The organism is Pseudomonas sp. LF020, assembly GCF_053456425.1.
The window spans coordinates 55970-169030 of the sequence record NZ_JBRFIX010000003.1 but is presented as its reverse complement, the minus strand read 5'-3'; the positions used below and the strand labels follow the sequence as shown (position 1 = coordinate 169030).

The window sequence follows — 113061 nt, the reverse complement described above, 5'->3', positions numbered from 1 at the left end:
TTTCCTTCACCTACTTCAAAGTAGGCGAAGGCATCGAGAAGCCGGTCGACAACTTCGCTGAAGAAGTTGCTGCCCAGCTGGCTGCCGCCAAGCAATAAGACAGTTTTTTCAACTGTCGCCCGAAAGAGGCTGCCCGCTCACGCGCGCAGCCTCTTTTCAGATGGGGTTACCAATTTTTAATTGGTTTCCACTGGGAACTGGCTTACAAAGCCAGGTTCCGATGGCGCTGAAGCAGCGCCAAGCTAGAGTGAACGGCAGCTGTAAAACAGCTTGCACAGAATTTTTTAAATACGCCGCAGGAGAGATTCGCAATGGCTCAGCAGGGCAGTGGTTATCAGGCTCGCTATAAACGCATTCTACTCAAGCTTAGCGGCGAGGCCCTGATGGGCTCGGAAGAGTTCGGGATCGATCCAAAAGTGCTGGATCGGATGGCGCTGGAAGTCGGCCAGCTGGTCGGCATCGGCGTACAGGTCGGTCTGGTGATCGGCGGTGGCAACCTGTTCCGTGGCGAGGCCTTGAGCAAGGCTGGCATGGATCGGGTGACAGGCGACCACATGGGCATGCTGGCCACTGTGATGAACGCCCTGGCCATGCGCGATGCGCTGGAGCGTGCCAATATCTCGGCCATCGTGATGTCGGCCATTTCCATGGTTGGCGTGACCGATCACTATGATCGCCGCAAAGCCATGCGCCACCTGAACTCCAAGGACGTGGTGATTTTCGCCGCCGGTACCGGTAATCCGTTCTTTACCACGGATTCGGCAGCCTGCCTGCGTGCCATCGAGATCGACGCTGACGTCGTTCTGAAGGCGACCAAGGTCGATGGCGTCTATACCGCTGACCCGTTCAAAGACCCGCATGCCGAGAAGTTCGATCATCTGACTTATGATGAAGTGCTGGATCGCAAGCTGGGTGTGATGGATCTGACAGCTATTTGCCTGTGCCGCGACCACAAAATGCCGCTGCGCGTATTCAACATGAACAAGCCCGGCGCCCTGCTTAACATCGTGCATGGCGGCGCTGAAGGCACCCTGATCGAGGAAGGTCAACAATGATCAACGAAATCAAGAAAGACGCTCAAGAGCGCATGCAAAAATCCCTGGACTCTCTGGCCCATGCATTCGGCCAGATTCGTACCGGCAAGGCTCACCCAAGCATCCTGGGCAGCGTGATGGTGCCGTACTACGGCGCAGACACTTCCATTACTCAGGTGGCCAACATCACTGTAAAAGACTCCCGCACCCTGCAAGTTGTCGCTTTCGAGCGCAACATGCTGGCGGCCGTCGACAAAGCGATCCAGAGCGCCGGTCTGAACCTGAACCCGACCAACCTGGGTGAACTACTGCTGATCTCCATGCCGGCCCTGACCGAAGAAACCCGTAAAGGCTTCACCAAGCAGGCGCGTGCAGCAGCCGAAGATGCGCGTGTTGCTGTGCGCAATATCCGTCGTGATGCGCTGGGCGATTTGAAAAAACTGGTCAAGGATAAAGAAATCAGCGAAGACGAAGAGCGTCGTGCCACCGCTGATATCGACAAGCTGACCAAAGACTTCGAGGCCCAGATCACCAAGGCCACGGACGAGAAAGAAAAAGACCTGATGGCCGTATAAGGGTCGAGTTTTAAATGGACAAGACCAAGCAGTCTGCGCCGTCCGCGGTGCCGCGCCATGTCGCGATCATCATGGATGGCAATAATCGCTGGGCGAAAAAACGCTTTATGCCGGGTGTTGCCGGGCATAAAGCCGGCGTGGATGCTGTGCGGGCAGTGATCGAGGTGTGCGCCGAGGCCAAGGTCGAAGTGCTCACCCTGTTCGCCTTCTCCAGTGAGAACTGGCAGCGTCCGGCCGATGAGGTCAGTGCCTTGATGGATCTGTTTTTCAAGGCACTGCGTCGTGAGGCCAAGCGCCTCAACGACAACAACATCAGCTTGCGCATCATCGGCGATCGCTCGCGCTTCCATCCTGAACTTCAGGCGGCGATGCGCGAAGCAGAAGCCATGACGGCCGGCGCCAACCGCTTCATCCTGCAGATCGCCGCCAACTACGGCGGTCAATGGGATATTGCCCAGGCGGCGCAGCGTCTGGCGCGTGAAGTCCAGGCCGGGCATTTGCGCCCGGAAGACATCACTCCGGATCTGCTGCAGACCTGTCTGGCCACCGGCGACCTGCCGTTGCCGGACCTGTGCATCCGCACCGGTGGCGAGCACCGCATCAGTAACTTCCTGCTGTGGCAACTGGCATACGCCGAGTTGTACTTCTCCGACCTGTTCTGGCCGGACTTCAAACACGAAGCCATGCGCACTGCGCTGGCCGATTTCGCTTCGCGCCAGCGTCGCTTCGGTAAAACGAGCGAACAGGTCGAAGCTGGAGCCCGGGTTTAATGCTTAAACAACGAATCATCACTGCGCTGATCCTGCTGCCGATCGCTTTGTGCGGGTTTTTCCTGCTCGAAGGATCCGGTTTTGCGCTGTTCATCGGTCTGGTCGTGAGCCTGGGCGCCTGGGAATGGGCGCGTCTGGCAGGCTTTACCGCGCAGTCGTTCCGTGTCGGCTTTGCCGCTGTCGTCGCGCTGATGCTGTTCGTCATGTACGTCCTGCCGGGCCTCGCCCCTTGGGTGTTGGGCGCTTCGGTGTTGTGGTGGGCGGTGGCGACGTACCTGGTGCTGACCTATCCGCGCTCGAGCGAGCACTGGTCCACGGCGGCCACCAAACTGGTGATCGGCTTGCTGATCCTGCTGCCGGCCTGGCAAGGGCTGGTGCAGATCAAGCAGTACCCATTGGGTAACTGGCTGATCATGGCCGTGATGGTGCTGGTCTGGGGTGCCGACATCGGTGCCTATTTCTCCGGCCGAGCCTTCGGCAAGCGCAAGCTGGCGCCGCAAGTCAGCCCGGGTAAAAGCTGGGAAGGCGTTTACGGTGGCCTGGCGCTGAGTCTGGTGATCACTGCGATCGTTGGCCTGGTTCGCGACTGGACGGTGGCTGAACTGCTCAAGGGGCTGATCGGCGCTGCGTTGATCGTATTCATTTCGGTGGTGGGCGATCTCACCGAAAGCATGTTCAAGCGCCAGTCCGGCATCAAGGACAGCAGCAACCTGCTGCCCGGTCATGGCGGTGTGCTTGATCGCATCGACAGCCTGACCGCTGCGATCCCGATTTTCGCTGTATTGCTGTGGATGGCTGCACCGTGAGCCGCCCGCAACAGATTACCGTTCTGGGAGCCACCGGCTCGATCGGTCTGAGCACCCTCGACGTCATCGCTCGGCATCCCGAGCGTTATCAGGTTTTCGCCCTGAGCGGCTTCACGCGCCTGAGCGAGTTGCTGGCCTTGTGCATCCGCCATGTGCCGCAGTTTGCCGTGGTGCCGGAAGTGGCGGCGGCGCGCGGTTTGCAGGACGACCTGCGGGCTGCCGGTTTGCCCACTCGCGTATTGGTCGGGGAGGAGGGTCTGTGCCAGGTCGCCTCCGCGCCCGAAGTCGATGCCGTGATGGCCGCCATCGTCGGTGCCGCGGGCTTGCGCCCGACGCTGGCTGCGGTGCAGGCCGGGAAGAAAATCCTGCTGGCCAACAAAGAAGCGTTGGTGATGTCCGGCGCGCTGTTCATGCAGGCCGTGCACAAGAGCGGTTCGGTGTTGCTGCCGATCGACAGCGAGCACAACGCGATCTTCCAGTGCATGCCGCAGGATTTTGCCCGCGGGCTGGGTGTGGTCGGCGTGCGGCGGATTTTGCTAACGGCATCGGGCGGTCCGTTCCGCCAGACACCGATGAGCGAGCTGGCGCATGTCTCGCCTGATCAGGCATGTGCTCACCCGAACTGGTCCATGGGGCGCAAGATCTCGGTGGATTCGGCCAGCATGATGAACAAGGGCCTGGAGTTGATCGAGGCCTGCTGGCTGTTCGACGCCAAGCCGTCGCAGGTCGAGGTGGTGATCCATCCGCAGAGTGTGATTCACTCGCTGGTCGATTATGTGGATGGCTCGGTATTGGCGCAGTTGGGCAACCCTGACATGCGCACGCCGATTGCCAACGCATTGGCCTGGCCTGAGCGGATCGACTCGGGTGTGGCACCGCTGGATCTGTTTGCCATTGCGCGCCTGGATTTCGAGGCGCCGGACGAACAGCGCTTCCCGTGTCTGCGCCTGGCGCGACAGGCGGCGGAAGCCGGCGACAGTGCACCGGCCATGCTCAATGCGGCCAACGAAGTGGCAGTCGCGGCGTTTCTCGACGGACGCGTTGGCTATCTGGAAATCGCGAGTATCATCGAGGACGTGCTGAACCTCGAGCCAGTGGTTGCGCTTGAGGATCTGGATGCGGTGTTTACCGCAGACGCGAAAGCGCGGATTCTGGCTGAACAGTGGCTGAATCGTCACGGCCGATAGCCGTTGCAGAACCATGGCGTCACGCGGCACTGAACAGGATTGCGGAGAAAGTAGATGAGCGCGCTCTATATGATTGCCGGCACCCTGATCGCTTTGGGTGTGCTGGTCACCTTTCACGAATTCGGCCACTTCTGGGTCGCGCGTCGCTGTGGCGTCAAGGTTCTGCGTTTTTCCGTGGGCTTCGGCATGCCCCTGCTGCGCTGGCACGACAAGCAGGGCACCGAGTTTGTCGTCGCCGCGATTCCGCTGGGTGGCTACGTCAAAATGCTCGATGAGCGTGAGGGCGAAGTCCCGGCCGATCAGCTTCATCAATCCTTCAATCGCAAATCGGTTCGCCAGCGCATCGCTATTGTCGCGGCGGGACCGATCGCCAACTTCCTGCTGGCCCTGGTGTTTTTCTGGGTGCTGGCGATGCTCGGCAGTGAGCAGATCCGTCCGGTCATCGGTGCCGTCGAATCCGGCAGCATCGCGGCCAAGGCCGGTTTGAATGCCGGTCAGGAAATCGTCGCTATCGATGGTGAGCCGACTTCCGGCTGGGCGGCGGTCAATTTGCAGTTGGTTCGTCGTCTTGGGGAAAGTGGTTCCCTGCAGTTGCTCGTGCGTGAGCAGGGCTCTACCGCAGATACGCCGCGCGAATTGGCGCTGGATCACTGGCTCAAAGGGGCTGATGAGCCTGATCCGATTCGCTCGCTGGGTATTCGCCCATGGCGGCCGGCGTTGCCGCCGGTGCTGGCCGAGCTCGATCCAAAAGGTCCGGCGCAGGCCGCTGGTCTGAAAACCGGAGACCGCCTGTTGTCGCTCGATGGCCAGGCGCTGGGTGACTGGCAGCAGGTGGTCGATACCGTTCGTACGCGTCCTGATACCAAAATCTTGCTGCGCGTCGAGCGCGACGGTGCTCAAATCGACGTCCCGGTGACCCTGGCAGCACGCGGTGAAAGCAAGGCGCCAAGCGGTTATCTCGGGGCTGGCGTGAAAGCTGTGGACTGGCCGCCGGAAATGATCCGCGAGGTCAGTTATGGCCCGTTGGCCGCGATTGGCGAGGGTGCCCGGCGTACCTGGACCATGAGCATCCTGACGCTGGACTCACTGAAGAAAATGCTGTTTGGCGAGCTCTCGGTAAAAAACTTGAGTGGGCCGATAACCATTGCTAAAGTGGCGGGCGCTTCTGCCCAGTCGGGCGTTGCTGATTTCCTGAATTTCCTTGCTTATCTGAGTATTAGCCTGGGGGTTCTGAATTTGCTGCCCATTCCTGTACTGGATGGGGGGCATTTGTTGTTTTATCTGATTGAGTGGGTGCGTGGTCGCCCCTTGTCGGATCGGGTGCAAGGTTGGGGGGTGCAGATCGGTATCAGTTTGGTGGTCGGAGTGATGTTGCTTGCTCTGGTCAATGATCTGGGTCGACTGTAAAGCTTCGCTGAATTGCGAATCTGCCGCATTTTGCGGCAGTTTGTTTATTGCCAGTTGGAATAAGAAAGGACTTCATGAAACGTCTGCTGCTAACTGCGGTTCTCACCGTATTGATGATCGCCGAAGTTCACGCCGAGTCCTTCACTATCTCTGATATTCGCGTCAACGGCCTCCAGCGGGTCTCCGCGGGTAGCGTCTTTGGTGCCTTGCCGTTGAACGTCGGTGAGCAGGCGGATGATCGTCGCCTGGTGGAATCCACTCGTGCGTTGTTCAAAACCGGTTTCTTTCAAGATATCCAGCTGGGCCGCGAAGGCAACGTTCTGGTGATCACGGTCGTCGAACGTCCGTCGGTCGCGAGTATCGAGATCGAAGGCAACAAGGCGATCTCTACCGAAGACCTGATGAAAGGCCTGAAGCAGTCCGGTCTGTCCGAAGGCGAGATTTTCCAGCGCGCCACCCTCGAGGGTGTCCGTAACGAACTGCAACGTCAGTACGTTGCCCAGGGCCGTTACTCGGCGACCGTCGATACCGAAGTGGTTTCGCAGCCGCGTAACCGTGTGGCGCTGAAAGTGAAGATCAACGAAGGCACCGTGGCTGCCATCCAGCACATCAACGTGGTGGGTAACACGGTCTTCCCTGATGACGATCTGATCGACCTGTTCGAGCTGAAAACCACCAACTGGCTGTCGTTCTTCAAGAACGACGACAAGTACGCCCGTGAAAAACTTTCCGGTGACCTGGAGCGCCTGCGCTCCTACTACCTGGACCGTGGCTACATCAACATGGATATCGCTTCGACCCAGGTGTCCATCACTCCGGACAAGAAGCACGTCTATATCACCGTCAACATCACCGAAGGCGAGAAGTACACCGTTCGTGACGTCAAACTCAGCGGTGACCTGAAAGTGCCTGAAGACCAGGTCAAGTCGTTGTTGCTGGTGCAGAAAGGCCAGGTGTTCTCGCGCAAGCTGATGACCACCACCTCCGAACTGATCACTCGCCGACTGGGTAACGAGGGTTACACCTTCGCCAACGTCAACGGCATACCTCAGCCGCATGACGATGATCACACCGTGGACATCCTGTTCGCCGTCGATCCGGGCAAGCGCGCCTACGTCAACCGCATCAACTTCCGTGGCAACACCAAGTCCGAGGACGAAGTGCTGCGTCGTGAAATGCGTCAGATGGAAGGTGGCTGGGCTTCGACCTACCTGATCGACCAGTCCAAGACCCGTCTTGAACGTCTGGGCTTCTTTAAAGAAGTGAACGTCGAGACGCCGGCTGTTCCGGGTGTCGACGACCAGGTTGACGTGAACTACGCCGTTGAAGAACAAGCCTCCGGTTCGATCACCGCCAGTGTCGGTTTCGCCCAGAGCGCCGGTCTGATCCTCGGTGGTTCGATCACTCAGAACAACTTCCTGGGTACTGGTAACCGTGTGAGCGTGGGCCTGACCCGCAGCGAATACCAGAGCCGCTACAACTTCGGCTACGTTGATCCCTACTGGACCGCCGATGGCGTGAGCCTGGGCTACAACGCGTTCTATCGCACCACCGACTACAAAGACCTCGACGTCGACGTAGCGAGCTATGCGGTAGACAGCCTGGGTGCCGGCGTCAACGTTGGCTACCCGATCAGCGAGACTTCGCGTCTGACCTTCGGTCTGTCCGCTCAACAGGACAAGATCAAGACCGGTCAGTACACCGTTGACGAAATCTTCGACTTCGTTAACAAGGAAGGCGACAACTACCTGAACTTCAAGGCTTCGGCCGGCTGGTCCGAGTCGACCCTGAACAAGGGCGTACTGCCGACCCGTGGCCGTTCCCAGAGCCTGACGCTGGAAACCACGATTCCAGGCAGCGACCTGTCGTTCTACAAACTCGACTACCGTGGCCAGTTGTTCCAGCCGATCACCGAGAACTACACCCTGCGTCTGCACACCGAGCTGGGTTATGGCGACGGGTATGGTTCGACCGACGGCTTGCCGTTCTATGAAAACTACTATGCTGGTGGTTTCAACTCGGTTCGTGGCTTCAAGGACAGTACTTTGGGTCCTCGCAGTACCCCAAGTCGTGGTACTAACCCGGGCACTTCGGTCGACCCGGACCAGGATCCGCTGCCGTTCGGTGGCAACGTATTGATCCAGGGCGGTGTCGAGGTTCTGTTCCCGCTGCCGTTCGTCAAGGATCAACGCTCCCTGCGTACCTCGGTATTCTGGGATGTGGGTAACGTTTTCGATTCGCAGTGCAAGGACACCACCAACGCGAATGGCTCGACGTCCAACACCAAGTGTAACGACATCAGCCTGAGCAACATGGCCAGTTCCGTTGGTGTGGGTGTGACCTGGGTCACCGCACTGGGTCCTCTGAGTTTTGCTCTGGCGATGCCGGTCAAGAAACCGGATAACGCTGAAACTCAAGTGTTCCAATTCTCCCTCGGCCAGACGTTCTAAGCGTCTGACCCAAGATAACGACAATGGATTTTGTAGGAGTGCATCGTGCGTAAGTTGACTCAATTGGTTCTCCTGGCCTCCGTACTGGTGGCAGGCCCGGCGTTCGCCGACATGAAAATCGCCGTTCTGAACTATCAGATGGCATTGCTGGAATCCGATGCGGCCAAGAAATACGCCGTGGATGCCGAAAAGAAGTTCGGTCCGCAACTGACTAAGCTCAAGACGCTGGAAAGCAGCGCCAAGGGCATTCAGGATCGCCTGATGGCCGGTGGCGACAAGATGCAGCAGGGCGAGCGTGAGCGTCTGGAGCTTGAATTCAAGCAAAAGGCCCGTGACTTCCAGTTCCAGTCCAAGGAACTGAACGAAGCCAAGGCTGTTGCCGATCGCGAAATGCTCAAGCAACTGAAGCCGAAACTGGATAGCGCAGTGGAAGAAGTCATCAAGAAAGGTGGTTTTGACCTGGTGTTCGAGCGTGGCGCAGTGATCGATGTCAAACCTCAGTACGACATCACGCGCCAGGTTATCGAGCGCATGAATCAGCTGAAGTAACCCATGACCGTGACTATCAAGCTCGGCCAGTTGGCCGAGTTCCTCGGCGCCACCCTGCGTGGCGACCCCGAGAAGCAAATTACTGGGCTAGCCACCTTGCAGGAGGCTGGCCCAGCTCAGTTGAGCTTTCTGGCAAATCCTCAATATCGCAAATACCTGGCAAGTTCCCAGGCGGCTGCGCTATTGCTCAAGGAAGCCGATGCCGAGGATTTTACCGGCAACGCGCTGGTGGTGCCGGATCCTTACCTGGCTTACGCCCGTATCTCTCACCTGTTCGATCCCAAACCGAAAGCCGCTGCGGGTGTTCATCCCACAGCGGTGATTGCGCCGGATGCGCTGGTTGATCCAAGCGCCAGCATTGGCCCGTTCGTGGTGATCGAGGCCGGTGCGCGCATCGGTGCGCAGGTGACCCTGGGCGCACATTGCGTCATCGGTGCCCGCAGTGAAATCGGCGAGGGCGGCTGGCTCGCCCCGCGGGTCACGCTGTATCACGATGTGCGCATCGGCAAGCGTGTGGTGATCCAGTCCGGTGCCGTACTCGGCGGTGAAGGCTTCGGTTTTGCCAACGAGAAAGGCATCTGGCAGAAGATCGCGCAGATTGGCGGCGTGACCATTGGCGACGACGTCGAGATCGGTGTGAATACCGCCATCGACCGTGGCGCGCTGGCGGACACCGTGATCGGCAACGGCGTGAAGCTCGATAACCAGATCCAGATCGCGCACAACGTTCAGGTCGGTGATCACACCGCCATGGCGGCGTGTGTCGGTATTTCCGGCAGCACCAAGATCGGCAAGCATTGCATGCTCGCTGGTGGTGTCGGCCTGGTTGGGCACATCGATATCTGCGACAACGTTTTCCTGACCGGGATGACCATGGTGACCCACTCGATTACCGAGCCAGGCGCCTATTCTTCCGGCACAGCCATGCAACCGGCGGCCGAATGGCGCAAAAGCGCGGCCCGCATCCGTCAGCTCGATGACCTCGCGCGACGTTTGAAGCAGCTGGAAAAGCGCGTCGGGGAAGTGACCCCCGGCAGCAATGCTTCATCTGATGGCTGATACCATTTCCATATCAAGTGTGCACAGCCTCTAGACTGCCTCCTTGATTTGCTAGAGGAGTGCGCGTCAGTCGCGCTCCCAATCTTTACATAGGCTTCCCCCCGAAATGATGGACATCAACGAGATTCGCGAATACCTGCCTCACCGTTACCCGTTCCTGCTGGTGGACCGGGTGGTGGAACTGGACACTGAAGGCAAGCGCATTCGCGCCTACAAGAATGTCAGCATCAATGAGCCATTCTTCAACGGCCACTTTCCGGCGCACCCGATCATGCCGGGCGTACTGATCATCGAAGCGATGGCCCAGGCTGCCGGGATCCTCGGTTTCAAAATGCTCGACGTGAAACCGGCCGATGGCACCCTTTACTACTTCGTCGGTTCCGACAAACTGCGTTTCCGCCAGCCAGTGCTGCCGGGCGACCAGTTGATCCTGGAAGCCAAGTTCATCAGCTGCAAGCGTCAGATCTGGAAATTCGAATGCCAGGCTTCGGTCGATGGCAAGCCGGTCTGCTCGGCTGAAATCATCTGTGCGGAACGCAAGCTATGAGTTTGATTGACCCTCGCGCAATCATCGATCCGTCGGCCGTTGTGGCTGACGGCGTCGAGGTCGGCCCGTGGTCGATCATCGGCGCAGGTGTGGAAATCGGCGAGGGTACTGTGATCGGACCGCATGTGGTCCTCAAAGGCCCGACCCGCATCGGCAAGCACAATCGCATCTACCAGTTTTCCTCGGTCGGTGAAGACACCCCTGACCTGAAGTACAAGGGTGAGGAAACCCGTCTGGTGATCGGTGACCACAACGTCATTCGCGAAGGCGTGACGATTCACCGGGGCACCGTTCAGGATCGTTCGGAAACCACCCTTGGCGATCACAACCTGATCATGGCCTATGCCCACATCGGACATGACAGCGTCATCGGCAACCACTGCATTCTGGTCAACAACACCGCGTTGGCCGGGCATGTACATGTTGACGACTGGGCGATCCTTTCCGGTTTCACCCTGGTGCATCAGTACTGCCACATCGGCGCCCACAGCTTTTCCGGCATGGGCACTGCCATCGGCAAGGACGTTCCGGCGTTCGTGACCGTGTTCGGCAACCCGGCCGAAGCGCGCAGCATGAACTTCGAAGGCATGCGTCGTCGGGGTTTCAGCGAAGACGCGATTCATGCGCTGCGTCGCGCTTACAAAACCGTGTATCGCCAGGGCCTGACCGTGGAGCAAGCGTTGGCCGAACTGGCCGAGCCTGCTGCGCAGTTCCCGGAAGTTGCGCTGTTTCGTGACTCGATCCAGTCGTCGACTCGCGGCATCACCCGCTGATCATGGCCAGTCTGCGTATTGCGCTGGTGGCGGGAGAGGCTTCCGGTGACATTCTGGGCGCCGGCCTCATGCGCGCCCTCAAGGCTCAACACCCGGCGGTCGAGTTCATCGGTGTCGGCGGTCCGTTGATGCAGGCCGAGGGCCTGACGTCTTACTTCCCCATGGAACGTCTGTCGGTGATGGGCCTGGTGGAAGTGCTCGGGCGGCTGCGCGAGTTGCTCAAGCGCCGCAAGGACCTGATCGCCACGTTGATTGCCGAGAAACCGGATGTGTTCATCGGCATCGACGCTCCCGATTTCAACCTCAACATCGAACTCAAGCTGCGTCAGGCCGGGATCAAGACCGTGCATTACGTCAGCCCTTCGGTGTGGGCGTGGCGCCAGAAGCGTGTGCTGAAGATTCGCGAAGGCTGCGATCTGATGCTCACCCTGTTGCCGTTCGAAGCAAAATTCTACGAAGAGAAGGGCGTGCCGGTGCGGTTCGTCGGTCACACGCTGGCCGATACCATTCCGCTGCAGGCTGATCGCGCCGCAGCGCGTGCCGAACTCGGCCTGCCTGACGGGCCGCTGGTGGCGTTGATGCCAGGCAGTCGCGGTGGCGAAGTTGGCCGTCTCGGTGCGCTGTTCCTGGATACTGCCGAACGTCTGCGGGCCATGCACCCCGGGCTGCGCTTCGTCATCCCGTGCGCCAATGCCGAGCGTCGCGCTCAGCTCGAAGAGTTGCTGGTTGGCCGCGACTTGCCGGTCACCCTGCTCGACGGCAAATCGCATCTGGCCCTGGCAGCGTGCAACGCAGTGCTGATCGCCTCCGGCACGGCGACGCTTGAAGCCTTGTTGTACAAGCGGCCAATGGTCGTCGCCTATCGTCTGGCGCCGCTGACCTTCTGGATTCTCAAACGCATGGTCAAGAGCCCATACGTGTCACTGCCGAATCTGTTGGCCCAACGGCTGTTGGTGCCGGAACTGTTGCAGGATGATGCGACGGTGGAGGCATTGGCCCAGACCCTGGCGCCGCTGATCGAAGGCGGCGAAGAGCAGACCCGAGGCTTCGACGAGATCCACCGCACACTGCGGCTGGATGCTTCCAATCAGGCGGCGGATGCCGTCCTCAACCTGATCGGGCAGAAACCATGAGCAAAACGATGCAGATGGGCCTGGATTTCACCCTGGTCGCCGAAGTCGAAGAACTGGTCGCCGGTGTCGACGAAGTCGGTCGCGGCCCGTTGTGCGGCGCGGTGGTGACGGCGGCGGTGATCCTCGATCCGAACCGGCCGATCCTCGGCCTCAACGACTCGAAGAAACTCACCGAAGCCAAGCGCGAGAAGCTCTACGACGAAATCATCGAGAAATCCCTGAGCTGGTGCATCGCCCGCGCCGAAGTCGAGGAAATCGACGAGCTGAACATTTTGCACGCGACCATGCTCGCCATGCAGCGCGCGGTGGCCGGTCTGCATATTCAGCCGAAACTGGCGATGATCGACGGTAACCGCTGCCCGAAACTGCCGATGCGCGCCGAAGCGGTGGTGCAGGGTGACGGCAAGGTACCGGCCATCGCTGCCGCGTCGATTCTGGCCAAAGTCAGCCGCGACCGTGAAATGGCTGCATTCGAATTGATCTACCCGGGGTACGGCATCGGCGGTCACAAAGGCTATCCGACGCCCGTTCATCTGGAAGCGCTGGCGCGGTTGGGGCCGACGCCGATTCACCGGCGCTCGTTCGCCCCGGTGCGTCAGGCCTACGAGGCGCTGGAAGGTCTGATGCAGGTTTAGGCGCAAGGCTGATGTTTTGTTCGAGGCCCGGTACAATCCGGGCCTTGTTGTCTCTATGTAACTGGACAGGATCACTATGCCGGCTTCATTCGTTCATCTACGCCTGCACACTGAATACTCCCTGGTCGACGGGCTGGTGCGGATCAAGCCACTGGTCAAGGCGCTGACCGGCATGAACATGCCGGCGGTGGCGGTCACCGATCAGAACAACATGTGTTCCCTGGTCAAATTCTATAAAAACACCATGGGCGCCGGCATCAAGCCGATCTGCGGCGCCGACCTGTGGCTGTCGAACAAGGATCCGGACGGGCCATTGAGCCGGATCAGCCTGTTGGTGATGAACGCCAAGGGTTATCGCAATCTCACCGAGTTGATCTCGCGCGGCTTCATCGATGGTCAGCGCAACGGCATGATCATCATCGAGCGCGAATGGGTCGCCGAGGCCAATGAAGGCCTGATCATGCTGTCCGCCGCCAAAGAAGGCGAGATCGGCATGGCCATGATCAGTGGCAACCCGGACGAAGCCGAGACCTTGGCGCGCGAATGGATGGCGGTGTTTCCGGATCGTTTCTATCTGGAAATCCAGCGCACCAATCGCCCCAACGATGAAGAGCAGTTGCACGGTGCCGTGGCCCTGGCCGACAAGCTCGGCGCGCCGCTGGTGGCGACCAACGATGTGCGTTTCATCAAGCAGGAAGACTTCGCTGCCCACGAAACCCGCGTGTGCATCGGTGAGGGGCGGGCCCTCGACGATCCGCGGCGTTCGAAGAATTACAGCGACCAGCAATACCTCAAAAGCGCCGAGGAAATGGCCGAGCTGTTCAGCGACATTCCCGACGCCATCGAAAACACCGTCGAGATCGCCAAGCGCTGCAACATTGAAGTGAAGCTGGGCACGCACTTCCTGCCCAACTTCCCGATCCCCGATGGCATGACCATCGACGAATATTTCCGCAAGGTGTCCTTCGAAGGTCTCGAAGAACGCCTCGCGGTGCTGCTGCCCAAGGACACCACCGAAGATTACGAAGCCAAGCGTCAGGTCTACGTCGATCGCTTGAATTTCGAGCTGGATATCATCATCCAGATGGGCTTCCCCGGTTACTTCCTGATCGTGATGGACTTTATCCAGTGGGCCAAGAACAACGGCGTGCCGGTAGGTCCTGGGCGGGGGTCGGGTGCCGGTTCGCTGGTGGCTTACGTGCAGAAGATCACTGACCTTGATCCGCTGGAATACGACCTGCTGTTCGAACGTTTCCTTAACCCGGAACGGGTCTCGATGCCCGACTTCGACGTCGACTTCTGCATGGACGGCCGTGACCGGGTGATCGACTACGTGGCCGAGAAATACGGCCGCAACGCGGTAAGCCAGATCATCACTTTCGGTTCCATGGCCGCCAAGGCTGTGGTGCGCGACGTGGCGCGGGTGCAGGGCAAGTCATACGGCCTGGCGGATCGTCTGTCGAAAATGATTCCGTTCGAAGTCGGCATGACCCTGGAAAAAGCCTACGAACAGGAAGAGATCCTGCGCGACTTCATCAAGGTCGATGAGGAAGCGGCGGAAATCTGGGAGATGGCGCGCAAGCTCGAGGGCGTGGTGCGGAACGTCGGCAAGCACGCCGGTGGTGTGGTGATCGCGCCGACCAAGCTGACCGACTTCTCGCCGATCTATTGCGACGAGGCCGGTGACGGTCTGGTAACCCAGTTCGACAAGGACGACGTGGAGGCCGCCGGTCTGGTGAAGTTCGACTTCCTCGGCCTGCGCACCCTGACGATCATCGACTGGGCGCTGAAAACCATCAACCGCGACCGCGCCAAGGTCGGCGAAGAGCCGCTGGATATCGCGTTCATTCCGCTCGACGACAAACCGACGTACAACCTGCTGCAGAAAGCTGAAACCACCGCGGTGTTCCAGCTTGAATCGCGCGGCATGAAAGAGCTGATCAAAAAGCTCAAGCCCGACTGCCTGGAAGACCTGATCGCACTGGTGGCACTGTTCCGTCCGGGCCCGCTGCAGTCCGGCATGGTGGACGACTTCATCAACCGTAAGCACGGTCGCGCCGAACTGGCGTACCCGCACTCGGACTACCAGTACGAAGGCCTCAAGCCGGTATTGGCGCCGACGTACGGCATCATCCTGTATCAGGAACAGGTGATGCAGATCGCCCAGGTCATGGCCGGTTACACCCTCGGTGGTGCGGACATGCTGCGGCGAGCCATGGGTAAGAAAAAACCCGAGGAAATGGCCAAGCAGCGTGGCGGCTTCATTGAAGGTTGCGCGACCAACAATATCGACGCCGACCTTGCCGGTAACATTTTCGACCTGGTGGAGAAATTCGCCGGTTACGGCTTCAACAAATCCCACTCCGCCGCCTACGGCCTGGTGTCGTACCAGACCGCCTGGCTGAAAGCGCATTACCCGGCGCCATTCATGGCCGCGGTACTCTCGGCGGATATGCACAACACCGACAAGGTCGTGACCTTGATCGAGGAAGTGCGCACCATGAAGCTGCGCCTCGACGCGCCGGACGTGAACACTTCCGAGTTCAAGTTCACGGTGAACGACGACGGCCGCATCGTCTATGGCCTCGGCGCAATCAAAGGTGTCGGCGAAGGTCCGGTGGAAGCGATCACCGAGGCGCGTCAGGACGGTCCGTTCAAGGATCTGTTCGACTTCTGCGCCCGGGTCGACCTCAAACGCATCAACAAGCGCACGCTGGACGGTCTGATCCGCAGCGGCGCGCTGGATCGCCTCGGTCCGTACTTCCACGATGAGCAAAAGGCTTATCAGGCCAACATCGACCGCAACCGCGCGGTGCTGCTGGCGGCGATGGAAGAGGCGATCAAGGCTGCTGAACAGACCGCCCGTACCCACGACAGTGGCCACGCCGACCTGTTTGGCGGGCTGTTTGTCGAAGAAGATGCCGACGTTTACGCGACGCACCGCAAGGCCAAGGAACTGACCCTCAAGGAACGCCTCAAGGGTGAGAAAGACACCTTGGGCCTGTACCTGACCGGTCACCCGATCGACGAGTACGAGGGCGAGATTCGCCGTTTCGCCCGGCAGCGCATCATCGACCTGAAACCGGCTCGCGACACGCAAACCGTGGCCGGGATGATCATTGCCCTGCGGGTGATGAAGAACAAGAAGGGCGACAAGATGGGCTTCATCACCCTCGATGACCGCTCGGGGCGGATCGAAGCGTCGCTGTTCGCCGATGCGTTCCACTCCGCGCAGTCGCTGTTGCAGACCGACGCGATGGTGGTGGTCGAGGGCGAAGTCAGCAACGACGACTTCTCCGGCGGCCTGCGCCTGCGGGTCAAGCGGGTGATGAGCATGGAAGATGCGCGCACCAACTTGGCCGAAAGCCTGCGCCTGAAGCTGCACACTCAGGACTTGAAAGGCGATCAGCTACGCTGGTTGGGTGAGCTGCTCAAGCGTCACCGCGGGGCGTGCCCGATCACCATGGAGTACACCAGTCCCGATGCGAAGACCTTGCTGCAGTTTGGCGAGACCTGGCGAATCGACCCGGCGGATGCGTTGATTCAAGCCCTGCGTGACCAGTTCGGGCGAGACAACGTCTTCCTCCAATACCGTTGACCGGCAAGTGCCATGATTGCGCTTGCTCACAACCTGAATTTTTAATCTCGACCTCAGCGCGCCTCTCCCTTAAGGTAGGGCGCGAATAGACAACCGGCCGGCCCAAGCTCATTTGGGACACGACCCAAGACGGACGCCTATGAACCCGAATTTTCTAGATTTCGAACAGCCGATCGCCGACCTGCAAGCCAAGATCGAAGAGTTGCGCTTGGTCGGTAATGACAATTCGCTGAATATCGGCGATGAGATCTCCCGCCTGCAGGACAAGAGCCGCACGCTGACCGAAGACATTTTCGGCAAGCTGACCAGCTGGCAGATCGCACGCCTGGCGCGTCACCCGAAACGCCCGTACACCCTGGACTACATCGAGCACATTTTCACCGAGTTCGACGAACTGCACGGTGACCGTCACTTCTCCGACGACGCGGCCATTGTGGGCGGCGTGGCACGTCTGGAAGACCAGCCGGTGATGATCATCGGCCACCAGAAGGGCCGCGAAGTGCGCGAGAAAGTTCGCCGCAACTTCGGCATGCCGCGTCCGGAAGGCTACCGCAAGGCCTGCCGTCTGATGGAAATGGCCGAGCGTTTCAAGATGCCGATCCTGACCTTCATCGACACCCCGGGTGCCTATCCTGGTATTGACGCTGAAGAGCGTAACCAGAGCGAAGCGATTGCCTGGAACCTGCGCGTGATGTCGCGCCTGAAGACCCCGATCATCGCCACCGTTATCGGTGAAGGTGGTTCCGGCGGTGCACTGGCGATCGGTGTCTGCGATCAGCTGAACATGCTGCAATATTCGACCTACGCGGTGATCTCGCCGGAAGGTTGCGCTTCGATTCTGTGGAAAACCGCCGAAAAAGCACCGGATGCCGCTGAAGCCATGGGCATCACCGCCGAGCGCCTGAAAGGCCTGGGCATTGTCGACAAGGTGATCGGCGAACCACTGGGCGGCGCTCACCGTGATCCGGCCGCTGCCGCTGCCTCGATCCGTGCCGAACTGAGCTCGCAACTGGCGATGCTGAAGAAGTTCGACAACGAAGCGCTGCTCAAGCGTCGTTACGATCGTCTGATGAGCTACGGTCTCTAAGTCGACTGCGCAGTACCCCTGTAGGAGCTGCCGCAGGCTGCGATCTTTTGATTTTGCTGTATCAAGATCAAAAGATCGCAGCCTGCGGCAGCTCCTACAGGGTTCTTTATGAAGCGACCCTCTCTATGAATCCTTCGAAGAGTGATTTGCCATCTCGGCTTATGTCGAGCCTTGAGCCCTGGCGCAACGCCGCTCAGTGGCGCATCGCCTTCTCCGGTGGTCTGGATTCCACCGTCCTCCTGCATCTGCTGGCCCATCTCGCTAAACACCATTCCCTGCCAGCGCTCAGCGCCATCCATATCCATCACGGTCTTCAGGCTGCGGCCGATGCGTGGCCGGCGCATTGTCAGTCGGTCTGCGATGCGCTGGGCGTTTCTTTGCAAGTGATTCGGGTGACGGTGCAACCCGGCGCCAGTCTGGAGCAGGCAGCGCGGGAGGCGCGTTATGCGGCGTTCACCTCGCTGACCGAGGCGGATGAGGTGCTGCTGACCGGGCAGCATCGCGATGATCAGGCCGAAACCCTGTTGTTTCGCCTGATGCGCGGCGCCGGTGTTCGCGGACTTTCGGCGATGCCGGCGCAGCGACCGTTGGGGCAGGGCACGCTGCTGCGGCCAATGCTCGATATCACGCGCTCCGAGCTTGAGGCTTACGCACGCGCGCATCAGTTGCACTGGATCGAAGACCCGTCGAACCAGGATCGGCAGTTCTCCCGCAACTATCTGCGCCATCAGGTGCTACCGTTGCTCACCGCGCGCTGGCCGCAGGCGCAGGCGAGTATGGCGCGCAGCGCGGCGCACCTGCGTGAGGCGCAAGGCTTGCTCGACGAGCTGGCGCAGCTCGATCTGGCGCAAGCCGCCACGCCGAGCGAGTTTTCATGGCTGGGCCTGCCGTCGCTGGAGCTGGCACCGCTGGCGAATTTGTCCGCCGCTCGTCAGCGCAACGCAGTCAGCCACTGGCTGGAACCGCTGACACGCCTCCCCGACACTGACCATTGGTCGGGTTGGGAGGACCTGTGCGGTGCTGCCAACGATGCATCCCCGGTCTGGCGTCTGGCCGATGGCGAACTGCATCGCAGCGCAGGGCGGATATGGTGGTTGAGTGGTAACTGGCTGCGCGTGCCGACGGGCAGTGGTGAGTGGCCTGACCCGTCGACAGCGCTGCGCTTGGCGAATAACGGGCGTGTCATGTTCGGCGGGCAGACTCCCGTCGGGCCATTGCGGATTGGCTATCGGCAGGGCGGTGAAGTGATGCACCTGGCGGAGCGCGGGCACCGCGATCTCAAGCGCCTGCTCAATGAGCGCGCGGTGCCGGCCTTTGTCCGTGGCAGATTGCCGCTGCTGTTTCGTGGCGCAGAATTGCTCGCCGTGGCGAACCTGCCGGGGCTTGACGGGCAGGAGTCGGACGGCTGGAAATTGCATTGGCAGCCAACAGACGAAGATCAAGGTTTGAGATGAAAGGGGCATTCCGGTAGACTACGCTCCCTTCTTGACACAACTTCTGTGGATTCGCCTGAATTGCAGGAGTTGCCGATTACCAAGCAGTCTTTGCTGGGCGATTCCAAAAAATGTGTAGCGAGCAACGTACCGGTGTTTCATCTGCCGGTCTGTCCCAACGCGGCGGTTTTTTTGAAAGGTGCACTGTGATTAATGCAGGTGATCGGGGGCTTCGGCCTTCCTTCGCTTTCCCCGGCGGCTCGTACCGCTTTAACGCAGACTTCTAGGGTTTTTCATGACGCGCTACATATTCGTCACGGGCGGTGTTGTTTCTTCATTGGGGAAAGGCATTGCCTCGGCTTCATTGGCGGCCATCCTGGAGGCGCGGGGGCTTAAGGTCACCATGCTTAAGCTGGATCCGTACATCAACGTCGACCCGGGCACGATGAGCCCGTTCCAGCACGGTGAAGTGTTCGTCACCCACGACGGCGCCGAGACCGACCTGGACCTGGGCCACTACGAGCGGTTCATCCGCACGACCATGACCCAGAACAACAACTTCACCACCGGCCGTGTCTACGAGCACGTGCTGCGCAAAGAGCGCCGTGGTGACTACCTGGGTGCAACCATCCAGGTGATTCCGCACATCACCGACGAAATCAAGCGTCGCATCATCAAGGGTGCCGGCGATGCCGACGTGGCCCTGGTGGAAATCGGCGGCACCGTTGGCGACATCGAATCGCAACCGTTCCTCGAAGCCATCCGTCAACTGCGTGTGGAAGTCGGTTCCAAGCGCGCGATGCTGATGCACCTGACGCTGGTTCCGTACATCGCCACCGCTGGCGAGACCAAGACCAAGCCAACCCAGCACTCGGTTAAAGAGCTGCGTTCGATCGGCTTGCAGCCAGACGTGCTGATCTGCCGCTCCGATCATCCGGTGGATGTGTCGTCGCGTCGCAAGATCGCGCTGTTCACTAACGTTGAAGAACGTGCGGTGATCTCGCTGGAAGACGTCGACACCATCTACAAGATCCCGGCCGTGCTGCACGCGCAGGGTCTGGACGATTTCGTCGTCGAGCGTTTCGGCCTGCAATGCAATGGCGCCGACCTGTCCGAGTGGGAAAAGGTCGTCGATGCCAAGCTCAACCCAGAGCACGAAGTCACCATCGCGATGGTCGGCAAGTACATGGAACTGCTGGACGCCTACAAGTCGCTGATCGAAGCGATGAGTCACGCCGGCATCACCAACCGTACCAAGGTCAACCTGCGTTACATCGATTCCGAAGACATCGAGAACCAGGGCACTGCGCTGCTCGAAGGTGTCGATGCGATCCTCGTGCCGGGCGGCTTCGGTCTGCGTGGCGTGGAAGGCAAGATCACGGCCGTTCAGTACGCTCGTGAAAACAAGGTTCCGTACCTGGGTATCTGCCTGGGCATGCAAGTTGCGGTCATCGAGTTCGCCCGTAACGTGCTGGGCTGGAAAGACGCCAACTCCACCGAGTTCGATCGCGCCAGCGGCCATCCGGTCGTGGGTCTGATCACCGAGTGGGAAGACGCCACCGGCGCGGTTGAAGTGCGTACCGAAGCGTCCGATCTGGGCGGCACCATGCGCCTCGGCGCTCAGGAATGCCTGCTCGAAGCCGGCTCCAAGGTGCACGACTGCTACGGCAAGGACGTGATTGTTGAACGTCACCGTCACCGCTATGAAGTGAACAACAACCTGCTGCCACAGATCATCGAAGCCGGCCTGAAGATTTCCGGTCGCTCCGCTGATGCCGCGCTGGTTGAAGTGGTCGAAGCGCCGGATCATCCATGGTTCGTCGCTTGCCAGTTCCACCCGGAGTTCACCTCGACTCCACGTGACGGTCACCCGCTGTTCAGCGGTTTCGTAAAAGCTGCGTTGGCTCAACACCAGAAGAAGGCGTAACCCGATGGCACAGAAGATCATCCGCGTCGGCGACATCGAGATTGCCAACGACAAACCCATGGTGCTGTTCGGCGGCATGAACGTGCTGGAAAGCCGTGACATGGCCATGCAGGTTTGCGAAGAGTATGTGAAGGTCACCGAGAAACTCGGCATTCCTTACGTGTTCAAGGCCAGCTTCGACAAGGCCAACCGGTCTTCTGTGACCTCGTATCGCGGTCCTGGCCTGGAAGAGGGCATGCGCATCTTCCAGGACATCAAGCAGGCCTTCGGCGTGCCGATCATCACCGACGTCCACGAGCCTGATCAGGCCGCGGTCGTCGCTGAAGTCTGCGACATCATCCAGCTGCCGGCCTTCCTGTCGCGCCAGACCGATCTGGTCGTCGCGATGGCCAAGACCAATGCAGTGATCAACATCAAGAAAGCCCAGTTCCTCGCACCTCAGGAAATGAAACACATCCTGAACAAGTGCGTGGAAGCGGGTAACGATCAATTGATCCTCTGCGAGCGTGGTTCGAGCTTCGGCTATAACAACCTCGTGGTCGACATGCTCGGCTTCGGCATCATGAAGCAGTTCGAGTACCCGGTATTCTTCGACGTGACCCACGCGCTGCAAATGCCTGGCGGTCGTGCCGACTCCGCCGGCGGTCGCCGTGCGCAGGTTCTGGATCTGGCCAAGGCGGGCATGAGCCAGTCGCTGGCCGGTCTGTTCCTCGAAGCGCATCCGGATCCGGACAACGCCAAATGCGACGGCCCTTGCGCCTTGCGTCTGGACAAACTGGAGCCATTCCTGGCCCAGCTCAAAGCTTTGGACGAACTGGTGAAGAGTTTTCCGACGGTAGAAACCGCGTAAAGCTCATTTCTCCGGTAAAGTACCGCACGATTTGTCGCACATGCCCTCGGGCATGTGCGTTGTCGTCTGCAAGCTGCCCGCTGCACCCCACTTGCCGACGGTAAAAAGATTTCCTCTAGCTGCGTCGTTTTCGTCAACTTTGGAGTGTTTACAACAATGGCAAAAATCGTCGACATCAAAGGTCGTGAAGTTCTCGACTCCCGTGGCAATCCCACCGTGGAAGCGGACGTGCTTCTCGACAACGGCATCATCGGCAGCGCCTGCGCGCCGTCCGGTGCATCCACTGGCTCGCGTGAAGCGCTCGAGCTGCGTGATGGCGACAAGAGCCGTTATCTGGGCAAAGGTGTGCTCAAGGCGGTAGCCAACATCAACGGTCCGATCCGCGATCTGCTGCTGGGCACTGACCCAAGCGACCAGAAAGCCCTCGACCACGCGATGATCAAGCTCGACGGTACTGAAAACAAGGCGACCCTGGGCGCCAACGCCATCCTCGCCGTGTCCCTGGCTGCGGCCAAGGCAGCTGCACAGGATCAGGATCTGCCGCTGTACGCCCACATCGCCAACCTGAACGGCACTCCGGGTGTGTACTCGATGCCGGTGCCGATGATGAACATCATCAACGGTGGCGAGCACGCCGATAACAACGTCGACATCCAGGAATTCATGGTGCAGCCGGTTGGCGCCAAGACCTTCTCGGAAGGTCTGCGCATGGGCACCGAGATTTTCCATCACCTCAAAGCCGTGCTGAAGGCCCGTGGCCTGAGCACCGCCGTTGGCGACGAAGGCGGTTTCGCACCGAACCTGGCGTCCAACGAAGACGCGCTGAAAGTAATCTCCGAAGCCGTGGCCAACGCCGGTTACAAGCTGGGCACCGACGTGACCTTGGCGCTGGACTGCGCAGCCAGCGAGTTCTTCGAAGACGGCAAGTACAACCTGTCCGGCGAGGGCCAGGTGTTCACCGCCGAAGGTTTCGCCGATTATCTGAAAGGCCTGACTGAACGTTATCCGATCATCTCGATCGAAGACGGTCTGGACGAGTCCGACTGGGCTGGCTGGAAGATCCTCACCGACAAGATCGGCGAGAAGACCCAGCTGGTTGGTGACGACTTGTTCGTGACCAACACCAAGATCCTGAAAGAAGGCATCGATAAAAAGATCGCCAACTCGATCCTGATCAAGTTCAACCAGATCGGCACCCTGACCGAAACCCTGGAAGCTATCCAGATGGCCAAGGCTGCCGGTTACACCGCAGTGATCTCGCACCGTTCGGGTGAAACCGAAGATTCGACCATTGCTGACCTGGCCGTGGGCACTTCGGCTGGCCAGATCAAGACCGGTTCGCTGTGCCGTTCCGACCGCGTTTCCAAGTACAACCAACTGCTGCGTATCGAAGAGCAGTTGAATGGCAAAGCCAAGTACAACGGTCGCTCCGAGTTCCGCGGTTAAGCAGTAGATGGTAAAAAGACACCGGATTGTGTCGGAAAAGTCGTGACAGCGATGGATTTGCCACTAATCTGATGCCTTATATGCACAAGCCTGGATCTTCCAGGCTTCGTGCTATCAGACGTTTCAAAGTTTTCGCGTGGCTGTCTTTTTTCACTGGATACCTGATATTCGATGCGCAGTCCTTACTGGTTGTTTCTCGTTCTGCTCTTGCTGCTGGCCGGTCTGCAGTACCGCCTGTGGGTGGGCAATGGCAGTCTGGCGCAGGTCGCCGAGCTGAAGCAGCAGATTGCTGATCAGCACGCCGAGAACGAAGGCCTGCTGGAGCGCAATCGGGTGATGGACGCTGAAGTCAGCGAGTTGAAAAAAGGCATGGAGACCGTTGAAGAGCGGGCTCGCCATGAGCTGGGCATGGTCAAGGACGGTGAAACCCTTTACCAGCTCGCGCAATGATCGATTCCCTGCCGGCCTTCTGGGCCGTGATTCCTGCCGCGGGCGTCGGTGCCCGAATGGCCGCGGACCGTCCCAAGCAATACCTGCAACTGGGCGGGCGCACAATTCTCGAACACAGCCTCGGCTGTTTCCTTGATCACCCACGCCTCAAAGGGCTGGTGGTCAGTCTTGCTGTTGATGATCCTTATTGGCCGAACCTGGCCTGCGCCAGCGACTTGCGGATTCAGCGCGTCGAGGGCGGCGCGGAGCGTTCCGGGTCGGTGCTCAACGCCTTGCTGCATTTGCATGCGCAAGGTGCCGACGATGACGATTGGGTGCTGGTACACGATGCAGCACGACCCAACCTGAGTCGCGATGATCTCGACAAGTTGCTGGCCGAACTGGCGGATGACCCGGTAGGCGGCTTACTGGCGGTGCCGGCCCGCGACACCCTGAAGCGGGTCGACAAGCAGGGTCGGGTGCTCGAAACCGTGGATCGCAGCGTGATCTGGCAAGCCTATACGCCGCAGATGTTCCGCCTCGGAGCGCTGCACCGAGCCTTGGCGGACAGTCTGGTGGCCGATGCGCTGATTACCGATGAAGCCTCGGCGATGGAGTGGGCCGGTCTGGCGCCGCGCCTGATCGAAGGACGGGCGGACAACCTCAAGGTCACCCGGCCGGAGGATCTGGAGTGGTTGCGTCAGCGTTGGGCTAACCGTCGCTGAGTGCTGTATTGCCTGTTCTGCCGCCTTCGCGAGCAAGCTCGCTCCCACATTTGATTCGCGCCTGACACCCAATCTGCATCCACTGCAGATCCCCTGTGGGAGCGAGCTTGCTCGCGAAGACGGCTGCTCAGGCACCGCATAACTCAGCCCCGATACTCCGGCCGCTCGGCCAACCCTTCCTTCAAAAAATCCACCAGCTTGCGCACCTTTGGCGACAAATGTCGCTGCTGCGGATACAACGCCCACACCGCCGTATTCGGCGGCTGATGCGCCTCCAGCAGCGAAATCAGCGCACCGCTGTGCAAATGCTCCAGCACGTAATAGTCCGGCAACTGGCACAGCCCGACCCCTTGCAGCGCCGCATCCAGCACCGCCTGCCCACTGTTGCAGCGCCAGTTTCCCTGCACGCGCTGGGAAAATTCCCGCCCGTTCTGCTCCAGTTGCCACAGATCCGAACTGCCGATCAGGCAATTGTGACGGCTCAGTTCCGACAAGCTGTGTGGGCGTCCGTACCGTTCCAGGTAGGACGGAGACGCGCACAGGTACATCCGACGCGGCGCCAGGCGGGTGGCGACCAATCGAGAATCCTGCAGGCGACCCAGACGGATCGCCAGATCCAACCCTTCATGCACCAGATCGAGTTGGCGGTTACTCAGCTCGATGTCGACGCGTAGTTGCGGGTATTGCCCCATGAAGCGCGTCACCAGCGGCACGATGAACCGTTCGCCATAGGCTACGGCGCAGGTCATGCGCAGCATGCCTTTCGGTTCACTGGTCAGGTCGCCGACCGCGCGCAGGGCTTCTTCGCGACCGTCTTGCAAGCGCTGGCAATGCTGCAGAAAGGTCTGTCCGGCTTCGGTCAGGGTCACACGACGGGTGCTGCGGTAGAGCAGGCGTGTCTGCAATCGATCCTCCAGCCGTACGATTTGTCGACTGATGTGTGAGGAAGAAACCCCAAGGCGTTCGGCCGCAGCGGTGAATTGGCTGCATTCGGCGACGGCGACGAACTCGTCGATACCTTCCCAGCGGTTTTCGGACATTTGATTATCCCTGTACAGCAATAATATTTTGCATTTGTCCGGATTATTAATCAGATGGTGCTGAACTACACTGCCTGTCTGGTTTTTTTATTCAATGGATTCACTGGAGAGTCAGCATGATCAAGTCGCGCGCCGCCGTTGCCTTCGAGGCCAAGAAGCCGCTGGAAATCGTAGAAGTCGATGTGGCCATGCCCAAGGCCGGTGAAGTGTTGCTGCGCGTGGTGGCTTCCGGGGTTTGCCACACTGACGCCTACACCCTGTCCGGCGCGGACCCGGAAGGCATCTTCCCGTCGATCCTTGGCCACGAAGGTGGCGCGATCGTTGAAGCGATCGGCGAGGGCGTAACCTCGGTCGCCGTCGGTGACCACGTGATTCCGCTGTACACCCCGGAATGCGGCCAGTGCAAATTCTGCAAGTCGGGCAAGACCAACCTGTGTCAGGCGATTCGCGCCACTCAGGGCAAAGGCCTGATGCCGGACGGCACTTCGCGTTTTTCCTACAAGGGCGAGACGATTTTCCACTACATGGGCACGTCGACCTTCTCCGAGTACACCGTGCTCCCGGAAATCTCCGTGGCGAAAATCGCCAAGGATGCGCCGCTGGAAAAGGTCTGCCTGCTCGGTTGCGGCGTGACCACCGGTATCGGTGCGGTGATCAACACCGCCAAGGTCAAGCCGGGTGACACCGTGGCGATCTTCGGTCTGGGTGGCATCGGTCTGTCGGCCGTCATTGGTGCGGTGAGGGCCAAGGCCGCACGCATCATCGCCATCGATATCAACCCGGCCAAGTTCGAAATCGCCAAGCAGTTGGGCGCCACCGATTGCGTCAACCCGAAAGATTTCGATCGTCCAATCCAGGAAGTGATCGTCGACATGACTGACGGCGGCGTCGACTTCTCCTTCGAATGCATCGGCAACGTGCAATTGATGCGCGCGGCGTTGGAATGCTGCCACAAGGGCTGGGGCGAATCGGTCATCATCGGTGTCGCCGGTGCCGGTCAGGAAATCTCCACCCGTCCATTCCAGCTGGTGACCGGCCGCGTCTGGCGTGGTTCGGCATTTGGCGGCGTGCGTGGTCGTACCGAGCTGCCAAGCTACGTCGACATGGCGCAAAGCGGCGAGATCCCGCTGGATACGTTCATCACTCACACCATGGGTCTGGAAGATATCAACAAGGCCTTCGACCTGATGCACGAAGGCAAGAGCATCCGTACCGTCATTCATTTCTAAAAGCAGCGCCAAGCTAAAAGCTTCAAGCTGCAAGTCAGGGCGCTTTGGCCTTTTTCTTGAAGCTCGAAGCTTGCCGCTTGCAGCTGGGAGAATCCCATGAGTCTGGAAAACATCTCCTGCCAGAAAAGTTTCGGCGGCTGGCACAAGCGTTATCGCCACCGTTCCGATGTGCTCGGCTGCGACATGGTGTTCGCCGTGTACCTGCCGCCGCAAGCGGAGCAGGGCGGCAAGCTGCCGGTGTTGTACTGGCTGTCCGGCCTGACCTGCACCGACGAGAACTTCATGCACAAGGCCGGGGCGATGCGCATGGCGGCCGAACTCGGTCTGATCATCGTCGCGCCGGACACCAGTCCGCGCGGCCCGGATGTGCCGGGTGATCCAGATGGCGCCTGGGATTTCGGTCTCGGTGCCGGGTTCTACCTCAATGCCACTCAGGAACCTTGGTCGCGCCACTATCGGATGCATGACTATGTCGTGCAGGAATTGCCTGCACTGGTTGAAGCGCATTTCCCGGCGTCGGACAAACGCAGCATCAGCGGCCACTCCATGGGCGGTCACGGCGCACTGGTCTGCGCGCTGCGCAATCCGGGGCGTTATCAGTCGGTGTCGGCGTTTTCGCCGATCAACAACCCGATGGATTGTCCATGGGGGCAGAAAGCATTCTCCCGCTATCTGGGCGAAGACCGTTCCAAGTGGAAAGAATGGGATGCCTGCGCGCTGATTGCTGAAGCCGACGAGAAACTGCCGTTGCTGGTCGATCAGGGGGATCGCGATGACTTCCTCGCCACGCAGCTCAAACCCGAAGCCCTGCAACAAGCGGCAAAACAAGCGGGGCATCCGCTGACGCTGCGCCTGCAACCGGGCTACGACCACAGCTATTTCTTCATCTCAAGCTTCATTGACGACCACTTGCAGCATCACGCACGCGCCCTGCGCGGTTAATGCAGGTAGAATCACGCCCTGACAAAAATCGGGGCGTTTTTTTATGCGTATTGGCCACGGCTACGATGTTCACCGTTTCGCTGAAGGCGATTTCATTACTCTGGGCGGCGTGCGTATTGCACACGGCTTCGGGCTGCTCGCTCATTCCGACGGTGACGTCCTGCTGCATGCCTTGAGCGATGCCTTGCTCGGCGCGGCCGCGCTGGGCGATATCGGCAAGCACTTTCCGGACACCGACCCGCAATTCAAGGGCGCCGACAGCCGTGTCCTGCTGCGGCATGTGGTCGCGCTGATCCACGCCAAGGGTTGGAAAGTCGGCAACGTCGACAACACCATCGTCGCTCAGGCACCGAAAATGGCCCCGCATATCGAAGCGATGCGCGCGTTGATCGCCGCCGATCTGCAAGTTGAACTGGATCAAGTGAACGTGAAAGCTACTACCACCGAAAAGCTCGGCTTTGTCGGTCGCGAAGAAGGCATCGCCGTGCATTCCGTTGCCTTGTTGCTGCGCGCATGAACGAACTGCAATTGCTTGGCCCGCGGGCCTATGGTGAACCCCTCGGCACTGCGGTTCTGAAAGCCATCGCCGAAGATTTCCAGGTCGATGAAGTGCTCGACATCCCGTTCAGCGGCGATGGCGAACACCTGTGGATCTGGGTGGAAAAACGTGGCCTGAACACCGAAGAAGCAGCGCGGCGCATCGCCAAGGCAGCCGGCGTGCCGTTGCGCACCGTCAGTTATGCCGGGCTCAAGGATCGTCAGGCGTTGACCCGTCAGTGGTTCAGCGTGCAACTGCCGGGCAAGGCCGACCCGGATCTCTCGGCGGCGGAAAACGACACGCTGAAGATCCTCAAGACCACGCGGCACAAGCGCAAGCTGCAACGCGGCGCGCATTCGGCCAACGGCTTCACCTTGCGCCTGACCCAGTTTGCCGGCGACAAGGAGGCGATCGAACAGCGTCTGCAGATGATCGCCAGGCAAGGCATTCCCAATTATTTTGGCGCCCAGCGTTTCGGCCATGACGGCGGCAACGTCGTTGATGCGCGTGCGTGGGCGGCGCGCAAGGCTCTACCGGAGCAGCGCAATGTGCGTTCGCGGCTGCTGTCGACGGCGCGCAGTTTTCTCTTCAATCAAGTGCTGGCGGCGCGGGTTGCCGATGGCACTTGGCAACAGGCGCAGGTCGGCGACCTGCTGGCGTTCACCGACAGTCGCAGTTTCTTCCCGGCGGGTGTTGCCGAATGCAGCGATCCGCGCCTGGCGATTCTCGACCTGCACCCGACCGGTCCGCAGTGGGGCGAAGGTGACTCACCGGCTGCCGGCGCTGTCCATGATCTGGAGCAGGGGATTGCCGAGCGTGAGGCGGATCTGCGCGATTGGTTGATCAATGCCGGAATGAGCCACGAACGTCGCATCCTGCGGCTGCCCATTGGCGGGTTGTCGTGGCATTATCCCCAGCCTGACATTCTGCAACTGGAATTCGTCCTCCCGGCCGGATGCTTCGCCACCGTATTGGTGCGCGAACTCGTTGATCTGGTGCCGGTGGGGCAGACGGACAGCCCATGCGTATTCTGATTTCTAACGACGATGGGGTAACCGCACCCGGTCTCGCCGCGCTTTATGCTGCGCTGGCGGATTACACCGAGTGCGTGGTTATCGCCCCGGAGCAGGACAAAAGCGGCGCCAGCAGTTCGCTGACGCTCGACCGTCCGTTGCACCCGCAATACCTGGCCAACGGTTTCATCAGCCTCAACGGTACGCCGACCGACTGTGTGCACCTGGGCCTCAACGGCCTGCTGGAGCGCGAGCCGGACATGGTGGTTTCCGGGATCAACCTCGGTGCCAATCTGGGCGATGACGTGCTGTATTCCGGCACCGTGGCGGCTGCCCTCGAAGGGCGCTTTCTCGAGCGCCCTTCGTTTGCGTTCTCGCTGTGCTCACGACAGGTGGACAACCTGGCGACAGCCGCACATTTCGCGCGCAAACTGGTCGAAGCCCACGCCGGGCTGGACCTGCCGCCGCGCACGGTGCTGAACGTGAACATTCCCAATCTGCCGATCGATCATATTCGTGGCATTCAACTGACCCGTCTGGGCCATCGCGCCCGGGCCGCGGCGCCGATGAAAGTAGTCGACCCGCGTGGCAAGGCCGGCTACTGGATTGCCGCTGCCGGCGACGCCGAAGATGGCGGACCGGGCACTGACTTTCATGCGGTGATGCAGGGGTATGTGTCGATCACGCCGTTGCAGCTCGATCGCACTTTCAATGATGCCTTCAGAAGTCTCGACGGCTGGCTGGAGGAACTGCGCTGATGGCTCGTGAACACGAAGACAGACTGCGCAGCGGTATCGGCATGACGTCGCAGCGCACCCGTGAACGTTTGATCCAGCGCCTGTATGAAGAAGGCCTGTCCAACGCCAAGGTGCTGGAAGTGATCCGCCGTACGCCGCGTCATCTGTTTGTCGATGAAGCGCTGGCGCATCGTGCCTACGAAGACACCGCACTGCCGATCGGCCACAACCAGACCATCTCTCAGCCTTATATGGTGGCGCGCATGAGCGAGCTGCTGCTGGAGGCGGGACCGCTGGACAAGGTGCTGGAGATCGGTACCGGTTCGGGTTATCAGACGGCCGTGCTGTCGCAACTGGTCGAGCGGGTATTTTCGGTCGAACGCATCAAGGTCCTGCAGGATCGGGCCAAGGAACGCCTGGTCGAACTCAACCTGCGCAATGTGGTGTTCCGCTGGGGCGATGGCTGGGAAGGCTGGCCGGCGCTGGCGCCGTACAACGGCATCATCGTCACCGCGGTCGCGACCGACGTGCCGCAGGCCTTGCTCGATCAACTGGCACCGGGTGGACGGATGGTGATTCCGGTCGGTTCGGGGGAAGTGCAGCAACTGATGTTGATCGTGCGTGAAGAACACGGCTTTTCCCGTCACGTATTGGGAGCTGTGCGCTTCGTGCCATTGCTCAATGGCCCGCTGGCCTGAGCATTTATTTGCGGGCGCTGAATTCCTTGCGCTGGCCTGTGTCTTACACCGGCAGCGATGGTTTAAACGCTACGAATTGTCCAAGGGCAAACGTGTGCGTGAAGCGTTTTCGCATCTTTAACGGTAAAGCCGGTTCGGCCCGTTATACTTGCGACACTACTTGCCGCGATTCGGCATTCCACATATTTCAGCCACCACAAAGGGAGCGGCGGGTGAGTCTCACAGTCATTGCGCAGCGTATGGGTAACACGAGCTTTCAGCGCCTGGTGACTGGCCTTGTATTGAGCACCTTGCTGGTCGGTTGCTCCAGCACCAAATCGAGCAACGTGCGGGTGGTCGATCGCAACAGCGCGGCGGCCCAGCGTCCTGCCGTCACGACCGGGCAGTATGTAGTCCGTCCGGGCGATACGCTGTTTTCCATCGCTTTTCGCTATGGCTGGGACTACAAAGCCCTCGCTGCCCGGAACAACATTCCTACGCCGTATACGATCCACCCGGGTCAGACAATTCGCTTTGACGGCCGCACCGGTTCAACATCGACAGCGGTGGTGAGCAACGGCAGTTCCGCGCCATCATCGTCGAGCAAAACCACGGTAATCCGGCGCCAGGCGAATGGCACGACGACCACCACCGTGACCGGCTCCGGGGCCGCTGCTGCGGGGGCTGCACCGTCCGTCGCGAACAAATCGGCCCCGGCTCCGATGCCTCCACCGGGCCCGGCCCCGACCGGCTGGGGATGGCCATCTAATGGCATTCTGATTGGAAAATTCTCTTCAAACGGTAGTTTGAATAAAGGAATTGATATCGCCGGAGATTTGGGACAGCCTGTTTTAGCTGCGTCTGATGGGACGGTGGTTTACGCCGGGAGTGGCTTAAGGGGCTACGGCGAATTAGTCATCATCAAACACAGCGAAACCTACGTCAGTGCCTACGGACACAACCGCAGGCTGTTGGTACGGGAGGGGCAGCAGGTCAAGGTCGGACAGACAATTGCCGAAATGGGGTCAACGGGTACAGACCGGGTGAAACTGCATTTTGAGATTCGCCGCCAAGGTAAACCTGTAGATCCGCTGCAGTTCCTGCCCAAACGTTGATTTGAGGCCAGCCTGTTCCGTCGCGTAGAGGGGACAGGCTCCAGCGCTGCCAAGGATAAAGGCGTCGCTTGAGCTTGGGGTCGAACTCACCAAAGGACTATAACAATGGCTCTCAGTAAAGAAGTGCCGGAGTTTGACATCGACGATGAGGTTCTCCTTATGGAGGCCGGCATCGATTCGGAATCTTCGATGTCGAATGATGAAGGGGCTGCTCCACCTTCCGTTCGTTCCAAATCCAGACAATCCGCTTCACTTAAACAACACAAGTACATCGACTACACTCGGGCACTCGATGCCACGCAGTTGTATCTCAACGAAATCGGCTTTTCCCCATTGCTCTCCCCGGAGGAAGAAGTTCATTTTGCGCGTCTGTCGCAAAGTGGCGACCCTGCCGGGCGCAAGCGCATGATTGAAAGTAACCTGCGGCTGGTCGTGAAGATCGCCCGGCGTTACGTCAATCGGGGGCTGTCGCTGCTGGATCTGATCGAAGAGGGCAACCTCGGATTGATCCGCGCGGTGGAAAAGTTCGATCCCGAGCGCGGCTTCCGCTTCTCGACCTACGCGACCTGGTGGATTCGTCAGACCATCGAGCGCGCGATCATGAATCAGACCCGGACCATCCGGCTGCCGATCCATGTGGTCAAGGAGCTCAACGTGTACCTGCGGGCGGCACGGGAGCTGACGCAAAAGCTCGATCACGAACCTTCACCCGAAGAAATCGCCAACCTGCTGGAAAAACCGGTGGGCGAGGTCAAGCGTATGCTCGGCCTGAACGAGCGAGTATCTTCGGTCGACGTCTCGCTGGGTCCGGATTCGGATAAAACCCTGCTGGACACTTTGACGGATGACCGTCCGACCGATCCATGCGAACTGCTGCAGGACGACGATCTGTCGCAGAGCATCGATCAATGGCTCTCGGAACTGACCGACAAGCAGCGCGAGGTGGTCGTACGCCGCTTCGGCCTGCGCGGCCATGAGAGCAGCACGCTGGAAGATGTAGGCCTGGAGATCGGCCTGACCCGGGAACGGGTGCGGCAGATCCAGGTGGAGGGCCTCAAGCGCCTTCGCGAAATCCTCGAGAAGAATGGCCTGTCGAGCGAGTCGCTGTTTCAGTAAGCGCCTTTGACGAACGCCAACAAACAGCCCCGACTGGTTCGGGGCTTTTTTATTGCTCTGATATCGGCTGAAGACTGTCTGTGGCGAGGGAGCTTGCTCCCGCCGGGTTGCGCAGCAACCCCAAAGATTCATGAGCGCTGCGCCCTCAAGCGGGAGCAAGCTCCCTCGCCACAACGTTCATTGCCGGACATACGGTCAGCGTTTCCATCGTTTGTAGTCTCGCGGTGTAAGCCTTGGCTTACTCTTTCGTAAGCGTTCCCTATTTTTGCAGGACGGCAGACGTCGACTGCTGCCGGGATTCGAATTTAACCAATTGATTTATATGCTTATTTTTTAATATGAAGTGCTTATTACAGCGACTTTCACCCTGCGGGGCCGATTGCTCTCCGCGGGGAACTCTCTAGTATCAGCACTGTGTCGACGGACAGACACGCCCTTCAAGGATGAGGGGAAAGGACGTCGCAGGATGCGATTCATCAGGACGATGAAAAGGAATACAGGGAATAGGGAAAAATGTGGGCGGGTCAAACCGCCCCTTTTTTTGCCTGTAGGAAAGTCAAACCCGAAAAAGCAAAAAGGCCCGCAAGGGGCCTTTTGGTAACGCGCGAAAGATCAGCGTTCGAGGTCTTTGATCTTGCCTTTGACGCCATCCCACTCTTCGGCATCCGGCAGCGATTCTTTCTTCTCGGTGATGTTTGGCCAGATTTCAGCCAACTCAACGTTCAGTTGAATGAACTCCTGCATCTCTTCCGGAACTTCGTCCTCGGAGAAAATCGCGACGGCCGGGCATTCCGGTTCGCACAGGGCGCAGTCGATGCACTCATCCGGGTGAATCACCAGGAAGTTCGGGCCTTCGTAAAAGCAGTCCACCGGACAGACTTCTACGCAGTCGGTGTACTTGCACTTGATGCAGTTGTCGGTGACGACGAAGGTCATTTCTAATTTTCTCCTCAGGCGGCGGCAGCGTAGCCCCTTCACGGTTGGGGTCGCCAGGTTCGGGAGCGATGTCTGCCAGCCAGGCTATTAGCCAGCAGCATCCCAAACCGCGCGAGATTCTAACAGCTTGAAGCCGTTTGCGTTATATCCGGTTCTTTGCTGCTTAGATCCGGTTCTTAAGTGCATATAACAATTCGAGCGCTCGACGCGGGGTCAGGTCATCGAGATCCACTTTCGCCAACTCATCCAGCACCGGATGCGGCAGGCTGGCAAACATGTCGCTTTGCTGCGGGACGACAGGCTTGCCTTTGACGGCAGGCTTTGGCGCCTCATGCGGCAAAGCGGTGTCTTCCAGTCGGCTCAAATGCTCGCGGGCACGCATGATCACTTCACTCGGCACGCCGGCCAATTGCGCCACCGCCAGGCCGTAGCTCTGGCTGGCAGGCCCTGGCAACACGTGATGCAGGAATACGATGCGCTCGTTGTGCTCGGTGGCGTTCAGATGCACGTTAGCCACCAAAGGCTCGGCTTCCGGCAACACGGTCAGTTCGAAATAGTGCGTGGCAAATAGAGTATAGGCACGCAGATGCGCCAGACGCTCGGCGGCGGCCCATGCCAGGGACAGACCGTCGAAGGTGCTGGTGCCGCGACCGACTTCGTCCATCAGCACAAGACTGCGTTCAGTGGCATTGTGCAGGATGTTGGCGGTTTCGCTCATCTCGACCATGAAGGTCGAACGGCCACCGGCCAGGTCATCGCTGGAGCCGATCCGGGTGAAGATCCGGTCCACCAGCGACAGTTCGCAACTGGCCGCCGGCACGAAGCTGCCAATGTGCGCCAACAGCACGATCAATGCGGTCTGGCGCATGTAGGTGGATTTACCGCCCATGTTCGGGCCGGTGATCACCAGCATCCGGGTGTTGTCATCCAGGCTCAGGTCGTTGGCCACGAACGGCGTGGTCAGCACTTGTTCGACCACCGGGTGACGACCCTGGGTGATGCGCATGCACGGCTCGCTGACGAAGCGCGGGCAGTTCAGGTCGAGATTCAACGCACGTTCGGCGAGGTTGCTCAGCACGTCCAGTTCGGCCAGCGCGCCGGCCGTGTCCTGCAGCGGTGGCAGTTGGCTGATCAGGTCTTCCAGCAATGCCTCGTAAAGCATTTTTTCGCGAGCGAGGGCACGGCTCTTGGCCGACAGCGCCTTGTCTTCGAACTCTTTCAGCTCCGGGGTGATGAAGCGTTCGGCACCCTTGAGGGTCTGACGGCGGATGTAATCGGCCGGGGCGGATTCCGCCTGTTTGCTCGGCAGTTCGATGAAATAGCCGTGAATGCGGTTGTAGCCGACTTTCAGATTGGCCAGGCCGGTGCGGGCCTTTTCCCGGGCTTCCAGATCGATCAGGAACTGGCCGGCGTTTTCGCTCAGCGATTGCAGCTCATCGAGTTCGCTGTCGTAACCGGTTTTCAACACGCCGCCGTCGCGGATCACCGCTGGCGGGTTGTCGATGATGGCTTTTTCCAGCAGCGCCGCCAGTTCAGGGTAGGTGCTGGTGGTGGTTGCCAGGCGTTGCAGGTGCGGCGCTTCGAGATCGGTCATCGCCACTTGCAGTTGCGGCAGGGCACCGAGAGCATCGCGCAGGCGGGCGAGGTCACGGGGGCGCGCATTGCGCAAACCGATCCGCGCCAGAATCCGCTCGATGTCGCCGATTTCCTTGAGCTGTGGCTGCAGCTTTTCAAAACGGTAGCCGTCGAGCAGGCAAGTGATCGACGTCTGCCGTGCCAACAATACGGTCAGATCGCGCAGCGGACGGTTCAGCCAACGGGTCAGCAAGCGGCTGCCCATCGCGGTCTGGCAACGATCGACCACCGATTGCAGGGTGTTGTCGCGACCGCCGGCCAGGTTGGTATCGAGTTCCAGGTTGCGACGGCTCGCACCGTCGAGCACCACGGTGTCGTCCAGGCGCTCATGACGCAGGCTGCGCAGATGGGGCAGGGCGGTGCGCTGGGTTTCCTTGGCATAGGCCAGCAGGCAACCGGCGGCACCGATGGCCAGGGTCAGGGTTTCACAGCCGAAGCCTTTCAGGTCTTGCGTGGAGAACTGCTGGCAAAGGCTCTTCAGCGCCGAGTCACGCTCGAAATCCCACGGCGCGCGACGACGCACACCACGGCGTTTTTCCGCCGGCAGGTCTTTCGGCCAATCGTCCGGGATCAGCAGTTCCACCGGGTTGACCCGCTCCAGTTCCGCTAGCAGGTTCTCCCAGCCCTTGATCTCCAGCACAGTGAAGTTGCCGCTGGTGATGTCCAGCACCGCCAGACCGAACAGACGCTCGTCGCCCAGCACGGCGGCAATCAGGTTGTCGCGGCGTTCATCGAGCAGCGCTTCGTCGCTGACCGTACCCGGAGTGATGATGCGCACCACCTGACGTTCCACCGGCCCCTTGCTGGTAGCCGGATCGCCGACCTGCTCGCAGATCACCACTGACTCGCCGAGCTTGACCAGTTTCGCCAGGTAACCTTCCGCCGCGTGGTAAGGAATCCCGCACATCGGAATCGCTTGCCCCGCCGACTGGCCGCGCGCGGTCAGGGTGATGTCGAGCAACTTGGCAGCCTTCTTCGCGTCTTCATAGAAGATCTCGTAGAAGTCGCCCATGCGATAGAACATCAGCTGATCCGGGTGCTGATTCTTCAGGCGCCAGTATTGCTGCATCATCGGGGTGTGGGAGGACAGGTCGGAGACGGCTTTATTCATCGGATTGTCAGGTAACTCGTTAAATGATGTAGGGCAAAAGCGAGGGCAACCGCCGGGCTTTTCCGCGATGGGCGCAAGGTTACCATGGGCGGTCGGCTCGACGCAGGCATGACGGCCGGCTGACACTTTCTGCATTTAATTGTGATTTATGCATGATTTATGCAAATCAGCATTTGTCTTCGGAAAAAACTTCAAGCACTATGCGCGTTATGCAAAAACGCAACGTATCCTCCGTCTTAAGAGCACTGCTCGACCAGCACGGGATCTCCCCCACGGAGCTCCACCGTCGCACCGGCGTGCCTCAATCAACGCTCTCGCGGATTCTCAGCGGGAAGATCGTCGATCCTTCGGATAAACACATTTCGAAGATTGCCGAATACTTCAATGTAAGCACTGATCAATTGCGTGGTCGCGCCGATGTCGCCCCGGCGACTGGCGGCGCGCGCGATGACGTGCATGCGGAACTCAAGGACATAAGCCTGTGGGACGACGATACTCCTGTCGATGACGACGAGGTGTCGGTGCCCTTCCTTCGTGAGGTTGAATTGGCTGCTGGATCAGGAAGATTCGTCATCGAAGAGAGCGAACGCTCTAGCCTGCGCTTCGGCAAGCGCAGCCTGCGCCATAACGGTGTGCAGTTCGACCAGGCCAAATGCGTGACGGTGCGCGGTAACAGCATGATGCCGGTGTTGCGGGATGGCGCCACGGTCGGAGTCAACGCCGGCAAGTGCGGCATCGGCGATATCATCGATGGTGACCTTTACGCGATCAATCACAATGGTCAGTTGCGCGTGAAGCAGCTCTACCGCCTGCCGACCGGCATCCGTCTGCGCAGTTTCAACCGCGATGAGCATCCGGACGAAGACTACAGCTTTCAGGACATGCAGGACGAGCAGATCGTCATCCTCGGTCACGTCTTCTGGTGGGGCATGTACGCCCGATAGATTTTCACCCGTCACAGAAACCCGCCTCATGGCGGGTTTTTTTTCGCCTGAATAAAACCCTCGAGCCCTTGATTTATGCGGCCTGCATGCGTTCGTGCATTTCCTGTGCATAAATAAATGCATTTATGCATTGACTGTATATGCATCCATGCATATTCTTGCCACCAAGCCGCTCGACAAAGCGGCTGGCAACAACAGCTCTTTAGTTCCACAAGAACAGGCAGCGATGAACCGGCCTCAACGGTTCAGAGGGTTGGCAACTGACCCGGGTGTGCAGCGTAAAGCACCAAGAGCAGTTATCCGGCGGGCAGGGACCGCGGTCGGAAAAACAATTTGAATGGACTCGTACCGCGCCAGTAGCGCCGAACAGTCAGCTTCCTTTTTTGAGTAAAGGACTTAAAGGAAGGCGAAGGAGCGCATTACTGAAAAGCCCGGCGTTCAAACACCGGGCTTTTTGGAATGCCTGCCTGATATTTGCTTCATTCACAACGATTGCGCGGACATCCAGGTACGCAAACCCCAAGGGCTGACGCTCGCCTCAACAAGGAGAAGTAGATGAATCGTTATGCTTACGTTCGATACGACTATGCGAAACCGTTCAAAAAAATCATGCAGATTGTGGAAGCTGAGGAAACACCCGAGTACCTGTCAGGTGGTGGTTGGGTTGATATCACAGCAAACCCGGCTGTTCAGGTCGGATGGAAGGCGGAAACCATCAATTATGTTGACTGGGTTTTCAGTGAACCAACCTATCAAGAACGCGAAAAAGACGTGGCCCAAGACGCTCTGGAGTTGCTGACGGCTGCCAGCAAGTGGCTGTTGGTGCATCCACTGCAATACAAAGCCGACCTTGGCGTTGCCACACCTGACGACCAGGCCTTGTTGTTGGCTTACAAGCAGTACTGCGTTGAGCTGGGCGATATGTCGAAACAGTCCGGCTATCCGTACACAGTCAACTGGCCAGTGGCGCCGTTCTGATCCAGTCGCAACCGTCATCCGCTGCATCAGGAGTGCATTACTGAAAAGCCCGGCCTCAGCGCCGGGCTTTTTGGAATGCCTGCCTCAAGAGAAATCGTTTGAACCCAACACACAACACTCATCAATCACCTACGGAGGCGTGACATGACAAACGAGCAACAAGCGTTGGCGGACATGCCGATCTGGCTGGTCATCCTCCTTGCCGTGGTGGGCGGGGTGTCCGGCGAAATGTGGCGCGCCGACAAGGAGGGCGCTCGTGGCTGGTCATTGCTGCGGCGTCTGGCCCTGCGCTCCGGTGCCTGCATGATCTGCGGCGTCTCGGCGATCATGCTGCTGTATGCCGCCGGATTATCCATCTGGGCCGCTGGTGCCTTCGGTTGCCTGACCGCCATGGCCGGTGCCGACGTCGCCATCGGTCTCTACGAACGCTGGGCCGCCAAGCGCATCGGCGTCTGCGAAGTTCCCCCGCCGCGCGATCCACAGTAACTCAACACTTTCCTGCCTCGCTGCAAACGATGCGGCGGGGCTGCGCGTGGACAATTGAAAAGGAGGTCATGCATGCCCGCACCGATCCAGCAGCCTTCGCAGCTGTTCATGGCGATGGCGACAACCTTGCGTAACAGCGCCGGCCTGAATCTGCAGGTCGGCAATCACGACGACTTCACCACCCCCGGCGCTCAGGCCTGGGCATTGATCGACTTCGACCGTAATGCGCCCGGAGTGCGTGGCGCCGACGGACGTATCGCCCACGTCATGACCGTATCGCTGCAAGTCATTCCGGCAGTGTCCGCCAGTGCCTTTGCCGCCTGCGATCTGATCGCCGTGCTGAAAAACCTGATCACTGACAACCGCTGGGGGCTGCCCGGCGATCAATGCGATTTGCCGATGAACATTGACGGTTTGCCGTCAGTGCTGGTCCGCGCCGACCAGCCATACAAGGCATGGACGCTGACCTTCACCCAGACCCTCTATCTCGGCCTGACCTTGCTCGATGATCCGCTCGGCACGCCGAAATTCGCCCGTACCTGGGAAGTCAGCGACATCGACGACCCCGACCAGTACACCGCGCTGGAGGCCTGACCGATGTTCGACGCATTACTGCGCATGCAACTGGGGCCGATCATCGAGCGGCTGGCCGAGATGGAAGCGGAAATCGACGACCTGCACCGCCGCGCCGAGAGTTTCTGTCGCATCGGCGTCTGTCAGACAGTCGATGCCGCGAGCAACACCTGCCAGGTCAGCCACGGTGGACTGCTGACGCCCGCCATCAAATTCTTCAACCCCAGCGCCGGAGCGCAGAGCGAATCGCGGATTCCCAGCGTGGGCGAGCAATGCCTGCTGCTCAACTACGGCAGCGGCGAAGGTGGCGCGCAAAGCGTGGCGTTGTTCGGTTTGAACAGTGACCGCTTTCCACCGACGGCAACGGTACCGACGCTGACGCGCCGGGTGCATGTCGACGGCAGTGAAAGCGGCTACGACGACGCCACACACACACTGCACTGGCAGAACGGCCCGGCGGCTTTCACCGGTTCTCGCGAATCGCTTGAACTGAGCATCGGCCCTGCGCAACTGACGATGACGCCACAGCTGATCAGCCTGCAACTGGGGGGCGTCGGCCTGAGCATCGACGCCTCGGGCGTGCACTTCGCCGGCCCGTTGGTGGATCACCAGGGCCGCGTCATCAGCCCCTGAATCAAGAGCTTCCCATGATCGGAATCGATAGAGACTCCGGGGCCACGGTCGACGACTGGCTGCAGTTCGTGCAGCGCGCGACACGAGCCCTGACCACGCCGCTGGGCACCCGGCAAAAAAGGCCCCTCTATGGCTCGCTGATTCCCACGCTGCTGGGGCAGAACCTCGGTGACGACGTTCTGCTCCTGGCCCAGAGCCACGCGGCTCAGGCGTTCTACAACGCGCAGAACGGGATTAGCGATTTTCAGCCGAGCGTGATCGTCGCCAGCCGTCAGGGCGCCGGTCTGCTGCTGCGTTTCGCCGGCACCTGGAAAAACCGTCAACAGACCTTCGAGGTAGTGACATGAGCATGTTGATCCCCGGCCAGAATCAGTTGGCCGAACCGGCGCTGATCACTGTCGACGCTTTTGAAGACTTGCTCGCCGAGTTCAAGACCTTCGTTGTCGAGTATGTCGGCGCCCGAGCGCCGGACAGCGTAGCGAAACTCAAGACCAGCCTCGATAACGAAAGCGAATTGCTGACCCTGGCGCTCGAGGCTTTCTGCGTGCGCCTGCAAACCCACGAACGCAAATACAACGCCCGCATCAAGCAGATGCTGGCGTGGTGGGCGACCGGCAGCAACCTCGATGCACGGCTGGCGGACATGGGCCTGGAGCGGCAGTTGCTCGATCCGGGCGACCCGGCAGCGTTCCCGCCGGTGCCCGCGATTTCCGAAAGCGACGACGACGCCCGGTTGCGTTATTACCTGGCGCCACATGCCCCGGCAGCGGGCTCGCGAATGCAGTATCGCCGCGAGGTATTCACCCTCGGTGAACGGCCGACAGTGAAGGTCGAATCCACCGACGCCGGTGTGGTGAATGTCACCTACACCTTCAATCCGGACGGCCTCGCTGCACAGGTCAAGGACGGCAACGGTCGCCGCACGGCGCCGGGTGAGGTGCAGGTCACGGTGTTGTCGCGAGACGGCGATGGTACCCCGTCTGCAGCGTTGCTTGACGGTGTACGCCAGCACTTCGCCCGGCCCGATGTGCGACCGGAAACCGATCTGGTCACGGTCAAGGCTGCCGACATTCAGCGCTACAAAATCCGCGTGGTGGCGAAGATCAATTCCGGCCCCGACTCGGGCCTGACCAAAGTCGCCGCGCAGCAACAATTGCAGGCCTACGCCGACAGTTGCCATCGCCTCGAAGGGCGTGTCGACCCGAGCTGGATCGACTACACGTTGCACAGCGCTGGCGCCGTGCAACTGCAGATTCTCGAGCCGCTGGAGCCGATCGTGAGCACTGCGTTTCAGGCGCCTTACTGCACCGCGGTCGAGGTCGAGGTGTTGACGTTATGAGTGAGTCAACACAACGCCCGACCCTGTTGCCGGCCAATAGCTCGGCACTCGAGCGCGGGCTGGATGTGGGCTTCGGCACACTGCTGGATCGCATCGCGCCGCCGTTCCCTGAACTGATGAATCCGAGCCAAACGCCGGTGGAATTTCTGCCATATCTGGCGGCGGATCGCGGTGTCGCCGAATGGAGCACCGCCGCGCCAGAAGCGGAAAAACGCCTGACCGTCGAACTGGCCTGGCCCACCGCGCGGCAGGCCGGTACTCGCAAGGCGCTGGAGAACGCGGCCAAGGGTTTGCAACTGCGCCCCGAAGTCCGCGCCTGGTACGAACAGACGCCGCCCGGCGTGCCTTACAGTTTCAGCGTGCGGGCCTTCAGCGACCAACCCTACAGCGCAGAAATCGACGCCCGTCTCGACCGGCGTCTGGCTGATGCCAAGAGCGAGCGGGACATTCTTTCGGTGACGGTTGGCTTGAGCGCGTTCGGCAGCCACTCCATCGCCGCCGCGACTTTCTGCGGTGAGTTGACGACGGTTTATCCGGTGTTCATCGAGGGACTCGAAACCTCTGGCGAGGCGTTCATGGCCGCCGCGATGTACACCGTCGAAACATCCACTATTTATCCTCAGGGGGCCTGAATGGCTGACTATTACACCCTGCTCACCAACGCAGGGATTGCCTACGAAACGGCGTGCAAGGCCGCAGGGCTGCCGATCAAGCTGACGCAGATTTCTGTCGGTGATGGCGGCGGCTCGGTCTATAACCCGGCCGCGACCGCCACGGCGCTTAAACGCGAAGTCTGGCGCGGTCCGCTCAATGCCCTGTTCCAGGACGAGAAAAACCCGAGCTGGCTGCTCGCCGAAGTGACCATTCCGCCGGATGTCGGCGGCTGGTATGTGCGTGAGGCGGGGCTGTGGACCGACACCGGGATCCTCTACGCCATCGTCAAATACCCGGAGTCGTTCAAACCGGTACTGGCGACGTCGGGCTCGGGCAAAGAGTTCTACATTCGCTCGATTTTCGAGACCAGCAATGCGTCGCTGGTAACGCTGCTGATCGATGACACCGTGGTCAAGGCCACACGTGCGTGGGTCATGAGTTACCTCGCCGAAGAACTCGGCAAACTCGATGGCAAGCAATCGGTGCGCGTCGCGGCCTCTACCAACATCGTGTTGAACGGTGCGCAGCAGATTGACGGCGTCGCCGTGATCGCCGGCGACCGCGTGCTGCTGGCGAACCAGACCCTGGCCAAGGACAACGGCCTGTGGATTGTCGCCAATGGCGACTGGGTGCGGGCGACTGATGCCAATACCAGCGCCAAGGTCACGCCGGGCCTGACGGTCATGGTCGAGGAGGGTACGGCCAACGGTGATTCGCTGTGGCACCTGACCACCAATGCGCCGATCACTCTTGGCACCACCGCGCTGACGTTCAAGATGCTCGCCGGGCGTACCGGTATTGCTGCCGGCACTTACAAGAGCCTGACGGTTGATGAATATGGTCGGGCGACGGCAGGTGCGAATCCTGAAACGCTGGCCGGGTTTGGCATCAAGGACTCCTACACCAAAGCTGAGGTTGAAGCGCTGATCGCCAAGGCATCGGCATTGCCCGTGGGTTCGATTGTCGCGTTCCCGGTGGATGCACCGCCGCCGGGTTTTCTGGAGCTGGATAACAGCGTCAAGAGCAGTGCGACTTACCCGGACTTGAGCGCTTATCTGGGCGGCAAGTTCAACAAGGGCGATGAGGGGGTTGGGAATTTCCGTTTGCCGGAAGCGCGTGGTGAGTTCTTGCGCGGATGGGATCATGGGCGGGGAATCGATACAGGCCGCGCGCTAGGCAGTACGCAGCTTGATGCAATGCAGGGCCACTACCATTCGCCGGTTCGTGTTGCTGGAACCGGTGGCGCCACTTTGGTCAATTCGATCAGCTCCACAGCTGTTGCGAACATGAATCCTAGTACCGTTGGTTCGCCGCTGATAGGAACCCATGTCGGGGCGCCGACTCCGGATCTGTTCACACCCGAATTTGGGACGCCGAGAACGGCTGCTGAAACCCGCCCCCACAACATTGCCTTCATGTGGTGTATCAAAACCTGGAATGCCCCGGTCAATCAGGGAAACATCGATGTTGCCGCTCTTGCCAAGGAAGTCGAGCGGCTCAAATCCGCTGTTCCGGTGGGCGCCATTCTGGCATTCCCAACCGGCATCGTTGCGCCGGGTTATCTGGAGCTGGATGGCAGTGTGCAGAGCATTGCGACTTATCCGGATCTGGCGGCTTTTCTAGGTACCACTTACAACAAGGGTAACGAGGGGGCGGGTAACTTCCGCTTGCCTGAGTCGCGCGGTGAGTTCCTGCGTGGTTGGGATCACGGGCGAGGTGTGGATGGAGGACGAACTGTTGGCAGTGCCCAAACCGATTTATTCAAGACCCACAACCACCGTTATTTTGATGAGACCGGTGCAACTCTTGATCCTGCTGGTGTGTGGGAGGGAGGTAAAGTCAATGGCGCGGCTGCAGCCATATCTTCAGGAGCCTTTCTTTCTGCTGTAGACACCGGTGTCACGATGCAAACAGTGACTGCTGTCACGACTGTGGATACCGGTGGGACGGAAACCCGTCCCCGCAACATCGCCGTCATGTGGTGCATCAAAGCCTGGAATGCCCCGGTCAATCAGGGAAGCATCGACATCGCCGCCTTGACCGTTCTGGCTCAACAAGCGACCGAACTCAATCAAGGCACAGCGAAAGTTGCCTCTCAAGCGCAGACAGACTCGGGTACTGACGATCAAACCTTCGTCACACCAAAAAAGTTGCGCCGGGGTTTTCAGATTCTCAAACAGGCCAATGGTTATATCGTTTTCCCCTCATGGCTTGGCGGCATTGTCATTCAATGGGGATATCAGAACATTCCTGGCAGCACGACGATGACGTACCCGTTTCCGCTAGCCTTTCCAGCCGCGTGTGCAAGCATCACGGCAAGTTTCGGGACTCCCGCTCAGGGAACCGTTAATGCCGATATGATCAGTAACAATCAGTTCAAGCTTCAGAACACATACACCGGTCAGCAGATCGCTCGATGGCTTGCCATTGGTTACTAGGAGCCAGAATGAAATACGCAATATTCAATGAGAACTTTGAGTTGTGTGGCCGCTATGACTCCGCAACTCACGAGCAAATTCCCGAGGGTGCTCTCGAGATACCGGACGATCTGTATTTCAAGACGATCCGGGAAATTGATGGCATCTGGATGTTGGTAGAGGGTTCAGTTGTCAAACAACCATTTCCAGCTGCTGCACCGAACCTGCCAATGCTCGTGGCGAATGAACGATTTCGACGAGAGGCTAGCGGAGTAAACGTGGAAGGCCTGTTGATCGAAACCACTCGCGACAGCCAAGCACTGATCGCCAGCACCGGTCTGTCCGCCATTCTCGACCCCGAGTACCGCTGCAACTTTAAAACCCTGAATGGTTTCGTCGAAATCGGTGCCGAACAGATTCTCGCTATTGCCAAGGCTGTACGTGCTCACGTCCAGGCGTGTTTTGACCGGGAACTGGCGTTGCTTCGTGCCATTGAGACGGATACCTATACCCACGCCATGCTTGGGGAAGGGTGGCCGTTGTCGCTGCCGGCCGAGTTGCTGCCAAAACCTTGGTGAGCGCCCCATAGTGCAGGGCGCGTGCACATGACCCTATCAATCGATAAGTTTATCGGCCTTTGTCTCTCGGCCAGTTCTTGCGTCCAGTGTCGGAGGTTCGATTCTTACGTGAAAACATGACTTGTTGGCTTCAAAATCAAGCCGAATGAGTTTGACGTTTGACGCGGAAGACCACTTTGGCAACGTTCTGAGATCCAGCAGATGGCGCCCGGTGGGTGCAGTGAATTTAACACTGTGCTCCTCATCAAATGCAGGACGGGTTTCATCCAGCCAGAAGAATTGCATGGGGATGGCTTGTGTGCCGTCAGCGCACGAAAGGTTCAGGCTCAGATATTCGACGTCCGTCGGTGTGACCGGTTTCGAAAGCGAAAAGTTGATAAGCGCGTCATTGCCAGTGATTTCATAATCATTGCCAGACTCGCCGTGAATCAGTTGATTGTCGCTGATTGGTATCGCGCTGCTGACAGTCTTGAATTCGCCGGTGTCAGGAAGAAATGCCGCAGGAGGGAAATAAGTAAAAAACTCTGATCGTGCGGCGCGCTCGACGACGGTGACAAAGACATAATCGGGCTTCCACTCGTCTACAAGTTGTTGAAAACGGCCACCGGGTTTGAGTGCTTCACTCCAATGCAATTGAATGACATTCTTGAATGTCGCCGCCATCAAAGGCGACAGCGAGTTACCAAAGGAGTCGCGTAACCACAGCACTTTTTTGTCATTCAAGGCACCTTTTGACTCAACGAGAATCGGCGTGTTCGGCGCCTTGATCGGTAGGTTTGCGCCTTTGGTCAGTGTTTTTTTGCTGTCGAAATCAATCGTCGTCGTCGTGATCGCTAGTGTCGAGGCACTGATAACGGGTTCTTCATCATCCAGGCTAGCGCTCAAACGAAGAAAATTGGCCAGGTCTCCACCTTTTCTCAGCGGTGTCTCAACGATGGCGTACGCCGTCGGCGATGGCCACACAATGGTTGGGTCGGATATGCCTATCGTTTGCGCAAATGCGCGGAATCCGACGGCAGCGCCGACAGCGTTCCAGTGGGTGTCCGTTTTGTAGTAGAGAGCATGTGGCAGTGTGTTTTTTGCTTCAAGCAACGGAGCACGTAAATCGACGAAACGATTCCCGGAGTCCTGCGAGATCAAGGCATCGGTTGGATTATGCGGAGCAGGTCGGGCCCACTCGGGTAAGTGTTCGGGATAGATCGTGCCTTTGTTGGGACCGATCATGAGCCGAAAGACTTTGACGCCCTTACCTGTCAAATAAGCATCCCAGGCGGACATCGCAGCTCCGATCTGCTTGCCGAGCGCCAGATCTGTTTCGGATGCAGCGCGTCGGTCTTCGGACAGTGTACTGAGGTACATGTCTCCAAGGTATAACCAGCCGTCTTTTCCGATGATGACCTGTTGCGGGTCAGTGCTTATGCCTAAAGGGTAAAGAACGGCAGCTGCCCATCTGGGAGCGAAATCCATGTTATAGAGGAATGCCTTGCTCTTCCAATTGATAGCACCACGATTGGGCGCCTCAAAGATATTGATTGCGGGTATGGAGAGAAGCACCAACAAGTTGAGCGCAATAAAAAAGATTACTTTAGGTTTCATGATTGTTGGCATCAAAAATTAAAGTAAAGGAAAACGGTGCTGGTAGCGGCCAACGAGAAGCACATTGCGATCGAAAACAGAGCCGCACCATACAATGTTCTCCATCTTCCGATGGTCCCGTTTGCCATTTCCATTGAGTTTTTCCGGCTGATCAGCACGAACGCAAGCATGATCGCTACATAGGTCGGTATAAGGCCAATCGAGCCGGTCGGCAGATAGCGGATCAGGACGTCGGACAGCCAGCCTCCCCAAGCCAGCTCGTGGGTGGATAAAGCGGCAATTTGTTGGCCGGCAGCAGATTTGAAGTCGACCATTCCGCTGAGTACTCGCATGGCATCGTCCAGAGTCTTGGCCCGGAAGAAGACCCAGGTGATGTTGACGAACATAAACGTCACGATCCAGGCGAGTGCAGTGGGCATAGGGCAGCGCAGCTGTTTCCAGAATCTGTGGATGACCAGCGCTGCGCCGTGCAGAGCTCCCCAAATGACAAACATCCAGGTTGCGCCATGCCATAGGCCACCCAGTAGGAAAGTGGCGAACAGGTTTATGTACGTGCGGAACTCACCGGAGCGGTTGCCCCCGAGCGGTATATACAGGTAATCGCGTAAAAAACTGCTGAGCGTGATGTGCCAGCGGCGCCAGAAGTCCTGGATGTCGAGGGCTTTGTAGGGGGAGTTGAAGTTTATTGGCAGCCATATATTGAAAAGTAACGAGGCACCGATCGCCATGTCGCAATATCCGCTGAAATCAAAATACAGCTGAAATGTATAAGACAGGCTGGCCGCCCACGCTGAATAAAAGTCGAGAGCATGGTTGCCATCAAAACCGGCAGTGGCCCACACCGCAAAACTATCGGCAATGACAACTTTCTTGAAGAGCCCTATTGAAAATATAAATAACCCCTTGATGATGTTTGAGTATCTGATGCTCAGGGTCCAGCGAGACGCGAATTGCGGCATTATTTGTCGGTGATGAACAATCGGGCCGGCAATGAGGTGGGGGAAAAAAGTGACGAAAAGTGAGTAGTTAAGAAGATCGTACTCTGCAGTCTCTCCTCGGTAACTGTCCACCAGATATACAATTTGTGTGAAGGTGAAAAAGCTGATCGCCAAAGGCAGTAATATGTGCGGCAGAGGATAATCTGTGCCCAGTACGGTATTGATATTGCTGAGTAGAAAGTCCGTGTACTTGAAGTACCCGAGCAACAGTAGGTTGGCCGCAATGCCTGTGGTTAATACGACTTTTCTGTTGATTGCGTGATGTGGTTTTCTATTTTCCTGGGCTGGCAGGTAGGCTTGAGCGAGCCCGGTGCCAATGGCGAAGTTCATGAAAATCGATCCCAATATCAAAGGCAGATACTGGATATCCCAATACGCATAGAAAAACAGGCTTGCGGCTACCAGCCAGACCTTTCCGGCAATAATCAGGCGCCGATGGTTCAGCCAAAAATAAACGAAAAATGAAATAGGCAAGAAAAGAAGTATAAATTGCCATGAACTGAAAATCATGTTTTGAAAAGGCCGTTTTGGGCTAGATGACCTAGCCAGGTTTTTTATGATGTCGAATCAGCTTCAAATATCGCTGGCAATTTAACCGAATTATCTTGGGTGGAGCAAATCGCGTCGACACCAAGCAGTCGTCAACATTTGAATGAGGCGTGTAATACAGCGCGTCTGATCTGCAACAAATAAGCAGCAGCGCCCACGTACTCTGGGCCATCCCTTTATCCAATAGCCCCTGACAGCCCCTTCCTCAAACAAGGGGCTTTTTTGTATCTGGAGAAAACCGAAATGGCACACCGCCAAACTTACACCGTGCTCATTCCATTTCCTACCGGAAATGGACACTGGTCGAGCGCCGGCCAGCAACTTGACCTGCTCGACGTGGAGGCCAGTGCTTTGTTCACTGCCGGTCGCCTTGCGCTGAGCGACAACAACGGGGTCGATCAGTCGACCGCAATGACTAACCAGGCCAAAAAGGCCGCTGCCAAGAAGGCTGACTGAACATGGCTGAGGTTTTGAACTTCGAGCACAACGGCATTACCGTCAATGCCACCGAATCCCCCGAGGCCATGGGTGGCCTGGGTGACAACGTCATCGGTCTGGTCGGCACCGCGCCGAAAGCCGATCCGCTGATTCCGCGCAACGCACCGTTCCGCATCAACAGCTTCACCACCCACGCGCTGCTCGATCCGACCGGCGCTGAAGAGGGCACGCTGTACCACGCGGTTTACCAGATCCTCAAAGTGGTCAAGGTGCCGGTGTACGTGGTGATCGTCGAAGCGGGCGCGACTCCGGCCGACACCGTTAACGCGGTCATCGGTGGTGTTGATCCAACCACCGGCCGCAAGCTCGGTCTGGCCGCACTGGGCAGCGTCCCGGAAGACCTGACCATCATCGGCGCGCCGGGCTTCACCGGCACCAAAGCGGTGGCCAGCGAGTTCGCCTCGTTCGGCAAGCGCATCAAGGCCCGTGTGGTGCTGGACGGCAAGGACGCCTCGGTCGCTGATCAAGTGACCTACAGCCAGGAACTGGGCGGTGCCGACCTCGGTTTTGACCGTTGCCTGGTGGTGCACAACATGCCGGCCGTGTACTCGAAAGCGGCGAAGAAAAACGTCTTCCTCGCGCCGTCGAGCCTGGCGATTGCCGCACTGGCCAAGGTCAAGCAGTGGGAGAGCCCGGGCAACCAGGTGACCTACGCCGAAGACGTGTCCCGCGTCGTTGAATACAACATTCTCGACACTTCCACCGAAGGCGATCTGCTCAACCGCTACGGCGTGAGCTACTACGCCCGCACCGTGCTCGGCGGTTTCTCGCTGCTGGGTAACCGCTCGATCACCGGCAAGTTCATCAGCTACGTCGGCCTCGAAGATGCGATCAGCCGCAAGCTGGTCAAGGCCGGCCAGAAAGCCATGGCCAAGAACCTGACCAAGTCATTCATGGATCAGGAGGTCAAGCGCATCAACGACTGGCTGCAGACCCTGGTCGCCGACGAAACCATTCCTGGCGGCAGCGTCTACCTGCACCCGGAACTCAACAGCATCGAGAAGTACAAGAACGGCACCTGGTACGTGGTCATCGACTACGGCCGCTACGCGCCGAACGAACACATGGTTTATCAACTCAACGCCCGCGATGAAATCATCGAGCAGTTCCTGGAGGACGTTCTCTAATGTTTACCAACCGCGTAAGACAGGCCATCGCGGCCACCCTGCAAGGCCTGCCGTTGTCGGCGACCGTTGAGGAGTTCACTCCGCCGAAGATCGACTTCGACATGGAAAACATGACGGGCGGGCGCTTCATCGTTGAGGAAATGGCCAAGAGCGCCAAGCCGCTGAATGCTCAGATCAAGCTGCAAGGCACCGGTGCTGAAGTGTTGCTGGCGATGGGGGTGAAGCTGGGCGACGACATCCTGCTGAACGTGCGTGAAGCCGGTCAGGATCAGGACGGCAACACCTGGTTCACCTACCACACCATCGGCGGCAAGCTCAAAACCATGGGTGAAGACGCGATCAAGATGGGCGGCAAAGCCCTGACCACGCTGGACTTCTCCTGCCGCACCTACAACCGCCTGGAAAACGGCGTGCCGGTGATCGACATCGACGTGCGCACCCAGAAATTCGTGCTCAACGGTGTAGACATCCTCGGTGATGCGCGTCGTGCGGTGCTGATGCCGTAACGCGGTAAGCAAGCCCTGCACCAAAACTTGTGGGAAGGAGCTTTTGTGGTGAGGGGATTCATCCCCGATGGGGCGCGAAGCGGCCCCAGCATTGAGTTGGCGATTTAGCGGATACCGCACCCATCCATAAGCGGGGCTGCTGCGCAGCCCATCGGGGATGAATCCCCTCGCCACAAAGGTTTCTTCTCCCAAGTGCTGCAACACCCCTTCAAGAATCACCAAGGAATTCATACATGTCGTGGATGCCACCCAAGCATGACCTGCTGTCGCCGATCACCGGCGACGACGGCACGCAGATCGAACAGATCCAGCTCAAGCCGCTGTTCTACGCCGCGCAGAAAGAAGCGCTGGAACGCGCCGGCGATGATGAGGACGATCAGTTCTTCGAACTGGCGCTGCTCGCCACCGGCCTGTCGGTCAAGGAACTCGACCAGCTGAAACGCCCGGACTACGTGAGCATCGCCCAGTATGTGCACGAGATGTCGACCCGTCCGGCGTCGTACTTTCTGGAGCAGGTCGAGGACGCGGAAAAGTCCGACGATCCTGACCAGGTGCAGCTGCTGCAACCGCTCGCCGTGACTGGCCGCACCGTGACCTCGCTGTCGCTGGAAATGCCCGCACTGCGCGCCACCAAAGTGATGAAGAAACTGAAAACGGCCAAGGAACGCGCCGAGTTCATCACCGCGCATTGTACCGGTCTGATGATCCCTGATCTGGCCCAGCTGAGCGTCCCTGACTGGACCCAATTGCAGGTGCGCATCGACGATTTTTTAAACCAGCCGGCGGCCTACTTTCGGAACGCGACATCGAAGTAATCCTCGATATCGTCCCGCTCATTTACCCGGTAAGTGAGGCGGAGATTCTGGAGTGGGACGCCGAAAAGGCGTTGCGCCGCTACGACATAGCGATCACTCGCCTTGGCGTGAAACAGGAGTAGAGCGGCATGGCAGACACATCGTTTTCGCTGATGTACGCCGCGCAAACCGGCGGCGCGGGTTCCGGTTTATCGGCAGGCGGATCGGCCACAGACAGCCTGATCAAACCACTGTCCGAACTGAAAGAGGCGCTGCTCACGGCCAGCCTGGACATCCGCAGTCTGGTGCGTGAACAGATCAAACTCGGCGCCGTTGTCCTGGGGCTGAACACGGCCCTGGCATCGTTCAAGGTGCCAATGGTAACTGCCGCACCGGCGGCTGGCGGCGAGAGCAAGTCAAAGCTCAAGGCTGAGATTGAACAACGCTCGCCTCCGGCCTACCTGCAATCGGCCATGGCCCTGGAAACCGCCATGGCGCAGATCAAGCAGGTTCAAGGCCTGGGTGGCGACCTCGACACGCTGTCGAAAGCCAACCTTGAACTGGCCACCGACAAACGAGTTGCCGGCAGTGGGGCGACGGTCGTGGATCTGGTGCAGGTTGAAGTCGCGGCTGGCCGATCCGGGATTGGCGCGGGCCTCAAGGGCGCCGACAAGGAACAGGTGCTGCTGGACTTTGCCCAGGATGCAGCGGTCAATGCGTCGGCGTTCGGCATCAGCCTGAAGTCGGCCGGTGAAATGCTGTCGGCCTGGCAATTGTCGATGAAACTGGATCGCACTCAAGGTCAGCTGCTGGCCGATGCGACTCAGCATCTGGGCAACAGCGGACTGAATGCGACGGCTGCCGACATCGGCTCGGTCGTGCAGCAATCCGGCGAGTCGGCCGTTGCAGTGGGGATCCTGCCCGAGCAGTTGGCGGCGCTGTCAGCCGCGTTGCTCAACGCTGATGTCGACAAGGCCGGTACCGGCGCGGCGGTGAAAAGTATCAGCGCAGCCCTGGGCAAAGGCACCCAAGGCTCGGCGGCCGAGCAGTCGGCGTGGAAGGCGTTGGGCCTTGATCCCGGCAAGTTGACTGAAAACGTACCGGACAACCTTGTCAAAGCGTTGGCGGCATTGAAGCAACAACCGGCAGAGCAGCAAACGGAGCTGGTCAAGACACTTTTCGGTGGCGACGACGGTGTTCGCAAACTGCTGGCGAAACCCGAAGACCTGCAAAAGGCATTTTCGCTGGTCGCGCCGGCCAAACTGGAAGGAACGTCGACGCTTGTGCCGTCGCAAGCGACCCAGGGCAGCCTCGCATCGCCATTCAACGGTGAAGGGGGCGTGCGCCAGTGGATGGGCAAGCCCGGGGAGGCTCAGACGCCGCTTTCATTGCTCAAGCCTGATGATCCATTGACGCCGGCTTACAGCGGCGCGATTGAACGCAGCGCCGAGCCTGCGGGCAAAGACCCGCAGCGAAGCTGGAACGCGTTCGATGCCAGTCTCAATCGTTTGATCACGGCATTGGCGCCGGATGCGACCGGCACGCTGGACTCGCTGACGAATATGACCAATGGCGTGGCCGATATGGCTGAAGCCCATCCCAAGACCTCGACGGCATTGGCCCTTGCGGGCGTTGGACTGTCGGCCATCGTGGTGGCGGTGATGGCCAAGGCATTCGGCAATTTCACCGACAAACTGCTCAAGGGCGTCGCTTCAAAATTGCCGCTCGGTCTTGGCGGTTTGATTGCCGATATTGAAGACCCGAAAGCCAGGAAAACGTCTGCCGGAAATAGCGCGGGCCATGACTGCTGCTGCAAACCGCTAGGCGGCGGGACAGGCGACAAACTCAAGCCTCGCCGGTCAAGCACCAAGCCTCGCCGCTCAAGCACCAAGCCTCGAGTCAGACGTGAACAAACCGGTCGAGGCGGGAAAAGCCCCCGCACAGTGCCCCCTCGGCCACTACGGATCAGTGCACCGCCGGCGTCGCCGGCACGACCCGTTCTGCCCCGCCTGTCCGGCACGTCCTGGCCGGCAAGCATGACCGCATTTGCAGGGTCATCAGCCGTCAGTCCTGCTCCGGCCGCTTCACTGTCCGGTTCTTACGCCAAGGCAGGTAGACTGCTTGCCAAACGGGCACCGCCGCTGCGGTTGCTCAGTGCCGGATATGAAATGGTCACCGGCGTCATGAAGGGCGATACGCGTGCCGTCGTGTCGTCCGGTGCCTCGTTGGCCGGGTCTTCTGCTGGGGCCGCCGTCGGTGCAGCACTTGGCACGTTGATTTTGCCCGGTGTGGGCACGGCAATTGGCGGGTGGCTCGGAAGCATGGCGGGGGGCGCGATCGGTGAATCCCTGGGCGACAAGCTAGGGACACAAGTCGATCGTCTCGGCTCACCTGCACAGGTCAGCAAAGACCTTATCGCGACTTCGGCGATTTCCACGATCCCCGGGGCACCTGCCACCCCAGTCGCCAGCCAGCCGGTCACGTTCAACTCAACCATTAACATCAATGGTCAGGACCAGACCAGCGCCCAGGCACTGGCCAATCTGGTGGTGCAAACCACCATGGGGCAGTTGGGCCAGATCATGCCGACCAATCCCCTCGCCACACGACGTGACGCAGCCCTGACCGATGGAGTCGCCACATGAAACAACAAATGGCCCTGGGCAGTTTCATCTTTGGCCTGTCACGCGGCTTTGCCTACAGCAGTTTTCTGCGCAAGTCCGACGGCGGCTGGACGGAACTGCAGATTCTCACCAGCAAACCCAAGTCCCATCAAATTGGCCAGAAACCCGAAACCCTGACCATCACCGGTAAATCAATGTACGCGGTGGCCATGGATCGGCTGGATGAGCTGCGGGCGCTGCAAGCCCTTCGTGTGCCGCTACCGCTGATTGATGGCATCGGCCGTAATTGGGGCCTGTGGCGAATCACCATGGTTCAGGAAACCCAGACCTGCATCATCGATGATGGTACGGCGATGGTGGTCGACTGGACCCTTGAACTGGCGGAGTTCAACAATGCGTAAGGTACGAAGCATGGCCGGCGATTCGGTGAATCTGTTGCTCTACCGTGAAACCGGTCGCAGCGATGACAGCGCCGAAGAAGCCCTGTGGAAACTCAACCCGACCTTGGCCGAACGTGGTCCGATTCTCCCGGCAGGTGTCTGGGTGACATTGCCGGAACTCGACAGCAGACCCGCCGCGATCAAACCGGTTCTGGCCTGGGACTAAGGAGGTTGCATGACACAGGGATTCACCCCGGCGATCGAAATCTATGGGGCCAACAAAGACTTGCTGAATCAGCGTCTGATCAGTTGGGAGCACGTTGATGCTGCCGGGATGGAGTCCGATCAACTGACACTGGTGATCGACCTGGAAGGCCTCGAAGGCTTGCCGACCCTGGGCGGAACCATCGGCCTGCGGGTGGGTTATCTGGAATCCGGGCTGGTCGAAAAGGGCCAATTCAAGGTGACCAGACTGACACCAACGCTGTTCCCGCTGCGCCTGACGCTGGTCGCTACGGCCGCGCCCTTCAGCGGCAAGGACGAAACCGGATTCAAGGAACGGCGTACGGCCAGTCATGGCCCCACCACCCTTGGCGCACTGTTTCGCGAACTGGTCTCGCGGCACGATTTTTCGCCGCGCGTCGATCCTGAGCTGGCGCTGATCCGGATTGCTCATGTCGACCAGTCGAACGAAACCGACATGAGCTTCATCACGCGACTGGCAAAGAAGTACGACGCGGTGGCCAAACCGTTCAACAACCTCTACGTGCTGGCTAAACCGGCGCAGCTGAAAAACCTCTCGGGCCAGGTGATACCGGACGTCAGGCTGTCGGTGACCAGCAACAATCGACCGGGTGATCACGCCTTTATCAGCGCGACACTGGAAGAGACTGCCCGCACCCAGAATCAGGGTTGCAAGACCTGCTTTTGGGACGGTGCTCTTGGCAAGCTGCAGGAGGTGATCACCGGTTCCGCACCCTACAAGGTCATTCGCCAGAAACAGGCGAGTGAAGAAGAAGCCAGGGCCATCGGCGAAGCCGAAGTGCGCAAGATGCTGCGCGAGAAATACAAGCTGAAGGTCACTTGCCCGGGCGATCCGCTACTGGCTGCCGAAGGCCTGTTGGTACTCGATGACACCTGGCCAGACTTCATGCGCGGTCGCTGGTCGATCAAAAAAGTCACCGCCAGCGGCAAGCGCGAGGAAAGCTATCGCTGCCTGATCGAAGCAACCGGCCTCGATCCGAAAGCCGAAGCCAAGGACTGATTCCCCGCTTTGTCACTGCGATGAAGATCCCTGTGGGAGCGGGCTTGCCCGCGAAGAGGCCAGCCCATTCAAAAGATGCCGGTTGATCCACCGCCATCGCTGGCAAGCCAGCTCCCACAGGTTTTGCAGTGTTCTGCAGACCGCTTTTCATTCAACTCTGGAACACCACCATGAAGATCACCCCGATCCTCACGCAACTGCGTGGGCAATGCCCAAGCCTTGCCAATCACATTGCGGTGGGTGTCGATCTGGCGTTGCTGCAAGGCAATGCCGATCTGCCGACACCCTCGGCCCATGTGCTGCCGCTGGCCGATGTCGCCAGTAACAGCACCGCGCAAAACCTCACCGCCCAACCGATCCGCGATCGCTTCGAAATCGTCCTGGCGCTTGACGCTACGGACGGCACAAAAGCGCTGGATCTGTTGCACGACCTGCGCGCCGAACTGTGGTGCGCGCTGGTGGGGTTCAAGCCGGGCACCGACTACAGCGCCATCGTCTATGACGGCGGCGAGATGGTCTCGATCAACAGCAGCCGGGCCTTCTATCGGCTGCGCTTTTTTGCCGAGTTCCAGCTTGGCCGCAATCTGCCCAGTCAGCCTGCGGAGAGTTGGCACGAACGTGAACTGGACGGTTTGTCGTCCTTTACCGGGGTCACCGTGCGGGTCGATGCGATCGACCCCGCCGACCCCAATCTGAAACACCCGGGCCCTGACGGGCGCGTGGAACTGACTTTCTCTGGAGACGTAACCCCATGAGCAATCGCATCACCGTACTGCCGGCCGCTGGCCGTGCCGTACCTGACCCGGAAGCGGGCGATCTGCTGCCCAAAGAAGGCCGTGAAGTGCTGGACAGCGCCTGGTGGCGCCGACGTCTGGCCGACGGCGATATCACCCTCAAAACCGTAAAAGTCAAAACACAGGGAGCCAAATAATGGCGATCGGATTCAGCAACATCCCCGCGGACATTCGTGTACCGCTGTTCTATGCCGAAATGGACAACTCGGCCGCCAATAGCGCGACTTCGGCCATGCGCCGTCTGATCGTCGCTCAGGTCAACGACAACATCGCTCCGACCGAAGTCGGCAAACTGGTGCTGGTCTCCAGTGTTGCGCTGGCAAAAAGCATCGGTGGTCAGGGCTCGATGCTCGCCTCGATGTACGAGACCTTCCGCAAGGCCGACCCGATCGGCGAGATCTGGTGCCTGCCGCTGCACAACGCTGAAGGCGCCATCGCCAAAGGCGTGCTGACCCTGACTGGCACCGCGACTCAGGCTGGCGTGCTCAACGTGTACGTCGGCGGTGTGCGGGTGCAGGCCACCGTGGTCAACGGTGCCACCGCTGCTCAGGCGGCTACTGCTCTGGCGCAGAAAATCAACGCCACCGCCGATCTGCCGGTGAGCGCTGCGGCTGCCGAAGGTGTGGTCACCCTGACCGCCAAATGGACCGGCGACAGCGGTAACGACATCAGCCTGCAGTTCAATCGTCTGGGCAAGAGCAATGGCGAAGAAACCCCGGCCGGCCTGACCACTGCGATCACCGCCATGACCGGCGGCGCCGGTGTGCCGGACCAGGTCGCAGCCGTGGCTGCACTGGGCGACGAGCCGTTCGAGTTCATCGCACTGCCGTGGTCGGATCTGTCGACCCTCAACACCTGGCAAGCAGTGATGGATGACAGCACCGGTCGCTGGTCCTGGGCCAAGCAATTGTTCGGTCACGTTTACAGCGCCAAGCGCGGCACCGTCGGCACGCTGGTTGCTGCTGGCCAGGCACGCAACGACCAGCACATGACCATTCAGGCACTGGAGCCGGGCGTACCGCAACCGTTCTGGGTCCAGGCTGCCGCACTGGCTGCACGCACCGCAGTGTTCATCTCCGCCGATGCCAGCCGTCCGACCCAAAGCGGCAGCCTGCCGGGCGTCGACCCTGCACCGGCCAGCGAGCGTTTCACCCTGACCGAGCGTCAGTCGCTGCTCAACTACGGCATCGCCACCGCGTACTACGAAGGCGGTTACGTGCGCATCCAGCGTTCGATCACCACCTACCAGAAGAACGCTTACGGGCAGGCCGACAACTCCTACCTGGACAGCGAAACCATGCACCAGTCGGCGTTCATCGTGCGTCGTCTGCAAAGCGTGATCACCAGCAAATACGGTCGCCACAAACTGGCTTCCGACGGCACCCGTTTCGGCGCCGGCCAGCCGATCGTGACGCCAGCGACCATTCGCGGCGAGCTGATCGCGCAGTACGCCAAGCTGGAACTGGAAGGCCACGTGGAGAACGCCGAGCTGTTCGCCGAGCACCTGATCGTCGAGCGTGACGTGCAGGACCCGAGCCGCGTGAACGTGCTGTTCCCGCCGGATTACATCAACGGTCTGCGCGTGTTCGCACTGCTCAACCAATTCCGTCTGCAATACGACGACGCGGCCTGATAAGCGCGTTTGGCCGTAAGCATTCAGCCCACCTCGGTGGGCTTTTTTATTTGAAGGGAGTAACACCATGGGTCAAGTGATTGCAGGCACCTGCTACGTCAAAGTCGACGGTGCACAACTGACTATCAACGGCGGCTGCGAAGCCCCGCTGATGGCCGTCAAACGCGAAACCGTCGTACCGGGTTTCTACAAGGAAACCGATGTCGCGCCGTCGTTCAAAGTGACCGCGCTGCACACCGCCGACTTCCCGCTGAAGAAGCTGATCGAAGGCACCGACATCACCGTCACCTGCGAATTCAGCAACGGCAAGGTCTACGTGCTGGCCGGTGCCTACCTGGTCGAAGAGCCGGTTTCCAAGGGCGATGACGCCACCATCGAACTGAAATTCGAAGGCATCAAGGGGACCTGGCAATGAGCGGCGCCGTGAAGCTTCAGGTTGCGATCGAAGCTCACGGCGAGCCCCTGACCGAACTCGTCCTGCGCCGTCCGACGGTGCAGGAAGTGCGAGCGATCAAGGCGCTGCCGTACAAGATCGACAAGAGCGAAGAAGTCAGCCTCGACATGGACGTGGCGGCCAAATACATCGCCGTGTGCGCCGGTATTCCACCGTCGTCGGTCAACCAGCTCGATCTGGCTGACCTCAACGCGCTGAGCTGGGCCGTTGCGAGTTTTTTCATGAGTGCGGCGTCGGAGCCATCACCGACCTGATCGCAGTCGCCTATGACCTGGCCTGGTTCTGGAAGGTTGACCCCGAACAGATGATGGCCAGGCCACTGGATGTGCTCCGCGAATCGCTGGAGCACGCGCAACGGATCAATGCGATGCAGCAGGTGCAGTGATGGCAGACGAAGAAAAGAAAGTGCAAACACCGGTGCTGATCACGGGCATCGATGAACTGTCGCCCAAACTCGGCGCCCTGCGAGTAAAGGTCGAGAGTTTCAAGAAAAATCTCGAACAGACCGGCCTCGGCAAACTGGACATCAGCGGTCTGTTCAAGGGCGGCAGCGTGATCACGCCGTTCGTGGACGGGATCAAATCGGCGGCGGCGTTTCAGGGCAAATTGACGGAAGTCAGCGAGACGGCGAAAACCGTGGATCTGCCCGCCGCGCCGAAAGCCGCTGCGCAGAACATGAACGTGTTCAGTGCGTCGATGGAAAAGGTTTCCGCCGCTGTCGACGCGGCGCTGGTGCCGGCAGTCGGTGCGTTGGTCGTCGGGCTTGAGCCAATGCTGACTCAGTTCGGCAGCCTGCTTGCCGACAACCCGAAACTGGTGGAAGGCCTGGCTGCGGGGGCCATTGCCTTCTCGGCGATGCAAACCGCGGTCACCGGCGCCACGCAAGTGTTCGATGTCATGAGCATGGTGCTCAAGACCAATCCGATCATGCTGATCGCCATGGGCATCGCGGTGGCGGCCGGTTTGATCTATGCCAACTGGACGCCGATCAGCGCGTTCTTCAAAGGCATGTGGGAGGGCGTGAAAAACATTGGTGCGAGTGCGATGGCGACGTTGCGCTCGGTCCTTGACTGGCGACCACTCGATGCACTGGCGGCGCTGTGGTCACCGGTCGCGGGATTTTTCTCGGGCATCTGGGAAGAGGTCAAAGCCGTCACTGCGCCGGTCATCGACTTCTTCAAATCGGTGTTCTCGTGGACGCCCGCCGGCATGATCCTGGAAAACTGGGCACCGCTGACGGGGCTGTTTTCGGCGATCTGGGAACTGCTCAAGGCCTTGAGTGTGCCGGTGATGACGTTCCTCAGAAACCTGTTCGATTTCTCGCCGATGCAGATGATCAACAGTGCGTGGGGCGGCGTTGTCAGGTTCTTCGAGCCGATGTTCGATGGCCTGCGAAAAGCTGCGCAGCCGGCTAATGAGTTTCTGGTGTCGTTGTTCGATTTCTCACCCATGCAGATGATCACCAGCGCCTGGGGCGGTGTTGTTGCGTACTTCCAGCCGCTGTGGACGACGCTGCAATCGGCTGTGCAAAGCACCCGGGATACATTGCGGGCATTGTTCGATTATTTCCCGATGGAAATGATCACCAGCGCCTGGGGTGGTGTCGTCGGGTACTTCGAACCGATCTGGACGGCACTGCAAACATCAGTGCAGCGGGTCAAAGGCTTTTTCACCAGCCTGTTCGAGTGGTCGCCGCTGGAGCAGATTGCGCAGTACTGGCAGCCGGTCGGGGAAGTCTTTTCGGCGCTGTGGGATGTTGTGCTGGCGGCGTCTGCACCGGTCGTGGACTTTCTGCACACCCTGTTCGAATGGAAACCTCTGGATCAGATCATCGAGAGCTGGGGGCCGATTGTCGGGTGGTTCGGCGAGTTGTGGCAAAAGCTGCAAACCGTCATCGCGCCGATCAAGGAGCTGTTCGACGGAGGTTTCGCCGGGTTGATCGCCAAGGTCACCGGCAAGGTCGAAACGCTGACCCAGGCGCAGCGCCAGACCAATGCCGAAGGCAAGGGTGAGCTGGCGCCGGCATTCTTTGGCGCGAGTACCGCACCTGCTGGAAACGGGGCGCTGCAAGGCGGATCGCTGCCGCAATCCTCCAGTGCCCTGATCCAGCAAAGCGCCGCCAACAACCGCACGCAACTCGAAGGCGGCCTGACCGTGCGCTTCGAAAATGCACCGGCGGGGCTGCGCACCGATCAACCGCAATCCAATCAACCGGGGCTGGCGCTGTCGTCACGCATCGGTTATCGCTCGCTGTCGGCAGGAGGTTCCAATGAACTGGCGTGACCGTTTGTTGCCGGCATCGTTTCGCGGTGTCGGGTTCTGGATCGATCAGGCGAAAACCCCGGTCGGTCGCAAAGGTCAGTTGCACGAGTATCCGCAACGCGACCTGCCGTATTTCGAGGATCTCGGCCAGCAGGCCAAGACCCACGACATCACGGCGTTCATCATCGGCGCCGATTGCCTGGAGCAGCGCGACAAGCTGCTGAAAGCCTTGGAGGCGGGCAGTGGTGAACTGGTGCATCCGTGGCTGGGACGCCTGCAAGTCAAGGTTGGTGAATGCGACATGACCCACACCCGCCAGGACGGCGGGCTGGTGACGTTCAGTCTGAAGTTTTACCCGGACCGGCCGTTGCCGTTTCCGACCGCCACGGTCAGTACGCAAAAAGTTCTGTTGGCCAAGGCTGACACTTTGCTGGGTTCTGCGGTGGCGCGCTTCGAGCAGGCGATGACATTGATCAAGGCTGCGCGGATCGGCATTGCCAATCTGCGCAACAGCCTGACCGGGGTCTATGAGGTGATCAAGGAGCAGCTCAAACCGCTGATCGAGCAGTACAAGCAAATCACTGAACTGGTCAAAGCCGTGAAGGAATTGCCCAAGGAAGTGGCGGCGGAGTTCAAGGGCCTGCTCGGCGATATCAAGGAACTCAAGGTATTCGCGAAGGAGGGCTACCGTGGCGTGATTGCCGACGTGTCCCAACAACTCGAAGCCATTCGCAAGGCCGATGCGCCGAAGATCACCACCGGCAAGGACACCAACGCGGCGGCGCAAGCCATGGCCGATCTGGTGCAGGACACCATGCTGGTGAAAGTGGCGCAGTGGGTCGCGTCGATGCCGGTGGCGACTCCGGCGGTGAAGCTGTCGTCGACACCTTCGGTGGCGCATCAGGCGGATCAACCGGTGACCCGTCAGGAAGTGCCGGTGACCGAAGAAATGAAAGCGCTGCAGCAGGCGGTCGGGGTGGCAATCGACCCGATGCTGGACAAGGCTGATCCCAAACATCACCAGGCAATCAACGATGTGAAGGAAGCGCTGATTGCGCATCTCAAGGCAGTGGCGTCATCCGGTGTGCGCCAGGTCACCAAATCGTTTCAGGAAAGCCTGCCGGCGCTGGTGGTGGCCTACAAGCAATTTGCCGACGCCACACGGGTGACTCAAGTGACGCAGAGCAACGCGATGAACCATCCGGGCTTTTCTCCCAACGACGTAAAAGTGTCCAGGGAGTGAGCCATGAGCGAGATGGATAACCATGTCACGCTGACCGTCAACAACATGGAATACGGCGGCTGGAAAAGCGTGGAAATCACCGCCGATCTGGAGCGCCAGTTCCGCACCTTCAAACTTGACATCACCTGGCAGTGGCCGGGGCAGACGGTGGATCAACGGATCAAACCGGGTGACCCGTGCGAAGTGAAAATCGGCCAGGATCTGGTGCTCACCGGCTACGTGTTCAAGGCGCCGATCAGTTACGACGGACGCCAGATCAGCCTGAGCATCGAGGGTAGCTCCAAGACTCAGGATCTGGTCGATTGCGCAGCCACCAACCGGCCGAACCAATGGCAGGAGCAACCGCTGCTGAGCATCGTCCAGGCTCTGGCGGCGGAATACTCGCTGTACGTGGTCAACGAAATTCCGGAGACCGCGCGGCTCGCCAAACACACCATCGTGCCGGGCGAAACGGTGTTCCAGTCGATCGATCGTCTGCTCTCGCTGTTCCGGGTGTTTTCCACTGATGACGAGCAAGGCCGTCTGGTTCTGGCCAAGCCCGGTAGTGGTGGTCGGGCCAGTGACGCGCTGGAGTTGGGCAAGAACATTCTGTCGGCGAACGCGCCGATGGATCAGAGCCAGGTGTTTTCTGAATACCGAGTGATCGGTCAGCAGAAAGGCTCGGACAAGAAGAGCGGGGCGGCCGTCAGCGAGGTTCAATCCAGCGCGGCTGATCTGAGCTTCAAGCGCCGCCGCACCACGATCATCAACGAGGGCACCGCACTGACGTTCGAGTTGGCCCAGCAACGCGCCCAATGGGAAAGCGCCACCCGCATGGGCCGGGCGCAGACCACGACCTATCAGGTGCAGGGCTGGCGTCAGTCCAATGGCGATCTGTGGCGCCACAACACGCTGGTGAAGGTCACGGATCCGGTGCTCGGCTTTGACGGCGACATGCTGATCTCCAAAGTCACGTATTCGCTCTCGGCGCAGGGCTCGGTGACCACGCTGCAAGTGGCGCCACCGCATACCTTCGATCCTGATCCCACACCCCCGAAAAAAACCTGAGCCTGACACCCAACCCGACTGGCACCACCTGTTCCTGTGGGAGCGGGCTTGCCCGCGATAGCGGTGGTTACCGCAAACACTTCTTTGCCTGACACGCCGCCATCGCGGGCAAGCCCGCTCCCACAGGTTTTGTGTTGGCAAAGTATCGAGGATCAATTCATGAGCCTACTGACACGCCTGCTGGCGCGCGGCACTGTCGTGCTCGCCAACTCGGCATCCAAGCTGCAATCGCTGCAAATGCGCCTCACCGCTGGCGAAGTGAACGACGACCTGGAGCATTTCGAACCCTACGGTTTCACCAGCAACCCGCTGGCCGGCGCCGAAGGCATCGTTACCTTTCTCGGCGGTGACCGTTCCCACGCCATCGCCCTGGTGGTCGCCGACCGTCGCTATCGCTTGCAGTCGCTGGCCTCTGGCGAGGTGGCGATCTACACCGACGAGGGCGACAAAGTTCACTTCAAGCGCGGGCGGATCATCGACATCGAAACCGCCACCCTGAACATCCGCGCCAGCAGCGCGGTGAACTTCGACACGCCGGTGATCAACCAGACCGGCAAGATCGTATCCACCGGCGACCAACTCGCCGGCGGCATCAGCCAGATCAAACACGTGCACGTCGGCGTGCAGGCCGGTAGCGGCCAGACCGGTGCGCCGGCAGGAGGCAAATAATGCTTGTCAGCCAGAACCTCCATGCCGCACTGACCCGCGCCGTGCTCATCAGCCTGTTCACCTGGCGCCGCGCCGCCGATGACGACGCCCTCGATGACGAGGAGCGCTTCGGCTGGTGGGGCGACAGCTTTCCCACCGTCGCCGACGACCGCATCGGCTCGCGGCTGTGGCTTTTGCGTCGGGTCAAGCTGACCCGACAGACCCAGATGGACGCCGAGTTCTATGCCCGCGAAGCCTTGCAATGGCTGATCGACGACGGCCACTGCAGCGCCATCGACATCATCAGCGAACGCCTCGACGCCCAGCGCCTGAACCTGCGCACGGTCCTGACCCTGGCCGACGGCGAACGTCTGGACATCAACCCCGATAACAGTTGGCAGGTGATCTATGCCGTTTGAAACCCCTTCGCTGCCGGTGCTGATCAAGCGCACCCAAAGCGACCTGGCCGGCGATTCGCTGCGCCAGTCCGATGCGCAAGTGCTGGCCCGCACCCTCGGTGGCGCCGCATATGGCCTGTACGGTTATCTCGACTGGATTGCCGAGCAGATCTTGCCGGACAAGGCCGACGAGTCGACCCTGGAACGCATCGCCGCCCTGCGCCTGAACCAGCCGCGCAAACCGGCGCAAGTCGCCACCGGCAGCGTCAGTTTTACCGCCACTGCCGGCGCGGTGCTCGACGTCGACACGCTGCTGCAAGCAAGCGATGGCCGCACTTACAAAGTCACCGCCGCACGCACCACCGTCAATGGCAGCAATACCACCACCATCGCCGCGCTCGACGCTGGCAGCCTGGGCAATGCCGACGCCGGTCTGGCGCTGAACCCGGTGCAGCCGATTACCGGTGTGGTCGGCAACAGTTTTGTGGTGCTCGCGCCGGGCCTCAGTGGCGGTGTGGCGCGGGAAAGTCTGGAGTCGTTGCGCTCGCGGGTGATCCGTTCCTATCGTGTGATACCCCACGGCGGTTCCGCCAGCGACTACGAGACCTGGGCGCTGGAAGTGCCGGGCGTGACGCGGGCCTGGTGCCGCGGTGGCTTCCTTGGTCCGGGCACGGTGACGGTGTTCATCATGCGTGACGAAGACCCGCAACCGGTGCCCAACGACGAACAACTGGCGGAGGTTCAGGAGTACATCGAACCGCTGCGCCCAGTGACGGCGGAAGTGCACGTACAGCGGCCGATTCAGGTGCCGGTGGTGTATCGCTTCAAGAGCGTGAATCCGGACACCAGCGCTGTGCGCGCCGCCGTCGAAGCGCAGTTGCGCGACTTGCACAACCGTGAGGCCGATCTCGGTGTGCCGCTGCTGATCAGCCATATCCGCGAAGCCATCAGCAGCGCCGGCGGTGAGTACGATCACACGCTGACCGCGCCGGCCGCTGACGTGCCTGCCGGGCAAAGCGAACTGCTGACCTTCGGAGGTTGCGTATGGGGGGCATAAGAACCGCCGCGCAATATCAGGCGCAACTGCGCGCGTTGCTGCCCAGCGGCCCGGCGTGGGACCCGGAACGCGTCCCGGAACTTGAGGAAGTGCTGCAAGGCGTCGCCGTCGAACTGGCGCGCCTCGATGCCCGCGCCGCCGACCTGCTCAACGAGATGGATCCGGCGGGCGTCAGCGAACTGGTGCCGGACTGGGAACGGGTGATGGAACTGCCCGACCCGTGCCTGGGCGCCACTCCGCTGTTCGACGACCGCCGCCTCGCCGTACGCCGCCGCTTGCTCGCGGTCGGCAGTCAGGCTGTCGGTTACTACCTCGACATCGCCAAAAGCCAGGGCTACCCCAACGCCAGCATCACCGAACACGAAGCCCCACGCATGGGCCGCTCGCGTTTCGGCGCAGCGCACTGGGGCACCTGGGAAGCGCAGTTCATGTGGACGCTCAACACCGGTGGCCGGCTGCTGCTCGGTCGGCGCTATGGCGCGAGCTACTGGGGCGAGCGCTTTGGCGTGAATCCGGGCTCGGCGCTGGAGTGCTTGATCCATCGCAGTGCGCCGGCGCATACCAAGGTGCACATCAATTATGACTAGGGAGGAATGACGGGATGGATTATCCGAAAAGCATGCCCGGTGTCGGTCTGGTCAACAGCCGTTTTGTCGATGAAAACCCGATCACCGGAACCCCCGGATCGTTGATTCCCGCGGAGTGGGGCAACGCCCTGACCGAGGAGGTTTTGACGGTTATCAAAGCTGCCGGGATCGAACCCACCGAGGGGCTCAACACGCAATTGCTGGAGGCGCTGCGCGGCAAGAAACTGTATGAAACGCCACCGCAGTTCGATGTCAGTCAGAAGGTTGCGACGACAGAATTTGTTCAGCGCGCGCTGGGCAGTCTGGCAGGGCAGACCAACTATGTAGGGGATGTCACGCTGACGGCTGCTGATGTGGGCAAGCTTTCAGTCTTCACTGGCCCCTGTACGGTGACTCTGCCTGATTGGTCCAGTGTTTCTCCTGGTGGACTGGTCAGGATTCTGAGCAGCACCGGTAGTTTGACGGTAAAGGCTCGTAGTGGTGAAAGTCTGAGCACCATCAATGGGGTACCCACTACCTCCTTGTCATTTGCAGGAGGGTGTTTCGTAACCTTCAGGCGACTGCTATTGGGTGGGGGGTGGGGGCTGGACTCCGGCGATGGCGCGCTCAAATATTCGCCGATGTTCACCGCTTCACTGGGTACAAGCGGGGGCTACCAACGTCTTCCCAGCGGCCTGATTTTGCAATGGGGCCTTGCCACCGGTGGTGCATTGAGTGAAACCATCACCTACCCGATTGCCTTTCCGAACTCGGTGCTTTTTCTGTCCGGCAGCGATATCTCACCGGGATTCGCGGATATACGTTTTTCTTTTTACAGACTCTCGCTGAGCCAGTTCCAGCGCTTCTCCAATATCGATCCTGGTGGCTGGAACTGGTTCGCCATGGGCTTTTGAAATCGGAGGTGAACACCATGAAATACATTGATTTCGATGCCCAGGGCGAACTTCTTGGGCGATACGACTCGGCTATCCACCTGCAGATTCCTGTCAGCGCGGTGGAAATCTCCGAAGAACTGTTCCTGCGCACGATTGAAGAGCGTGACGGCATCTGGCGATACACCGACGGCAAGGTCGCCAAACATTCTTTGCCGAACGCCTCGCAAGTGGTTGATGGCGAGCGAAGAGCTGCCGCTCTGGCGCGCCGGGATGAGTTGTTGGCCGAAGCCGATCAGCAAACCGTCGGCATGGCGGACGCCTACATCGCGGGCCTGCTCGACGCAGACGATATGCAGCGATTCAAGGCATTCGCCACCTACAAACTGGCGCTGAACAAGATCGACAAGCAGCCGGGCTATCCGCAAAACGTGGTCTGGCCTGTGCTGCCCGCCTGAGGCCTGTTCCGGTCGGAAGCCTGAAAACCTGTCTAAAAAATCCATCACTCTGAATAACGGGAGGTCCGTCCGTGGACTATCCAAAAAGTGTGCCCAGCGCCGGTCTGGTGAACGGCAAGTTTATTGATGAAAACCCGCTGACCGGGACGCCGGGGTCACTGATCCCGGCAGACTGGGGCAACGGGGTTACGCAGGAAATTCTCAACGTGATCAAGGCCGGGGATCTGACTCCGGACGAGAAGAAATACGATCAGTTGTTGCAGGCGATTCAGAGCGTTTCGGCCAAGGGCTGGAATCTGGATTCGGCGTTACCGATCGGGTCTTTGCCGACCGCTACCGTTGCTACGGCAGACGGGCGACTGCCGATCACACCAGCAGCAGTTGCCACCAGTGGCGGGCGAGTCTCGATTCCGGCCGGCGTGCTGATCAGCCTCGGTCAGGAAGTGGTGGCCGGGCAGTTGGCTCGTCCGCGCACATTTACGACACAAGCCTGGAGCAGTGCCGATCTGTTGCCTAACTCTAATTACTTTCTGCGTGCGCAAGTAGTTGCCGGTGTGCTGACCTTTTACACGCAGCGCGGCATTATCTATGACGCTACGCCCGACGGCTTGAAGGGCACGATCAATGGTGCGGCGGGAGGCGGTTTTCAGTCGACGCCGCTGGATATTTGTCTGGCATGGGTGGTGACAGCAGGCCCTGGCTCGGTGCCGATTGTCCGACCGATTTATAATCGCGGTCGCTTGTCGTGGACGCAAACAATCAGCGGTAATGGCGTGGTGTACCTGCCACTTGACCCGCATGCCCGTGCCGCGCGGCTGGTGGTGGGCAATGCGACGCCGCATCCGACGCTCGTCACAGCCGTGAATTTTGCTACACCCGGGTGGCTGGGTGCCAACTACTGTTTTCTCAATCCTAAGGCTGCCGCGTCGAGCAATTGGGATGGTTGGGCCATTGCGGGTGAGACGGTACGGGTTATTACCAACAACGAGGTGAGTGACACAACCGTGTCGACACTGACCGCCAGCTTCGACCACAGCATGTTGCGTTCCCTGTGGCAGACCTATCAAGCCGAACACGCTTTTGGTGCCGATAACGGTTCAAGTGACGAATTGCTGTTCAGCATGGGCATCAAAAATCTCCTCCCAAGCGACTACGCCAACGGTGTTGCCATCAATTTTTCAGCGGCGGTGAATATCAATCTTTCCTGGGAGCTGATCCGATGATCATCATTCAAGAACTGCATCAGTTCGAGGAGGGCCTGCGCCCGGCCCAGCCATCCATTGCCCATGATTGGGATGGAGAAAAATGGCAGCTGAATGCGTCCAGAGTTGCCGAACTGGAACTTCAGGAAGCCGAACAGTTGTGCTCCAAGGTCGACGCGGCCGCCGACAGTGCTCGCACCGTTTTGGCCGGCGACCCGCTCAAAGCCATGGAGTACGCACAAGCGGCCGCCGACGCACAGGCCTATCAAGACGCCGGTTATCCGAAAAAAGAGGTGCCGCTGTCGGTTGCTGCGTGGGTAGTCAAAGGTCGTACTGCCAAACAGGCAGCCGAGCAAATCCTGAGCAAGGCCGACCAACTTACCGATCATCTGCTGACCCTGCGCACCTTGCGCCTGAAGGCCAAAAACCAGATCCGCGCGCATGCGGCCAAAGGCAATCTCGATCTGGCGCGAAGTGCGAGCGATGACGCGTTGGCGGCGATTCGTGAGCTGGTCAGCAGCCAGAATCTCTAGTCGCAACGCCTTCGTTCTGCATTACCCAAGCTCACTTCACCGTGGGCTTTTTATTTTCAGAAAACAGACCGCTGCAGGCTCGCACTCGCGATCGCTGCGACGCGGTTCATTTGTATTTCAGAGGAACGAAAAACCTATGGATTATCCAAAAAGCGTCCCCAGCGTCGGCCTGGTCGATGGCCGCTTTGTCGATGAAAACCCGGTGGCAGGCACGCCGGGTTCGTTGATTCCGGCGGTGTGGGGCAACAGCGTGACTCAGGAGATCCTGAGTGTGATTAACGGTGGCGGGCTGGTGGCTTCTGAAGCCGATGCCGGTCAGTTGTACAAGGCGATTCAGTCGATCATCGGCAAAGCCAGCCCGATGCGCTCGCAGATCACTCGTATTTCTGCTTCCAAGCTGCTTGAAGCGCAGGAATTGGGGGTTGTTCTGATTGATGGCAGCGCGGCGGCGATGAGCGTCACGCTTCCTGCTGCGGATGCCGGGCTGGGTGTTCGCGACGTGATTGTTCGCCGTGTGGACAACACAGTTAACCGATTGGTAATCCAGGCATCAGGCGGCGACCGGATTCGTTTTCATACACACCTGTCGGCGAGCGGCTATCCGTTTCTGGTGCTGATGGGCAGTGGTGACTGGTGGCAGTTGCGCAGTGACGGGGCGGGTAGTTGGTGGCCGGTCGGTCGTTTCGACAGTACCCCCCTGGGCCAGACTTCCTTCGAAACCACAGTGGCGCTCAATCCCGGCGGTTATGGCCTGCTCAACGGCTACTTTTTCAAACGTGCGGAATGGCCTTGGTTATGGGACTTCGCTCAGGCTTCAGGAGCTCTGACGACAGAAGCGGCGCGATGGAATCGAGAAGGTGCGTGGACCAGTGGCGATGGTGCGTCGACCTTTCGAATTCCGGAAGTTCGCGGCGAATTTCTGCGAGCGCTCGATGAAACCCGGGGCTTGGATACAGGACGAGTCGTCGGCAGTTTGCAGAACCATGCACTGCAAAGTCACAACCACTACTTGCCCACGAGTACAGGGTCTTCCAATCGACCGGCGCCAGCTATTCCGGATCCTGTCTGGAATGTTTCAAGCGACGTCAATTTCTATCCAACCAGCGGAACCATCGCGACCACTTACCCCAATCCCGCGTTCGACTCCGATACCTACATCGGCACCATCGGGAATTTTTCGACGGAAACCCGGCCGCGAAACATCGCTTATCCCGCGCGTATCAAACTGATCTGAGGTGCACATGTTCAATTACTTAATAGATGACGCTGGCGCGTTGACCGGCCCGGTGGAATTTGTACCCGTGCCTGGTATCGGCCTGCAACTGCCGGGCAATGCTGTCACGTTGAGCATCGAACTCGCTCCGGCGCCCAGTGGATATGCGTGGGCGTATGACAATGGCTCATTGCAGCAGCGCGTAGATTTACGCGGTGATGTCTATCGAACCGACACGGGAATCCGAGAGACCTGGACAGCATTAGGTGAGCTGCCTGAAGGCTTCACCACGCAGCCATGGCCCGGTGGATTTCATTCGTGGGTCGATGGTGTCTGGAAAATCGATGAAGCGGCTGCATTGAAGAATCGTCGGCAGGACACTTTAAACAAACGCGACGCACTGCTGCGCGACGCCGTCCTGCGCATCGCGCCGCTGCAATACGCCGAGGATATTGGCGATGCCAGCCACGACGAACAGTTGCTGCTGATCGAATGGAAGCTCTACAGCGTAGAGCTGAACCGTATCGAAAAGCAGGCCGGTTTCCCCGACGAAATTTCCTGGCCGGTTGCGCCCGGCGCAGCCGTAGTCAACTGATTTCAGCACAGGGAGCAGTGCAATGGATTATCCAAAAAGTATTCCTGGCGTTGGCCTGGTCAACGGCAGTTTCGTCGATGAAAACCCGATCGCCGGTTCACCGGGATCGTTGATTCCGGCCGCGTGGGGCAACAGCGTTACGCAGGAAATTCTCAACGCGATCAAGGCTGCCGGGCTGACGCCTGATGAAGCCAGAACCGACCAGTTGGCAACGGCCATTGGCGCGTTGGTCGACTTCAGCAAACTGAAAAACACCCCGACCACGCTGGCCGGTTACGGCATCACCGATGCGGTGGGGCGGTTGTTGGCGGTGCGGCAGATCGAGACGGTCGGGATCACGGTTTACAAGCCTAACCCGAGGGCCAAACGGATTCGCGTGCGGTTGGTTGGCGCCGGTGGCTCGGGAGGCGGTTGTGCACCGGTTACAGCGGGTTATCACAGTATTGGAGGTGGCGGTGGTGGTGGCGCCTACGTCGAGAGCTTTTATGACGTGACAGCAGAAATGATGGCCGGCGTTCCTGTGTCACTGGGGGCCGGGGGCGCTTCACGTAATTCGATGGGGCAGGCCGGCGGAGGCGCTTCTTTTGGCAGTTACATGAGCGCATCTGGTGGCATGGGCGGGCAAATACTGACCTTTCCTGTGACAGCCACGGCAGTTGGCTTCGTTCAGGGGGGCGCTGGAGGACAAGCCGTGACGGGCGGCAATCTCGCTAATGCACGTGGAATAGGCGGTGGCTATGCCATGTACAACGCCAATTGGGGCGTATTGGCTGGTGGCGGTGGCGCGAGTCCGTTTGATGGCGGTGGCCCGTTGATGGGCCTCAGTGGCGCTGGCACTTCAGGAAACAGAGGGTCAGGTGGTAGTGGTTCATGTTCGACCAGTGCCTCCGCGTCAGTCCTCAGCGGCGTCGGCGGCAACGCCTTCTGTGAAATCTGGGAGTACGAATAATGGCCCGTTATGCACGAGTGGAAAATGGTGTCGCGGTCGAACTGATCGACACCGGCGACTACGCGATCACCCAACTGTTTGCCCCCGCTTTCGTCGAGACGATGGTGCAGGTGCCGGAGGGTATGCAGATCGTAATCGGCGCGCCCATCGGCGAACTGCGCCAGGAGATTGCGCCGTTGCCTGTAACCAGCAGTCCGGTCATTACCCCTGAAACAGTCCCCGATGAGCAAGAGCCTCTGGTGGCAGCGCGGCTTTGGCGCCAGTCCAGTCTGTCGGCCACTGAATGGTGGGTGACGCGGCATCGTGACGAGCAGGAGTTGGGGCGCGGGACGACGCTCAAGGCTGCGCAGTATCTGGAGTTGCTGGAGTACCGCCAGGCGCTGCGCGACTGGCCTGATTCAAGTCAATTTCCCTCGACAGTTTCCCGGCCTTTGGCCCCGACTTGGCTCACTTGCAGAGCAGGAGAAAAATAATGGATTACCCAAATGGTGTTCCCAGCGCCGGGCTGGTGGACGGCAAGTTTGTCGATGAGGACCCGCTAAACGGCTCGCCGGGTTCATTGATTCCGGCAAGTTGGGGCAACGGCGTTACCCAAGAGATTCTCGGCGTAGTGCGGGCCGGTGGACTGACGCCGAGTGAGGCGTCGAATACTCAATTGCTCGGCGCCCTGCGCAGCAATCAATTGTTCCAGACGGCTGCGCCATTCGATGTCAGTCGTTCGGCGGCAACGTCCGAGTTCGTTCAGCGCGCTCTGGGTAACTATGCCGGAGCGCGTGGAGTGTCTGCCGCGACGCAACTGACGGCGGCGGATGCGGGATGGGCGATCGGTCTGGGAGGAAACTCGGCGTACACCGTGACGCTACCGGATATCACTACGGTTCCCAACGGTGCAGCGATCACCTTTCACTGCCGCAGTAATGCCGCGATTACCATCGCCTGCACGAGCGGTAGTCAAATAAGCCCGCAGGGCGCCTATCTGACGTCGATTGTGATGAACAGCGGCGAGAGCGCCAACGTTGTCAGGGAGAACGGCATCTGGGTGGTTCACGGGACCGCCAGTCTGAAATATGCCGCGCTGTTTTCCGGACTGGTGAATAACCCCGGATATCAGAAACACGCCAGTGGAAATATCGATCAGTGGGGCTCGGGACTGTCGAATGCCGCCGGCATCGTCAACGTGACATTCCCGGTTCCATTCCCGAGGGGCTATTTCTCTCTTGTGGCCACCCATGCGGGAGGCGATGTAGCAATGGTCGCATTGATTGCCGTCAGCCAAGTGGGTTGCACGCTGAAAATTCGCGATGCGTCCGGCGCTCTGGCCGGCAATTGCACCGTAAATTATTTTGTAAAGGGCTATTGAATGAACACCTTCAATGTTTTGTTCAGCGCCCGCACTTTGGGCGCATATGTGCCGGGTATCAATTCGACGGACATTCCCGACGACGTTATCGAAATTCCCCAGGGCTACTGGATCTCGCTGCTGCAGCAAATGGCTGTCACCCCGAAAGTGATCGGTGTGCGAGCGGATAACGGCTATCCGATCCTGGTCGATCCACCGCCTCCTTCACCCGATGAAGCGGCTGATATCGAGCGCTCATGGCGTACGGCGCAACTGTCTGCCACCGACGGTCTGGTAGCACGTGACCGCGATGAACTCGAGGACGGTGGCGGCACTACATTGACCACCGAGCAATACGCCGAACTGCAAACCTATCGCCGTGAGTTGCGAGACTGGCCGCAAGGTTCGTTTTTTCCCTTCAACGAGCACCGGCCGGTAGCGCCGAGGTGGCTGGCTACTGCGCTGTAACTCATCAGGGAAATTGAAATGGATTATCCAAAAAGCGTTCCCAGCGTCGGGCTGGTGAACGGCAAGTTCGTCAATGAAGACGCCGTCGCCGGCCTGCCCGGATCGCTGATCCCGGCAACCTGGGGCAACAGCGTCACCGATGAACTGTTGAATGTCGTCAAATCTGCGGGTCTTGAACCCAGCGAAACCGATGCCACGCAACTGTTGCAGGCGCTGAAAAAAATCAGTCAGGCCGGTGAAGACAAGCATGCTGCAGACATCGGGGCGGCCAATCTGTACATGGCCAATTACGTGCCCGCCATCGCTACATTGAAGGACGGTCTGGCGTTGCGCTTTACCGCTGGCAATGCCAATACCGGGGCGAGTACGTTTGCGCCGAACGGGTTGCTGCCCAAGCCGCTGGTGAGTCTGGCGCTGAGTGCGTTGCGACCTGCCGAGATTGTCGCCGGCAGTGTGTGTTCGGTGGTGTACAGCGCGGCGCTGGACAGTTGGGTACTGGTGTATGCCAGCGGTGGCGGTGCGGCGAGTGGACGGTTATTGGGAGTGAAGACGTTTACCTCGTCCGGTACATATGTGCCGACGGTGGGGATGAAGAATGTGTTGGTGAAAATTGTCGGCGGAGGGGGCGGGAGTGCAGGGATTGCCGCGACGAATGCCAGTCAGATCACCGTCTCGGGAGGTGGCGCTTCAGGCAGTTATGCTGAAGCCTGGATCCCTTCCTCAAGTGTCGGCGCTAGCCAGATCGTGACAGTGGGCGCAGCAGGTGCTGGCGGCGCAATCGGTGCTAGTGCAGGGCCCGGTGGAACGAGTTCAATCGGATCCTTGGTCTCCGCACCAGGTGGTGGCGGCGCACCAAACGTCGGTGTGATTGGACTTGCTGATTTTGGCTTGTTTGTCGGTGGTTTCCCCAGCACTGCGGCCACTGGCGCAAATATTGTCAGCAGCGCAGGGGCTGCGGGCAGTCCCGGAATCAACGTCAACGGTTCGATTCTTGCCGGGCATGGAGCGCTTTCACCCTTGGGCGCGGGCGGATTTGGCAGCAGCGTTGCGGCAGCTGTGGCTGCACCCGGCTCGGGTTATGGTTCCGGCGCGGGCGGCATCGCCAATGCCATGAATCAACCGGGCAGACCCGGCGGTGCCGGAGCCCGTGGCGTTGTGATCATCTACGAGTACGCCTGATGAAAACCTACGCACGCATCGTCAACAACACCGTAGTCGAACTGTTCTCGACTGACGGCAACATGGCCGAGATGTTCCACCCGGATCTGATCTGGGTCGATATCACCGACATTACTCCGCTACCGCAAATTGACTGGAGCGCCAACTTCGGCACTCTCGGCTGGGTGTTCACGGCCCCCGAAGTCGCGGCACCGAACAACACCCTGACAACTCTGGCAAAAAAATGGCTGGGGGCTGTTGCCCGTCAACCATGATTCAATCGGAGCATCCAGGGAGGATTACGCATTATGCAAATAACCGAAGACAACCTTAAAACCATCATGCCCAACGCCCGCAGCCAAGCGGGCGTTTTTGTTTCTGCACTGAATAACGCAATGACTCGCCGCCACATCGACACGCCAAAACGCATCGCTGCGTTCCTCGCGCAAATCGGCCACGAGTCGGGGCAGTTGCAGTACGTGCGCGAACTGGGCAACAACCAGTACCTGAGCAAGTACGACACCGGCACGCTGGCGCTGCGTCTGGGCAATACGCCCGAGGCCGACGGCGACGGGCAGAAGTACCGCGGTCGCGGGCTGATCCAGATTACCGGGCGCAGCAACTATCGTCAGTGCAGCCTTGGCCTGTTCGGCGATGAGCGTCTGCTGTCCTTGCCGGAGTTGCTCGAGCAGCCGCAATGGGCGGCCGAATCCGCTGCGTGGTTCTGGGAACAGAACGGCCTGAACGATCTGGCTGATCGCGACCAGTTCAACAGCATCACCCGCCGAATCAACGGTGGGTTGAATGGCTTGCAGGATCGGCTGGATATCTGGGCGCGGGCGAGGGCGGTGTTATGTCCATCTCCTGGCGCCTGATCAGCATTTTGTTGCTGGCTGCGGCAGCCGCCGCGCTGGCCTGGCAGTTTCAGGACTGGCGTTACGGGCGGCAACTGGCCGAGCAGGCCCGGCTGCACGCCGACACCCTCAATCAACTGACTTCGGCCGCCGCCACCGCGCAGCAGGCCGAGCAGGACAAACGTCTGGCGCTGGAGCAACGGCTCGCGACCAGTGAACAGACCCACTATCGAGCACTCAGTGATGCCCAACGTGATCAGGATCGCCTGCGCGATCGTCTTGCCACTGCTGATCTGCGCCTGTCAGTCCTCATCGACGCCGGCGATGCTGCCCAAGGCTGCGGGGTGCCAGCCACCGCCGGCCCCGGCGGCGTGGATCATGCAGCCGTACGCGCCCGACTTGACCCGGCGCATGCTCAACGAATTATCGCCATTACCGACACCGGCGATCGCGGACTGATTGCCTTGCAGGCCTGTCAGGCCTATGTCAGAGCGCTGGCGCCCGAACATTTTGAATGAGTCTGTGTATTGAAAGCGCAACCGGGTCGTGTACGGTGGTAGTCATTCCATCCGATCCGGAGCGCACCGTGAAAGAGATCACTCAACTGGCTGCCGAGCTCGGCCGACGTTTGCAGTTGCTCAACGCCCACGTCACCACGGCCGAGTCGTGTACCGGTGGCGGAATTGCGGAAGCGATCACGCGGATTCCGGGGAGCTCGGCGTGGTTCGAGGCCGGTTACGTGACCTACTCCAACCGGCAGAAGACCCGGCAACTGAATGTCCCCGCCGAATTGTTCGGCACGGTGGGCGCGGTCAGTCGCGAAGTCGTCGAGTCGATGGTACGTGGCGCACAGAAGCACAGCCTGGCGCGGTTTGCCGTGGCAGTCAGCGGCGTGGCCGGGCCCGACGGTGGTACACCGAACAAACCGGTGGGCACCGTGTGGCTGGCCTGGGGTGTGGGCGATACGGTTTCCAGCGAAGTTCAGCACTTCTCGGGCAACCGTGATGAAGTGCGCCGACAAACGGTGAAGGCCGCGCTAGAGGGGCTGTTGCGACTAGCGGCACGAGAAATCGAAAATCAGGGGTAGGCGATCCGCGAACGCTGTGGAATAATACTGGCTACTTATACAGGTGTTGGCCGTCAGGCCTTATTGATTACGTGAGGACTTTAATGGACGACAACAAGAAGAAAGCCTTGGCTGCGGCCCTGGGTCAGATCGAACGTCAATTCGGCAAGGGTGCCGTAATGCGTATGGGCGATCAGGACCGTCAGGCGATCCCGGCCATTTCCACCGGCTCTCTGGGTCTGGACATCGCACTCGGCATCGGCGGTCTGCCAAAAGGCCGTATCGTTGAAATCTACGGTCCTGAATCTTCCGGTAAAACCACACTGACACTGTCCGTGATCGCCCAGGCTCAAAAAGCCGGCGCGACCTGCGCTTTCGTCGACGCCGAACACGCCCTCGACCCTGAGTACGCCGGCAAGCTGGGCGTCAACGTCGACGACCTGCTGGTTTCCCAGCCGGACACTGGCGAACAGGCACTGGAAATCACCGACATGCTGGTGCGCTCCAACGCCGTTGACGTGATCATCGTCGACTCCGTAGCCGCTCTGGTACCGAAGGCTGAAATCGAAGGCGAAATGGGTGACATGCACGTGGGCCTGCAAGCCCGTCTGATGTCCCAGGCGCTGCGTAAAATCACCGGTAACATCAAGAACGCCAACTGCCTGGTGATCTTCATCAACCAGATCCGCATGAAGATCGGCGTGATGTTCGGCAGCCCGGAAACCACCACCGGTGGTAACGCGCTGAAGTTCTACGCCTCGGTTCGTCTCGACATCCGCCGTACCGGCGCGGTGAAGGAAGGCGACGAAGTGGTCGGCAGCGAAACCCGGGTCAAGGTTGTGAAGAACAAGGTGGCTTCGCCGTTCCGTCAGGCCGAGTTCCAGATTCTTTACGGCAAGGGCATCTACCTCAATGGCGAGATGATCGACCTGGGCGTGCTGCACGGCTTCGTCGAGAAATCCGGCGCCTGGTACGCCTATGAAGGTACCAAGATCGGTCAGGGCAAGGCCAACTCGGCCAAGTTCCTGGCAGACAACCCGGAAGTCGCTGCCAAGCTCGAGAAGCAGCTGCGTGACAAACTGCTGTCGCCAGCGGTGATCGCGGACTCCAAGGCCTCTGCGGTCAAAGAGACCGAAGACGACCTGGCTGACGCTGATATCTGATAACAGCGATGACCACCGCCGTACTCGATACCCTCGTCGCGGTGCGGCGAACCGCCATGGACCTGCTCGCTCGACGCGAGCATGGTCGAGTCGAGCTGACGCGTAAACTGCGTCAGCGCGGCGCCGAGGCGGAAATGATCGAAACAGCCCTCGACCGGTTGACGGAAGAGGGGCTGCTTTCCGAAGCCCGTTACCTTGAAAGCTTTGTTTCCTACCGTGCCCGTTCCGGTTACGGCCCTTTGCGTATTCGTGAAGAGTTGGGCCAGCGTGGTTTGCAACGCGCCGATATCGAACTCGCCCTGCGTGAAAGCGGTATCGACTGGCAGGAGCAGCTTCGGGAGACGTGGCAGCGCAAGTTCTCCGGGCATTTGCCGATTGATGCCAAGGAACGCGCCAAACAAGGCCGCTTTCTAGCCTATCGGGGCTTTTCGATGGAGATGATCAACCGCTTGTTCAGCGGCAGAGGGATGGACGATTAAGTCGGTTGAACAAAAACGGCCCGCTATGAAAATAGCGGGCCGTTTTTTTTTGCCTTCAGATTACCTTTGATGGCTCACGGGCACGTTGAGTGGTCTGCGGTTTGCTGTGAGCCCAGTTTTCCGGGAGGTTGATGTAATCCACCAGTTCCCTGAGTCGGCCATGGTTCCGGGCATTGAACGCGAAGGCCAGCCGCACCAGATGGCTGTACTGCGCTTCGTCGTGTTCCTCGCCGCTGTAGGCGTGTTGATGGAACTGGTCGCTCAGGCACAGATCGGCAAAGGCTTGCTGCATATGTTCCAGTGCCTGCTCGCTGAGCTTGTGATGCATACGAATCACGAACTGACGCTTGAGCCAGCGGCTGGAGTGGAAGTTGCTGTAGAACTGGTTGATCTGCTGCACCGCCTCGTCGACGCTGTAGACCAGTCGCATCAGTTGCAGGTCGGTGGGCAGAATGTAGTGGTTTTCTTCGAGCTGCTGACGAATGAAATCCAGGGCGCCTTGCCAGAATGTACCCCCCGGCACGTCCAGCAACACCACGGGCACCAACGGACTTTTACCGGTCTGGATCAGTGTCAGCACTTCCAGTGCTTCGTCCAGGGTGCCGAACCCGCCAGGGCACAGCACCAGCGCATCGGCTTCCTTGACGAAGAACAGTTTGCGGGTGAAGAAGAAATGGAATGGCAGCAGGTTGCCAGTGCCATTCACGGTCGGGTTTGCATGTTGTTCGAAGGGCAGCGTGATGTTGAACCCGAGACTGTGATCGCGCCCGGCGCCTTCGTGCGCGGCAGCCATGATCCCGCCACCCGCACCGGTGATGACCATCATGTCTGATCGGGTCAGGGCCGCGCCGAGTTCACGGGCCATTGCATACAGCGGATGCTCCACCGGCGTGCGCGCCGAGCCGAATACCGTGACTTTGCGTCGTCCCTTGAATTGTTCCAGCACCCGGAACGCCTGCTCCAGTTCGCGCAGGGCTTGCAGGGTGATCTTGGCGTTCCAGCGGTTGTGATCTTCCTGGGCCATGCGCAGCACGGTCAGGATCATGTCGCGGTAAATCGGCAGGTTCGGGCTGTCGGGAGAAACCTGAGTGAGTTGTTCTTCGACCCTGCTGATGAGGTCGGGGAGTTGTTCCTGAAAATGCCGGCTGAGCAGGTCATTCGGTTGGTAAGGCATTCAACGTCTCCTTCTGCACAGAGCGGTGGCTCTGACGTGCGGCGTCAGTGCCGCGCTGCAAAAACACACACGATCGGCAGTTCCTTTGCTGCCGTGAACAGATGATCGGGAATACTTTGAATCTAGACCCTTGCACGCAATTGCGCTGACTTCATCATTGCCATGCAGACTCGCTCCAGGCAACCGCTCATTGTTCTTTGCCGCAATGAATTCACCGCTCGTCCGAACGTCCACCGTAGAGCAATCGCTCTGATTTACTGACTTACAGGCACCGTACGACAGTTTTGCGACAACGTCTGTACGCAAGGTGCACGCTTTTCAAGGATTCGCGGGTGGCAAGGAGGCGGGATAGAAGGCCAGAGTGGTTCTGGAGATCGATACGCAGCTGTATCGGATGTTGAAAGCATCGGCCGAGACCAATCAAGTGAGTCTCGAAGAGGAGTGCTGCCGTCGGCTGGCAGGGGGAGAGCGACGCTCTCGTTATTTGCAGGCCCTGGTGGCCGAATTGCGCGCCGAGGATGAACAACGGCGCGCCAACACCGGATGATTACTTCTTCTTCGCCGGGGCCGCTTTCGGGCAGTCGGAATCCTGGTAGCTGGCCGAACCGATAGCCTTGTTGGTTTTATATTCACTGAAGTCGTAACGCATGATCGCGCCCTTGGCCATCAGCTTGCGGTACGACGGGTTATTGCACACCGAAGCACCCAGCTGGAAATACACGGCTTTTGGATCGGCGCGCATCTTCTCGGCGTGGCTGGCTTGCACGCTCAGGTGGTTGATCAGGGTGATGCCTTCAACGGTGTAGCCCTGATCGAGAATGTCTTCGTTGATCGCCCGTGGTGTGCCGACGCTGCTTTGTTCAGCGATGTTGCGCAGTTCGCGATTCAGATTCTGCTCTTTCAGGGACGCAGCTTGTGCGCTGAAGGACAACGCCAATGCGATGGCCGCGGTGGGAACGATAAGGCGCAGCATGAAACTCTCCTGATTCAGTGACTGGTGGTTCGACCAGCCCCGTGGCTGTGCGTTCAGTGGCGGCGAATTATAGGGGAGCCGGTCTGGACGGTACAGGCTTGTGCCCGTTGCTCTGATAAACTGGCGATCTTTATTGCCTTGCCGAGTGTTGTTCGTGTCGAGTTTTCCTGCCTTCGGGCGCTGTCTGCAATGAATCACGCCCCCAACGCCGTCGCCCGCCTGCGCGACCAGCGCGAAGATGAAGGTATCAAGCCGATTCAGGCTCGGGGTTTTCGCTCCGAGCGTTGCCGCGACTGTCGGGTGATCATCAGCCATTGCCTGTGTGCCTGGCGCCCGACGGTCGACACCCGTTCCGGTGTGTGCCTGATCATGACCGGCAAGGAAGTGTTCAAGCCGAGCAACACGGGCTGGCTGATCGCCGATGTTGTGCGCGACAACCATGCATTCATCTGGTCGCGCACCGAGCCGGACGAACAGATGCTGGCGCTGCTCAACGATCCGCAATGGCAGCCGTATCTGGTGTTTCCGGGCGAATACGTCGAGCCGTCGCGGGTAACCAACACCGTCGCACTCGATAGCAGCAAGCGGCCGCTGTTCATTCTGCTGGACGCGACCTGGACCGAGGCGCGCAAGATCTTCCGCAAGAGTCCGTATTTCGACCGCTTGCCGATTCTCAGCCTGCTGCCCGACAGACTCTCGCGCTATCGCCTGCGCCGTTCCACCCGCAGCGAGCATTTGTGCACCGCCGAAGTAGCGGCGCTGTGTCTGGAACTGGCAGGCGACAGCGACGCCGCGTCGGCACTGGACGCCTATTTCGATGTGTTCAGCCAGCATTATCTGGGCGCCAAACAGCAGCTGGAACTCAACGAGTCGACGCCGGCCCATGCCGAGTTGCTGCCCTATATACGAAAGCCGCAAGCGGTGTTGGCCCCATAGTGGCCCATACTTCACCCAGCGGCGGCCGTGCTGCTTGACCACCCCGGCTTCGCTGGGCATGCTTGGCGCCGATTGGGGTGCGGCCAAGGTTTGAAACGCCGTGTTTGCTGTTGATTGGCGTTGAACGTGCCCCTGTGGATATCGCTTCAAAAGCGGCATCTCGAGTTGCTTTGGCCAGACCGGAATGCGCCGCGTCTGCCATCAAAAAACAGGATCATTTGAAAAATGGCCACATACGACATCCTGATTGCCGATGATCACCCTCTGTTTCGCAGCGCACTGCATCAGGCAGTGACCCTGGGTCTTGGCCCGGACGTTCGACTGGTGGAGGTGGCGAGCATCGCCGAGCTGGAAGCACGCCTGACCGAAAAATCCGACTGGGATCTGGTCTTGCTGGACCTGAACATGCCCGGCGCGTTTGGCTTTTCCGGGTTGGTCATGCTGCGCGGTCAATATCCGCAGATTCCGGTGGTGATGGTCTCGGCGCAGGAAGAAGCCTCGGTCATGGTCAAGTCCCGCGAGTTTGGCGCCAGTGGCTTCATTCCCAAGTCCAGCGACCTCAGCGTGATTCAGCAAGCCGTGCGCAAAGTGCTCGATGGCGATGTGTTCTGGCCCCCACAGGCGTTCGAAGCCGTCAGTGTCTCCGATGAAGCCAAAGCCGCCAGCGACGGTCTCGCCAGCCTGACGCCGCAGCAGTTCCGCGTGTTGACCATGGTCTGTGAAGGCTTGCTGAACAAGCAGATCGCCTATGAGTTGAACGTGTCCGAGGCGACCATCAAGGCCCACGTCACAGCAATTTTTCGCAAGCTGAACGTGCGCACCCGGACACAAGCGGCATTACTTCTGCAACAACTTGAGTCAATTCCGAGCCAATAATGGCGGTCGTCTTCACGCTTTTTTGACTTTTGTTGCTCTAGCTTTCCCACTCCTTTCTGGTTGGTTTTTACGTTATGTCACCTTTCAAGGGCCAGACCGGCCTGAAACGCATCCTCAACGCATCCGGCTACTCGCTGGACGGCCTGCGCGCAGCCTTCACCGGCGAAGCCGCGTTTCGCCAACTGGTGCTGCTCAATGTGGTGCTGATTCCGCTGACGTTTTTCCTGAATGTCAGCCGCGTCGAACAGGCGCTGCTGATCGCCGTGTGCCTGCTGGCGCTGATCGTCGAGTTGCTGAATTCGGCGGTGGAAGCTGCGATTGACCGCATTTCACTGGAACTGCACCCGCTGTCGAAGAACGCCAAGGACATGGGCAGCGCCGCGCAATTCGTGGCCCTGAGCATGATCGCCCTGGTGTGGGCGGTGATTCTGCTTTAAGCGATACTCGGCAAGACGATCTCGTCGCTGCGCTGCACCCCGGCGGTGAAAGCGCGGCACAGATCGAGGAATTCGCGCATGGCCGAGGTCTGATACTTCTGCTTGTGCCAGATGAAGTAGAACTGCCGGGAGAGATCCAGATCCGGGGTTTCCACCGCCACCAGGCTGCCGCGCCGAAACGCATCACGCAGCGCCAGCCGCGAAATACAGCCAATCCCCAATCCTGATTCCACCGCGCGTTTGATCGCTTCGGTGTGTTCCAGCTCCAGACGGATATTCAGCGCACTGCGATGGTGACGCATGGCCTGATCGAAGGTCAGCCGTGTGCCGGAGCCTTGTTCACGCAGGATCCACGCTTCGTGGGTCAGCTCTTCCATGGTCGCACTGCCGCGTTTGGCCAGCGGATGTTGCGGCGCGCAGAACACCACCAGCTCATCCTCGACCCAGCTCTGCACTTCAATGTCCGGGTGGCTGCAGTCGCCTTCGATTAGACCCAGATCAATTTCATAGTGGGCGACTTGATGCACGATATTGGCGGTGTTCTGCACATGCAGTTTCACCTGGCTTTCCGGATGGCGCTGCATGAATCCGCCGATCAACAGGGTCGCCAGATAATTGCCGATAGTCAGGGTGGCGCCCACTGACAGTGAGCCGAAACCGGATTTGCCGTTGAGCAGGTCTTCGATTTCCTTGGACTGGTCGAGCAGGGCCACCGCTTGCGGCAACAGCTGTTTGCCGAGGGCGTTGAGGCTCAGCCGTTTGCCGGCACGGTCGAATAGCTGGCAGCTGGACTGGCGCTCCAGTTCGGTGATCGAGGTGCTCGCCGCCGATTGCGAGAGGTTGAGCAGACCCGCAGCACGGGATACGCTTTCCTGCTGGGCGACGGCGACGAAGACTTGCAGTTGACGAAGAGTAAATCGCATATCGATATAACCGATAACCCTTATCTTAATAATCCAGTTAACAGATATTGTCGTCGCTATTAGAATGCGTTGCAATTGCGCACTGTCGGCCGCAAAGGCGAGCGCAGACCCAATATCCAGGAGTCCCACGTACATGAGCAACATGAACCACGAGCGTGTCCTCAGTGTTCATCACTGGAACGACACTCTGTTCAGCTTCAAGTGCACCCGTGATCCGGGCCTGCGCTTCGAGAACGGTCAGTTCGTGATGATCGGCCTGCAACAGCCCAACGGCCGCCCGCTTATGCGCGCTTACTCGATCGCCAGCCCGAACTGGGAAGAGCATCTGGAGTTCTTCAGCATCAAGGTGCAGGACGGTCCGCTGACCTCCCAACTGCAGCACCTGAAGGAAGGCGACGAGATCATCATCTCGAAGAAGCCTACCGGCACTCTGGTACTGGATGACCTGAACCCGGGCAAGCATCTGTACCTGCTGAGCACCGGCACCGGTCTTGCGCCATTCATGAGCGTGATTCAGGACCCGGAAACCTACGAGCGTTTTGAGAAAGTGATCCTGGTGCACGGCGTGCGCTACGTCAACGAAGTCGCCTACCGCGAATTCATCACTGAACACCTGCCGCAGAACGAGTTCTTCGGCGAAGCGCTGCGTGACAAGCTGATCTACTACCCGACCGTGACCCGCGAGCCGTTCGAGAACCAGGGCCGTCTGACCGACCTGATGCGCAGCGGCAAGCTGTTCAGCGACATCGGCCTGCCACCGATCAATCCGCAGGACGACCGCGCGATGATCTGCGGCAGCCCGAGCATGCTCGACGAGACCAGCGAAGTGCTCGACAGCTTCGGCCTGAAGATCTCGGCGCGGATGCGCGAGCCGGGTGACTACCTGATCGAGCGTGCGTTCGTCGAGAAGTAAGCACCACGAAACAGCCCCCATTGCCCGCGAAGGCAATGGGGGCTTTTTTATGCCCGAAATATTTCCCTCATGCCTGCCACAATCCATGTAGGAGCTGCCGCAGGCTGCGATCTTTTGATTTTTCTTTTTAAGATCAAAAGATCGCAGCCTTCGGCAGCTCCTACATGGGGCACTGTTTCAAGTTGTGGCGGGGATCACTTCCAGCACGCAAATCTGCTCCGGCGTCGGGTAATGCCAACGCACGTCCAGATCCCAGAACTGCGCGCCGTACTCGCGCTCTGGCGCCGGCGTCTGATACGCCGGGCGCGGATCCTGGGCCAGACACTGCTCGATCAACTCGACCAAAGGCTCGCCAAGGCGCTGAGCATGCCCGTGCGCCTGTTGCAGCGCGGCCTCCGTCCACTGCACGTCGATCAGGTGCGGCGCAGCGCTGGCGATGCTGTTGGAGGCGTCAGCGATGATATCGGCGTAAGGCACATAAGGTTTGATGTCGAGAATCGGCGTGCCGTCGAGCAAGTCGATCCCGGAAATGAACAGCCGATTGGCCTCGACCTTGTCCAGCTTCACCACTGACTGCCCGATGCCATTGGGCCGATGCGTCGCACGGGTGGCGAACACACCCATCGACTTGTTACCGCCCAGCCGTGGCGGGCGCACTTTCAGGCGCGGCTTTTCTTCCAGGGCCTGATGAAACAGGAACAACAGCCAGACATGGCTGACCTGCTCCAGCCCCTGCACGGCATCCCCCTGATCGAACGGCGCCACCAGCTCCAGCACGCCACGGGCGGCGGGGGCCAGTTGCGGCTGGCGCGGGATGGCGAACTTCTCCTTGAAGCAGGAGCGTACGAAGCCGATAGGGGAGACGGTGTAGGTCATGGTCTGGAGTCGAGGCGGGAACAGGGTGGCGATGATAACCCGGGAGGGGTTCAGGGCGGGTGTTGACCGGGCCGGCGCCTTCGCGGGCGAGCCCGCTCCCACGGGGATTTTAGTTGAAATCAGATTTTGTGTTCGTCACAAAACCTGTGGGAGCGTGGCTTGCCCGCGAAGGCCGCGCCGCCGATTCAGAGCTTGCGCTGCAGATCAGCCGCGAACGCGCAGGGTCAGGCCCTTGAGGAAGTTGCGCAGCAACTGGTCGCCGCACGGACGGTAGTTGGTGTGGCCGACCTTGCGGAACAACGCGCTCAGTTCAGGCTTGGACACCGGGAACTCGGCAGCCTTGAGGATCGCGTGCATGTCGTCTTCCTTGAGTTCAAAGGCCACGCGCAGCTTTTTCAGGATGATGTTGTTGGTCACCGGCACTTCGATCGGTTGCGGCGGACGGCTTTCGTCCTTGCCGCGCTTGAACACCACCAGACCGTCGAGGAAGTGTGCGATGACTTCGTCCGGGCAGCGCACGAAACCCTCTTCGTCTTCTTCTTTCTTGTCGAGCCAGGTGATCACGTCGGCGAGGGTCACGTCCATGCCGCCGAGTTTGATGATCTCGACAACTTTCTTGTCGCTGATGTCGAGCATGTAGCGCACGCTGCGCAATACGTCGTTATGAACCATGAGGGTAATCCTGATATTTCGTTGTGGGCAACGCGCAGGCGCGTTGCCGGAGTGTGTGGCGGCAACAGAGGCGTCAGAACTTCTCTTTGCCGGACAGGTAGCGCCATTGGCCCACCGGAACCTTGCCAATCGACACGCCGCCGATGCGGATGCGGCGGATGCCGACGACCTTCAGGCCAACCGCTTCGCAGAACTGCGCGATGATCCCCGGCTGCGGGTTCTTCATGGCGAAGCGCAGGCGGTTTTCGTTCTGCCAGCTGGCCTTGACCGGCGGCAGTTCCTTGCCCTTGTGGGTGAGGCCGTGCTGCAGGCGGTTGAGGCCGTGGGCAACCATGTCGCCCTCGACCTCGACCACGTATTCCTGCTCGATCTTGGCCGCATCGGCAGTCAGTTTGCGCAGCACTTTCCAGTCCTGCGTAAACACCAGCAGGCCGCTGGCCTTGGGCTGCAGATCGGCGCTGGCGGTCAGGCGCAGAAAATGCCCGCGCAACGGACGTTTGCCGTAGCGGTGTTCTTCGCTGAGAGTGTCGGCGCCGAGTGTCTGCATGGCGTCTTCAGTGCTCATGCCGGCCGGCACGTTGAGCAGGATGGTCACCGGCTCTGGCGCGGTGGCCTTGGCGTCCTTGTCGAGTTCGACTTTCTGCTCGCCGACCTTGAATTGCGGTTCGTCGATCACTTCGCCGTCCACGGTGACCCAGCCGCCCTCGATGAACAGCTCGGCCTCCCGGCGGGAGCAACCGACCAGTTCGATGAGGCGTTTGGAGAGGCGAATCGGGTCAGTCATGACAGGGCCGTAACAAAAAAGGGGTGGGCATTGTACCTGCCTGGCGCCGGTTAAGCCCGGTTCCATTTGCAGGGTGTTCGCAATTCCTGTGGGAGCTGGCTTGCCAGCGATGGCATCACCTCGGTGCGTCTGTCAGACCGAGTCATCTGCATCGCTGGCAAGCCAGCTCCTACAGGGTTCTACTATGTGTCAGCCGTTACTTGAGCGCTGCTGGTTCTGCCGCAAGCGCATATGCAGCAGCGGATACGGCTGGCCCATGCCATCCACTTCCGAGCGGCCAATCACCTCAAAACCCTGCTTGAAGTAAAACCCCAGCGCCTGCGGGTTCTGTTCGTTGACGTCGAGTTCATCGGCGTTCAGGTGCTGCATGGCGTAATTCAGCAATTTCTTGCCCAGCCCCTGACCACGGTGCGCCGGGTCGATGAACAGCATTTCAATCTTGCCCGCCGCCACCCCGGCAAAACCGGTAATGCGTTGATTGGCGTCCTTGGTGCAGATCAGCATCACTGCATCGAGGTAGCGAGTGAGCACCAGATTGCGCAGCAATTCGATGTAGCTGTCCGGCAGAAAATCATGGGTCGCGCGGACCGAGGCCTCCCAGACCCGGGTCAGTTCCTGATAGTCGCTGAGTTTCGGCGTGTGAATGACCGAATGCTGACGCATGCCCGTCGCCTCTTTCCAGTGGATAAGCGGGATTCCTTCCCACAGCAAACGATAGCCGCAAAAAAGCCCCGCATCTCGTAAAAAAGAGCGGGGCTTTTGATATCAGCGCAATCCCTGCAGGAGCTGTCGAGTGAAACGAGGCTGCGATCTTTCAAGAGCAAAAGATCGCAGCCTGCGGCAGCTCCTACAGGGTGTGCGGTATTTAGATCTGCTCAGCCCACAGGTCGTATTCGTCAGCGTCAGTCACCTTGCACCAGACCTTGTCGCCCGGCTTGAGGTTGCTGCCGTTGTCGATGAACACGTTGCCGTCGATTTCCGGGGCATCGAAGAAGCAGCGGCCAACCGCGCCTTGCTCGTCGACTTCGTCCACCAGCACTTCGATCTCGCGGCCGATGCGCATCTGCAGGCGTGCCGAGCTGATCGCCTGCTGGTGCGCCATGAAGCGCTCCCAACGATCCTGCTTGACGTCGTCCGGAACGATTTCCAGGTCCAGGTCATTGGCCGGCGCGCCTTCCACCGGCGAGTACTGGAAGCAGCCGACGCGGTCGAGCTGGGCTTCGGTCAGCCAGTTCAGCAGGTACTGGAAGTCTTCTTCGGTTTCGCCCGGGAAGCCGACGATGAAGGTCGAACGGATGATCAGATCCGGGCAGATCTCGCGCCAGTTCTTGATCCGCGCCAGGGTCTTGTCTTCGAACGCCGGGCGTTTCATCGACTTCAGGACTTTCGGGCTGGCGTGCTGGAACGGGATGTCCAGGTACGGCAGGATCTTGCCGGCGGCCATCAGCGGGATCAGCTCGTCAACGTGCGGGTACGGGTAAACGTAGTGCAGACGAACCCAGACGCCCAAGGTGCTCAGTGCTTCGCAGAGTTCGGTCATGCGGGTTTTCACCGGCGCGCCGTTCCAGAAACCGGTGCGGTATTTCACGTCGACGCCGTAGGCGCTGGTGTCTTGCGAAATCACCAGCAGCTCTTTGACGCCGGACTTGACCAGACGCTGGGCTTCGTCGAGCACGTCGCCCACCGGACGGCTGACCAGTTTGCCGCGCATCGACGGGATGATGCAGAAGCTGCAGCTGTGGTTGCAGCCTTCGGAAATTTTCAAGTACGCGTAGTGCCGCGGGGTCAGCTTGATGCCTTGCGGCGGCACCAGGTCGATCAGCGGGTTGTGATCCTGACGCGGCGGCACCACTTCGTGGACGGCGTTGACCACTTGCTCGTACTGCTGCGGACCGGTGACGGACAGCACGCTCGGGTGCACGTCGCGGATATTGCCTTCTTCCACGCCCATGCAACCGGTGACGATGACCTTGCCGTTTTCCTTGATCGCTTCACCGATCACTTCCAGCGACTCAGCCTTGGCCGAGTCGATGAAACCGCAGGTATTGACCACGACCACGTCGGCGTCCTGATAGGTGGACACCACGTCATAGCCTTCCATGCGCAGCTGGGTCAGGATGCGCTCGGAGTCGACCAGTGCTTTCGGGCAACCCAGAGATACAAAGCCAACCTTTGGATTGGCCGGCGCAGGAGTGGTGGACATGTCTAACCTCGGTGTTTTGTGACGTCGCTTGCCGTGTGGGAAAACCGACGGATGGGCGCTTAGGGTGCGCCTCTGATCAAAAAGTGCGCAATTCTAGCGATGAGCAACGCACTTGACCAGCTTTATGCAGGGAAATACGACGAGTGCTGCGCTATGCTTCGCGCCGTTGAGCTTTACCAATTTTTTACAGTCAACAAAACGTCTGTAACAACAGGTAAAACAGCGCATGCTGCACCACAAAGCATAGTGCTTCATTCAAAGAAGCCGGTTTGAGAATCAGGAGTGTTGGATGGGTCAGGCAAGTAGTCAGGCGGCGGGCGCCGAGCATTCGGCTGCAAAACCGCTGAGCATGCTGGTCGCGGCAGTCGGAGTGGTTTACGGCGACATCGGCACGAGCCCGTTGTACACCCTCAAAGAAGTGTTTTCCGGCGGCTATGGCGTGCCCGTCAATCACGATGGGGTGCTGGGCATTCTGTCGTTGATCTTCTGGTCGCTGATCTGGGTCGTTTCGATCAAATACATGATGTTCGTCCTGCGCGCCGACAACCAGGGCGAAGGCGGCATCATGGCGCTCACCGCACTGGCACGGCGTGCGGCGGGGGGGCGCAAGAAGTTGCGTTCATTGCTGGTGGTTTGCGGACTGATCGGCGCGGCGCTGTTTTACGGCGACAGCATGATCACCCCGGCGATTTCCGTGTTGTCGGCGATCGAAGGTCTGGGCCTGGCATTCGATGGCATCGACCACTGGGTGGTGCCGCTGTCGCTGGTGGTGCTGGTCGGCTTGTTTCTGATCCAGAGCCACGGCACCGCGCGGATCGGCATTCTGTTCGGGCCGATCATGGTCACCTGGTTCCTGGTGCTCGGCGCCCTCGGCGTGTACGGCATCAGCCATTACCCGGAAGTGCTGCACGCGATGAATCCGGTCTGGGCCGTGCGCTTTTTCATGGTTCACACCGGCATGGGCGTGGCGATCCTCGGCGCCGTGGTGCTGGCGCTGACCGGTGCTGAAGCGCTGTACGCCGACATGGGCCACTTCGGGCGCAAGCCGATTGCCCGTGCGTGGTTCCTGCTGGTGCTGCCGGCGCTGGTGCTGAACTACTTCGGTCAGGGGGCGCTGCTGCTGGAAAACCCGGAAGCGGCACGTAACCCGTTCTACCTGCTGGCACCGAGCTGGGCGCTGATTCCGCTGGTGGGGCTGTCGACCCTGGCCACGGTGATCGCCTCGCAAGCGGTGATTTCCGGTGCGTTTTCCCTGACCCGTCAGGCGATCCAGCTCGGCTATATTCCGCGCATGTACATCCAGCACACCTCCAGCGATGAACAAGGTCAGATCTACATCGGCGCGGTGAACTGGTCGCTGATGGTCGGCGTAGTGCTGCTGGTACTCGGCTTCGAATCTTCTGGCGCGCTGGCCTCGGCTTACGGCGTGGCGGTAACCGGCACCATGCTGATGACCACCATTCTGGTCTCGGCCGTGATGCTGCTGCTGTGGAAATGGCCGCCGATCCTCGCGGTGCCGGTGCTGATCGGTTTCCTGCTGGTGGACGGTCTGTACTTCGCCGCCAACGTGCCGAAAATCGTCCAGGGCGGTGCGTTCCCGGTGATCGCCGGTATCGCCCTGTTCGTGCTGATGACCACTTGGAAGCGCGGCAAGCAATTGCTGGTCGAGCGCCTCGACGAAGGCGCGCTGCCGCTGCCGATCTTCATTAGCAGCATCCGCGTGCAACCGCCGCACCGTGTACAGGGTACTGCGGTGTTCCTCACCGCGCGCTCCGACGCCGTCCCGCATGCGCTGTTGCACAACCTGCTGCACAACCAGGTGTTGCACGAGCAAGTGGTGCTGCTGACCGTGGTCTACGAAGACATCCCGCGTGTGCCGCCATCGCGTCGATTCGAAGTCGAGGCCCACGGCGAAGGCTTCTTCCGCGTCATCCTGCACTTCGGCTTCACCGACGAGCCGGACGTGCCGCAGGCGCTGAAGCTGTGTCATCTGGATGAGCTGGACTTCAGCCCGATGCGCACCACCTACTTCCTCAGCCGCGAAACGGTGATCGCCTCGAAACTCGAAGGCATGGCTCGCTGGCGCGAGGCGCTGTTTGCGTTCATGTTGAAGAATGCCAACGGCAACCTGCGGTTCTTCAATCTGCCGCTGAACCGGGTGATTGAACTGGGGACGCAGGTGGAGATGTAGGTCCTGCCTTGAATGAAAAGCCCCCGCCAGCCAAAAGGCTGACGGGGGCTTTTTTGTGGGCGGCAACTTCAGATCAAAAGATCGCAGCCTTCGGCAGCTCCTACAGGTTTCGCATTCCATGTAGGAGCTGCCGAAGGCTGCGATCTTTTGATCTTTAAACCTCTACAGGCTTTCAGGTATCTCTGTTTCAGACTCGGTCTTCGTGCGCGCAGGTCGCGGCATCAGTGTCTGGATCACGTCATCAAGCAAAGCCTTGCCCATCACGGTCAGGTAATGCGCAGCCCAGGCGTGGCGGTCGGTGTCTCTGGTGAAGGCAGCGTCTTCGGTGAATGATTTGGCGAGGGACAGCAGGTCGGAGGATTGGGACAGTGCATCGAGGATCGGGATGCCAGAGCGGACATTGAAGAACGCTTGATCCGAGTGGTAGAGGAAGGGGGTGAAGCCGATGGTTTTAACGTTTGCGGTTCCGTGCAGATCAGTTTCGGTCATCGTGATACTCCTTGGTTCGAAGTGCCGTGACTTTCGTTACCACACGAAAGGGAGGCAACTGTACGCAGGGTGGTAAACCGGGAACCAAGGAAACCGGCACGCTCGAAAGCGTCCCACGCACAGCCGCCATAACTTGAAGAGCGGGCTCTTGCGCTGGTTTCTCCGGGTTACCACACCCGATCGCTGAATGGGTCAGCGACATCCGGAGAGTATCCCGTCGAAAAACAGCGCAATAGAGCGGCACAGCGCCCAGATACGAGTTTCGGAGTTTGCCTACAAGGTCTGTGGGCGTCATCCGATATTGCGAAACTGAAAGTAAACGAAACTAAACGTCTGACACATGATTCCCTGTGGGAGCGAGCCTGCTCGCGAAGGCGTAGTGTCAGTCGGCGAATCTGTTGACTGACCCGCCGCATTCGCGAGCAAGCTCGCTCCCACAGGGGATTTTGGTGGAGGCTGGAATGTAAAAAGCCCCCGCAACCGTGAGGCTGCGAGGGCTTTCCGTTTTGCCGGATCAGATCACTCTGCCGGCTGATCCTTGCTCTGACGTTTCTCGATCAAGTCCACCAGACGCTTGGCCAGCGCCGGGTAGTTCTCGTCGAAGTGGTGGCCGCCGGGCAGTTTCACCGCTTCGCCGACTGCAGTCTTGTCGGTGCAGCCGCTTTCGTCGGTTTCTTCGGCGCCGTAGATGCACACCACTTTGGCGGCAGGCAGCTTGGCCATTTCCGGGCCGGTGGCGGCTTCTTTGCCGGCGTTGCCGAGCCAGCCTTCGACTTCGATTTCGAAGCTGCCGGTGCGGGCGAAGGCCAGCAGGATGATGGCGTCGACGCGCTGTTGCTCGGTGTCCGGCAGGCGGTTGTAGATCGCCGGCAGGACGTCGGCACCGAACGAGTAACCGGTCAGGATGAAGCGTTTGGTGCCCCATTTCTGCCGGTAGTGCTGCATCAGTTCGGTCAGGTCCAGCGCGCTTTGCTCAGGGCTCTTGTGCTGCCAGTAGTAGCGCAAGGTGTCGATGCCGACCACCGGGTAACCGATCTTGGCCATCTCGCCGGCCACGTCGCGGTCGAGGTCGCGCCAGCCGCCGTCACCGGAGAGGAACAGGGTCACGGTGTCTTTGGCCTGACCGGCCGGCACTTCCACCACCGGGATCGCCAGACCGCCGTTGGCCTTGTCGCCGCCGACGAGGATCTTGCGCAGCTCGTTGTTCAGCACTTGCGGCAGGTTGATGTCGTAGTCGCTGATGCTGGTTTCGGCGTTCGGTTGATCGCGCACGAAACCGGCGCTGGTGTCGTCCGGGTTATCGTTCCACGCCACCAGCCAGTGGCCGTGGGCGGCGGATTTCGGCAGCAGGTGAGTGCAACCGGGTTTTTCCAGGGCCAGGTCAACCGAGATCGCCTGGGCCTTGTCATCTTTCTGCTCGGACAACCAGCGCCACGCCAGTACGGCGCCAGGGCCGATACCGCTGACCAGCGTGGCCGGGCCATTCAATTCACGCAGGCCGGTTTGCAGGGCGCGGCTCTGTTGCAGGCAGTCCTTGGGCAGAATCACCTGAACGATCTGCGCCGAGGCGCTGCGGCTCAGGGTGCTCAGTTGGTTGTCGGTCAGCTTCTGGTCGTCATTGACCGCGACCAGCACCTGAGCCTTGGGCTGGGTGCCAGGAATGACGCGGGTCATGACCGTGCCGTCGGCGGCCGTCAGTGGTTGCAGAGTCGGTTGCGGTGCCGGGCGTTTGAGGTACCAGTAACCGCCGCCGGCAATCACGGCCAGCACGATCAGTGCGGCCAGGATGTACTTCAGGGAGCGTTGAATCATCAGCGTTTCACCAATCCAGTCAAGCCGCCCGCGATCAGGGCAGCAGTATCGGCCAGCGCCACCAGCGGATCGAGTCCGGCGGGCACTGCCATATAACGGGGTTCCCAGTCAGGCTGGAACTTGTCTTTGAAGCGGCGCAAGCCTTGGAAGTTGTACAGCTGCTCACCACGGCGGAAGACCATCGAGCCCAGACGCTGGGTCAGCGGTGCACCACGCCGGGGTTGCAACCCCGACAACGGCACCATGCCCAGGCTGAAGCGCGCGTATCCGTGACTCTTATAGTGTTGAATCAAACCGACCATCAGGAATTCCATGGTCAGCTTGGGGGCGTCCGGGTGCGAGCGCATCAGGTCGAGACTGGCCAGGTCATGGCTGAAAGTCTCGAGCAGGTTGGCGAACGCCACCGGGCGACCTTCGAAGCGAATCACCGCAATGCGGAAATGCTTCAGGTAATCGTCGCTGAACCGACCGAGGGAGAAACCTTTCTCGCGCACGTTCTTGCCGGTCAGCCACGCATCGGAAATCACTTTCAACTCATCCATCGGCGCCTGGCCCGGCTCATGGATTTCCAGCGACAGACCATCGCGGGTACCACGGTTCCAGGTGTAGCGCAGGTCTTTCATCTCTTTGCCCTTGGCTTCCAGGTCAAAGCGCTGCAGATCGACCCGGGCTTCTTCGCCGAGCTTGATCGCGGTCAGGCCGATGTCCATGTAGTACGGCAGGTTTTCCGCACGTACCTGATAGAACACCGGGCGAGCGTGATGGATGTCGCACAGGTCGCGGAACTGCCAGATCATCTCGGCGCGTTGCTGGCCGGGGCCGATCGGGTCGTACAGTGCCACCAGGCTGCGGCCACGGCGGGCGTACATCAGGAAGGCTTCGTCGTTCTGGTGAAACAGCAACGCCTTGTCACCGGTCAGTGCGAGGCCACCATCGGGTTGCGACGAAGCCATCAGGATTTTCGCCGCGCGATCCAGTTCGTCCGGGGTCGGCAGGTGGATCACCGGGCGCGCGGTACGCAGCAGCCAGGTCAGCGCGATCACCAGCAACAGCACGGCAGCACCGAGCAGCGAACGCAAGCCGCGCGGGGCGTCAGCGTCGAGGGTGAACTGCCACCACAGTTGATGGCTGTATGGAACGTCCTGATAGGCGAACAGCAGCAACCAGGTCGAAGCGCCCAGGACGCACAGGCTGGCCACCAGATACAGCGGCGAGAAGGGCAGTTCGGTCAGGCGACTCGGGCGATAGAACGAACGGCGGAACACCCCCAGCAGCGCAGCGGTGAGGGTCATCAGCGTGGCTTCTTCCCAGTCGAAGCCTTTGAGCAGCGAGAGCAGCGCGCCGACCAGCAACAGAATGGTGGTCAACATCCACGCGGCTGACAGGCGACGGCGCAGGCCCTGCGCCAGCATCAGACACAGCACGCCGATCAGACTGGCGCCGAAGTGCGAGGCGTCGACCAGGCGATGCGGGATCAGAAAACCGATGTGTTCCAGACGCGTGTCGATCTCCGGGGTGGCGCCGGAAAACAGCAGTACCACACCGGACAGGAACACCAGCACCGCCAGAATCGGTGCGGCCAGACCGGATGCGGCGCGCATGGTCTGGGTCTGGAACAGGCGCTGGCCTTCGTTGATCAGCAAAAACAGGCAGGCCACCAGCAGCGGCAGCACCACATAGATCAGCCGATAGAGCAGCAGGGCGGCGGCCAGCGGCGCGGCACCAAGGGTGTCGGCAAACGCGGCGAGCAGGATCGCTTCGAAGACCCCGACACCCCCCGGCACATGGCTGAGGACGCCGGCGGCCAGGGCCAGCAGGTACACCAGCAGGAAAGCGCCGAACGGCGGGGCTTCCGGCAGCAGCAGATACAGCACGGTGGCCGCTGCGGCGACGTCGAGGGCGGTGATGATCAGTTGCAGGAAGGTCAGGCGTCGGCCCGGCAGGCGCAGCGTCCGGCGACCGGCCCTGACCAGCAGGTTGTCGCGGTACGGCTGCTCCGGCAGGCGTCGGCGATAGATGCCGATCGCCAGAATCGCGCCCAGACCCAGCACCACCATGGCAATCGTGCCGAGCAGGCCTTCTGACAGGCCCAGTGCGGCGGAGGCGGCGGGCAGGTCGCTCAGGGTCGCGAGAGCCGCCAGCGGAGGCAGGGCGCACCCCAGCGACAGGCTGGCGAACAGGGTCATGTGCGCGACTTCCGACGCCCCCAGACCATGGCGTGCATATAAACGGTAGCGCACCGAGCCGCCGGACAGCAGCGACAAGCCGATGGCGTTGCCAATCGCAAACGCGGTGAAACCGCCCAGCGCCAGAGTGCGCGGCGGCAGTGTCACGCCGGCATAGCGGCTGGCCGACCATTCATAGCCCAGCAAGATGATGAAGCCGACCACCGTCGCAGCCACTGCGCCGAGCAGGGCCGGTTTTGGCACCGCCAGGATCGAGTCGTGCAATGCGTAGAGATCGAGCTCGCTCAGCAGGTGGCGACAGGCAATCAGCGCAATGGCAAACAGCAGCAACGTGACCGCCAGTCCGATCGGCTGGCGATATTTGCTCAACCGATCCAGCAAGCGCAGGCGCTCGGGTTTGATCGGATGTTCTGCTGTGACGGTGTCTTGTGAATCAGACGAGTTGGCGCGCATCAATCACCTCTTGGATTGTGCGCGACAGGATGGAGGTATCCAGCCAAGTTACCAATCCCTGTAGAAAAAAATAATCACAAAATACTACGCCTCTCATCCGGGATCGGCGAGTGCGGGTCATGGATTGCAGACGTCTTGCCTGCGACTCAAGCATAGTCGCAACTTGGCGGGTCTGATGATCCTGAGCGTTTCACTGCAGCGTGACAGATCATTGTTGCGAAAGGACTTTTTCCACAGATACAAAAAAGGCCACTCTTTCGAGCAGCCTTTTTTGATGTTTGGTTGCGGGAGCCGGATTTGAACCGACGACCTTCGGGTTATGAGCCCGACGAGCTACCAGACTGCTCCATCCCGCGTCTGTGTGGCGGCATTCTACAGGCGAACGGCGGGGTGTCAACCGCTAATCCCGTAAAGGGTCAAATAAGTGTGAATTTGCGTCAAACGGTCGCAGCCCGGCGGTAAGTTTCGGAAATGCAACGAATTCCTGTTCGTCCGGCTGCGCGTGATACAGCACGTCAGTTGAAAAACAGGCGCGCACAAAAAAGGCCACTCTTTCGAGTAGCCTTTTTTGATGTTTGGTTGCGGGAGCCGGATTTGAACCGACGACCTTCGGGTTATGAGCCCGACGAGCTACCAGACTGCTCCATCCCGCGTCTGTGTGTCGGCATTCTACAGAGGATCGCCGGGGTGTCAACCTTGAATCTGGATAAATCTGTTCCTGTTCAATCGCTTAGCGCTTTTTGCAGTGCAGGAGAAGAGCGCGCAGGGCAGGTGGGGCAAGGCTTTCAGCTCTATCGGTCGGTGATTCTCGATTGAGAAAATAAATTCATGGTTGTTTTCCTACAACCTGAAAAGAACCTTCAGACCACTGGTGCTATATACAGGTGCGAGTGAGATACTGCGTTTCCGGCTCGCCATGTTTCCTTTTCTGTCATGACCCAGCGAAAAATCATCCACGTCGACTGTGACTGTTTCTACGCCGCCATCGAGATGCGCGACGACCCGAATCTGGCCGGCAAGCCTCTGGCGGTAGGCGGATCGGCAGATCGACGTGGGGTCATTGCCACCTGCAACTATGAAGCGCGAGCGTATGGCGTACGTTCGGCAATGTCGTCCGGGCATGCCTTGAAACTGTGCCCCGACCTGACCATCGTCAAGCCGCGCATGGATGCCTATCGCGAAGCCTCGAAGGAAATCCATACGATCTTTCGCGATTACACCGACCTGATCGAGCCACTGTCGCTGGATGAGGCTTATCTCGACGTCTCCGACAGCGCGCATTTTGGCGGCAGCGCCACGCGCATCGCCCAGGATATCCGGCGGAGGGTGTCCAATCAGTTGCACATCACTGTTTCGGCGGGTGTCGCGCCGAACAAGTTTCTGGCCAAGATCGCCAGCGACTGGAAGAAGCCCAACGGGTTGTTCGTGATTACCCCGGATCAGGTCGAGGATTTCGTCAGTGGCTTGCCGGTGAGCAAATTGCACGGCGTCGGCAAAGTCACTGCCGACAAACTGGGCAAGCTCGGCATCGTCGATTGCCTGCAACTGCGCGAGTGGGACAAGTTGGCGCTGGTGCGTGAATTCGGCAGTTTCGGTGAGCGACTCTGGAGTCTGGCCCGTGGGATCGATGATCGGTTGGTGCACAACGACAGCCGCCGTCAGTCAATCAGTGTGGAAAACACCTACGATGTCGATCTGCCGGATCTGCGCAGTTGCCTCGACAAACTGCCGGAGCTGCTGGAAACCCTGAAAACCCGCATGGAGCGGATCGACAGCAGCTATCGCCCGGGCAAGCCGTTCGTCAAAGTGAAGTTCCATGACTTTACTCAGACCACACTGGAGCAGGCTGGGGCAGGGCGCGATCTGGGCAGTTATCAGTTGATGCTGACGCAGGCGTTCAATCGCGGCGGGAAACCGGTGCGGTTGTTGGGGGTGGGGGTCAGGCTGGAGGATTTGCGCGGTGGGTTTGAGCAGATGGAGCTGTTTGAGCGTTGAATCGTTAAAGCAAAAGATCGTCCGAACGCGGCCCGAGCCTGCGGCAGCTCCTACAGGGGAATGCATTCCAAAGTAGGAGCTGCCGCAGGCTGCGATCTTTTAATAAAGCTTAATTCGGTCCTGGATCCGCGACCAGGCGCCCCGCATCCTTGGTCAGCGACTTGAGAAAATCCGCCTGCAACTCAGGATCGTTACGCGTCAGTTCAATGAGGCTTTGTTCCAGCTCGCTGGCCTCTTCCTCCAGACCCAGTTCCGACAGACGCTTGACCCGGTGGACCCACTGGCTCACTTCGTCGTCTTCCAGGTCGTCGTAAATCAACCCGTGCGCTTCGAGCAACTTGCTGCGCAAATGGCTGCTGATCGCCAGGGATGAGTCGCTGTGCACGTCATCCTTGCCGTCTTCGACGCTGATCTGCAGCTTGCCGATATGATTCAGGTCATTTTCGGCGAACGGACTGTCCAGCAGGTTCAGGCGCAGCACGCCGTTGCGGTCAGTGGTCATGTCGAAGGTCTGCTTGCCGGCCTTGACCTGCACCGGGCGCTCGCTCCACGGCAGGCTCGAATACTCCATGCGTTTGTCGCGCTGGACTTCATCGATACCGGCCAGGTTCTGTTGCGCACGGCCGTGAGACTGCACGTTCATGAACGGGTTGACCCCGGCAATGCCGTAGTTCAGCCAGTCCTTGGTCACGCTGTCCGGCAGATTGCCCAGGGCGAACACGTTGACCACATTGGCGCCGATACCGGCGACCACGGCCACTGCGCCCAGCGGGATCTCGTAGATTTCGCGCCAGGGCTGGTAGGGCGTGTAGCGGTCGTAACGACGGGTGACTTCGAACTCGGTGACCTCGAAGGTCTTCTGTTCGTTGATCTTCACGCGACGCTGCGGCAGCTCGAGCTCCTTGGGCTCACCGACATCGATCTGCAGGCTGTGATCGAGCAATTTGCGCTCGACCCGCTCTTCGTGCTCGCTGCGCTGTGACATCTGATTGGCACAGCCGCTGACCAGCAGGGCGCCGCACAAGGCGGCACCACCGAGGCCCAAGGTGTTTCGCTTGAACATGAGGTCTCTATCTGGATTCAGCGGCGGATACGGGCCTGAAGGAAGGACAGCACATCGGCGACCGGCAGCGCTTGCGCTTCGGCCTCGGTGCGGCTCTTGTATTCCAGGTTGCCTTCGGCGAGACCGCGGTCACTGACCACGATCCGGTGAGGAATGCCGATCAGCTCCATGTCCGCGAACTTGATGCCCGGGCTGGTTTTCTTGTCGCGATCGTCCAGCAGCACTTCGAAACCGGCCGCCGTCAGTTCTGCGTACAGCTTGTCAGTGGCTTCGCGCACCTGCTCGGTTTCATAACGCAGCGGTACCAGAGCGATCTGGAACGGTGCCAGGGTGTCGCTCCAGATGATGCCTTTTTCGTCGTTGTTCTGCTCGATGGCGGCAGCGACCACGCGGGATACGCCGATACCGTAGCAACCCATTTCCAGGGTGACCGGCTTGCCGTTCTCGCCCAGTACTTCGCACTTCATCGCCTTGCTGTACTTGTTGCCCAGCTGGAAGATGTGCCCGACTTCGATGCCGCGCTTGATTTCCAGGGTGCCTTTGCCGTCCGGGCTTGGGTCACCGGCCACGACGTTACGCAGGTCAGCCACGGTTGGAACCGGCAGATCGCGCTCCCAGTTCACGCCGAAGTAGTGCTTGTCGTCGATGTTCGCACCGATGCCGAAGTCGCTCATCAGTTCGACCGAGCGGTCGATGATGATCGGCAGCGGCAGGTTCAGCGGGCCGAGCGAACCGGCGCCGGCGCCAATGGCGTCACGCAGTTCGGCATCGGAAGCCATGACCAGCGGGCTGGCCACGCCTGGCTGATTGGCAGCCTTGATTTCGTTGAGCTCATGGTCGCCACGGATGATCAGGGCAATCAGCTTGCCTGGCTCTTCGGCGTGGACGATCAGGGTCTTGATGGTCTTTTCAATCGGCAGATTGAATTTTTCCACCAGCGCGGCAATGGTCTTGGTGTCTGGAGTGTCGACCAGGCGCAGCTCTTCGGCCGGCGCTGGACGCGAGGTTTCGCGTGGCACGGCTTCGGCTTTCTCGATGTTCGCCGCGTAGTCGGAGCCGTTGCTGAAGACGATGTCGTCTTCGCCGGATTCGGCCAGCACGTGGAATTCGTGGGAGCCGGCGCCACCGATCGAACCGTTGTCGGCTTCAACCGGACGGAATTTCAGGCCCAGACGGGTGAACACGTTGCAGTACGCCTGATGCATGCGGTCGTAGGTGACCTGCAGCGAAGCCTGATCGGCATGGAACGAGTAGGCGTCCTTCATGATGAATTCGCGGCCGCGCATCAAACCGAAGCGTGGGCGGATTTCGTCACGGAATTTGGTCTGGATCTGGTACAGGTTGATCGGCAGCTGTTTGTAGCTGCTCAACTCATTGCGCATCAGATCGGTGATCACTTCTTCGTGGGTCGGGCCCGCGCAGAAGTCGCGACCGTGGCGGTCTTTGATGCGCAGCAACTCAGGGCCGTATTCTTCCCAGCGTCCCGATTCCTGCCACAGCTCGGCCGGTTGGGTGCTCGGCATCAACACTTCAAGAGAGCCGGCAGCGTTCATCTCTTCGCGAACGATGGCTTCAACCTTGCGCATCACCCGCAAGCCCATCGGCAGCCAGGTGTACAGGCCCGAAGCGAGTTTGCGGATCATGCCGGCGCGCAGCATCAGCTGGTGGCTGACGACGACCGCATCGGAAGGCGTTTCTTTCTGTGTGGCGAGCAAAAATTGACTGGTGCGCATGGTTGGCCGTTGTCGGTTGCTTTGACTGGAAATGACGGAGCAGTGTACCGGCGAGATTTGCCGACGTACAGGATTGCGCTCGGCGGTGAGGCGCTACGGCGGGAATCCTCCCGCCGTAGCTGAAATGTCCTACGACTCTTCGACGACGGAGGTTGGTGCAGGCTCTGGCGTTGGCGTCGGTCCCGCACGGCGATTTTCCTGGAACCAGTGCAGGGCGATCAGCAGCAGTGTCGGCACGCCGAGCAGTGCGGTGATCATGAAGAAGCTGTGGTAGCCGAACTTCTCGACCATCACCCCTGAATAGCCACCCATCAGGCGTGGCAGCAACAGCATGATCGAACTGAGCAGGGCGTACTGGGTGGCCGAGAACTTCAGGTTGGTCAGGCTCGACAGGTAGGCGACGAACGCCGAGGTCGCAAGCCCTGAACTGAAGTTGTCGAGGGAAATGGTGACCACCAGCATCTTCAGGTTCGGCCCCATATCGGCGAGCATCACGAACAGCAGATTGGTTGCCGCCGAAGCCGCGCCACCGATGAACAGGATCGGCAGGATGCCGAAGCGCACGATCAGCAGACCACCCATGCCGGCACCGACGAGGGTCATGATCAGGCCAAAGATCTTGCTGACGCTGGCGATCTGGTCCTTGGTGAAGCCCTGGTCGATGTAGAACACGTTGGCCATCACGCCCATCACCGTGTCGGACATCCGGTAGGTGGCGATCAACCCGAGCAACAACAATGCCTGCCAGCGGTAGCGCAGGATGAAATCGTTGACCGGCGTCAGCACCGGGGCCAGGCCGCGACGGCCCATGGTCGACAGGCACAGACCGGTGAGCAGGGTGTAGAGAATGGCGCGCAGGAAGGCGCGGTCTTCGAGCAGCAGGTCGAGCGGGCTCATGGTGCCGAACAACACGCTGGCGAAATCGGTGTTGTAGAGCTGGGTAAACATCGCCGGAACTGACACCAACAGCACGATCAGTACGAATACCGAGGCCAGTTGATGCACGAAGCTGTAGCGACCGGCCTGCAGTTGCGTGCGCAGTGGCACCGGCGGCTCGCGCATTAGCAGCGAAGTCAGCAGGGCAGGGACCATCAACACGCCGAACAGGGCGTAGGTGCCGGTCCAGGCCGAATGTTGATAGTTGAAGCCGGTGGAGCCGAAACCTTCGGCGAAGAACAGTGCGCCCGCCGTGGCCAACAGGGCGGCGACGCGATAGCCGGACATGTAGCTGGCGGCCAGCGCGGCCTGACGGCTGTCGTCGGCGATTTCCAGACGATAGGCGTCGACCGCAATGTCTTGGGTCGCGGAGGCAAAGGCGACGATGACGGCAATGGCGATCAGCCAGGACAGGTGTTTCTGTGGGTCACAGAAGCCCATGCCGATCAGGCCAAGTATCACCAGAGTCTGCGAGAGCACCAGCCACGAACGGCGGCGGCCCAGCTTGCCCAATAAAGGCAGGCGCCATTGGTCGAGCAGCGGTGACCAGACCCATTTGAAGGCGTAGGCCAGGCCGATCAGGCTGGCGTAGCCGATGGTTTCACGGGCAACGCCGGCCTCACGCAGCCAGACGGAAAGCGTCGAAAACACCAGCATGTACGGCAGGCCGGCAGCAAAACCGAGCAACAACAGCACGAGCGTCGAGGGACTGGCATAGGCGGCGAGCGCGGCGCGCCAGGTTTTACGGGGCATGGGCTGAAGTCTGCCTCAAGATTGCGAAAACAAAGCGCGCACTCTAACCGCTGTGCTCTACCGGACGCCAGCCATGGCGCTGAATATCCACACGATTGTTCAGGACGGTGACGCCTTCAGAGCGTAATCGTGCCCGTTGTTCGTCCCCCGAGGGGCTGCCCAGCGGCAGACTGATCCGACCGCCGGCACCCAGTACCCGGTGCCACGGCAGTTTGGTATCTCCGGGTAATTGGCTCAGGGTCCGACCGACCCAGCGGGCGGCACGCCCCAGCCCTGCGAGTTCAGCCAACTGACCATAGCTGACCACCTTGCCTTCAGGTACCTGGGCAAGGGTCGAATAAAGCGCCGTGCGTCGGATTTGCGCCTCGCTTTCATCGGGATGGTTCGGCTCTTTCACCTGCGCGATTCCTGAATATCAGTCGTGTGGATGGGCTTTAGCGTAATCGCTCGTTGGCCAGATGAGAAATGAACTCAATGGAAATCGCCCGGTCAGTCCTTGTCAGGGTCTTATTCCCACGGATAATGCCGACCTTTTTCGCAAACTTGAGCCCTCGATCCGCTTATGTTGTCCAGAACCTTGCTGTGCCTTGCTGTCTTCAGTGCCTCCACGCCGCTGCTTGCCGATACCGTCTGGTTGAAAAACGGTGACAAGTTGAGCGGCAAGATTTCCGTTTTCGATGGCGGCAAATTGCTGATCCAGACCCAGTATGCAGGTGCGGTCAGCATCGACTGGAAAGAGGTCAAGACCCTGCAAAGCGATCAGGAGCTGCTGGTCAAACAGGACGCCTACAACGGTGAAAAAGCCAAGTCGCTGACCGCTGCCGATGACGGCAAGGTCACCCTGGCCAATGGCGAAGCGCCGAAAACCGTCGAGCTGGCAAGCATCCAGCAGATTCTCAAGCCGAAACCGGTGGTCGAGGATCTGGTGTGGAAGGGTAACGTTGGCCTGGCGCTGGATTATCAGCGTGCGGAAAAGGATACCGACGACTACGACATCGACTTCAAGACCACCGCGCGCCATGGCCGCTGGAGGCACACCGCCGAGGGCGAATACAACCGCGAAGTGCAGGACGAGCAGGTCACCACCAATAACTGGCGCGCCGAATACGCACTCGACCGTTTCCTGACTGACAAGTGGTTCTGGCAGGGTCGCCTGAACTACAAGCGTGACTACGTTGAAGAGCTGTCGCGTCAGCGTGTGGTCGGCACCGGTCCGGGTTACCAGTTCTGGGATGACGAACTGGGCGCGTTCTCGCTCGGCTCGCTGCTCAACCGCACCGATTACGAGTACAGCGATGGCGGCAAGGACAACTTCTACTCGGTCGCCATGAAGTGGGATTACAACCGTTACCTGATTGGCAAAAAAGTCGAGTTCTTCACCAATGGCGAACTGGGCAAGCCGCTGTCTGACGTAGCCAACTACGCGCTGGATGCCGAGATGGGCTTGCGCTACAAGGTCACCGACTGGGCCTCGCTCAACCTCAAGGCCGAACGCGACATCATCAGTGGTACCAAGGACGCAGATTTGAACAAGACCCGCTATACCGCAGGGTTTGGCGTGGCCTGGTAAGGCGCAAACAAAAGATCGCAGTCTGCGGCAGCTCCCACAGGGGGACTGTCGCGGGCTGCGATCTTTTTTTGCGCATGGAAAAACACGCGCCCACAAAAAAGCCCCGCTTTTGAGGGCGGGGCTCTTTTCTAAAGAAGCTACAAGTTAGATAACTTGTACTTCTTCAGCTTGCATGCCTTTCTGACCGCGGGTAGCGATGAAAGAAACCTGTTGGCCTTCTTTCAGGCTTTTGAAGCCGTCGGACTGGATAGCTTTGAAGTGAACGAACAGGTCGTCACCGGATTGTGGAGTGATGAAGCCGAAGCCTTTTTCATCGTTGAACCACTTAACGGTACCGGTTTGGCGATTAGACATGGTGTAACTCCTTGAACAAAGATAACTGCGACTCAGGAAGAACCCTGGCCGAGACTGAGTGCAAAGAGCAGGAAAAATTCTTGTAGATGGTTGGATCGAAATTCAACATATCGTGTAGAGATTCTCAGTGACACAAGCAACACAGTGGCGCCACCTTAACCCTTTTTCCGGAACGTGCCAATGTTTCTTGCGAAGGTTTCTCTGTTTTAGGGATCGACGGTGTGACGGTTCGTCGCCAGGGCCTGTATTTCCAGGGTGTTCGGCGAGAATTGCAGCGCGGACTTTGAACCCGGCGGCGCGCCCGGTAAGATGCCGGACAGATTTTTTCCACCTCGCTATTCAGGACACCCGCCATGAGCATCAAATCGGACAAGTGGATTCGCCGCATGGCGCAGGAACACGGCATGATCGAGCCCTTCGTCGAGCGCCAGGTGCGCGGCAGCGACGACAGCCGTGTGATTTCCTACGGTGTGTCGAGCTACGGCTACGATGTGCGCTGCACCAACCATTTCAAGGTGTTCACCAACATCAATTCGGCGATCGTCGATCCGAAGAACTTCGATGCCGGCAGCTTCGTCGACATTCACAGCGATGTCTGCATCATTCCGCCGAACTCCTTCGCCCTCGCCAGCACCGTCGAATACTTCCGCATTCCGCGCAACGTATTGACCATCTGCCTGGGTAAAAGCACCTACGCGCGCTGCGGCATCATCGTTAACGTCACCCCGCTCGAGCCTGAGTGGGAAGGCCACGTGACGCTGGAGTTCTCCAACACCACCAACCTGCCGGCGAAAATCTACGCCAACGAGGGCGTGGCGCAGATGCTGTTCCTCGAATCCGACGAGCAATGCGAAGTTTCGTATAAGGATCGCGGCGGCAAATATCAGGGCCAGCGTGGCGTGACCCTGCCGCGTACCTGATCCATCCGGCAGTTCGCGGGAATTCTTTGGCGGGCAGACACTCTATGGGGTGTACTGCCCGTTTTTGCTTCTGCCAAAGCGGGCCTTCGCCGAGGAGGGTTCCATGAAGATCGATCCGCATATCACCGCCGAACTGGCAAGGCTTGAGCCCAATCAGGTTGGCGTTTTGGCCTGGTCCTTGTTGGCCCACCCGCTGAACATGGCCGGCGGGATTCCCGGTCAGCCTGATCCCGACACCCCCAACGAACAACCGACCGAACCGGGCGAGCCAACGCTGCCGGACGAGCCACCACCCGCGCCAGTGGCCTGAGCCGCTACCCCATGAATGGCCAGTCAGCTGAGGTTTGCCAAAGACCTCAGCTGACTGGCCATATTTCCTCGTCGCCGATGACGAAAATCCTGCAGGCGTGGTCTTTCTCCACCGGATAGCCGCCGGTAAACGCGCCAAACGCCGGCAACAGGCTCAAACGTTCGCCCAGCCGGAAACACGCCAGGCGCAGACTCTGCCGCCCCTTGCCGTTAAGCCGATAGACCGGGTGCACGTGCCCGGCCAGCACATGCCGTTCGGGGTGCGGGTCGGGTTCGTGTTGCAGGGCAAACGGCCCGAGCAGCATCGGCTCAGGCACTACCCTGATATGCAACGACAGGGGCGGGTCCCCGGCGCGTTTGTCGTGGTTGCCGCGAATCAGGGTCATCGGCAGATCGGCGTGACGTGCGCGCCATTCGGCCAAGGCATTCAGTGTGCCCGTCGCATGCGAACCGGGGCCGTGCAGAAAGTCACCGAGGAAAATCAGCTGCCGACAGGGCAGTTTCGCCAGCAAGCGGTCGAGCACTTCGATATTCGCCGTAGTGGTGCCTTGTGGCACCGGTTGGCCGAGGCTGCGATAGGCCGCAGCCTTGCCGAAATGCACATCGGCGATCAACAGCGCTTGCTGCGCCGGCCAGTACAGGGCCTTTTCCGGCAGCAGCCAAAGTTCTTCGCCGGCCAGCCGTACCGGATAGGCTGCACTCATGAGGCTTGACCCTTGTCGGCGGATTTCTCCAGATCGCCGACCATGCGTCGGATGCGGTCGGCGAGTTTTTCCGAACTCATGCTTTCGCGCATGCGCTCTACCAGCAGCGGAAAGCCCAGCGGTGTAGGACGTTTGATCAGGCGCATGTCCAGTTTCATCCGGTTGATCCGCTCCAAAGTCTGTTCCAGACGACGAATATCCAGTTCTTCGCGCAGGACTTCTTCCCCGGCCTGGGCCAGCAGCAGGTTGTCGGCGTCGTACTGCTTGAACACTTCGAAGAATAATCCGCTGGAGGCCTGCACCTGGCGGGTACTTTTCGGCGCGCCGGGATAACCGGCGAACACCAGCCCGGCGATCCGCGCGATTTCGCGAAAGCGCCGCAACGCCAACTCCCCGGCATTGAGGCTGGCCAGCACGTCGCGCAGCAGATGCTCGGGACTGAGCAGCGCCGCATCGAGTTGCTCGAACCAATCCACCGGCGTGGCGCTAAGCAACTCCAGGCCGTAATCATTCACCGCAATCGAGAACGTCAGCGGTTGACGCTGACTGACGCGCCACGCCAGCAGGCTGGCGAGCCCCAGATGCACCTGGCGCCCCGCAAACGGGTAGAGGAAAAGGTGCCAGCCCTCGCGGGATTTCAGTACCTCTGCCAACAGACTGTCAGAGGTGGGCAGACCCGACCAGCGTGCCTGGGTTTGCAGCAATGGTTGCAGCGCCTGCATTTCCGGGCCGACGAACTCCCCGCGCGCTGCCGCCGTGAAGCGGCTGACCACGGCGGCGGCCAGTTCGTTGGAAAGCGGCATACGCCCGCCATTCCAGCGCGGCACGGCGGCTTTTTTCGCGGTGCTGCGTTTGACGTACGCGGTCATGTTCTCCACCCGCACCAACTCCAGCAGGCGCCCGGCAAAGAGAAAGCCATCGCCCGGTTTCAGCCGCGCGATAAAACCTTCCTCGACGCTGCCCAACTGCTTGCCACCGCCACCCTTGCTCCAGAATTTCAGATTGATGCTCGCGTCGCTGACAATGGTGCCGATGCTCATGCGATGACGGCGTGCCAGCCGCGCATCGGGCACACGCCAGACGCCGTGTGCATCCGGTTCGACCCGGCGGTAATCCGGATAGGCCGTCAGCGACATCCCGCCATGACGTACGAAAGCCAGCGCCCAGGCCCAATCTGCCAGTGTCAGGTCACGATAAGCCCAGGCACCACGCACTTCTTCGTACAGCTCCTCGGGAATAAAGCCACCGCCCAGCGCCATGCTGACCAGATGCTGCACCAGCACATCCAGCGGTTTGTGCGGCGACAGACGCGGTTCGATGAGTCGTTGCGCCACGGCGTCGCCTGCAGCGGCGGCTTCGATCAGTTCCAGGCTGTGGGTCGGCACCAGCGTCACTCGCGAGGTGCGCCCAGGCGCGTGACCGGAGCGTCCGGCGCGTTGCATCAGCCGCGCCACGCCTTTCGCCGAGCCGATTTGCAGCACCCGCTCCACCGGTAAAAAGTCCACGCCCAGATCCAGGCTCGAGGTGCAGACCACGGCTTTCAACTGCCCGTCCTTCAACGCTTGCTCGACCCAGTCGCGGGTCTCGCGGGACAGCGAACTGTGGTGCAACGCGATCAGCCCGGCCCAGTCCGGCCGCGCTTCGAGCAATGCCTGATACCAGATTTCCGATTGTGCGCGGGTATTGGTGAACACCAGGCTGCTGGCGCAGACGTCCAGTTCGGCAACGACCTGCGGCAGCATCTTCAGACCGATGTGCCCGGCCCACGGAAATCGCTCGATGGCCGGTGGGATCAAGGTGTCGACCTTGAGTGATTTTTCGCTCTGGCCCTGCACGCTGATGCCGCCACCCTGTGGGATCAGCACCTGTTCGGCGTGGGCTTGATTGCCGAGGGTGGCGGACACACCCCAGACGATCAGCTCGGGTTGCCAATGGCGCAGGCGGGCGAGGGCCAGTTGCAGCTGTACGCCGCGTTTGTTGCCGAGCAGTTCGTGCCATTCATCGACGACGATCATGCGCAGGCTCGACAGCGCGGTTTTCGCATCGGCACGGGCCAGCAGCAGGGTCAGGCTTTCCGGGGTGGTGATCAGCGTGGTCGGCAGGCGCCGGCCCTGACGCGCACGTTCGGCGCTGCTGGTGTCGCCGGTACGCAGGCCGATGCTCCATGGAATCTGTAAATCAGTGACCGGCGCTTGCAAGGCGCGCGCGGTGTCGGCGGCGAGGGCGCGCATCGGCGTGATCCACAGCACGGTCAGCGGTTCGCTCTGGGGTTTGCGTTTGCTGGTCGTTGCACTTGGCGGCACAACGCGGGCGAAGCGATTGAGCGCGGCGAACCACACTGCATAGGTTTTACCGGCGCCGGTGCTGGCGTGGAGCAACCCCGACTGACCTTGTTTGACGGCGGCCCACACCTGCTTTTGAAAGGCGAACGGCTTCCAGTTGCGTGCGCTGAACCAGGTTTTTGCGAGGTCGGGGAGTTTCGCCATGCCGGCTGCGCGCTCTGAAGGTGTTCCTTCAGTGACCGCGCCGGCATGCGAAAGGTTTAATCACACCGCAATCCCCCAATGTAGGAGCTGCCGCAGGCTGCGATCTTTTGATGTTGCCTTTCAAGATCAAAAGATCGCAGCCTGCGGCAGCTCCTACATTGGGGATTCGGGTTACTTGAGGTTCCCGCTGAGGAACTGCTTCAGCCGTTCGCTTCGCGGATTGCCCAGCACGTCTTCCGGCGCGCCTTCTTCTTCCACCAGGCCTTGATGGAGGAACAACACCTGGCTGGAGACTTTGCGGGCAAAGCTCATTTCATGGGTCACCATGATCATCGTCCGGCCTTCTTCAGCCAGACCCTGAATCACCCGCAGCACCTCACCCACCAGCTCCGGGTCGAGCGCCGAGGTCGGTTCGTCGAACAGCATCACTTCCGGCTCCATCGCCAGCGCCCGGGCAATCGCTACCCGCTGTTGCTGGCCGCCGGAGAGAAATGCCGGGTACTGATCGGCCACCCGCGCCGGCAGGCCAACCTTGTCCAGGTAACGGCGGGCGCGGTCTTCGGCTTCCTGCTTGCTGCAACCCAGCACCCGGCGCGGGGCCATGGTGATGTTTTCCAGCACGGTCATGTGGCTCCACAGATTGAAGTGCTGAAAGACCATCGCCAGTCGCGTGCGCAGGCGTTGCAGTTCATTCGGGTCGGCGACGTGCATGCCATGGCGGTCGGTGACCATGCGGATCGCCTGGCCATCAAGGCTCATGGCGCCATCGTTGGGTTGTTCGAGGAAGTTGATGCAGCGCAAAAAGGTGCTCTTACCCGAGCCGCTGGCGCCGATCAGGCTGATCACGTCGCCGGTCTTGGCCTTGAGCGAAACGCCTTTGAGTACCTGATGGTCGCCATAGCTTTTGTGCAGACCTTCAACAGTCAATTTGTACATGGGACAGACATCCTCAAGGCGAAAGTAGGTAGCCGCTGCGATAGGCTTCGGCGCCCGCCACGTGGGCGATTACCATGCCGGCAGTGGCCATGCGCCGCAGCGAGCGGGCGTACAGCAGGCCGGCGGCAGTGCAATGAATGGGGGTGACCCGGTCGTGGATCGGATCGATGATTTCGGCAATCTGTTGTCCGGCTTGCAGGTATTGCCCGGCCGTGGCGGTGTACACCAGCAAGCCGCCTACCGGCGTGGTCACCGGTTCGACACCGGCCAGCGGCGTGGCCGGGAAGGGCAGGGGCGGCTGCGGCTTGGTCTCGCCGACGATCGCATCGAACTGGATCAGGTAATCGATCAAGGCCTGGCAGTCACGGCTGGCCATTGGGTGATTGACGTCACCCTGGCCGCGCAACTCCACGGTCACCGAAAAACTGCCCAGCGGAATCTCGAAGTGTTCGCCGAAGCGTTCCTGCAGTTGCCACCACAGCAGGGTGAAGCATTCGTCGAACGATTGGCCGCCTGAGTCGGTCGCCAGCAGACTGGCCTGGGCTTCGATGTAACGCGCCAGCGGCTCGACCTGCGGCCACGCCTCGGGGGTGGTGTAGAGGTGAACCACGGATTCGAAATCGCAATGCAGGTCCAGCACCATGTCGGCGTCGCACGCCAGCCGTTGCAGGGTCAGGCGCTGGGATTGCAGCTGCGTGCCGGGCGTTTGAAGGGCGAGCGCGTTGCGCAGGCTGGCGCGGATCAGCTCAAGGTTGCGCTGCGGGTCGTCGCTCAGCTTGCCCTCGATGTCGTTGCCGATTTCTTCGCTGAGGTCGACGAACCAGCGATTGAAATTCTGCCCGCTCTCCATCTCGTAGCGGCCCAGCGGCACGTCCATCAGCACTTGTTCGAGGCCGACCGGGTTGGCCACCGGCACCAGCACAATCTGGCTGCGCAGGCGCCCGGCGGCTTCCAGCTCCGCCAGTCGCTGCTTGAGGTGCCAGGCGACGAGCATGCCGGGCATTTCGTCGGCATGCAGCGAGGACTGGATGTAGATCTTGCCTTGGGCCTGCTCCGGGCCGAAGTGGAAACTGTGGATCTGTCGAGCGGTCCCCGGCACCGGGGCCAACAGGTCATGGATCTGGTGTCGCATTACAGGTTTTCCTAGTGGGTCGGCCCGAGGAAGGCCAGCCATCGGCGTTCGGCAAGGCGGAACAGGCCGACCAGCGCAAAGGTAATGGTCAGGTAGATCAGCGCGGCGATGCCGAACGACTGAAAGGTCAGGTAGGTCGCCGAGTTGGCGTCCCGCGCAACTTTCAGGATGTCGGGGATGGTCGCGGTGAAGGCCACGGTGGTCGAGTGCAGCATCAGGATCACTTCGTTGCTGTAATACGGCAACGACCGGCGCAGCGCCGAAGGCATGATCACGTAGGCGTACAGCTTCCAGCCGGTCAGCCCGTAGGCCTTGGCCGCTTCGACTTCACCGTGATTCATGCTGCGGATCGCCCCGGCGAAAATCTCCGTGGTGTAGGCGCAGGTGTTCAGGGCGAACGCGAGGATCGTGCAGTTCATCGCATCGCGAAAGAAACTGTCGAGCAACGGCTGCGCACGCACGGCGGCCAGGCTGTAGATGCCGGTGTAGCAGATCAGCAACTGGATGTAGAGCGGCGTGCCACGGAACAGGTAGGTGTAGAACTGCACCGGCCAGCGCACATAGAAATGCGGTGAGACCCGGGCAATCGACAGCGGGATCGACACCAGAAAACCGATGAAGATCGAGGCGCTGAGCAGCCACATGGTCATCGCCAGACCGGTGATGTTGTTGCCGTCGGTATAAAGGAAGGGTTTCCAGTATTCCTGCAGGAGTTCGATCATCGTACGGCCTCCCGGGCACCGGCGGCGTAACGACGCTCGAGCCAGCGCAGGATGACGTTGGATGCACTGGTGATCAGCAGATAGATCAAGGCGGCGAGTACCAGGAAGTAGAACAGTTGATAGGTGCTTTTACCGGCGTCCTGCGCGGCTTTGACCAGATCCGCCAGACCGATGATCGACACCAGCGCGGTGGCCTTGAGCATCACCATCCAGTTGTTGCCGATGCCTGGCAGGGCGAAGCGCATCATTTGCGGGAACACCACGAAGCGAAAGCGCTGGCCACGTTTGAGGCCGTAGGCGGTGGCCGCTTCGACCTGACCGCGCGGTACGGCGAGGATCGCCCCACGGAAGGTTTCGGTGAAATACGCGCCATAGATGAAGCCCAGGGTGATCACCCCGGCGGTGAAGGAGTCGATTTCGATGTAGTCCCACTCCATGACATCGGTCAGGGCGGTCAGCCAGGTTTGCAGGCTGTAGAAGATCAACAGCATCAGCACCAGATCCGGCACCCCGCGAATCAGCGTGGTGTAGAGCTGGGCAGGCAGGCGCAGCAGTTTGGATTTCGACAGTTTGGCACTGGCGCCCAAGAGGCCGAGCAACACGGCCACCAGCAGCGACAACGCCGACAATTTGATGGTCATCCAGGTGCCTTCCAACAGCAACGGACCGAAGCCCTTGAGGCTGAAGGCGGAGAGCCCCAGATTTTGTAAGAGGTTTTCGAACATAAATCAGCAACCTGAGCGGATGGAAAAGGCGCCCATCGACTGATGGGCGCCAGGGCATTATTTACCGCTGTACAGATTCAGATCGCCAAAGTGTTTCTTTTGAATCTCGGCGTATTTGCCGTCATCGTGTAACGCTTTGATACCTTTATCTAAAAGCGCCTTCAGCTCTTTGTTACCTTTCTTAATACCGACAGCGGTTTTGGCTGGCAGCAATTCGCTGTCGACCGGCTTGCTGACTTCGTAGTTGGCGCCATCCGGCGACTTCAAAAAGCCCAGTTCGGCTTGCAGCATGTCCTGGATCGAGGCGTCGAGACGGCCGTTTTTCAGGTCGGCGTAGACCTGATCCTGGTTGGCGTACGCCTGGATTTTCACCCCGGCCTTCTCCAGCACAGCCTTGGCGTAGGCTTCCTGAATGGTGCCTTGCTCGTAACCGACCGATTTGCCCTTGAGGGAGGCGACGTCATCGCTCAGGCCGGAACCCTTCTTGAACACGTAGGATGTCGGGCCGGAGAACAGTTCGCTGGAGAAGTCGATCGCCTTTTCACGGGCCGGGGTCACGGTCATCGACGAGATCACACCGTCGAATTTGTTGGCGTTGAGGCCCGGAATCATGCCGTCGAAGTCGCTTTCAACCCATTTGCACTTGACCTTCAGCTCGGCGCAGATCGCGTTGCCCAGGTCGATGTCGAAGCCCACCAGGCTGCCGTCAGCCGCTTTCGACTCGAACGGTGCGTAGGAAGGATCAACGCCAAAACGCAGCTCTTTGTATTCCTTGGCCAGCGCGGAGCCGGCAGCCATGCACAACGCCAGTGCAGAAAGGGTCAGCAATGCTTTTTTCATTATTCAATCCCTAAGAACCAATATGAGCGCTTGTGGCGCAGAATTATTGTTACTGCAACGCGTACG

The 113061-nt window shown here is 59.8% G+C and carries 115 protein-coding genes and 2 tRNA genes (1 of these 117 running past the window's edge); 87 read left to right on the top strand and 30 right to left on the bottom strand.

The annotated features are described in order from the left end of the window. From tsf to ispD, 22 genes are all read left to right on the top strand, one after another. Positions 1-98: the final stretch of a translation elongation factor Ts gene (gene tsf / locus ACU680_RS08520; protein WP_003222121.1), read on the top strand. It extends 766 nt beyond the left edge of the window; 98 of the gene's 864 nt are visible here — the last part of the coding sequence; its start codon lies beyond the left edge, outside the window; the stop codon is at positions 96-98. A gap of 213 nt (positions 99-311) precedes the next feature. Beyond that, entirely contained in the window at positions 312-1055 is a 744-nt protein-coding gene (pyrH, locus tag ACU680_RS08515) for a UMP kinase (protein WP_003222124.1), read from the top strand. Then, positions 1052-1609 carry a ribosome recycling factor gene (gene frr / locus ACU680_RS08510; protein WP_003222127.1) on the top strand — a complete coding sequence of 186 codons (558 nt, stop codon included), beginning with the start codon at positions 1052-1054 and terminating at the stop codon, positions 1607-1609. The genes pyrH and frr overlap by 4 nt, the downstream gene beginning before the upstream one ends. Before the next feature lie 14 nt (positions 1610-1623). Beyond that, positions 1624-2379, top strand: a complete 756-nt coding sequence (gene uppS, locus ACU680_RS08505; RefSeq protein ID WP_003222128.1) for a polyprenyl diphosphate synthase — start codon at positions 1624-1626, stop codon at positions 2377-2379. Next, the gene (locus ACU680_RS08500; protein ID WP_007964272.1) at positions 2379-3185 is read left to right on the top strand and encodes a phosphatidate cytidylyltransferase; all 807 of its coding nucleotides are present in this window, start codon (positions 2379-2381) and stop codon (positions 3183-3185) included. The genes uppS and ACU680_RS08500 overlap by 1 nt, the downstream gene beginning before the upstream one ends. Then, positions 3182-4372 carry a 1-deoxy-D-xylulose-5-phosphate reductoisomerase gene (ispC, locus tag ACU680_RS08495; protein ID WP_448179204.1) on the top strand — a complete coding sequence of 397 codons (1191 nt, stop codon included), beginning with the start codon at positions 3182-3184 and terminating at the stop codon, positions 4370-4372. Before ACU680_RS08500 ends, ispC begins: the two co-directional genes overlap by 4 nt. 54 nt (positions 4373-4426) lie before the next feature. After that, positions 4427-5779 carry a sigma E protease regulator RseP gene (rseP, locus tag ACU680_RS08490; protein ID WP_047601293.1) on the top strand — a complete coding sequence of 451 codons (1353 nt, stop codon included), beginning with the start codon at positions 4427-4429 and terminating at the stop codon, positions 5777-5779. A gap of 74 nt (positions 5780-5853) precedes the next feature. Further along, positions 5854-8229 (top strand): outer membrane protein assembly factor BamA, encoded by a 2376-nt coding sequence (bamA, locus tag ACU680_RS08485; protein ID WP_007964275.1) that lies wholly within the window; start codon positions 5854-5856, stop codon positions 8227-8229. A 45-nt stretch (positions 8230-8274) separates the two neighbouring features. Next, positions 8275-8778, top strand: coding sequence for an OmpH/Skp family outer membrane protein (locus tag ACU680_RS08480; protein ID WP_003222140.1), 504 nt, complete (start codon positions 8275-8277; stop codon positions 8776-8778). A gap of 3 nt (positions 8779-8781) precedes the next feature. Beyond that, the gene (gene lpxD, locus ACU680_RS08475; RefSeq protein WP_448179203.1) at positions 8782-9837 is read left to right on the top strand and encodes a UDP-3-O-(3-hydroxymyristoyl)glucosamine N-acyltransferase; all 1056 of its coding nucleotides are present in this window, start codon (positions 8782-8784) and stop codon (positions 9835-9837) included. A 106-nt stretch (positions 9838-9943) separates the two neighbouring features. Next, positions 9944-10384 (top strand): 3-hydroxyacyl-ACP dehydratase FabZ, encoded by a 441-nt coding sequence (gene fabZ, locus ACU680_RS08470; protein WP_003222142.1) that lies wholly within the window; start codon positions 9944-9946, stop codon positions 10382-10384. Further along, entirely contained in the window at positions 10381-11157 is a 777-nt protein-coding gene (gene lpxA, locus ACU680_RS08465; RefSeq protein WP_123587099.1) for an acyl-ACP--UDP-N-acetylglucosamine O-acyltransferase, read from the top strand. The genes fabZ and lpxA overlap by 4 nt, the downstream gene beginning before the upstream one ends. Before the next feature lie 2 nt (positions 11158-11159). Then, positions 11160-12290, top strand: a complete 1131-nt coding sequence (gene lpxB, locus ACU680_RS08460; RefSeq protein ID WP_448179202.1) for a lipid-A-disaccharide synthase — start codon at positions 11160-11162, stop codon at positions 12288-12290. A gap of 8 nt (positions 12291-12298) precedes the next feature. Beyond that, a complete protein-coding gene (gene rnhB, locus ACU680_RS08455; protein ID WP_448179416.1) occupies positions 12299-12925 on the top strand; it encodes a ribonuclease HII in 627 nt (208 codons plus the stop codon). Between the two features lie 76 nt (positions 12926-13001). Beyond that, the gene (gene dnaE, locus ACU680_RS08450) at positions 13002-16523 is read left to right on the top strand and encodes a DNA polymerase III subunit alpha (protein WP_007964283.1); all 3522 of its coding nucleotides are present in this window, start codon (positions 13002-13004) and stop codon (positions 16521-16523) included. 139 nt (positions 16524-16662) lie between these two features. Further along, positions 16663-17610 carry an acetyl-CoA carboxylase carboxyltransferase subunit alpha gene (locus ACU680_RS08445; protein WP_064586192.1) on the top strand — a complete coding sequence of 316 codons (948 nt, stop codon included), beginning with the start codon at positions 16663-16665 and terminating at the stop codon, positions 17608-17610. A 125-nt stretch (positions 17611-17735) separates the two neighbouring features. Beyond that, positions 17736-19064 carry a tRNA lysidine(34) synthetase TilS gene (gene tilS / locus ACU680_RS08440; protein WP_367083358.1) on the top strand — a complete coding sequence of 443 codons (1329 nt, stop codon included), beginning with the start codon at positions 17736-17738 and terminating at the stop codon, positions 19062-19064. A gap of 274 nt (positions 19065-19338) precedes the next feature. Continuing rightward, positions 19339-20970 carry a CTP synthase gene (gene pyrG, locus ACU680_RS08435; protein WP_003222153.1) on the top strand — a complete coding sequence of 544 codons (1632 nt, stop codon included), beginning with the start codon at positions 19339-19341 and terminating at the stop codon, positions 20968-20970. Positions 20971-20974: 4 nt separating this feature from the next. Next, a complete protein-coding gene (gene kdsA, locus ACU680_RS08430; RefSeq protein WP_016985082.1) occupies positions 20975-21820 on the top strand; it encodes a 3-deoxy-8-phosphooctulonate synthase in 846 nt (281 codons plus the stop codon). A gap of 156 nt (positions 21821-21976) precedes the next feature. After that, a complete protein-coding gene (eno, locus tag ACU680_RS08425; RefSeq protein ID WP_007964291.1) occupies positions 21977-23266 on the top strand; it encodes a phosphopyruvate hydratase in 1290 nt (429 codons plus the stop codon). Positions 23267-23437: 171 nt separating this feature from the next. Then, positions 23438-23716: a cell division protein FtsB gene (ftsB, locus tag ACU680_RS08420; RefSeq protein WP_007964293.1), complete on the top strand. Its 279-nt coding sequence runs from the start codon at positions 23438-23440 to the stop codon at positions 23714-23716. Further along, entirely contained in the window at positions 23713-24420 is a 708-nt protein-coding gene (gene ispD / locus ACU680_RS08415; RefSeq protein WP_448179201.1) for a 2-C-methyl-D-erythritol 4-phosphate cytidylyltransferase, read from the top strand. Before ftsB ends, ispD begins: the two co-directional genes overlap by 4 nt. Positions 24421-24563: 143 nt before the next feature. On the opposite strand, the gene ACU680_RS08410 is transcribed toward ispD, so the two are convergent. Next, the gene (locus ACU680_RS08410) at positions 24564-25460 is read right to left on the bottom strand and encodes a LysR family transcriptional regulator (RefSeq protein ID WP_400764507.1); all 897 of its coding nucleotides are present in this window, start codon (positions 25458-25460) and stop codon (positions 24564-24566) included. 116 nt (positions 25461-25576) lie between these two features. On the opposite strand from ACU680_RS08410, the gene ACU680_RS08405 reads away from it, so the two are divergent. The 8 genes from ACU680_RS08405 (at position 25577) to rpoS (ending at position 32827) form a co-directional block, all read left to right on the top strand. Continuing rightward, entirely contained in the window at positions 25577-26689 is a 1113-nt protein-coding gene (locus tag ACU680_RS08405; protein ID WP_448179200.1) for an S-(hydroxymethyl)glutathione dehydrogenase/class III alcohol dehydrogenase, read from the top strand. 96 nt (positions 26690-26785) lie between these two features. After that, a complete protein-coding gene (gene fghA / locus ACU680_RS08400) occupies positions 26786-27631 on the top strand; it encodes an S-formylglutathione hydrolase (RefSeq protein WP_448179199.1) in 846 nt (281 codons plus the stop codon). A gap of 43 nt (positions 27632-27674) precedes the next feature. Beyond that, positions 27675-28148 carry a 2-C-methyl-D-erythritol 2,4-cyclodiphosphate synthase gene (gene ispF / locus ACU680_RS08395; protein WP_027611044.1) on the top strand — a complete coding sequence of 158 codons (474 nt, stop codon included), beginning with the start codon at positions 27675-27677 and terminating at the stop codon, positions 28146-28148. Further along, the gene (gene truD, locus ACU680_RS08390) at positions 28145-29203 is read left to right on the top strand and encodes a tRNA pseudouridine(13) synthase TruD (protein WP_367083366.1); all 1059 of its coding nucleotides are present in this window, start codon (positions 28145-28147) and stop codon (positions 29201-29203) included. The genes ispF and truD overlap by 4 nt, the downstream gene beginning before the upstream one ends. Next, the gene (gene surE / locus ACU680_RS08385) at positions 29191-29940 is read left to right on the top strand and encodes a 5'/3'-nucleotidase SurE (protein ID WP_047601272.1); all 750 of its coding nucleotides are present in this window, start codon (positions 29191-29193) and stop codon (positions 29938-29940) included. Before truD ends, surE begins: the two co-directional genes overlap by 13 nt. Positions 29941-29981: 41 nt before the next feature. Continuing rightward, the gene (locus ACU680_RS08380; RefSeq protein ID WP_169841266.1) at positions 29982-30617 is read left to right on the top strand and encodes a protein-L-isoaspartate(D-aspartate) O-methyltransferase; all 636 of its coding nucleotides are present in this window, start codon (positions 29982-29984) and stop codon (positions 30615-30617) included. Between the two features lie 212 nt (positions 30618-30829). Further along, positions 30830-31711 (top strand): peptidoglycan DD-metalloendopeptidase family protein, encoded by an 882-nt coding sequence (locus tag ACU680_RS08375; RefSeq protein WP_448179198.1) that lies wholly within the window; start codon positions 30830-30832, stop codon positions 31709-31711. Between the two features lie 105 nt (positions 31712-31816). Then, entirely contained in the window at positions 31817-32827 is a 1011-nt protein-coding gene (gene rpoS, locus ACU680_RS08370) for an RNA polymerase sigma factor RpoS (RefSeq protein ID WP_007964304.1), read from the top strand. A 612-nt stretch (positions 32828-33439) separates the two neighbouring features. On the opposite strand, the gene fdxA is transcribed toward rpoS, so the two are convergent. Together fdxA and mutS are read right to left on the bottom strand one after the other, a co-directional pair. After that, entirely contained in the window at positions 33440-33763 is a 324-nt protein-coding gene (gene fdxA, locus ACU680_RS08365; protein ID WP_007908827.1) for a ferredoxin FdxA, read from the bottom strand. A gap of 163 nt (positions 33764-33926) precedes the next feature. Next, positions 33927-36509: a DNA mismatch repair protein MutS gene (gene mutS / locus ACU680_RS08360; RefSeq protein WP_367083367.1), complete on the bottom strand. Its 2583-nt coding sequence runs from the start codon at positions 36507-36509 to the stop codon at positions 33927-33929. A gap of 209 nt (positions 36510-36718) precedes the next feature. On the opposite strand from mutS, the gene ACU680_RS08355 reads away from it, so the two are divergent. The 10 genes from ACU680_RS08355 (at position 36719) to ACU680_RS08310 (ending at position 45111) form a co-directional block, all read left to right on the top strand. Beyond that, entirely contained in the window at positions 36719-37453 is a 735-nt protein-coding gene (locus ACU680_RS08355; RefSeq protein WP_103520488.1) for a LexA family transcriptional regulator, read from the top strand. 555 nt (positions 37454-38008) lie between these two features. Then, positions 38009-38431, top strand: coding sequence for a tail fiber assembly protein (locus ACU680_RS08350; protein WP_400764499.1), 423 nt, complete (start codon positions 38009-38011; stop codon positions 38429-38431). 144 nt (positions 38432-38575) lie between these two features. Continuing rightward, positions 38576-38917, top strand: coding sequence for a phage holin family protein (locus ACU680_RS08345; RefSeq protein ID WP_003222183.1), 342 nt, complete (start codon positions 38576-38578; stop codon positions 38915-38917). 72 nt (positions 38918-38989) lie between these two features. Beyond that, complete coding sequence (locus ACU680_RS08340; protein WP_448179197.1) at positions 38990-39511, top strand: hypothetical protein; 522 nt, start codon at positions 38990-38992, stop codon at positions 39509-39511. A 3-nt stretch (positions 39512-39514) separates the two neighbouring features. Next, entirely contained in the window at positions 39515-40123 is a 609-nt protein-coding gene (locus ACU680_RS08335; RefSeq protein WP_448179196.1) for a phage baseplate assembly protein V, read from the top strand. A gap of 14 nt (positions 40124-40137) precedes the next feature. Then, positions 40138-40470 carry a phage baseplate protein gene (locus ACU680_RS08330; RefSeq protein WP_003222189.1) on the top strand — a complete coding sequence of 111 codons (333 nt, stop codon included), beginning with the start codon at positions 40138-40140 and terminating at the stop codon, positions 40468-40470. Further along, positions 40467-41462 carry a baseplate J/gp47 family protein gene (locus ACU680_RS08325; protein WP_448179195.1) on the top strand — a complete coding sequence of 332 codons (996 nt, stop codon included), beginning with the start codon at positions 40467-40469 and terminating at the stop codon, positions 41460-41462. Before ACU680_RS08330 ends, ACU680_RS08325 begins: the two co-directional genes overlap by 4 nt. Then, complete coding sequence (locus ACU680_RS08320; RefSeq protein ID WP_448179194.1) at positions 41459-42094, top strand: phage tail protein I; 636 nt, start codon at positions 41459-41461, stop codon at positions 42092-42094. The genes ACU680_RS08325 and ACU680_RS08320 overlap by 4 nt, the downstream gene beginning before the upstream one ends. Further along, positions 42095-44554: a phage tail-collar fiber domain-containing protein gene (locus ACU680_RS08315; protein WP_367083378.1), complete on the top strand. Its 2460-nt coding sequence runs from the start codon at positions 42095-42097 to the stop codon at positions 44552-44554. It begins immediately after the preceding gene. Between the two features lie 8 nt (positions 44555-44562). Beyond that, positions 44563-45111 (top strand): DUF4376 domain-containing protein, encoded by a 549-nt coding sequence (locus ACU680_RS08310; protein WP_448179193.1) that lies wholly within the window; start codon positions 44563-44565, stop codon positions 45109-45111. 36 nt (positions 45112-45147) lie between these two features. On the opposite strand, the gene ACU680_RS08305 is transcribed toward ACU680_RS08310, so the two are convergent. Continuing rightward, positions 45148-46707, bottom strand: a complete 1560-nt coding sequence (locus tag ACU680_RS08305; protein WP_448179192.1) for an alginate O-acetyltransferase AlgX-related protein — start codon at positions 46705-46707, stop codon at positions 45148-45150. A gap of 11 nt (positions 46708-46718) precedes the next feature. After that, entirely contained in the window at positions 46719-48215 is a 1497-nt protein-coding gene (locus ACU680_RS08300) for an MBOAT family O-acyltransferase (RefSeq protein ID WP_367083384.1), read from the bottom strand. Positions 48216-48497: 282 nt separating this feature from the next. On the opposite strand from ACU680_RS08300, the gene ACU680_RS08295 reads away from it, so the two are divergent. The 37 genes from ACU680_RS08295 to recX all read left to right on the top strand — a co-directional run bounded on the left by ACU680_RS08295 (position 48498) and on the right by recX (position 77919). Continuing rightward, a complete protein-coding gene (locus tag ACU680_RS08295) occupies positions 48498-48710 on the top strand; it encodes a hypothetical protein (RefSeq protein ID WP_367083385.1) in 213 nt (70 codons plus the stop codon). 2 nt (positions 48711-48712) lie between these two features. Beyond that, a complete protein-coding gene (locus ACU680_RS08290; protein ID WP_448179191.1) occupies positions 48713-49879 on the top strand; it encodes a phage tail sheath protein in 1167 nt (388 codons plus the stop codon). Next, positions 49879-50385 carry a phage major tail tube protein gene (locus tag ACU680_RS08285; protein ID WP_007964324.1) on the top strand — a complete coding sequence of 169 codons (507 nt, stop codon included), beginning with the start codon at positions 49879-49881 and terminating at the stop codon, positions 50383-50385. The genes ACU680_RS08290 and ACU680_RS08285 overlap by 1 nt, the downstream gene beginning before the upstream one ends. 233 nt (positions 50386-50618) lie before the next feature. Next, complete coding sequence (locus tag ACU680_RS08280; protein ID WP_448179190.1) at positions 50619-51200, top strand: phage tail assembly protein; 582 nt, start codon at positions 50619-50621, stop codon at positions 51198-51200. A gap of 128 nt (positions 51201-51328) precedes the next feature. Further along, on the top strand, positions 51329-53824 hold the full coding sequence (locus tag ACU680_RS08275; RefSeq protein WP_448179189.1) for a phage tail tape measure protein: 2496 nt from the start codon (positions 51329-51331) through the stop codon (positions 53822-53824). Continuing rightward, a complete protein-coding gene (locus ACU680_RS08270; protein ID WP_007964328.1) occupies positions 53821-54204 on the top strand; it encodes a phage tail protein in 384 nt (127 codons plus the stop codon). The genes ACU680_RS08275 and ACU680_RS08270 overlap by 4 nt, the downstream gene beginning before the upstream one ends. Then, positions 54197-54409 carry a tail protein X gene (locus ACU680_RS08265; RefSeq protein WP_400764482.1) on the top strand — a complete coding sequence of 71 codons (213 nt, stop codon included), beginning with the start codon at positions 54197-54199 and terminating at the stop codon, positions 54407-54409. Before ACU680_RS08270 ends, ACU680_RS08265 begins: the two co-directional genes overlap by 8 nt. A 9-nt stretch (positions 54410-54418) precedes the next feature. Continuing rightward, a complete protein-coding gene (locus tag ACU680_RS08260) occupies positions 54419-55447 on the top strand; it encodes a phage late control D family protein (RefSeq protein WP_448179188.1) in 1029 nt (342 codons plus the stop codon). Between the two features lie 170 nt (positions 55448-55617). Further along, entirely contained in the window at positions 55618-56202 is a 585-nt protein-coding gene (locus ACU680_RS08255) for a phage tail terminator protein (RefSeq protein WP_448179187.1), read from the top strand. Beyond that, positions 56199-56378: a DUF2635 domain-containing protein gene (locus ACU680_RS08250; protein ID WP_007964333.1), complete on the top strand. Its 180-nt coding sequence runs from the start codon at positions 56199-56201 to the stop codon at positions 56376-56378. Before ACU680_RS08255 ends, ACU680_RS08250 begins: the two co-directional genes overlap by 4 nt. After that, on the top strand, positions 56378-57874 hold the full coding sequence (locus tag ACU680_RS08245) for a phage tail sheath subtilisin-like domain-containing protein (RefSeq protein WP_448179186.1): 1497 nt from the start codon (positions 56378-56380) through the stop codon (positions 57872-57874). Before ACU680_RS08250 ends, ACU680_RS08245 begins: the two co-directional genes overlap by 1 nt. Positions 57875-57941: 67 nt before the next feature. Beyond that, complete coding sequence (locus ACU680_RS08240) at positions 57942-58289, top strand: phage tail tube protein (RefSeq protein ID WP_007964335.1); 348 nt, start codon at positions 57942-57944, stop codon at positions 58287-58289. Continuing rightward, positions 58286-58582, top strand: coding sequence for a phage tail assembly protein (locus tag ACU680_RS08235; RefSeq protein ID WP_003222226.1), 297 nt, complete (start codon positions 58286-58288; stop codon positions 58580-58582). Before ACU680_RS08240 ends, ACU680_RS08235 begins: the two co-directional genes overlap by 4 nt. Positions 58583-58712: 130 nt before the next feature. After that, positions 58713-60611 (top strand): phage tail protein, encoded by a 1899-nt coding sequence (locus tag ACU680_RS08230; protein ID WP_448179185.1) that lies wholly within the window; start codon positions 58713-58715, stop codon positions 60609-60611. After that, on the top strand, positions 60598-61833 hold the full coding sequence (locus tag ACU680_RS08225) for a DNA circularization protein (protein WP_448179184.1): 1236 nt from the start codon (positions 60598-60600) through the stop codon (positions 61831-61833). The genes ACU680_RS08230 and ACU680_RS08225 overlap by 14 nt, the downstream gene beginning before the upstream one ends. 3 nt (positions 61834-61836) lie before the next feature. Further along, entirely contained in the window at positions 61837-62880 is a 1044-nt protein-coding gene (locus ACU680_RS08220) for a phage baseplate assembly protein (RefSeq protein WP_448179183.1), read from the top strand. Between the two features lie 159 nt (positions 62881-63039). Continuing rightward, a complete protein-coding gene (locus tag ACU680_RS08215; protein WP_448179182.1) occupies positions 63040-63549 on the top strand; it encodes a phage baseplate assembly protein V in 510 nt (169 codons plus the stop codon). Further along, the gene (locus tag ACU680_RS08210; protein WP_007964342.1) at positions 63549-63947 is read left to right on the top strand and encodes a phage GP46 family protein; all 399 of its coding nucleotides are present in this window, start codon (positions 63549-63551) and stop codon (positions 63945-63947) included. The genes ACU680_RS08215 and ACU680_RS08210 overlap by 1 nt, the downstream gene beginning before the upstream one ends. After that, complete coding sequence (locus ACU680_RS08205; protein ID WP_448179181.1) at positions 63937-64983, top strand: baseplate J/gp47 family protein; 1047 nt, start codon at positions 63937-63939, stop codon at positions 64981-64983. The genes ACU680_RS08210 and ACU680_RS08205 overlap by 11 nt, the downstream gene beginning before the upstream one ends. Next, a complete protein-coding gene (locus ACU680_RS08200; protein WP_007964344.1) occupies positions 64971-65570 on the top strand; it encodes a YmfQ family protein in 600 nt (199 codons plus the stop codon). Before ACU680_RS08205 ends, ACU680_RS08200 begins: the two co-directional genes overlap by 13 nt. Before the next feature lie 14 nt (positions 65571-65584). Continuing rightward, the gene (locus ACU680_RS08195) at positions 65585-66463 is read left to right on the top strand and encodes a gp53-like domain-containing protein (protein ID WP_367083406.1); all 879 of its coding nucleotides are present in this window, start codon (positions 65585-65587) and stop codon (positions 66461-66463) included. 17 nt (positions 66464-66480) lie between these two features. Beyond that, positions 66481-66900 carry a tail fiber assembly protein gene (locus tag ACU680_RS08190; RefSeq protein WP_367083408.1) on the top strand — a complete coding sequence of 140 codons (420 nt, stop codon included), beginning with the start codon at positions 66481-66483 and terminating at the stop codon, positions 66898-66900. Between the two features lie 71 nt (positions 66901-66971). Beyond that, positions 66972-68123, top strand: coding sequence for a phage tail protein (locus tag ACU680_RS08185; RefSeq protein ID WP_367083410.1), 1152 nt, complete (start codon positions 66972-66974; stop codon positions 68121-68123). Then, positions 68120-68635: a phage tail protein gene (locus tag ACU680_RS08180; RefSeq protein WP_367083411.1), complete on the top strand. Its 516-nt coding sequence runs from the start codon at positions 68120-68122 to the stop codon at positions 68633-68635. The genes ACU680_RS08185 and ACU680_RS08180 overlap by 4 nt, the downstream gene beginning before the upstream one ends. A 136-nt stretch (positions 68636-68771) precedes the next feature. Beyond that, positions 68772-69869, top strand: coding sequence for a phage tail protein (locus tag ACU680_RS08175; RefSeq protein WP_448179180.1), 1098 nt, complete (start codon positions 68772-68774; stop codon positions 69867-69869). Positions 69870-69876: 7 nt separating this feature from the next. Next, the gene (locus tag ACU680_RS08170; RefSeq protein WP_448179179.1) at positions 69877-70443 is read left to right on the top strand and encodes a tail fiber assembly protein; all 567 of its coding nucleotides are present in this window, start codon (positions 69877-69879) and stop codon (positions 70441-70443) included. A 22-nt stretch (positions 70444-70465) separates the two neighbouring features. After that, the gene (locus ACU680_RS08165; protein ID WP_448179178.1) at positions 70466-71392 is read left to right on the top strand and encodes a glycine-rich domain-containing protein; all 927 of its coding nucleotides are present in this window, start codon (positions 70466-70468) and stop codon (positions 71390-71392) included. After that, positions 71392-71865, top strand: a complete 474-nt coding sequence (locus ACU680_RS08160; protein ID WP_448179177.1) for a phage tail assembly chaperone — start codon at positions 71392-71394, stop codon at positions 71863-71865. The genes ACU680_RS08165 and ACU680_RS08160 overlap by 1 nt, the downstream gene beginning before the upstream one ends. Then, positions 71865-72752: a gp53-like domain-containing protein gene (locus ACU680_RS08155; RefSeq protein ID WP_400764459.1), complete on the top strand. Its 888-nt coding sequence runs from the start codon at positions 71865-71867 to the stop codon at positions 72750-72752. The genes ACU680_RS08160 and ACU680_RS08155 overlap by 1 nt, the downstream gene beginning before the upstream one ends. Beyond that, complete coding sequence (locus ACU680_RS08150) at positions 72753-73199, top strand: tail fiber assembly protein (RefSeq protein WP_400764458.1); 447 nt, start codon at positions 72753-72755, stop codon at positions 73197-73199. A gap of 18 nt (positions 73200-73217) precedes the next feature. Continuing rightward, positions 73218-74378 carry a glycine-rich domain-containing protein gene (locus ACU680_RS08145; RefSeq protein ID WP_400764456.1) on the top strand — a complete coding sequence of 387 codons (1161 nt, stop codon included), beginning with the start codon at positions 73218-73220 and terminating at the stop codon, positions 74376-74378. Beyond that, positions 74378-74632, top strand: coding sequence for a hypothetical protein (locus tag ACU680_RS08140; RefSeq protein ID WP_448179176.1), 255 nt, complete (start codon positions 74378-74380; stop codon positions 74630-74632). The genes ACU680_RS08145 and ACU680_RS08140 overlap by 1 nt, the downstream gene beginning before the upstream one ends. Before the next feature lie 33 nt (positions 74633-74665). After that, positions 74666-75232 carry a glycoside hydrolase family 19 protein gene (locus tag ACU680_RS08135; protein WP_047601223.1) on the top strand — a complete coding sequence of 189 codons (567 nt, stop codon included), beginning with the start codon at positions 74666-74668 and terminating at the stop codon, positions 75230-75232. After that, entirely contained in the window at positions 75211-75729 is a 519-nt protein-coding gene (locus ACU680_RS08130; protein ID WP_448179175.1) for a lysis system i-spanin subunit Rz, read from the top strand. Before ACU680_RS08135 ends, ACU680_RS08130 begins: the two co-directional genes overlap by 22 nt. Before the next feature lie 68 nt (positions 75730-75797). Then, on the top strand, positions 75798-76298 hold the full coding sequence (locus ACU680_RS08125; protein WP_448179174.1) for a CinA family protein: 501 nt from the start codon (positions 75798-75800) through the stop codon (positions 76296-76298). Between the two features lie 83 nt (positions 76299-76381). Continuing rightward, positions 76382-77440 (top strand): recombinase RecA, encoded by a 1059-nt coding sequence (gene recA / locus ACU680_RS08120; protein WP_003222269.1) that lies wholly within the window; start codon positions 76382-76384, stop codon positions 77438-77440. Between the two features lie 8 nt (positions 77441-77448). Beyond that, complete coding sequence (recX, locus tag ACU680_RS08115) at positions 77449-77919, top strand: recombination regulator RecX (RefSeq protein ID WP_003222270.1); 471 nt, start codon at positions 77449-77451, stop codon at positions 77917-77919. 55 nt (positions 77920-77974) lie between these two features. Here the strand turns inward: recX and ACU680_RS08110 are convergent, their stop codons facing one another. After that, positions 77975-79093 carry an LOG family protein gene (locus ACU680_RS08110; protein ID WP_400759601.1) on the bottom strand — a complete coding sequence of 373 codons (1119 nt, stop codon included), beginning with the start codon at positions 79091-79093 and terminating at the stop codon, positions 77975-77977. Positions 79094-79454: 361 nt separating this feature from the next. On the opposite strand from ACU680_RS08110, the gene ACU680_RS08105 reads away from it, so the two are divergent. Continuing rightward, a complete protein-coding gene (locus ACU680_RS08105; RefSeq protein WP_448179420.1) occupies positions 79455-79640 on the top strand; it encodes a hypothetical protein in 186 nt (61 codons plus the stop codon). Here ACU680_RS08105 and ACU680_RS08100 read toward each other — a convergent pair whose 3' ends face one another. Continuing rightward, entirely contained in the window at positions 79641-80066 is a 426-nt protein-coding gene (locus ACU680_RS08100; RefSeq protein WP_448179173.1) for a PA3611 family quorum-sensing-regulated virulence factor, read from the bottom strand. Between the two features lie 189 nt (positions 80067-80255). Here ACU680_RS08100 and ACU680_RS08095 point away from each other — a divergent pair, with 189 nt between their 5' ends. The 3 genes from ACU680_RS08095 (at position 80256) to ACU680_RS08085 (ending at position 82315) form a co-directional block, all read left to right on the top strand. Continuing rightward, entirely contained in the window at positions 80256-81002 is a 747-nt protein-coding gene (locus tag ACU680_RS08095; RefSeq protein ID WP_448179172.1) for a tRNA-uridine aminocarboxypropyltransferase, read from the top strand. Positions 81003-81227: 225 nt separating this feature from the next. Further along, a complete protein-coding gene (erdR, locus tag ACU680_RS08090; protein WP_367083434.1) occupies positions 81228-81878 on the top strand; it encodes a response regulator transcription factor ErdR in 651 nt (216 codons plus the stop codon). A 74-nt stretch (positions 81879-81952) separates the two neighbouring features. Next, the gene (locus tag ACU680_RS08085; protein WP_003222276.1) at positions 81953-82315 is read left to right on the top strand and encodes a diacylglycerol kinase; all 363 of its coding nucleotides are present in this window, start codon (positions 81953-81955) and stop codon (positions 82313-82315) included. Here ACU680_RS08085 and ACU680_RS08080 read toward each other — a convergent pair. Next, on the bottom strand, positions 82312-83238 hold the full coding sequence (locus ACU680_RS08080) for a LysR family transcriptional regulator (RefSeq protein ID WP_025110814.1): 927 nt from the start codon (positions 83236-83238) through the stop codon (positions 82312-82314). The two genes, ACU680_RS08085 and ACU680_RS08080, sit on opposite strands and share 4 nt — an antisense overlap. Before the next feature lie 133 nt (positions 83239-83371). Here ACU680_RS08080 and fpr point away from each other — a divergent pair, with 133 nt between their 5' ends. Beyond that, positions 83372-84151, top strand: a complete 780-nt coding sequence (gene fpr / locus ACU680_RS08075; RefSeq protein ID WP_007908723.1) for a ferredoxin-NADP reductase — start codon at positions 83372-83374, stop codon at positions 84149-84151. A 177-nt stretch (positions 84152-84328) separates the two neighbouring features. On the opposite strand, the gene tsaA is transcribed toward fpr, so the two are convergent. The 5 genes from tsaA to rimO all read right to left on the bottom strand — a co-directional run bounded on the left by tsaA (position 84329) and on the right by rimO (position 88686). Next, on the bottom strand, positions 84329-85027 hold the full coding sequence (tsaA, locus tag ACU680_RS08070; RefSeq protein WP_367083437.1) for a tRNA (N6-threonylcarbamoyladenosine(37)-N6)-methyltransferase TrmO: 699 nt from the start codon (positions 85025-85027) through the stop codon (positions 84329-84331). A 204-nt stretch (positions 85028-85231) separates the two neighbouring features. Further along, positions 85232-85699, bottom strand: a complete 468-nt coding sequence (locus ACU680_RS08065; protein WP_007964379.1) for a YehS family protein — start codon at positions 85697-85699, stop codon at positions 85232-85234. A 73-nt stretch (positions 85700-85772) separates the two neighbouring features. Continuing rightward, a complete protein-coding gene (locus tag ACU680_RS08060) occupies positions 85773-86483 on the bottom strand; it encodes an rRNA pseudouridine synthase (protein ID WP_367083439.1) in 711 nt (236 codons plus the stop codon). 189 nt (positions 86484-86672) lie between these two features. Continuing rightward, a complete protein-coding gene (locus tag ACU680_RS08055) occupies positions 86673-87146 on the bottom strand; it encodes a GNAT family N-acetyltransferase (protein ID WP_448179171.1) in 474 nt (157 codons plus the stop codon). A 202-nt stretch (positions 87147-87348) separates the two neighbouring features. Next, positions 87349-88686 carry a 30S ribosomal protein S12 methylthiotransferase RimO gene (rimO, locus tag ACU680_RS08050; protein ID WP_007964382.1) on the bottom strand — a complete coding sequence of 446 codons (1338 nt, stop codon included), beginning with the start codon at positions 88684-88686 and terminating at the stop codon, positions 87349-87351. 349 nt (positions 88687-89035) lie between these two features. Between rimO and ACU680_RS08045 the strand changes: the two genes are divergently transcribed. After that, entirely contained in the window at positions 89036-90877 is a 1842-nt protein-coding gene (locus tag ACU680_RS08045; protein ID WP_443200884.1) for a potassium transporter Kup, read from the top strand. A 162-nt stretch (positions 90878-91039) separates the two neighbouring features. On the opposite strand, the gene ACU680_RS08040 is transcribed toward ACU680_RS08045, so the two are convergent. From ACU680_RS08040 to ACU680_RS08020, 5 genes are all read right to left on the bottom strand, one after another. Then, positions 91040-91366, bottom strand: a complete 327-nt coding sequence (locus ACU680_RS08040; RefSeq protein WP_448179170.1) for a DUF3077 domain-containing protein — start codon at positions 91364-91366, stop codon at positions 91040-91042. 519 nt (positions 91367-91885) lie between these two features. Continuing rightward, positions 91886-93178 carry a virulence factor family protein gene (locus tag ACU680_RS08035; RefSeq protein WP_007964390.1) on the bottom strand — a complete coding sequence of 431 codons (1293 nt, stop codon included), beginning with the start codon at positions 93176-93178 and terminating at the stop codon, positions 91886-91888. Then, complete coding sequence (mprF, locus tag ACU680_RS08030) at positions 93178-95817, bottom strand: bifunctional lysylphosphatidylglycerol flippase/synthetase MprF (RefSeq protein WP_007964392.1); 2640 nt, start codon at positions 95815-95817, stop codon at positions 93178-93180. Before mprF ends, ACU680_RS08035 begins: the two co-directional genes overlap by 1 nt. A 279-nt stretch (positions 95818-96096) precedes the next feature. Further along, positions 96097-96173: transfer RNA gene (locus tag ACU680_RS08025), tRNA-Met, on the bottom strand. Positions 96174-96393: 220 nt separating this feature from the next. After that, a tRNA-Met gene (locus ACU680_RS08020) sits at positions 96394-96470 on the bottom strand. A gap of 280 nt (positions 96471-96750) precedes the next feature. Between ACU680_RS08020 and dinB the strand changes: the two genes are divergently transcribed. Next, a complete protein-coding gene (dinB, locus tag ACU680_RS08015; RefSeq protein WP_003222295.1) occupies positions 96751-97812 on the top strand; it encodes a DNA polymerase IV in 1062 nt (353 codons plus the stop codon). Positions 97813-97921: 109 nt separating this feature from the next. Here dinB and ACU680_RS08010 read toward each other — a convergent pair whose 3' ends face one another. The 4 genes from ACU680_RS08010 to ACU680_RS07995 all read right to left on the bottom strand — a co-directional run bounded on the left by ACU680_RS08010 (position 97922) and on the right by ACU680_RS07995 (position 102694). Then, complete coding sequence (locus tag ACU680_RS08010) at positions 97922-98875, bottom strand: hypothetical protein (protein WP_448179169.1); 954 nt, start codon at positions 98873-98875, stop codon at positions 97922-97924. A gap of 17 nt (positions 98876-98892) precedes the next feature. Beyond that, positions 98893-100608, bottom strand: a complete 1716-nt coding sequence (locus ACU680_RS08005) for a proline--tRNA ligase (protein ID WP_027614342.1) — start codon at positions 100606-100608, stop codon at positions 98893-98895. A 129-nt stretch (positions 100609-100737) separates the two neighbouring features. Then, complete coding sequence (locus ACU680_RS08000) at positions 100738-102297, bottom strand: AmpG family muropeptide MFS transporter (RefSeq protein WP_448179168.1); 1560 nt, start codon at positions 102295-102297, stop codon at positions 100738-100740. 43 nt (positions 102298-102340) lie between these two features. After that, entirely contained in the window at positions 102341-102694 is a 354-nt protein-coding gene (locus ACU680_RS07995; RefSeq protein ID WP_400759575.1) for an MGMT family protein, read from the bottom strand. A gap of 165 nt (positions 102695-102859) precedes the next feature. Here ACU680_RS07995 and ACU680_RS07990 point away from each other — a divergent pair, with 165 nt between their 5' ends. After that, entirely contained in the window at positions 102860-103867 is a 1008-nt protein-coding gene (locus ACU680_RS07990; RefSeq protein ID WP_007961919.1) for a DUF481 domain-containing protein, read from the top strand. A gap of 144 nt (positions 103868-104011) precedes the next feature. Here the strand turns inward: ACU680_RS07990 and ACU680_RS07985 are convergent, their stop codons facing one another. Further along, a complete protein-coding gene (locus tag ACU680_RS07985) occupies positions 104012-104221 on the bottom strand; it encodes a cold-shock protein (RefSeq protein WP_002554837.1) in 210 nt (69 codons plus the stop codon). A 353-nt stretch (positions 104222-104574) separates the two neighbouring features. Between ACU680_RS07985 and dcd the strand changes: the two genes are divergently transcribed. Beyond that, the gene (gene dcd / locus ACU680_RS07980) at positions 104575-105141 is read left to right on the top strand and encodes a dCTP deaminase (protein WP_003222308.1); all 567 of its coding nucleotides are present in this window, start codon (positions 104575-104577) and stop codon (positions 105139-105141) included. 103 nt (positions 105142-105244) lie between these two features. Continuing rightward, a complete protein-coding gene (locus tag ACU680_RS07975; RefSeq protein WP_003222309.1) occupies positions 105245-105451 on the top strand; it encodes a hypothetical protein in 207 nt (68 codons plus the stop codon). Positions 105452-105497: 46 nt separating this feature from the next. On the opposite strand, the gene pdeM is transcribed toward ACU680_RS07975, so the two are convergent. From pdeM to ACU680_RS07940, 7 genes are all read right to left on the bottom strand, one after another. Continuing rightward, on the bottom strand, positions 105498-106154 hold the full coding sequence (gene pdeM / locus ACU680_RS07970; RefSeq protein WP_448179167.1) for a ligase-associated DNA damage response endonuclease PdeM: 657 nt from the start codon (positions 106152-106154) through the stop codon (positions 105498-105500). Next, positions 106151-108640 (bottom strand): ligase-associated DNA damage response DEXH box helicase, encoded by a 2490-nt coding sequence (locus ACU680_RS07965; protein ID WP_448179166.1) that lies wholly within the window; start codon positions 108638-108640, stop codon positions 106151-106153. The genes pdeM and ACU680_RS07965 overlap by 4 nt, the downstream gene beginning before the upstream one ends. A 171-nt stretch (positions 108641-108811) precedes the next feature. Then, positions 108812-109576 carry an ABC transporter ATP-binding protein gene (locus ACU680_RS07960; RefSeq protein WP_123586990.1) on the bottom strand — a complete coding sequence of 255 codons (765 nt, stop codon included), beginning with the start codon at positions 109574-109576 and terminating at the stop codon, positions 108812-108814. 13 nt (positions 109577-109589) lie between these two features. Further along, a complete protein-coding gene (locus ACU680_RS07955) occupies positions 109590-110708 on the bottom strand; it encodes a succinylglutamate desuccinylase/aspartoacylase family protein (RefSeq protein WP_448179165.1) in 1119 nt (372 codons plus the stop codon). A gap of 11 nt (positions 110709-110719) precedes the next feature. Continuing rightward, on the bottom strand, positions 110720-111430 hold the full coding sequence (locus ACU680_RS07950) for an ABC transporter permease (protein ID WP_367083466.1): 711 nt from the start codon (positions 111428-111430) through the stop codon (positions 110720-110722). Then, complete coding sequence (locus tag ACU680_RS07945; protein ID WP_003222319.1) at positions 111427-112155, bottom strand: ABC transporter permease; 729 nt, start codon at positions 112153-112155, stop codon at positions 111427-111429. Before ACU680_RS07945 ends, ACU680_RS07950 begins: the two co-directional genes overlap by 4 nt. 57 nt (positions 112156-112212) lie before the next feature. Beyond that, a complete protein-coding gene (locus ACU680_RS07940; RefSeq protein ID WP_003222321.1) occupies positions 112213-112995 on the bottom strand; it encodes a transporter substrate-binding domain-containing protein in 783 nt (260 codons plus the stop codon). Between the last annotated feature and the right edge of the window lie 66 nt (positions 112996-113061).

Excerpts from the sequence above, each read along its gene's own strand:
- ACU680_RS08355 (WP_103520488.1), top strand. The coding sequence starts at position 36,719 with ATGCAAAAACGCAACGTATCCTCCGTCTTAAGAGCACTGCTCGACCAG.
- rimO (WP_007964382.1), bottom strand. The coding sequence starts at position 88,686 with ATGTCCACCACTCCTGCGCCGGCCAATCCAAAGGTTGGCTTTGTATCT.
- lpxA (WP_123587099.1), top strand. The coding sequence starts at position 10,381 with ATGAGTTTGATTGACCCTCGCGCAATCATCGATCCGTCGGCCGTTGTG.
- ACU680_RS08280 (WP_448179190.1), top strand. The coding sequence starts at position 50,619 with ATGTCGTGGATGCCACCCAAGCATGACCTGCTGTCGCCGATCACCGGC.
- fabZ (WP_003222142.1), top strand. The coding sequence starts at position 9,944 with ATGATGGACATCAACGAGATTCGCGAATACCTGCCTCACCGTTACCCG.
- ACU680_RS08060 (WP_367083439.1), bottom strand. The coding sequence starts at position 86,483 with ATGACTGACCCGATTCGCCTCTCCAAACGCCTCATCGAACTGGTCGGT.
- ACU680_RS08305 (WP_448179192.1), bottom strand. The coding sequence starts at position 46,707 with ATGAAACCTAAAGTAATCTTTTTTATTGCGCTCAACTTGTTGGTGCTT.
- pyrG (WP_003222153.1), top strand. The coding sequence starts at position 19,339 with ATGACGCGCTACATATTCGTCACGGGCGGTGTTGTTTCTTCATTGGGG.
- ACU680_RS07990 (WP_007961919.1), top strand. The coding sequence starts at position 102,860 with ATGTTGTCCAGAACCTTGCTGTGCCTTGCTGTCTTCAGTGCCTCCACG.
- ACU680_RS08005 (WP_027614342.1), bottom strand. The coding sequence starts at position 100,608 with ATGCGCACCAGTCAATTTTTGCTCGCCACACAGAAAGAAACGCCTTCC.
- ACU680_RS08215 (WP_448179182.1), top strand. The coding sequence starts at position 63,040 with ATGAGCCTACTGACACGCCTGCTGGCGCGCGGCACTGTCGTGCTCGCC.
- ACU680_RS07955 (WP_448179165.1), bottom strand. The coding sequence starts at position 110,708 with ATGCGACACCAGATCCATGACCTGTTGGCCCCGGTGCCGGGGACCGCT.
- ACU680_RS08345 (WP_003222183.1), top strand. The coding sequence starts at position 38,576 with ATGACAAACGAGCAACAAGCGTTGGCGGACATGCCGATCTGGCTGGTC.
- uppS (WP_003222128.1), top strand. The coding sequence starts at position 1,624 with ATGGACAAGACCAAGCAGTCTGCGCCGTCCGCGGTGCCGCGCCATGTC.
- ACU680_RS07950 (WP_367083466.1), bottom strand. The coding sequence starts at position 111,430 with ATGATCGAACTCCTGCAGGAATACTGGAAACCCTTCCTTTATACCGAC.
- ACU680_RS08035 (WP_007964390.1), bottom strand. The coding sequence starts at position 93,178 with ATGATTCAACGCTCCCTGAAGTACATCCTGGCCGCACTGATCGTGCTG.
- ACU680_RS08210 (WP_007964342.1), top strand. The coding sequence starts at position 63,549 with ATGCTTGTCAGCCAGAACCTCCATGCCGCACTGACCCGCGCCGTGCTC.
- ACU680_RS08340 (WP_448179197.1), top strand. The coding sequence starts at position 38,990 with ATGCCCGCACCGATCCAGCAGCCTTCGCAGCTGTTCATGGCGATGGCG.
- mprF (WP_007964392.1), bottom strand. The coding sequence starts at position 95,817 with ATGCGCGCCAACTCGTCTGATTCACAAGACACCGTCACAGCAGAACAT.
- ACU680_RS08095 (WP_448179172.1), top strand. The coding sequence starts at position 80,256 with ATGAATCACGCCCCCAACGCCGTCGCCCGCCTGCGCGACCAGCGCGAA.
- ACU680_RS08245 (WP_448179186.1), top strand. The coding sequence starts at position 56,378 with ATGGCGATCGGATTCAGCAACATCCCCGCGGACATTCGTGTACCGCTG.
- fghA (WP_448179199.1), top strand. The coding sequence starts at position 26,786 with ATGAGTCTGGAAAACATCTCCTGCCAGAAAAGTTTCGGCGGCTGGCAC.
- recX (WP_003222270.1), top strand. The coding sequence starts at position 77,449 with ATGACCACCGCCGTACTCGATACCCTCGTCGCGGTGCGGCGAACCGCC.
- tilS (WP_367083358.1), top strand. The coding sequence starts at position 17,736 with ATGAATCCTTCGAAGAGTGATTTGCCATCTCGGCTTATGTCGAGCCTT.
- rpoS (WP_007964304.1), top strand. The coding sequence starts at position 31,817 with ATGGCTCTCAGTAAAGAAGTGCCGGAGTTTGACATCGACGATGAGGTT.
- dcd (WP_003222308.1), top strand. The coding sequence starts at position 104,575 with ATGAGCATCAAATCGGACAAGTGGATTCGCCGCATGGCGCAGGAACAC.
- ACU680_RS08225 (WP_448179184.1), top strand. The coding sequence starts at position 60,598 with ATGAACTGGCGTGACCGTTTGTTGCCGGCATCGTTTCGCGGTGTCGGG.
- rseP (WP_047601293.1), top strand. The coding sequence starts at position 4,427 with ATGAGCGCGCTCTATATGATTGCCGGCACCCTGATCGCTTTGGGTGTG.
- ACU680_RS08405 (WP_448179200.1), top strand. The coding sequence starts at position 25,577 with ATGATCAAGTCGCGCGCCGCCGTTGCCTTCGAGGCCAAGAAGCCGCTG.
- ACU680_RS08220 (WP_448179183.1), top strand. The coding sequence starts at position 61,837 with ATGAGCGAGATGGATAACCATGTCACGCTGACCGTCAACAACATGGAA.
- ACU680_RS07960 (WP_123586990.1), bottom strand. The coding sequence starts at position 109,576 with ATGTACAAATTGACTGTTGAAGGTCTGCACAAAAGCTATGGCGACCAT.
- ACU680_RS08155 (WP_400764459.1), top strand. The coding sequence starts at position 71,865 with ATGGATTACCCAAATGGTGTTCCCAGCGCCGGGCTGGTGGACGGCAAG.
- ACU680_RS08080 (WP_025110814.1), bottom strand. The coding sequence starts at position 83,238 with ATGCGATTTACTCTTCGTCAACTGCAAGTCTTCGTCGCCGTCGCCCAG.
- ACU680_RS08010 (WP_448179169.1), bottom strand. The coding sequence starts at position 98,875 with ATGTTCAAGCGAAACACCTTGGGCCTCGGTGGTGCCGCCTTGTGCGGC.
- erdR (WP_367083434.1), top strand. The coding sequence starts at position 81,228 with ATGGCCACATACGACATCCTGATTGCCGATGATCACCCTCTGTTTCGC.
- ACU680_RS08140 (WP_448179176.1), top strand. The coding sequence starts at position 74,378 with ATGAAAACCTACGCACGCATCGTCAACAACACCGTAGTCGAACTGTTC.
- ACU680_RS08195 (WP_367083406.1), top strand. The coding sequence starts at position 65,585 with ATGGATTATCCGAAAAGCATGCCCGGTGTCGGTCTGGTCAACAGCCGT.
- ACU680_RS08145 (WP_400764456.1), top strand. The coding sequence starts at position 73,218 with ATGGATTATCCAAAAAGCGTTCCCAGCGTCGGGCTGGTGAACGGCAAG.
- ACU680_RS07945 (WP_003222319.1), bottom strand. The coding sequence starts at position 112,155 with ATGTTCGAAAACCTCTTACAAAATCTGGGGCTCTCCGCCTTCAGCCTC.
- fpr (WP_007908723.1), top strand. The coding sequence starts at position 83,372 with ATGAGCAACATGAACCACGAGCGTGTCCTCAGTGTTCATCACTGGAAC.
- ACU680_RS08310 (WP_448179193.1), top strand. The coding sequence starts at position 44,563 with ATGAAATACGCAATATTCAATGAGAACTTTGAGTTGTGTGGCCGCTAT.
- ispF (WP_027611044.1), top strand. The coding sequence starts at position 27,675 with ATGCGTATTGGCCACGGCTACGATGTTCACCGTTTCGCTGAAGGCGAT.
- dnaE (WP_007964283.1), top strand. The coding sequence starts at position 13,002 with ATGCCGGCTTCATTCGTTCATCTACGCCTGCACACTGAATACTCCCTG.
- ACU680_RS08190 (WP_367083408.1), top strand. The coding sequence starts at position 66,481 with ATGAAATACATTGATTTCGATGCCCAGGGCGAACTTCTTGGGCGATAC.
- ACU680_RS08270 (WP_007964328.1), top strand. The coding sequence starts at position 53,821 with ATGAAACAACAAATGGCCCTGGGCAGTTTCATCTTTGGCCTGTCACGC.
- ACU680_RS08000 (WP_448179168.1), bottom strand. The coding sequence starts at position 102,297 with ATGCCCCGTAAAACCTGGCGCGCCGCGCTCGCCGCCTATGCCAGTCCC.
- mutS (WP_367083367.1), bottom strand. The coding sequence starts at position 36,509 with ATGAATAAAGCCGTCTCCGACCTGTCCTCCCACACCCCGATGATGCAG.
- ACU680_RS08335 (WP_448179196.1), top strand. The coding sequence starts at position 39,515 with ATGTTCGACGCATTACTGCGCATGCAACTGGGGCCGATCATCGAGCGG.
- ACU680_RS08380 (WP_169841266.1), top strand. The coding sequence starts at position 29,982 with ATGACGTCGCAGCGCACCCGTGAACGTTTGATCCAGCGCCTGTATGAA.
- ACU680_RS08410 (WP_400764507.1), bottom strand. The coding sequence starts at position 25,460 with ATGTCCGAAAACCGCTGGGAAGGTATCGACGAGTTCGTCGCCGTCGCC.
- surE (WP_047601272.1), top strand. The coding sequence starts at position 29,191 with ATGCGTATTCTGATTTCTAACGACGATGGGGTAACCGCACCCGGTCTC.
- ACU680_RS08150 (WP_400764458.1), top strand. The coding sequence starts at position 72,753 with ATGAACACCTTCAATGTTTTGTTCAGCGCCCGCACTTTGGGCGCATAT.
- dinB (WP_003222295.1), top strand. The coding sequence starts at position 96,751 with ATGACCCAGCGAAAAATCATCCACGTCGACTGTGACTGTTTCTACGCC.
- fdxA (WP_007908827.1), bottom strand. The coding sequence starts at position 33,763 with ATGACCTTCGTCGTCACCGACAACTGCATCAAGTGCAAGTACACCGAC.
- ACU680_RS08350 (WP_400764499.1), top strand. The coding sequence starts at position 38,009 with ATGAATCGTTATGCTTACGTTCGATACGACTATGCGAAACCGTTCAAA.
- ACU680_RS08230 (WP_448179185.1), top strand. The coding sequence starts at position 58,713 with ATGGCAGACGAAGAAAAGAAAGTGCAAACACCGGTGCTGATCACGGGC.
- ACU680_RS08330 (WP_003222189.1), top strand. The coding sequence starts at position 40,138 with ATGATCGGAATCGATAGAGACTCCGGGGCCACGGTCGACGACTGGCTG.
- truD (WP_367083366.1), top strand. The coding sequence starts at position 28,145 with ATGAACGAACTGCAATTGCTTGGCCCGCGGGCCTATGGTGAACCCCTC.
- ACU680_RS08325 (WP_448179195.1), top strand. The coding sequence starts at position 40,467 with ATGAGCATGTTGATCCCCGGCCAGAATCAGTTGGCCGAACCGGCGCTG.
- ACU680_RS08300 (WP_367083384.1), bottom strand. The coding sequence starts at position 48,215 with ATGATTTTCAGTTCATGGCAATTTATACTTCTTTTCTTGCCTATTTCA.
- ACU680_RS08130 (WP_448179175.1), top strand. The coding sequence starts at position 75,211 with ATGTCCATCTCCTGGCGCCTGATCAGCATTTTGTTGCTGGCTGCGGCA.
- ACU680_RS08055 (WP_448179171.1), bottom strand. The coding sequence starts at position 87,146 with ATGCGTCAGCATTCGGTCATTCACACGCCGAAACTCAGCGACTATCAG.
- lpxD (WP_448179203.1), top strand. The coding sequence starts at position 8,782 with ATGACCGTGACTATCAAGCTCGGCCAGTTGGCCGAGTTCCTCGGCGCC.
- ACU680_RS08260 (WP_448179188.1), top strand. The coding sequence starts at position 54,419 with ATGACACAGGGATTCACCCCGGCGATCGAAATCTATGGGGCCAACAAA.
- ACU680_RS07965 (WP_448179166.1), bottom strand. The coding sequence starts at position 108,640 with ATGGCGAAACTCCCCGACCTCGCAAAAACCTGGTTCAGCGCACGCAAC.
- ACU680_RS08175 (WP_448179180.1), top strand. The coding sequence starts at position 68,772 with ATGGATTATCCAAAAAGCGTCCCCAGCGTCGGCCTGGTCGATGGCCGC.
- ACU680_RS07975 (WP_003222309.1), top strand. The coding sequence starts at position 105,245 with ATGAAGATCGATCCGCATATCACCGCCGAACTGGCAAGGCTTGAGCCC.
- ACU680_RS08255 (WP_448179187.1), top strand. The coding sequence starts at position 55,618 with ATGAAGATCACCCCGATCCTCACGCAACTGCGTGGGCAATGCCCAAGC.
- pdeM (WP_448179167.1), bottom strand. The coding sequence starts at position 106,154 with ATGAGTGCAGCCTATCCGGTACGGCTGGCCGGCGAAGAACTTTGGCTG.
- ACU680_RS08135 (WP_047601223.1), top strand. The coding sequence starts at position 74,666 with ATGCAAATAACCGAAGACAACCTTAAAACCATCATGCCCAACGCCCGC.
- ACU680_RS08045 (WP_443200884.1), top strand. The coding sequence starts at position 89,036 with ATGCTGGTCGCGGCAGTCGGAGTGGTTTACGGCGACATCGGCACGAGC.
- bamA (WP_007964275.1), top strand. The coding sequence starts at position 5,854 with ATGAAACGTCTGCTGCTAACTGCGGTTCTCACCGTATTGATGATCGCC.
- kdsA (WP_016985082.1), top strand. The coding sequence starts at position 20,975 with ATGGCACAGAAGATCATCCGCGTCGGCGACATCGAGATTGCCAACGAC.
- ACU680_RS08205 (WP_448179181.1), top strand. The coding sequence starts at position 63,937 with ATGCCGTTTGAAACCCCTTCGCTGCCGGTGCTGATCAAGCGCACCCAA.
- rnhB (WP_448179416.1), top strand. The coding sequence starts at position 12,299 with ATGCAGATGGGCCTGGATTTCACCCTGGTCGCCGAAGTCGAAGAACTG.
- ispD (WP_448179201.1), top strand. The coding sequence starts at position 23,713 with ATGATCGATTCCCTGCCGGCCTTCTGGGCCGTGATTCCTGCCGCGGGC.
- ACU680_RS08180 (WP_367083411.1), top strand. The coding sequence starts at position 68,120 with ATGATCATCATTCAAGAACTGCATCAGTTCGAGGAGGGCCTGCGCCCG.
- ACU680_RS08065 (WP_007964379.1), bottom strand. The coding sequence starts at position 85,699 with ATGGTTCATAACGACGTATTGCGCAGCGTGCGCTACATGCTCGACATC.
- eno (WP_007964291.1), top strand. The coding sequence starts at position 21,977 with ATGGCAAAAATCGTCGACATCAAAGGTCGTGAAGTTCTCGACTCCCGT.
- ACU680_RS08235 (WP_003222226.1), top strand. The coding sequence starts at position 58,286 with ATGAGCGGCGCCGTGAAGCTTCAGGTTGCGATCGAAGCTCACGGCGAG.
- ACU680_RS08275 (WP_448179189.1), top strand. The coding sequence starts at position 51,329 with ATGGCAGACACATCGTTTTCGCTGATGTACGCCGCGCAAACCGGCGGC.
- recA (WP_003222269.1), top strand. The coding sequence starts at position 76,382 with ATGGACGACAACAAGAAGAAAGCCTTGGCTGCGGCCCTGGGTCAGATC.
- ACU680_RS07985 (WP_002554837.1), bottom strand. The coding sequence starts at position 104,221 with ATGTCTAATCGCCAAACCGGTACCGTTAAGTGGTTCAACGATGAAAAA.
- ACU680_RS08265 (WP_400764482.1), top strand. The coding sequence starts at position 54,197 with ATGCGTAAGGTACGAAGCATGGCCGGCGATTCGGTGAATCTGTTGCTC.
- ACU680_RS08085 (WP_003222276.1), top strand. The coding sequence starts at position 81,953 with ATGTCACCTTTCAAGGGCCAGACCGGCCTGAAACGCATCCTCAACGCA.
- ACU680_RS08320 (WP_448179194.1), top strand. The coding sequence starts at position 41,459 with ATGAGTGAGTCAACACAACGCCCGACCCTGTTGCCGGCCAATAGCTCG.
- tsaA (WP_367083437.1), bottom strand. The coding sequence starts at position 85,027 with ATGACCTACACCGTCTCCCCTATCGGCTTCGTACGCTCCTGCTTCAAG.
- ACU680_RS08250 (WP_007964333.1), top strand. The coding sequence starts at position 56,199 with ATGAGCAATCGCATCACCGTACTGCCGGCCGCTGGCCGTGCCGTACCT.
- ACU680_RS08170 (WP_448179179.1), top strand. The coding sequence starts at position 69,877 with ATGTTCAATTACTTAATAGATGACGCTGGCGCGTTGACCGGCCCGGTG.
- ftsB (WP_007964293.1), top strand. The coding sequence starts at position 23,438 with ATGCGCAGTCCTTACTGGTTGTTTCTCGTTCTGCTCTTGCTGCTGGCC.
- ACU680_RS08445 (WP_064586192.1), top strand. The coding sequence starts at position 16,663 with ATGAACCCGAATTTTCTAGATTTCGAACAGCCGATCGCCGACCTGCAA.
- ACU680_RS08200 (WP_007964344.1), top strand. The coding sequence starts at position 64,971 with ATGGGGGGCATAAGAACCGCCGCGCAATATCAGGCGCAACTGCGCGCG.
- lpxB (WP_448179202.1), top strand. The coding sequence starts at position 11,160 with ATGGCCAGTCTGCGTATTGCGCTGGTGGCGGGAGAGGCTTCCGGTGAC.
- ACU680_RS08165 (WP_448179178.1), top strand. The coding sequence starts at position 70,466 with ATGGATTATCCAAAAAGTATTCCTGGCGTTGGCCTGGTCAACGGCAGT.
- pyrH (WP_003222124.1), top strand. The coding sequence starts at position 312 with ATGGCTCAGCAGGGCAGTGGTTATCAGGCTCGCTATAAACGCATTCTA.
- ACU680_RS08100 (WP_448179173.1), bottom strand. The coding sequence starts at position 80,066 with ATGCTGCGCCTTATCGTTCCCACCGCGGCCATCGCATTGGCGTTGTCC.
- ACU680_RS08110 (WP_400759601.1), bottom strand. The coding sequence starts at position 79,093 with ATGCCTTACCAACCGAATGACCTGCTCAGCCGGCATTTTCAGGAACAA.
- ACU680_RS08160 (WP_448179177.1), top strand. The coding sequence starts at position 71,392 with ATGGCCCGTTATGCACGAGTGGAAAATGGTGTCGCGGTCGAACTGATC.
- ACU680_RS08240 (WP_007964335.1), top strand. The coding sequence starts at position 57,942 with ATGGGTCAAGTGATTGCAGGCACCTGCTACGTCAAAGTCGACGGTGCA.
- ACU680_RS07940 (WP_003222321.1), bottom strand. The coding sequence starts at position 112,995 with ATGAAAAAAGCATTGCTGACCCTTTCTGCACTGGCGTTGTGCATGGCT.
- ACU680_RS08290 (WP_448179191.1), top strand. The coding sequence starts at position 48,713 with ATGGCTGAGGTTTTGAACTTCGAGCACAACGGCATTACCGTCAATGCC.
- ACU680_RS08295 (WP_367083385.1), top strand. The coding sequence starts at position 48,498 with ATGGCACACCGCCAAACTTACACCGTGCTCATTCCATTTCCTACCGGA.
- ACU680_RS08500 (WP_007964272.1), top strand. The coding sequence starts at position 2,379 with ATGCTTAAACAACGAATCATCACTGCGCTGATCCTGCTGCCGATCGCT.
- ACU680_RS08315 (WP_367083378.1), top strand. The coding sequence starts at position 42,095 with ATGGCTGACTATTACACCCTGCTCACCAACGCAGGGATTGCCTACGAA.
- frr (WP_003222127.1), top strand. The coding sequence starts at position 1,052 with ATGATCAACGAAATCAAGAAAGACGCTCAAGAGCGCATGCAAAAATCC.
- ACU680_RS08040 (WP_448179170.1), bottom strand. The coding sequence starts at position 91,366 with ATGACCGAAACTGATCTGCACGGAACCGCAAACGTTAAAACCATCGGC.
- ACU680_RS08285 (WP_007964324.1), top strand. The coding sequence starts at position 49,879 with ATGTTTACCAACCGCGTAAGACAGGCCATCGCGGCCACCCTGCAAGGC.